Origin of the sequence: Granulicella arctica, from assembly GCF_025685605.1 — a bacterium.
Taxonomy (GTDB): Bacteria; Acidobacteriota; Terriglobia; order Terriglobales; family Acidobacteriaceae; genus Edaphobacter; species Edaphobacter arcticus.
The window spans coordinates 1,613,956-1,729,298 of record NZ_JAGTUT010000001.1; the positions used below are offsets into that span (position 1 = coordinate 1,613,956).

The 115,343-nt window shown below is 56.5% G+C and carries 98 protein-coding genes and 1 tRNA gene (2 of these 99 only partly in view); 50 read left to right on the plus strand and 49 right to left on the minus strand.

Annotated features, from left to right (window positions below):
- A protein-coding gene (locus tag OHL20_RS06535) for a TonB-dependent receptor (RefSeq protein WP_263382394.1) crosses the window boundary here: on the plus strand, positions 1-756 show its 3' end. It extends 2,766 nt beyond the left edge of the window; only the last 756 of its 3,522 coding nucleotides appear in the window; its start codon lies off the left edge, out of view; its stop codon occupies positions 754-756.
- Between the two features lie 75 nt (positions 757-831).
- Here the strand turns inward: OHL20_RS06535 and OHL20_RS06540 are convergent, their stop codons facing one another.
- A complete protein-coding gene (locus OHL20_RS06540; RefSeq protein ID WP_263382395.1) occupies positions 832-1,602 on the minus strand; it encodes an IclR family transcriptional regulator in 771 nt (256 codons plus the stop codon).
- A gap of 7 nt (positions 1,603-1,609) precedes the next feature.
- Positions 1,610-2,371 carry an SDR family NAD(P)-dependent oxidoreductase gene (locus OHL20_RS06545; protein ID WP_263382396.1) on the minus strand — a complete coding sequence of 254 codons (762 nt, stop codon included), beginning with the start codon at positions 2,369-2,371 and terminating at the stop codon, positions 1,610-1,612.
- Positions 2,372-2,470: 99 nt separating this feature from the next.
- Here OHL20_RS06545 and OHL20_RS06550 point away from each other — a divergent pair, with 99 nt between their 5' ends.
- Entirely contained in the window at positions 2,471-3,769 is a 1,299-nt protein-coding gene (locus tag OHL20_RS06550) for an L-fuconate dehydratase (RefSeq protein ID WP_263382397.1), read from the plus strand.
- Positions 3,770-3,872: 103 nt separating this feature from the next.
- On the plus strand, positions 3,873-6,113 hold the full coding sequence (locus OHL20_RS06555) for an alpha-galactosidase (RefSeq protein WP_263382398.1): 2,241 nt from the start codon (positions 3,873-3,875) through the stop codon (positions 6,111-6,113).
- 55 nt (positions 6,114-6,168) lie between these two features.
- On the opposite strand, the gene OHL20_RS06560 is transcribed toward OHL20_RS06555, so the two are convergent.
- Together OHL20_RS06560 and OHL20_RS06565 are read right to left on the minus strand one after the other, a co-directional pair.
- Complete coding sequence (locus tag OHL20_RS06560; RefSeq protein WP_263382399.1) at positions 6,169-7,785, minus strand: M28 family peptidase; 1,617 nt, start codon at positions 7,783-7,785, stop codon at positions 6,169-6,171.
- 29 nt (positions 7,786-7,814) lie between these two features.
- Positions 7,815-11,177 (minus strand): TonB-dependent receptor, encoded by a 3,363-nt coding sequence (locus OHL20_RS06565; RefSeq protein WP_263382400.1) that lies wholly within the window; start codon positions 11,175-11,177, stop codon positions 7,815-7,817.
- A 362-nt stretch (positions 11,178-11,539) separates the two neighbouring features.
- Here OHL20_RS06565 and OHL20_RS06570 point away from each other — a divergent pair, with 362 nt between their 5' ends.
- The gene (locus OHL20_RS06570) at positions 11,540-12,874 is read left to right on the plus strand and encodes a glucoamylase family protein (RefSeq protein WP_263382401.1); all 1,335 of its coding nucleotides are present in this window, start codon (positions 11,540-11,542) and stop codon (positions 12,872-12,874) included.
- Between the two features lie 69 nt (positions 12,875-12,943).
- Here the strand turns inward: OHL20_RS06570 and OHL20_RS06575 are convergent, their stop codons facing one another.
- Complete coding sequence (locus tag OHL20_RS06575; RefSeq protein WP_263382402.1) at positions 12,944-16,216, minus strand: TonB-dependent receptor; 3,273 nt, start codon at positions 16,214-16,216, stop codon at positions 12,944-12,946.
- 368 nt (positions 16,217-16,584) lie between these two features.
- Here OHL20_RS06575 and OHL20_RS06580 point away from each other — a divergent pair, with 368 nt between their 5' ends.
- Together OHL20_RS06580 and OHL20_RS06585 are read left to right on the plus strand one after the other, a co-directional pair.
- Positions 16,585-17,271 (plus strand): DUF4339 domain-containing protein, encoded by a 687-nt coding sequence (locus tag OHL20_RS06580; protein WP_263382403.1) that lies wholly within the window; start codon positions 16,585-16,587, stop codon positions 17,269-17,271.
- On the plus strand, positions 17,268-17,648 hold the full coding sequence (locus OHL20_RS06585) for a DUF2752 domain-containing protein (protein ID WP_263382404.1): 381 nt from the start codon (positions 17,268-17,270) through the stop codon (positions 17,646-17,648). The genes OHL20_RS06580 and OHL20_RS06585 overlap by 4 nt, the downstream gene beginning before the upstream one ends.
- A 58-nt stretch (positions 17,649-17,706) precedes the next feature.
- Here OHL20_RS06585 and OHL20_RS06590 read toward each other — a convergent pair whose 3' ends face one another.
- Positions 17,707-18,225, minus strand: a complete 519-nt coding sequence (locus OHL20_RS06590; RefSeq protein ID WP_263382405.1) for a bactofilin family protein — start codon at positions 18,223-18,225, stop codon at positions 17,707-17,709.
- 328 nt (positions 18,226-18,553) lie between these two features.
- Between OHL20_RS06590 and OHL20_RS06595 the strand changes: the two genes are divergently transcribed.
- The 3 genes from OHL20_RS06595 (at position 18,554) to OHL20_RS06605 (ending at position 20,145) form a co-directional block, all read left to right on the plus strand.
- Positions 18,554-19,246, plus strand: coding sequence for a hypothetical protein (locus OHL20_RS06595; RefSeq protein WP_263382406.1), 693 nt, complete (start codon positions 18,554-18,556; stop codon positions 19,244-19,246).
- Positions 19,247-19,333: 87 nt separating this feature from the next.
- The gene (locus OHL20_RS06600) at positions 19,334-19,528 is read left to right on the plus strand and encodes a YqaE/Pmp3 family membrane protein (RefSeq protein ID WP_263382407.1); all 195 of its coding nucleotides are present in this window, start codon (positions 19,334-19,336) and stop codon (positions 19,526-19,528) included.
- Between the two features lie 23 nt (positions 19,529-19,551).
- The gene (locus OHL20_RS06605; RefSeq protein ID WP_263382408.1) at positions 19,552-20,145 is read left to right on the plus strand and encodes a formylmethanofuran dehydrogenase subunit E family protein; all 594 of its coding nucleotides are present in this window, start codon (positions 19,552-19,554) and stop codon (positions 20,143-20,145) included.
- 15 nt (positions 20,146-20,160) lie between these two features.
- Here the strand turns inward: OHL20_RS06605 and OHL20_RS06610 are convergent, their stop codons facing one another.
- Positions 20,161-20,313, minus strand: coding sequence for a hypothetical protein (locus OHL20_RS06610; protein WP_263382409.1), 153 nt, complete (start codon positions 20,311-20,313; stop codon positions 20,161-20,163).
- A 90-nt stretch (positions 20,314-20,403) separates the two neighbouring features.
- A complete protein-coding gene (locus OHL20_RS06615) occupies positions 20,404-20,658 on the minus strand; it encodes a hypothetical protein (RefSeq protein ID WP_263382410.1) in 255 nt (84 codons plus the stop codon).
- Between the two features lie 435 nt (positions 20,659-21,093).
- Here OHL20_RS06615 and OHL20_RS06620 point away from each other — a divergent pair, with 435 nt between their 5' ends.
- The gene (locus OHL20_RS06620; RefSeq protein ID WP_263382411.1) at positions 21,094-22,221 is read left to right on the plus strand and encodes a YeiH family protein; all 1,128 of its coding nucleotides are present in this window, start codon (positions 21,094-21,096) and stop codon (positions 22,219-22,221) included.
- 106 nt (positions 22,222-22,327) lie between these two features.
- On the opposite strand, the gene OHL20_RS06625 is transcribed toward OHL20_RS06620, so the two are convergent.
- The 3 genes from OHL20_RS06625 to OHL20_RS06635 form a co-directional block, all read right to left on the minus strand.
- Entirely contained in the window at positions 22,328-23,734 is a 1,407-nt protein-coding gene (locus OHL20_RS06625; RefSeq protein WP_263382412.1) for a M16 family metallopeptidase, read from the minus strand.
- Positions 23,731-25,086, minus strand: coding sequence for a M16 family metallopeptidase (locus OHL20_RS06630; RefSeq protein ID WP_263382413.1), 1,356 nt, complete (start codon positions 25,084-25,086; stop codon positions 23,731-23,733). The genes OHL20_RS06625 and OHL20_RS06630 overlap by 4 nt, the downstream gene beginning before the upstream one ends.
- 113 nt (positions 25,087-25,199) lie before the next feature.
- Positions 25,200-26,375, minus strand: coding sequence for a PLP-dependent cysteine synthase family protein (locus OHL20_RS06635; RefSeq protein ID WP_263382414.1), 1,176 nt, complete (start codon positions 26,373-26,375; stop codon positions 25,200-25,202).
- On the opposite strand from OHL20_RS06635, the gene OHL20_RS06640 reads away from it, so the two are divergent.
- Together OHL20_RS06640 and OHL20_RS06645 are read left to right on the plus strand one after the other, a co-directional pair.
- Positions 26,374-27,624 (plus strand): hypothetical protein, encoded by a 1,251-nt coding sequence (locus OHL20_RS06640; protein WP_263382415.1) that lies wholly within the window; start codon positions 26,374-26,376, stop codon positions 27,622-27,624. The genes OHL20_RS06635 and OHL20_RS06640 overlap by 2 nt on opposite strands.
- A gap of 35 nt (positions 27,625-27,659) precedes the next feature.
- On the plus strand, positions 27,660-28,364 hold the full coding sequence (locus OHL20_RS06645) for a hypothetical protein (RefSeq protein ID WP_263382416.1): 705 nt from the start codon (positions 27,660-27,662) through the stop codon (positions 28,362-28,364).
- 562 nt (positions 28,365-28,926) lie between these two features.
- On the opposite strand, the gene OHL20_RS06650 is transcribed toward OHL20_RS06645, so the two are convergent.
- Genes OHL20_RS06650 through OHL20_RS06670 form a run of 5 tightly spaced genes read right to left on the minus strand, consistent with a single transcriptional unit; the run spans position 28,927 to position 32,393 of the window.
- Positions 28,927-29,529: a hypothetical protein gene (locus OHL20_RS06650; RefSeq protein WP_263382417.1), complete on the minus strand. Its 603-nt coding sequence runs from the start codon at positions 29,527-29,529 to the stop codon at positions 28,927-28,929.
- Positions 29,530-29,534: 5 nt separating this feature from the next.
- A complete protein-coding gene (gatA, locus tag OHL20_RS06655; RefSeq protein ID WP_263384960.1) occupies positions 29,535-30,983 on the minus strand; it encodes an Asp-tRNA(Asn)/Glu-tRNA(Gln) amidotransferase subunit GatA in 1,449 nt (482 codons plus the stop codon).
- An 8-nt stretch (positions 30,984-30,991) separates the two neighbouring features.
- Complete coding sequence (gatC, locus tag OHL20_RS06660) at positions 30,992-31,318, minus strand: Asp-tRNA(Asn)/Glu-tRNA(Gln) amidotransferase subunit GatC (RefSeq protein ID WP_263382418.1); 327 nt, start codon at positions 31,316-31,318, stop codon at positions 30,992-30,994.
- 3 nt (positions 31,319-31,321) lie between these two features.
- Positions 31,322-31,627, minus strand: a complete 306-nt coding sequence (locus OHL20_RS06665; RefSeq protein ID WP_263382419.1) for a DUF721 domain-containing protein — start codon at positions 31,625-31,627, stop codon at positions 31,322-31,324.
- 25 nt (positions 31,628-31,652) lie between these two features.
- Positions 31,653-32,393, minus strand: coding sequence for a sugar transferase (locus tag OHL20_RS06670; RefSeq protein ID WP_263382420.1), 741 nt, complete (start codon positions 32,391-32,393; stop codon positions 31,653-31,655).
- 394 nt (positions 32,394-32,787) lie between these two features.
- Here OHL20_RS06670 and rfbC point away from each other — a divergent pair, with 394 nt between their 5' ends.
- Positions 32,788-33,375 (plus strand): dTDP-4-dehydrorhamnose 3,5-epimerase, encoded by a 588-nt coding sequence (rfbC, locus tag OHL20_RS06675; protein WP_263382421.1) that lies wholly within the window; start codon positions 32,788-32,790, stop codon positions 33,373-33,375.
- On the opposite strand, the gene OHL20_RS06680 is transcribed toward rfbC, so the two are convergent.
- The 6 genes from OHL20_RS06680 to OHL20_RS06705 form a co-directional block, all read right to left on the minus strand.
- Positions 33,358-33,900, minus strand: a complete 543-nt coding sequence (locus tag OHL20_RS06680; RefSeq protein WP_263382422.1) for a D-glycero-alpha-D-manno-heptose-1,7-bisphosphate 7-phosphatase — start codon at positions 33,898-33,900, stop codon at positions 33,358-33,360. The two genes, rfbC and OHL20_RS06680, sit on opposite strands and share 18 nt — an antisense overlap.
- 36 nt (positions 33,901-33,936) lie before the next feature.
- Positions 33,937-34,881 (minus strand): dTDP-4-dehydrorhamnose reductase, encoded by a 945-nt coding sequence (gene rfbD / locus OHL20_RS06685; protein ID WP_263382423.1) that lies wholly within the window; start codon positions 34,879-34,881, stop codon positions 33,937-33,939.
- Positions 34,878-35,753, minus strand: coding sequence for a glucose-1-phosphate thymidylyltransferase RfbA (gene rfbA, locus OHL20_RS06690; RefSeq protein ID WP_263382424.1), 876 nt, complete (start codon positions 35,751-35,753; stop codon positions 34,878-34,880). The genes rfbD and rfbA overlap by 4 nt, the downstream gene beginning before the upstream one ends.
- Positions 35,750-36,847: a dTDP-glucose 4,6-dehydratase gene (gene rfbB / locus OHL20_RS06695; RefSeq protein WP_263382425.1), complete on the minus strand. Its 1,098-nt coding sequence runs from the start codon at positions 36,845-36,847 to the stop codon at positions 35,750-35,752. Before rfbB ends, rfbA begins: the two co-directional genes overlap by 4 nt.
- Before the next feature lie 148 nt (positions 36,848-36,995).
- Complete coding sequence (locus OHL20_RS06700; RefSeq protein ID WP_263382426.1) at positions 36,996-37,973, minus strand: glycosyltransferase; 978 nt, start codon at positions 37,971-37,973, stop codon at positions 36,996-36,998.
- A 45-nt stretch (positions 37,974-38,018) separates the two neighbouring features.
- Positions 38,019-39,542 (minus strand): B12-binding domain-containing radical SAM protein, encoded by a 1,524-nt coding sequence (locus OHL20_RS06705; protein ID WP_263382427.1) that lies wholly within the window; start codon positions 39,540-39,542, stop codon positions 38,019-38,021.
- Between the two features lie 283 nt (positions 39,543-39,825).
- On the opposite strand from OHL20_RS06705, the gene OHL20_RS06710 reads away from it, so the two are divergent.
- Positions 39,826-40,809: a glycosyltransferase family 4 protein gene (locus tag OHL20_RS06710; RefSeq protein WP_263382428.1), complete on the plus strand. Its 984-nt coding sequence runs from the start codon at positions 39,826-39,828 to the stop codon at positions 40,807-40,809.
- Between the two features lie 53 nt (positions 40,810-40,862).
- On the opposite strand, the gene OHL20_RS06715 is transcribed toward OHL20_RS06710, so the two are convergent.
- The gene (locus OHL20_RS06715) at positions 40,863-42,155 is read right to left on the minus strand and encodes a hypothetical protein (protein ID WP_263382429.1); all 1,293 of its coding nucleotides are present in this window, start codon (positions 42,153-42,155) and stop codon (positions 40,863-40,865) included.
- Between the two features lie 209 nt (positions 42,156-42,364).
- Here OHL20_RS06715 and OHL20_RS06720 point away from each other — a divergent pair, with 209 nt between their 5' ends.
- From OHL20_RS06720 to OHL20_RS06740, 5 genes are all read left to right on the plus strand, one after another.
- Entirely contained in the window at positions 42,365-43,552 is a 1,188-nt protein-coding gene (locus tag OHL20_RS06720) for a GumC family protein (protein ID WP_263384961.1), read from the plus strand.
- 6 nt (positions 43,553-43,558) lie between these two features.
- Positions 43,559-44,437 carry a glycosyltransferase family 2 protein gene (locus tag OHL20_RS06725; RefSeq protein ID WP_263382430.1) on the plus strand — a complete coding sequence of 293 codons (879 nt, stop codon included), beginning with the start codon at positions 43,559-43,561 and terminating at the stop codon, positions 44,435-44,437.
- 69 nt (positions 44,438-44,506) lie between these two features.
- Positions 44,507-45,364 (plus strand): glycosyltransferase, encoded by an 858-nt coding sequence (locus OHL20_RS06730; protein ID WP_263382431.1) that lies wholly within the window; start codon positions 44,507-44,509, stop codon positions 45,362-45,364.
- A 244-nt stretch (positions 45,365-45,608) separates the two neighbouring features.
- Positions 45,609-47,093, plus strand: coding sequence for a lipopolysaccharide biosynthesis protein (locus OHL20_RS06735; protein WP_263382432.1), 1,485 nt, complete (start codon positions 45,609-45,611; stop codon positions 47,091-47,093).
- 56 nt (positions 47,094-47,149) lie between these two features.
- Positions 47,150-47,785: a class I SAM-dependent methyltransferase gene (locus tag OHL20_RS06740; protein ID WP_263382433.1), complete on the plus strand. Its 636-nt coding sequence runs from the start codon at positions 47,150-47,152 to the stop codon at positions 47,783-47,785.
- Between the two features lie 165 nt (positions 47,786-47,950).
- On the opposite strand, the gene OHL20_RS06745 is transcribed toward OHL20_RS06740, so the two are convergent.
- Together OHL20_RS06745 and OHL20_RS06750 are read right to left on the minus strand one after the other, a co-directional pair.
- Positions 47,951-48,718, minus strand: a complete 768-nt coding sequence (locus tag OHL20_RS06745; RefSeq protein WP_263382434.1) for a class I SAM-dependent methyltransferase — start codon at positions 48,716-48,718, stop codon at positions 47,951-47,953.
- Positions 48,719-48,808: 90 nt separating this feature from the next.
- A complete protein-coding gene (locus OHL20_RS06750) occupies positions 48,809-51,481 on the minus strand; it encodes an SLBB domain-containing protein (RefSeq protein WP_263382435.1) in 2,673 nt (890 codons plus the stop codon).
- Positions 51,482-51,877: 396 nt separating this feature from the next.
- Here OHL20_RS06750 and OHL20_RS06755 point away from each other — a divergent pair, with 396 nt between their 5' ends.
- The 7 genes from OHL20_RS06755 (at position 51,878) to OHL20_RS06785 (ending at position 60,232) form a co-directional block, all read left to right on the plus strand.
- Complete coding sequence (locus tag OHL20_RS06755; RefSeq protein ID WP_263382436.1) at positions 51,878-53,791, plus strand: capsule assembly Wzi family protein; 1,914 nt, start codon at positions 51,878-51,880, stop codon at positions 53,789-53,791.
- A gap of 73 nt (positions 53,792-53,864) precedes the next feature.
- Entirely contained in the window at positions 53,865-54,083 is a 219-nt protein-coding gene (locus OHL20_RS06760) for a hypothetical protein (protein WP_263382437.1), read from the plus strand.
- A gap of 293 nt (positions 54,084-54,376) precedes the next feature.
- Positions 54,377-56,083: an alpha-amylase domain-containing protein gene (locus OHL20_RS06765; RefSeq protein ID WP_263382438.1), complete on the plus strand. Its 1,707-nt coding sequence runs from the start codon at positions 54,377-54,379 to the stop codon at positions 56,081-56,083.
- A gap of 137 nt (positions 56,084-56,220) precedes the next feature.
- Positions 56,221-56,883 carry a Bax inhibitor-1/YccA family protein gene (locus OHL20_RS06770; RefSeq protein WP_263382439.1) on the plus strand — a complete coding sequence of 221 codons (663 nt, stop codon included), beginning with the start codon at positions 56,221-56,223 and terminating at the stop codon, positions 56,881-56,883.
- A gap of 246 nt (positions 56,884-57,129) precedes the next feature.
- Positions 57,130-57,205: transfer RNA gene (locus OHL20_RS06775), tRNA-Ile, on the plus strand.
- A gap of 120 nt (positions 57,206-57,325) precedes the next feature.
- Positions 57,326-59,173: a glycoside hydrolase family 2 protein gene (locus OHL20_RS06780; RefSeq protein ID WP_263382440.1), complete on the plus strand. Its 1,848-nt coding sequence runs from the start codon at positions 57,326-57,328 to the stop codon at positions 59,171-59,173.
- Between the two features lie 75 nt (positions 59,174-59,248).
- On the plus strand, positions 59,249-60,232 hold the full coding sequence (locus OHL20_RS06785) for a cation diffusion facilitator family transporter (protein ID WP_263382441.1): 984 nt from the start codon (positions 59,249-59,251) through the stop codon (positions 60,230-60,232).
- On the opposite strand, the gene OHL20_RS06790 is transcribed toward OHL20_RS06785, so the two are convergent.
- The 5 genes from OHL20_RS06790 to OHL20_RS06810 all read right to left on the minus strand — a co-directional run bounded on the left by OHL20_RS06790 (position 60,198) and on the right by OHL20_RS06810 (position 64,451).
- On the minus strand, positions 60,198-60,671 hold the full coding sequence (locus tag OHL20_RS06790) for a hypothetical protein (protein ID WP_263382442.1): 474 nt from the start codon (positions 60,669-60,671) through the stop codon (positions 60,198-60,200). The two genes, OHL20_RS06785 and OHL20_RS06790, sit on opposite strands and share 35 nt — an antisense overlap.
- A 115-nt stretch (positions 60,672-60,786) precedes the next feature.
- The gene (locus tag OHL20_RS06795; RefSeq protein ID WP_263382443.1) at positions 60,787-61,287 is read right to left on the minus strand and encodes a DinB family protein; all 501 of its coding nucleotides are present in this window, start codon (positions 61,285-61,287) and stop codon (positions 60,787-60,789) included.
- Positions 61,284-61,772 carry a YraN family protein gene (locus OHL20_RS06800; protein WP_263382444.1) on the minus strand — a complete coding sequence of 163 codons (489 nt, stop codon included), beginning with the start codon at positions 61,770-61,772 and terminating at the stop codon, positions 61,284-61,286. The genes OHL20_RS06795 and OHL20_RS06800 overlap by 4 nt, the downstream gene beginning before the upstream one ends.
- 21 nt (positions 61,773-61,793) lie before the next feature.
- Entirely contained in the window at positions 61,794-63,155 is a 1,362-nt protein-coding gene (locus tag OHL20_RS06805; protein WP_263382445.1) for an alginate export family protein, read from the minus strand.
- Positions 63,156-63,194: 39 nt separating this feature from the next.
- Entirely contained in the window at positions 63,195-64,451 is a 1,257-nt protein-coding gene (locus tag OHL20_RS06810) for a cupin domain-containing protein (RefSeq protein ID WP_263382446.1), read from the minus strand.
- A gap of 265 nt (positions 64,452-64,716) precedes the next feature.
- Here OHL20_RS06810 and OHL20_RS06815 point away from each other — a divergent pair, with 265 nt between their 5' ends.
- From OHL20_RS06815 to OHL20_RS06825, 3 genes are all read left to right on the plus strand, one after another.
- Complete coding sequence (locus tag OHL20_RS06815; protein WP_263382447.1) at positions 64,717-66,390, plus strand: CTP synthase; 1,674 nt, start codon at positions 64,717-64,719, stop codon at positions 66,388-66,390.
- A gap of 64 nt (positions 66,391-66,454) precedes the next feature.
- Complete coding sequence (locus OHL20_RS06820) at positions 66,455-66,952, plus strand: hypothetical protein (RefSeq protein ID WP_263382448.1); 498 nt, start codon at positions 66,455-66,457, stop codon at positions 66,950-66,952.
- 102 nt (positions 66,953-67,054) lie between these two features.
- Positions 67,055-67,711, plus strand: a complete 657-nt coding sequence (locus tag OHL20_RS06825) for a DUF4230 domain-containing protein (RefSeq protein ID WP_263382449.1) — start codon at positions 67,055-67,057, stop codon at positions 67,709-67,711.
- On the opposite strand, the gene OHL20_RS06830 is transcribed toward OHL20_RS06825, so the two are convergent.
- A complete protein-coding gene (locus tag OHL20_RS06830) occupies positions 67,708-67,917 on the minus strand; it encodes a hypothetical protein (protein ID WP_263382450.1) in 210 nt (69 codons plus the stop codon). The genes OHL20_RS06825 and OHL20_RS06830 overlap by 4 nt on opposite strands.
- Between OHL20_RS06830 and OHL20_RS06835 the strand changes: the two genes are divergently transcribed.
- The 5 genes from OHL20_RS06835 to OHL20_RS06855 all read left to right on the plus strand — a co-directional run bounded on the left by OHL20_RS06835 (position 67,916) and on the right by OHL20_RS06855 (position 71,570).
- Complete coding sequence (locus OHL20_RS06835; protein ID WP_263382451.1) at positions 67,916-68,137, plus strand: hypothetical protein; 222 nt, start codon at positions 67,916-67,918, stop codon at positions 68,135-68,137. The two genes, OHL20_RS06830 and OHL20_RS06835, sit on opposite strands and share 2 nt — an antisense overlap.
- 40 nt (positions 68,138-68,177) lie before the next feature.
- Positions 68,178-69,182, plus strand: coding sequence for an ACP S-malonyltransferase (locus OHL20_RS06840; protein WP_263382452.1), 1,005 nt, complete (start codon positions 68,178-68,180; stop codon positions 69,180-69,182).
- 4 nt (positions 69,183-69,186) lie between these two features.
- Positions 69,187-69,957: a glutaminyl-peptide cyclotransferase gene (locus OHL20_RS06845; protein WP_263382453.1), complete on the plus strand. Its 771-nt coding sequence runs from the start codon at positions 69,187-69,189 to the stop codon at positions 69,955-69,957.
- Between the two features lie 114 nt (positions 69,958-70,071).
- Positions 70,072-70,533, plus strand: coding sequence for a peroxiredoxin (locus OHL20_RS06850; RefSeq protein ID WP_263382454.1), 462 nt, complete (start codon positions 70,072-70,074; stop codon positions 70,531-70,533).
- Between the two features lie 50 nt (positions 70,534-70,583).
- Complete coding sequence (locus OHL20_RS06855) at positions 70,584-71,570, plus strand: family 43 glycosylhydrolase (protein ID WP_263382455.1); 987 nt, start codon at positions 70,584-70,586, stop codon at positions 71,568-71,570.
- Positions 71,571-71,596: 26 nt separating this feature from the next.
- Here OHL20_RS06855 and OHL20_RS06860 read toward each other — a convergent pair whose 3' ends face one another.
- Both OHL20_RS06860 and OHL20_RS06865 read right to left on the minus strand, forming a co-directional pair.
- On the minus strand, positions 71,597-72,412 hold the full coding sequence (locus OHL20_RS06860) for a GAF domain-containing protein (protein WP_263382456.1): 816 nt from the start codon (positions 72,410-72,412) through the stop codon (positions 71,597-71,599).
- Positions 72,413-72,517: 105 nt separating this feature from the next.
- A complete protein-coding gene (locus OHL20_RS06865; protein ID WP_263382457.1) occupies positions 72,518-73,549 on the minus strand; it encodes a glycoside hydrolase family 43 protein in 1,032 nt (343 codons plus the stop codon).
- Positions 73,550-73,743: 194 nt separating this feature from the next.
- Between OHL20_RS06865 and OHL20_RS06870 the strand changes: the two genes are divergently transcribed.
- The 6 genes from OHL20_RS06870 (at position 73,744) to OHL20_RS06895 (ending at position 84,516) form a co-directional block, all read left to right on the plus strand.
- Positions 73,744-74,598 (plus strand): glycoside hydrolase family protein, encoded by an 855-nt coding sequence (locus OHL20_RS06870; protein WP_263382458.1) that lies wholly within the window; start codon positions 73,744-73,746, stop codon positions 74,596-74,598.
- 477 nt (positions 74,599-75,075) lie between these two features.
- Entirely contained in the window at positions 75,076-76,497 is a 1,422-nt protein-coding gene (locus OHL20_RS06875; protein WP_263382459.1) for a UDP-glucose dehydrogenase family protein, read from the plus strand.
- Positions 76,498-76,616: 119 nt separating this feature from the next.
- Positions 76,617-78,413, plus strand: a complete 1,797-nt coding sequence (locus OHL20_RS06880; RefSeq protein WP_263382460.1) for a non-ribosomal peptide synthetase — start codon at positions 76,617-76,619, stop codon at positions 78,411-78,413.
- On the plus strand, positions 78,413-79,684 hold the full coding sequence (locus OHL20_RS06885) for a cytochrome P450 (RefSeq protein ID WP_263382461.1): 1,272 nt from the start codon (positions 78,413-78,415) through the stop codon (positions 79,682-79,684). The genes OHL20_RS06880 and OHL20_RS06885 overlap by 1 nt, the downstream gene beginning before the upstream one ends.
- A 79-nt stretch (positions 79,685-79,763) precedes the next feature.
- Positions 79,764-83,708 (plus strand): non-ribosomal peptide synthetase, encoded by a 3,945-nt coding sequence (locus OHL20_RS06890; protein ID WP_263384962.1) that lies wholly within the window; start codon positions 79,764-79,766, stop codon positions 83,706-83,708.
- Complete coding sequence (locus OHL20_RS06895) at positions 83,698-84,516, plus strand: 4'-phosphopantetheinyl transferase family protein (protein WP_263382462.1); 819 nt, start codon at positions 83,698-83,700, stop codon at positions 84,514-84,516. Before OHL20_RS06890 ends, OHL20_RS06895 begins: the two co-directional genes overlap by 11 nt.
- Here the strand turns inward: OHL20_RS06895 and OHL20_RS06900 are convergent.
- The 8 genes from OHL20_RS06900 to OHL20_RS06935 form a co-directional block, all read right to left on the minus strand.
- A complete protein-coding gene (locus OHL20_RS06900) occupies positions 84,513-85,853 on the minus strand; it encodes an O-antigen ligase family protein (protein WP_263382463.1) in 1,341 nt (446 codons plus the stop codon). The genes OHL20_RS06895 and OHL20_RS06900 overlap by 4 nt on opposite strands.
- Positions 85,854-85,999: 146 nt before the next feature.
- The gene (locus OHL20_RS06905) at positions 86,000-87,349 is read right to left on the minus strand and encodes an oligosaccharide flippase family protein (RefSeq protein ID WP_263382464.1); all 1,350 of its coding nucleotides are present in this window, start codon (positions 87,347-87,349) and stop codon (positions 86,000-86,002) included.
- A complete protein-coding gene (locus OHL20_RS06910) occupies positions 87,346-88,539 on the minus strand; it encodes a glycosyltransferase (protein ID WP_263382465.1) in 1,194 nt (397 codons plus the stop codon). The genes OHL20_RS06905 and OHL20_RS06910 overlap by 4 nt, the downstream gene beginning before the upstream one ends.
- Positions 88,526-89,707, minus strand: a complete 1,182-nt coding sequence (locus OHL20_RS06915) for a glycosyltransferase family 4 protein (protein ID WP_263382466.1) — start codon at positions 89,705-89,707, stop codon at positions 88,526-88,528. The genes OHL20_RS06910 and OHL20_RS06915 overlap by 14 nt, the downstream gene beginning before the upstream one ends.
- A 59-nt stretch (positions 89,708-89,766) precedes the next feature.
- Positions 89,767-91,290: a sugar transferase gene (locus tag OHL20_RS06920; RefSeq protein WP_263382467.1), complete on the minus strand. Its 1,524-nt coding sequence runs from the start codon at positions 91,288-91,290 to the stop codon at positions 89,767-89,769.
- A gap of 5 nt (positions 91,291-91,295) precedes the next feature.
- Positions 91,296-91,952: a polysaccharide biosynthesis/export family protein gene (locus OHL20_RS06925; protein WP_263382468.1), complete on the minus strand. Its 657-nt coding sequence runs from the start codon at positions 91,950-91,952 to the stop codon at positions 91,296-91,298.
- Between the two features lie 34 nt (positions 91,953-91,986).
- Positions 91,987-92,592 carry a P-loop NTPase family protein gene (locus OHL20_RS06930; RefSeq protein ID WP_263382469.1) on the minus strand — a complete coding sequence of 202 codons (606 nt, stop codon included), beginning with the start codon at positions 92,590-92,592 and terminating at the stop codon, positions 91,987-91,989.
- A gap of 73 nt (positions 92,593-92,665) precedes the next feature.
- Positions 92,666-94,231 (minus strand): GumC family protein, encoded by a 1,566-nt coding sequence (locus tag OHL20_RS06935; protein ID WP_263382470.1) that lies wholly within the window; start codon positions 94,229-94,231, stop codon positions 92,666-92,668.
- Between the two features lie 392 nt (positions 94,232-94,623).
- Between OHL20_RS06935 and OHL20_RS06940 the strand changes: the two genes are divergently transcribed.
- Both OHL20_RS06940 and OHL20_RS06945 read left to right on the plus strand, forming a co-directional pair.
- Positions 94,624-96,240 carry a right-handed parallel beta-helix repeat-containing protein gene (locus OHL20_RS06940; RefSeq protein ID WP_263382471.1) on the plus strand — a complete coding sequence of 539 codons (1,617 nt, stop codon included), beginning with the start codon at positions 94,624-94,626 and terminating at the stop codon, positions 96,238-96,240.
- Between the two features lie 159 nt (positions 96,241-96,399).
- Entirely contained in the window at positions 96,400-96,906 is a 507-nt protein-coding gene (locus OHL20_RS06945) for an RICIN domain-containing protein (protein ID WP_263382472.1), read from the plus strand.
- A 116-nt stretch (positions 96,907-97,022) separates the two neighbouring features.
- Here the strand turns inward: OHL20_RS06945 and OHL20_RS06950 are convergent, their stop codons facing one another.
- Positions 97,023-98,444: a sulfatase family protein gene (locus tag OHL20_RS06950; RefSeq protein ID WP_263382473.1), complete on the minus strand. Its 1,422-nt coding sequence runs from the start codon at positions 98,442-98,444 to the stop codon at positions 97,023-97,025.
- A 561-nt stretch (positions 98,445-99,005) separates the two neighbouring features.
- On the opposite strand from OHL20_RS06950, the gene OHL20_RS06955 reads away from it, so the two are divergent.
- Entirely contained in the window at positions 99,006-100,271 is a 1,266-nt protein-coding gene (locus tag OHL20_RS06955) for an ankyrin repeat domain-containing protein (protein WP_263382474.1), read from the plus strand.
- Positions 100,272-100,749: 478 nt separating this feature from the next.
- On the opposite strand, the gene OHL20_RS06960 is transcribed toward OHL20_RS06955, so the two are convergent.
- Entirely contained in the window at positions 100,750-101,361 is a 612-nt protein-coding gene (locus tag OHL20_RS06960; RefSeq protein WP_263382475.1) for a TetR/AcrR family transcriptional regulator, read from the minus strand.
- 144 nt (positions 101,362-101,505) lie between these two features.
- Between OHL20_RS06960 and OHL20_RS06965 the strand changes: the two genes are divergently transcribed.
- The 3 genes from OHL20_RS06965 (at position 101,506) to OHL20_RS06975 (ending at position 104,781) form a co-directional block, all read left to right on the plus strand.
- On the plus strand, positions 101,506-101,937 hold the full coding sequence (locus OHL20_RS06965) for a DUF1772 domain-containing protein (RefSeq protein ID WP_263382476.1): 432 nt from the start codon (positions 101,506-101,508) through the stop codon (positions 101,935-101,937).
- Between the two features lie 122 nt (positions 101,938-102,059).
- Positions 102,060-103,292 carry a dipeptidase gene (locus tag OHL20_RS06970; RefSeq protein ID WP_263382477.1) on the plus strand — a complete coding sequence of 411 codons (1,233 nt, stop codon included), beginning with the start codon at positions 102,060-102,062 and terminating at the stop codon, positions 103,290-103,292.
- A gap of 118 nt (positions 103,293-103,410) precedes the next feature.
- Positions 103,411-104,781, plus strand: a complete 1,371-nt coding sequence (locus OHL20_RS06975; protein ID WP_263382478.1) for a hypothetical protein — start codon at positions 103,411-103,413, stop codon at positions 104,779-104,781.
- A gap of 70 nt (positions 104,782-104,851) precedes the next feature.
- Here OHL20_RS06975 and OHL20_RS06980 read toward each other — a convergent pair whose 3' ends face one another.
- Positions 104,852-106,033, minus strand: coding sequence for an acyltransferase family protein (locus tag OHL20_RS06980; RefSeq protein ID WP_263382479.1), 1,182 nt, complete (start codon positions 106,031-106,033; stop codon positions 104,852-104,854).
- Between the two features lie 308 nt (positions 106,034-106,341).
- Between OHL20_RS06980 and OHL20_RS06985 the strand changes: the two genes are divergently transcribed.
- Both OHL20_RS06985 and OHL20_RS06990 read left to right on the plus strand, forming a co-directional pair.
- A complete protein-coding gene (locus OHL20_RS06985) occupies positions 106,342-107,067 on the plus strand; it encodes a polysaccharide deacetylase family protein (protein ID WP_263382480.1) in 726 nt (241 codons plus the stop codon).
- A 267-nt stretch (positions 107,068-107,334) separates the two neighbouring features.
- Positions 107,335-108,603: an MFS transporter gene (locus OHL20_RS06990; RefSeq protein WP_263382481.1), complete on the plus strand. Its 1,269-nt coding sequence runs from the start codon at positions 107,335-107,337 to the stop codon at positions 108,601-108,603.
- Between the two features lie 15 nt (positions 108,604-108,618).
- On the opposite strand, the gene hemL is transcribed toward OHL20_RS06990, so the two are convergent.
- Both hemL and OHL20_RS07000 read right to left on the minus strand, forming a co-directional pair.
- Entirely contained in the window at positions 108,619-109,908 is a 1,290-nt protein-coding gene (hemL, locus tag OHL20_RS06995; RefSeq protein WP_263384963.1) for a glutamate-1-semialdehyde 2,1-aminomutase, read from the minus strand.
- 26 nt (positions 109,909-109,934) lie between these two features.
- Positions 109,935-110,360: a cupin domain-containing protein gene (locus OHL20_RS07000; RefSeq protein ID WP_263382482.1), complete on the minus strand. Its 426-nt coding sequence runs from the start codon at positions 110,358-110,360 to the stop codon at positions 109,935-109,937.
- Positions 110,361-110,732: 372 nt separating this feature from the next.
- Between OHL20_RS07000 and purM the strand changes: the two genes are divergently transcribed.
- Both purM and purN read left to right on the plus strand, forming a co-directional pair.
- Positions 110,733-111,755 (plus strand): phosphoribosylformylglycinamidine cyclo-ligase, encoded by a 1,023-nt coding sequence (gene purM / locus OHL20_RS07005; protein ID WP_263384964.1) that lies wholly within the window; start codon positions 110,733-110,735, stop codon positions 111,753-111,755.
- A 94-nt stretch (positions 111,756-111,849) separates the two neighbouring features.
- Positions 111,850-112,458, plus strand: a complete 609-nt coding sequence (gene purN / locus OHL20_RS07010) for a phosphoribosylglycinamide formyltransferase (protein ID WP_263382483.1) — start codon at positions 111,850-111,852, stop codon at positions 112,456-112,458.
- 4 nt (positions 112,459-112,462) lie between these two features.
- On the opposite strand, the gene OHL20_RS07015 is transcribed toward purN, so the two are convergent.
- The 3 genes in view from OHL20_RS07015 to OHL20_RS07025 are tightly spaced (at most 14 nt apart) and all read right to left on the minus strand, a layout consistent with a single transcriptional unit that may run on beyond the window.
- Positions 112,463-113,497: a site-2 protease family protein gene (locus OHL20_RS07015; protein ID WP_263382484.1), complete on the minus strand. Its 1,035-nt coding sequence runs from the start codon at positions 113,495-113,497 to the stop codon at positions 112,463-112,465.
- A 3-nt stretch (positions 113,498-113,500) separates the two neighbouring features.
- Positions 113,501-114,154, minus strand: a complete 654-nt coding sequence (locus tag OHL20_RS07020) for a hypothetical protein (RefSeq protein WP_263382485.1) — start codon at positions 114,152-114,154, stop codon at positions 113,501-113,503.
- Between the two features lie 14 nt (positions 114,155-114,168).
- Positions 114,169-115,343 carry the 3' portion of a S1C family serine protease gene (locus OHL20_RS07025; protein WP_263382486.1) on the minus strand. 40 nt of this gene lie beyond the right edge of the window, so only the last 1,175 of its 1,215 coding nucleotides appear in the window; the start codon falls outside the window, past its right edge; the stop codon is at positions 114,169-114,171.

The window sequence follows — 115,343 nt, forward strand, 5'->3', positions numbered from 1 at the left end:
CATCACTTCATGTTCGACGCCGAGTTTGCATACGCCAAGACGATGGATACTGGATCCTTCCCATACTACGAAGATCCTTATCCCTACCGTCCAGATCTTGCCTATGGCCGCTCCGACTTCAACTACGGAAAGGCTCTCAAGATCTACGGCCTCTGGCAGCCGGTCTTCTTCCATGGCAACAGCTTGCTGTCGAAGCTTGCTGATGGCTTCTCCTTCAGCGGCATCTACAACATCCACACGGGCTTCCCCTTCACCCCGACCTACAACGTCTCCGGTGGAAACCTCTACTACGGCTCGAGCGGTTATAGCTCTCTGCGCCCCACCTACATCGGTAGCAAGAATCTTGACAGCAGCAACAATGCCTTCGAGATAAAAGGTACGAACACCAACTATCCCGGCAATGCGAATGTCACCACGACCTCACCGTACTTCATCAATCCAACGGCTCCGGTCGCACCGGGTGGTGGTTTCGCAACCGGTCTGCCTTCCCTCCCTGGGATGGCACGTAACTCCTTCAACGGTCCCGGATATCAGGATGTCGATGCTACGGTCACCAAGTCGTTCGGCCTTCCAAATGGCCGGGTGATCGGGGAGCATGCCGCCATCGAAATTCGCGCTGACGCCTTCAATCTCTTCAACCAGACCAACCTGAACAACAGCTCGATCGTCACCAACATCCTGACCCCAACCTTCGGTCAGGCCCAAAGTGGCCTCGCCGGCAGAAACGTCAACCTGCAGGCACGGTTCAGCTTCTAGAAGCTCCTGCACTAAGACGAAGGGCGCCCAAGCCGGGCGCCCTTCGCCTTTAATCCATGGCTAACTTTTTGCCTGTTAGCCAAGGTGGCGAACACCACTGATGGCCGTCGAAATGGCCACGCTAGCCGCCTTCAGTCCCGCCATCACCTGCTGTTTGCTGATCTCCGCAACCTTGCGGTGAATGTACGGAATGGTCAGCGCGGCGATCGCCAACCCCGCACCATCCACAACCGGAAAGCTGATATCCGTGATGCCATCCACTTCGTGGCTCGGCCGGTCTTCGTAGCCCAGCCGCCGAATCTCAGCAAGGTGCGCAGCAAAGTTCTTCGGCATCGGCCGCCCGATATCTTCTTTCCATTCGGCGAGCGCGCGTTGACGAGTCGCCTCAGCGCAGCACGCAAGAATGACGTAGCCGCTCGCTCCGTGGGTGAGCGGACTCCGCGATCCCGGCTTCACATGAAAGCCCGTTCCGCTTGGCGCATTGACCTGCCCCAGAATGACAAAGTGGCTGCGTTCCAGCACCGCAAGATGGCAGGACTGCAGTGTCTTCTCCGCCAGTCGATGCATCACCGGCAGCGCCTCCGAGAGCAGCCGCTCCGTCGGCGGGTGCTCCGTTGCCAGTTGAAAGAGCTTCATGGTCAGCGTGTAGCGGTCGTCCGGCTGCCGAACGATGTAGCTGCGTTTTTCGAGACTATGCAGCGTGCGGAAGATCTCCGACACGCTGCGTCCCAGTTCGCGGGCAATCTCACTCTTCGTCAATCCCCGCTCACGCCGCGCAAGCAGCTCGAGCACGTCGAGGCCCTTCTCCATCGCCGGCGCTGCATAGTTCGAACTTTTCTCAACCATAAGATCCTTAGCGAAGATTACAGAAGCCGCCGTCCAGTGGATAGTCGACTCCGGTAACAAATGCAGCCGCGTCCGAGCAGAGATACAGGGCCAGCATGGCAACCTCCTCCGGCTGCCCCATTCGGCCGATCGGCTGTGCCGCCGAAAGTCGTGCCATGGCCTCCGCCTCGTGTCCTGGATAGGTTCGAGCCACAAACCCATCAACGAACGGGGTGTGGACCCGCGCGGGCGAGATGCAGTTACAGCGAATCTTGCCGAGATAGTCGCGCGCCACCGAAAGCGTCATTGACAGCACCGCGCCCTTCGTCATCGAATACGCAAACCGGTCAGTCAGCCCGGCTGTCGCTGCAATCGACGCCATGTTGAGAATCGTTCCCGAACTCTTCTCGAGGAAAGGCAGCGCCGCCTGCATCGCGAGGTAGGTTCCTCGGACGTTCACCTGGTACACGCGATCAAAGTCTGCATCGGTCGTGCTCGCCAGGGTTCCGACATGCGCGACGCCCGCGCTGTTTACCAGGATGTCGATCGGGCCGCCCTTCGCAATCGCCGCAAATGCCGCTTCGACGCTTATGCGATCCGCCACATTGCAGTCCCATCCAGAGGCTTCCGCTCCGAGCAGTGCCGCGGACTTCCGGGCGTTGTCACCGTTCAGGTCGACGATACAAACCTGCGCACCGTTCTCCGCGAACTCCTTAGCAATCGCCCCGCCAATCCCGCTGGCCCCGCCCGTGATCACTGCCCGCTTCCCATCTAATCGAAACTTGCTCATCGATCCTCCTGCCTATCGTTCCAAAGTGTGTTTTCATTAACGGACTACTATGTTCGCTTATAAACATATGCGCTTACACATCACATTGGAGAGTTTAAGATGAACGATTGCGTGATCACCGGAATTCGAGTCGTCGATCTCCGCTTTCCGACCTCCCTGCACAACATCGGCTCTGACGCGGTCAATAAAGATCCCGACTACTCCGCCGCTTATTGCATCCTCGAGACCGATTCAGCCTTCGAAGGCCACGGTTTGACCTTTACACTTGGCCGAGGCACTGAACTCTGCGTCACAGCGCTCGAATATCTGGGCCGCTTCGTCAAAGGCCGCAAGCTGTCCACCATCACCGAGGACTTCGCCGCCTTCTCCCGATCCCTCACCGACGACTCGCAGTTCCGCTGGCTCGGCCCCGAGAAGGGCGTCATCCACCTCGCCACCGGCGCACTCATCAACGCCGTCTGGGACCTTTACGCCAAGCTCGAAGGCAAGCCGCTCTGGAAGCTGCTCGCCGACATGGAACCCGAACAGCTTGTCTCCGCCATCGAGTTCCGCTACATCGACGATGTGCTAAGCCGCTCCGACGCGCTCAACATCCTGCGCGCTCGCAAGTCCGGACAGGCCGAACGGCTGGCGCAACTTCAATCTGAAGGTTACCCCGCGTACACCACCTCGGTTGGCTGGTTTGGCTTTAGCGACGACAAGATTCGCCGCCTCTGCAAGGAAGCGCTCGCCGAAGGCTGGACGCACTTCAAGCTCAAAGTTGGCGGCATTGCTGCCGACGATCTCCGGCGCGGCCACATCGTCCGCGAAGAGATTGGCTGGACCAACAAGCTCATGGTCGACGCCAACCAGCGCTGGGGCGTCGAGGAAGCCATCAGCCGAACCAACGCTCTCGCCGAACTCGACCCCTGGTGGATGGAAGAGCCGACGAACCCCGACGACATCCTCGGTCACGCCCGCATCCGCCGCGAAGTCTCACCCATCCGCATCGCGACCGGCGAACACTGTCAGAACCGCATCATGTTCAAGCAACTTATGCAGGCCGGAGCGATCGACGTCTGCCAGATTGATAGCTGCCGCGTCGCTGGCGTCAACGAGAACCTCGCCATCATGCTGATGGCCGCGAAGTTCGGCATTCCTGTCTGCCCCCATGCAGGCGGCGTCGGGCTTTGCGAATACGTGCAACACCTCGCTATCTTCGACTTCCTCTCCGTCTCCGGCTTGCTGGAGAACCGCGTCGTCGAATATGTCGAGCATCTGCACGAACACTTCCTCAACCCCGTTCAGGTCAGAAACGGCCGCTATCTCGTTCCCGAAGCTCCCGGCTACAGCATCGAGATCTTCCCGGAGACTCTCCGTAACTTTGCCTTTCCGGGTGGGGCTATCTGGGCAAAATAGAGCCCTTCTACTCCATCGTTGCGGAATCCAGATGAAGTCGATAGTGTTGCGGATGATTGCATTCAGCATCCTAACGACTTCCCGTCGAATATTGGAGAAACTCTTGCGCCTGATTCGCCTCGCCTCACTGCGTTTTGTCCCTCTACTGCTAGTCCTCGTAGCGGCGCAGACTGCTCTCTCGCAGTCCATTCGCTTTCTCGAGGATAAGAAGCTCTTCGTCCTGCAAGGCGGCCCCGTCTCATACGTCTTCGGGATTAACGAACGCAACGAGCTTCAACACGTGTACTGGGGGGGTAAGGTCGTGCGTGACGCCGACTTCCAGCCCGTAAAGTCAACAAGGGAATGGTCAGGATTGGACCTGAGTCAGGCGTATACACCGCAGGAATACGCCGGTTGGGGCGCGGGCCTTTACACCGAGCCAGCCCTGAAAGTGACCTGGCCCGACGGGAACCGCGACCTCGTTCTCCATTACGAAAGCCACAAGATCGCCGGCGACACCTTGAGCGTTCTGCTCAAGGACATCTCCCGGCCGATCTACGTCGAACTCCGCTACACCGTCTATCCAGAGACCGGCCTGATCGAGCGGCAGTCGCGCATTGAGAATCGCGGCAAGACCCCGTTCTCCATTGAGAGTGCCCAGTCCGCAAATTGGACCCTGCCCGACGCAACCGGCTACCGTCTCCGCTCCCTTGGCGGTCGTTGGGCCGGCGAAGATCAACTCGTCGAGACTCCGGTAAAGATGGGGATGCAGGTACTCGAAAGCCGCCGCGGCGGCACCAGCCAGCAGTCGAATCCGTGGTTCGCCCTCGATCAAGACGGCAACACCGATCAGGAGCACGGCGACGTCTTCTTCGGCGCCCTCGGCTGGAGCGGTAACTGGCGCATCAGCGTCGAAGAGACCTCCATGCATCAGGTTCGCGTCACCGGCGGCTACAACACCTTCGACTTCGCCTATACGCTTGCCCCCGGCGCCTCTCTTGAAACACCAGCCTTCTACGGCGGCTACACCTCAGGCGGTATCGGCGACGCCTCGCGGATCATGCATCGCTTCGAGCGTACCAAGATCCTGCCCGATGGCTCCGGCCTGAAGACCCGCCCGGTCCTCTACAACTCATGGGAGGCTACCGAGTTCAAGGTGGACGAAGCCGGTCAGACCGCGCTCGCAGAGAAGGCCGCCGCCATGGGCATCGAACGTTTCGTCATGGATGACGGCTGGTTCGGTAAGCGCAACGACGACCATGCAGGCCTTGGTGATTGGAACGTCAACCCGGCAAAGTTTCCCAACGGTCTTGGCTCACTTATCAAGAAGGTGAACTCGCTCGGCATGAGCTTCGGCCTTTGGGTCGAGCCCGAGATGGTCAATCCTGATAGCGATCTCTACCGCAAGCATCCTGATTGGGCGATGCACTTCGATGGCCGCCCGCGTACCGAAGGCCGCCACCAACTCATGCTCAACCTGGCTCGCGAAGATGTGAAGGAGTACACCTTCCACTGGCTGGATCAACTGGTCACCAATAACAAGATCTCCTTCCTCAAGTGGGATTACAACCGCAACTTCACCGAGCCCGGCTGGCCCGAGGTACCTGTCGATCAGCAGAAAAAGATCTGGGTGCAGTTCACGGCGAACTACTACGAGATCCTCGACCGCCTGCGCAAGAAGCACCCCGGCCTCGAAATCGAAAGCTGCGCTAGCGGTGGTGGCCGCGTCGATCTCGGCGTGCTGAAACGGACTGACGAAGTCTGGCCCTCCGATAACACCGAGGCCTTCGACCGCCTCGATATCCAGCGCGGCTTTACCTACGCTTACACCCCTCACATCATGATGGCGTGGGTCACGGATGTCCCCAACTTCAACGGCCGCAGCGTCTCGCTCCAGTACCGCTTTCTTGTGGCAATGCAGGGCGCGCTCGCTGTCGGCTCAAACCTCAACAAGTCCAGCGATGAGGATCTTGCCGAGTCGAAGCGCTTCGTTGCGGCATACAAGGAGATCCGTGAGACAGTCCAGAACGGCGCACTCTACCGCCTCACGCCGGCTGCTGACACCAACTTTATCGCCAACGAGTACGCAGCCGAAGACGGTAAGCAGGTTGCGGCGTTTGCGTTCCTGCACTCGCAACAGCGTGGTTATGGTGTCTCGCCGCTGCATCTCAGCGGGCTAGATGAACAGGCCGTCTACAAGATTCGCGTGATCAAAACACCTCGCAGATCGCCCGATGGGACTGTCGGAGCACTCACCGATATGGGCACACTGAGCGGTGCCTATCTTACCCATCACGGCCTCGACCTGACACTGCAAGGCGACTACGACAGCGTCTTATACGTATTGGAAAAGGTTGCAAATTGACGAGGCAAAATGAAAAGGCCCACGCAATCGAGCGTGGACCTTTTACTGCTTGAACTTATTTCGTCAGCGGCAGTGGTGTATCAAGGCGAGGCAGCATCTCGGGGCGAGTCGCCGTGTTGTAGACGAACCATGCTTCGATCGCGGCGCCCTGCATCACATCACCCACCTGGACCCGATCGTAGAGATCCATGTTCGAGTGGTGGGTGCGGCTGCCGTACTCCAGCGGATCCTGCATGAAGCCGAAGCCATCGAGGCCAAGCCACGAGAAGCTGGTCGAGTCGGTTCCGCCCGGCTCCCGTGTCGGCGCACTCGTCGCACCGGCGACCGACTGAAACTCAAGGTCACGAATCGGCGCAGCCCACTGCTTGAAGATTGACGCGATCTCATCGTTGCCATCTGCAGAGATGCCACGAAAGCGTCCGCTGCCGCCATCATCGTTGTAGTAGGCATCCAGCTTGCTGTACTCCGGCGTGATCTTCATCGAATCGCGTGGCGCAAAGTGCTGCTGCACGTAGAACTTGGAACCCAGCAGGCCCTCTTCTTCGCCGCCCCACAGAGCAATGCGCACCGTACGCTCCATTGGCTTATGCAGGCTCGTCAAGATCCGCACCGCCTCGATAGCGACTGAGGAGCCAGTGCCATTATCCGTCGCACCCGTGCCGCCCTGCCACGAGTCGAGATGGCCGCCAAGCATGACGATCTCGTCCTTCCTGGTCGTACCCGGAATCTCACCCACAACGTTGAAGCCCATCTGGTCGTTCTTATACGTCTCCGCCTCGATATCGAAGGTGACCTGCGGACTCATGCCGTGTTCAATGAGTCGAGCGATCCGGTTATAGTGCTCCGGCGTAATGGCAACCATCGGCGGCGGTGTTGGATCGTCAGGATTCTGCGATCCACCGAAGCTAGCAAATACCGTGCCTCCATCGCCGTTGGTCCCATAGTTGACCGCGACGAGCACGCCCTCGTCGGAGAGGAACTTGCTCGTGTCGTTCCGCAGACGGAGTGCTGCCGCACGGTCCAGTACCGGAGCCGCAGGGACGGGAGGAACATTGCGGCCGCCGCGACCGCCGCCGGCACCGCCAGGTCCAAGGCGCGATGGGTCTGCGACGATACTGCGCGAGTCAATCTCTTCATCAGTGAGGCGGCGACCCTCCACTTCGGTGTGCATCAGGATCACCTTGGGGTCGGCAATCAGAACGATCTTTCCCTTGAGCTTGCCCTTGTACTTCGCAAACTCCGCCTGCGAGTGAATTGGCGCGAGCACAGCCTCAGCGGTGACGGGCCCCTTGGTTCCAGGCGTCCAGGCCAGCGGGAAGCCGATTAGCGGCGCGTAATTCGGTGCGACAAGCGCTCCATAAAACTTCTTATACTGCCACGAATTGCCGAATGGTCCCCAGGGCTCAAGATGAACATTGACCATGCCGTACGACTTCAGCCTGGTCACGATCCATTCTGCGGCGGCTTTGTGGTTCGGCGAACTGGTGATGCGCGGACCGTAGACATCTGAGATGTAGAACAGATGATCCATCACCTTCGAGTGCTGAAATGCCTCCGTCTTGATCTGGTGAAGAACCTTCAGGTCGATCTTTTCAGGTGTGCCCTCCTGAGCCGCCACAGGCATGGCGGCAATCAGGAGGGCAACGACAGCAGAAGACTTCAAAGCGATCATTTCAATCATCATCCTTAATGCTGTACGGGTTAGAAGCTCAACTTCAGAGCAAACTGAATGTTGAAGGGTTCGCCATAACCAATGCCCGGTGCAGCAGCGCCGTTGCGTGTATTCGTGATCAGACCGAACGTGCCGCTTGCCGGGTTGACGGCGGGGTTAGCGAAGTTGTTGAAGTTCATGATGTTGAAGATCTCAACGCGAAACTCCGACATAATCTTCTCGGTAACCGGCGTGTGCTTGAAGAGCGAGAAATCGATCGTCCTGAAGTTCGGGCCGGTAAAGGCATCCCGACGCTCGTTGCCGTAGGTGCCTGTTGCTGGCGTCGTGAAGGAACCGTTGGCATTGGTCAACCAGCGATACTGACGGCCGCTGGCAGTACTGGTCGCAAGCGGCGCGCCACTTACGTAAGGATTGACGCCGGTGAAGTTAGGACGATCCTTCAACTCACCCGTTCCATCCACATTTGTGCTGTACTGCGGGCTGATCGGAACACCACTGGAATAGGTGTAGATGGCATTGAGTTGGAAGCCCTTGGTAAGCTTCGGCACAGCATGAAAGAGCTGTGGGACGCTGTAATAAACGAAGCCGTTCAAAAGGTGGCGATTATCAAAGGTGCTCGGGCCGTAGTCCTGATGAAGGTTGTAGCTGTTCATTGGCGTCGTGTTTGATGACGAATCATCCATCGACTTCGACCAGGTGTAGTTCAGGGTAGTCTGAATGCCCTTCCATGCAGCCTGCTTCACGGTGGCTTGCAGGGAGTGATAGTTCGAAGCTGCCTCAAAGTTCAACTGATTGATGCCAACGAGTGGCTTGCCGACAAACTTGGCATTCTCATTCGGGAAGCTGGTCTGCAAATAGGGTCTCGCGTTTGCTGTCGTCGTACCGCTCGCAACAGGCTGATTGAGGTCATACAAAACTTCGAGGTGCTGACCGAACGACCCCACATAACCTACTGTGAACAGGGTCGACTTCGTAAGTTGCTGCTCGACATTCAGACTGACGACGGTGGCCCGAGGCATTTTGAAGTTCTGGTTGACACCGAAGGCACCTACCTGCGGGGCGACCGAACTGGCGAACGGATTGACGTTCGGCTGCCACTGGACGTTGGAATTCTGCACGAAGATTGCCGCAGCATCGGGGCCGGCAGGATTGTTCTGCGCGTAGTTCGCACCGCCGTTGGTGGTGGTACCGGTAATCCAACTGCTCATAGCCGGGAAGTCATAGAAGATACCGTAAGAGCCGCGAATAACAGTGTTGTTATTCTCGTTGACCGAATAAGAGAAGCCGACGCGAGGAGCTATGCCGCCGTAGTACTCGGGGTAGTAACCCTTTTGAAAGCCGGGTGCCGCACCAGGAACAAACTGGTAGATGTCATTGGCCTCAGCGTTGATGACGCCAGGGATGGTGTAACGAACGCCGTAGTTCAGACTCAACCTTCTACTGGCCTGAAAGTCATCCTGCGCCCAGGCGTCGTAGGTGTTCATTGTCCAGACACGTTGCGCAGTGCCTTGCAGGAGCTTGGCACCGTTGGAGTTGGTAGGCGTTCCATTGAGGAAGTCCGAAAGGGTGCCAAGGTTAGCGCAATTTGAAGCACTGATCCCGATCGTGGAGCAGTAACCGAGAGCCTGTGCGTTTGGAGAGGAGCCAGGAGTGCAGGCTCCGGTAACAGCGCAAGCTGCAGCGCAATTCGCGCCCGTACCCGTTGTGGCGCAAGCTGTTTTTGCCGCTGCTGAGACCGGAATGGCATACCAGGCTCCGCGCGTTCCATCGAAGGAGAAGGTGCCGCGTGCGCTTGAGAAGTAAAGCTGGTTCACGTTCGAATGGCGATACTCGCCGCCGAACTTAAGCTGGTGGCGACCGACCGTCCAATGGAAGTTGTCCGTGACGTGACCAGTGACATCGGTGCGGCCTGAGGGCTGAGTTGCGCCAGTCTGGTCGAATCCGGTAACGAGGATCGATGGTGCGCCCGCCGCGATGATACCTGGAGCAATGCCAAGGTTCAATCCCGCGTTCGCCTGAGGATTGAAGTTCTGATTTGCATCATTGAACGTCTGGAGGAAGTAGTTCGTTGCAAAGGTAACAACGTTGAGGAGTTTGCTGTTGATCACCGAGGTCTGAATGACCGAGAAGTTGTGTATGTGCATCGGCGCGGTTTGGAAGTATTCCGCATAGTCAGAAGCAGTTGGAGCGGTCTGGGTCCCGGTCGTTCCGAGATAACGAACTGAAAGCTGTTCCTTGTCGTTGAAGTGGTGATCCAGCTTGATGATGCCGTTGTAGCTGTTGTAGTTGGAAGTTCCCTGGGCAAAGTAGTTGCTGATCGTGGCCGGTCCACCCTTCGAAACGGTTGGATAGAGCAGCCCATACAGGTTCAGACTCAGCGGATTTGCGGCAGTGATCCCATAGTTGTTGATGAACGACTTGCCTGCACTTACCCAGGCGTCGGAGATCACAGTATCCGTAAGCGCCGCGTTGACCTTGGCAATTTGGATTTCCCCTGCTGCGAAGAAGAAGGTGCGATCCTTCCAGATTGGGCCGCCCAACGTGAAGCCGCCCTGATGGTTACGAATAAAGGTCTTGCGGGCACCCACGGGAGCGAATGGCGAGATGGCTGCGAAGAACTCATTACGATCGAAGTAGAAGACGTCGCCATGAAGCTTATTCGTACCCGATCGCAGCACCATGTTCGAGTTAGCGCCAGCGTTGCGACCCTGATCGGCCTCGCCACCGGACTGCATGGAGAATTGATCGATCGCCTCAATTGGGATCAAACCACCCGCAACGCTCTGAATACCGCCCTGGTTTGAAGCGACGATGCCAAGCCATGGATCAACGTTGTCGGCACCATCCACCTGGAAGTTGATGCTGGCCGTCCGCGAACCATTGACCGAGTTCGTAATACTGCTAGCGCCCGGCGCGAAGTGGGTCATCTGCGTGAAGTTGCGGCCGTTCATCGGCATCTCCTGCACCGACTTGGAGTCAAGGACAGCAACGAGCGCAGCGGACTGCGTGTCGGTCTGGACTCCGTTCGCGGTCACGTCCACAACGGTGCTCTCCGAACCCACCGAGAGCTCAACCTTTACGTTGGTCACCTTGGTCACGGCGACGTCAATCGTATCGACCTTCTTGGTCGAGAAGCCGGCGAAGTTCACCGTGAGAGTGTAGGTACCGACTGGCAGTTCCGGAAAGTTGAAGTCACCTTGCTTGTTGGACTTGTCGTTCAAAACTATGCCAGTGGAGGGATTGGTGAGCTGCACAGCAGCGTCAGAGATCACAGCGCCCTGGGTGTCCGTTACCGTACCCGAAAGTGTTCCACGGAATGTTTGCGCGAACGCAGTGAACGAAATCGAAAAAACTAAGAGAGCCAGGATCGGCTTCAGGGACAAACGCAGCATGAAAACTCCTCGGAGAAAGTGATACTTTGGGCGCAGAACGGCGTTAGCGTGGCGCGCTCTGTGGCCTCGCCGGATGGCAGTTGAATCCTGGGATAGAGAAATCCCTAGTCCTTTTTCAAAGGAAGGGGGCCCTGAAGGTTGGTTGCGTTTCCGTTAATCTATGTCGAGATGAAAGCCACGTCAATGAAATACTTGCATCAGGCCTGAGGGTCTACAATCCCAAGACTGTAGGACACACTCCTTAGGAAAAAGCGGGCCTATGCACGCTTTTTCTGTCCAGACCTGACCTCAAAATCTGGCATTTGGATGGAAGACAGCGAGGGATTTCCAAAAGTACCCCTTCGGAAGGCATCATAAGAGAGATGACCAAGCAAAGGTCGAGTTCGATCGGCATCAGCCGGCGAGGCGCTGCGAAGATGATGGCGGGTGCCGTGCTGACCACGCTGTCCGCGTCGCGCAATGCCTGGGGACAGGCCGCAGCCTTGCAGGATCAACGCAACGACTTCCCTTTGAGCGCCGAAGAAGACTATTTCCTCAGCGAGATGGAGCGCAGCGCCTGCCTCTACTTCTACGAGCAGGCCGATCCGGCGAGCGGACAGGTCCTCGATCGCGCCTTCAACAAGAACCCCAATGGCGCGCTCGACCCGCGCAGAATCACCAGCATCGCGGCCACCGGCTTCGGGCTGACAGGTCTCTGTATCGCGGATAAACGCAGCTACCTGCCGTTTGTGGACATTCGCGCCCGCGTGCTCACCACGCTCGACTTCCACCTCAACAAGATGGAGCATCAGCATGGCTTCTTCGCCCACTACAACGACGCACGCAGTGGCAAAGCCTTCGAGTTCAGCGAAGTCTCTTCGATCGACACCTGCATCTTCCTCTGTGGCGTCCTCACCTGTAGCGCCTACTTCAACGATCCAAAGATCACCGATCTCGCCACGCAGCTCTACCATCGAGTCGAATGGTCCTGGATGCTCAACGGAGGCAGCACCTTCAGCATGGGGTGGCGACCCAAAAGCGGCTTCATCACCACACGATGGGATCACTACTGCGAGTTGATGATGCTCTATCTCCTCGCCATCGGCTCACCGACGTACGGTATCGATCCCAGCTTCTGGAAGAACTTCAGCCGCCCGCGAACCGACTACGGACCCTATGTCTTCATCAGCGACGAGGATCCGCTCTTCGTCCATCAGTATTCGCACGCCTGGTTCGACTTCCAGGGCAAACGCGACGCCTACGCTGACTACTTCCGCAACTCAGTCCTCGCCACTGAGGCCCACAAATTGTTCTGCCTGAGTCTGGATCGCGGCTACACCGAGGACTACTGGGGCATCACCGCATCGGATTGGGAGCACGGCTACACAGCATGGGGAGGCCCGCCGCTATTGGGTCCGGTCAACGGTTCGGTGGTTCCCTGCGCAGCAGCAGGCTCGCTCCCGTTTCTTCCCGAGGCCTGTATCCGTGTCCTGCGTTCACTCAAGCATGAGTTTGGCACCGACGCCTGGGGCCGCTACGGCTTCTGCGACTGCTTCCATCCTCAACTGAACTGGTATGACCCGGATGTTCTCGGCATCGACGTAGGTATCGGCCTCCTGATGGCCGAAAATCTTCGCTCCGGATTCGTCTGGAACACCTTCATGAAAAACCCTGAAGTGAGTACAGCCATGCAGCGGGTCGGCTTCCATTCGATTTAGTAGATCGCTTTAACGAGAAGAGCCTCTACTCCGACGAGTAGAGGCATCCTTGTTGTCAATCGATGCTGTTTAGAAGATGATCTTGCCCCCGAACTGCGCATTGAACGGTTCGCCAGATCCAATTCCGGGAGCGCCGTTGGCATCGCCAATCGTGTCGTTGAGCGTTGCACTTCCATTCTTACTATCAAATTGGCCGTTAGCTAGAGCGGCAAAGCTGATGCTCGGCGCAGCGAAGTTGTTACGGTTGAAGAGGTTGAAGAGCTCAGCTCTTAGTTGGATCGTCAATCTTTCGTTGATCTTCGTGTTCTTGAAAACCGAGAAGTCGACATCCGAAAACCCGGGTCCAAAGTACTGATTGCGACGTAGGTTGCCGAAGGTTCCAGCGGCCGGAAGAACGAAGTTGCTAAGGTCAATCCAAGTGGCGTTGGCGCTTTGGCCGTTGATACCGGTTTTTGCCTTCGAGATTTGGCTGACTCGGTCTAAGCCTTCATTCGTGCCGCTGTTATCGGTGCCGGCAAATATCTGGAAGGGCTGCCCACCGTGGAAGTTGAGAAGCCCATTCACCTGCCAGCCGCGCGAGAGTAGCGCTAGATGCTGTGACCCCGGAACCTCATAGCTTAGAAACGTCGTGAAGTTGTTGCGGGTGTCATAGTCCGAGTTACCGTAGTCTCCCTTGAAGTTGGTGCTGTCCTGCGGCAGTGTGCCGCGATACTGGGAGACTTCATCGAGGTTGTGTGACCAAGTATAGACAGCCTGCGCAGTGACGCCGTGGTAATTGTTGATTCGGAGTTGCGCCTGAAGTGAATTGTAGTTTGCGGTCCCAATGCTCGAGATCTGGTTGATATTGCCATACTGAGCGTACTGACCATAGTACGGTCGCGTCCGCTGCCGATAGAAGTCAGCAGACTCAGCGGGTGCAGTCGCGGTTGCCGCAGTGGCAGAATAGATGCCCGGCTTCGCCTGGTTGATGTCGAGCAAGCTCAATAGGTGGCGCGCAGAGGATCCAACATAACCAATCTGCGCGATGACCTTGCCGTTGAGTGTATGTTCCAGGTTGAAGGTGTAATTTTCGTTATAAGAGGGGCGAAAGTTAGATACGACCGAGAACACGCCGCAGGTTGAACTCGCCGAGCAGGGATAGCCAACCGACGATGGAAAGATGGGAACACCCTGTTGAATGGTGGTGTTATTACCGCCATTTGCGGCAGCCACGGAATAGACAGGTGTCGGTCCGCCAGGATTGCCCTCAACCCCGTTAGGCGCCTGGTTGCCGGGACGGTTATCAAGGAAAGGATTAAGATTGGGAGTATCAGCGAACCAGCCATAGCTGCCACGCAAGACGGTGTTTGAGTCAGGCGAGTAGCTGAAACCAAGACGCGGGCTGATGTTCTTGTAGTACTGGGGATAGAGCGAGCTGGTCTGGACTCCCTGGAAGGCCAGACCGTTGCTGGCCGTCAGCGCGGGGCGAAAGACGGACATGTTCTGGTATTCGTTGTGGAGTGGGCCTTCATAGTCATACCGGACACCGTAATTGACGTTCAACTTTGGGCTAACCTGCCACGAGTCGCCTGCGTTCAGGAACCACGTGTTGACGAACACCTGTCGTTCAGGGTCACCGATGGTAATGCTGGCAGCAGAGGTCTGGCCGGCAAGGAAATCAGCGAGTGCGTTGACGCGTCCGGTTGCGCCAGCAACAACCTGGCTGCCGTTGAAGGTAAAAGAGCCGGTTGCATGACGATGGTAGAACTCGTCGAGTTGAGCCTGCCGGTACTCGCCGCCGAAGCGCATCTGGTGCTTGCCTTTCACCCACGAGAGCTGGTCGGTGAGGTGGCCCGTAATATCGTTGCGGCCCTCAGGTGGCGTTTGGCCCACCGGATCAAAGCCGGTAATAGTAATGTTCGGAGCGTTGGGGAACGTTGCACCGGTTATAAAACCCAGGCTCTGAACATTCTGATTGGTCTGGTTGTCGTCGAAGACCTGGTTGAAGTAGTTGACGCCTGCCAATATCTGGTTGGTGATCGTGGAGGAAACAACGTGGTTCTCCACGATCGCGATATTGTGCACATGGATAGGTGCGACTTCGTAGTAGGCCAGCAGTTGCGAGCCCGCAGGCGCTACTTGGTTGCCTTGACCAACAAACCAATGAGCGGAGAGCGTGTCCTTGGCAGAGAGCGTGTAGTCGACCTTGGCTAGACCATTCCAGCTGTAGCCGAATTCGGGATCGCTGGAATGAAAATTGTTGACCGTGCCGACCGTATCCTGCGCGAGCACGTTGGTTCCCCAAAGAGTGTTCAACACATTCTGCATAACAGGATTTACCGCAATACCTTTGGTGGCAAGCAGCGCCTTCGCCTGGTTTTGCCAACCAACCGAGGGCTCAGTTGCCGTACCGGACTCGCCGATGACGAAGCGCTGATGCTCGAAGGTAAGAAAGCCGAAGAGCTTGTCCTTGATGAATGGACCGCCAACTGAGAATCCAGTGTTGTAGTTGCGAACCTTCTGCTTGGTGTCTGAGAAGGGGCTCTTCGCGCCGAAGAGCTCGTTGCGATTGAAGTAGTAAACCGTTCCGTGAAGTTGGTTGGTACCTGCGCGCAGAGTCAGGTTGACCGTGCCGCCCGGGTTACGACCACCCTCAGGACCGGCCTGTGTCTGTGCTGAGAACTGATCCACCGCGTCGATCGGAAGAATAATGCCGGCAATGCCGGAGACGCCGCCCTGGTTGACGGCGGGAATGTTATGCCATAAGTCATTATTGTCCACGCCATCGATCTGCCAGTTCACCTGGTTGGCGCGTGTGCCATTGAGCGAACCGAAACCGCCACCGCTGTAGCCGCCATAGCCAGGCGAAAGAGCGATCATCTGCGTAAAGTCACGGCCGTTAAGTGGAATGTCCTCAACCGTCTTCGCATCAAGTACAGTGTTTTGCACGGTGCTTGTGGTATCCAGTGCAATCGCAGCTGCATCCACTTCAATGGTTGTTGAAGAAGTAGAAATTTCAAGCTTCACTGGCAGCGTGTAAATAACGCCGGCCGATACCGCGATCTTGTCCGTCTTCACTGTTGAGAACCCAGGGAATGAAACAGTCACGCTATAACTGCCAAGTGGGAGATCCTGAAACAGAAACTCTCCGCCGCTCGAACTGGTGCTGCTGTGCGCAACGCCCGTCTCTGTTTGTGTGGCGGTTACGCTCGCATTGGCAATTGCCGCACCGGTACGATCATTCACGGTTCCGTTGATACCACCACGGAACGTCTGTGAAAATGCGGGAAGCGTGACAGCAGATCCGAAGACAAACGCAAAGATACTAGCAAGGAAAAGCTTTCCGATGAAGCAACGTGACATAAAGAAGGTCTCCAAAGAAAAAACAGAAGTGCCGTGGGAGCATCGGCAAAGGATGTCCTTGTTGGCAAAAGTCGTGTCCTGAACCGAAGGTCTCAGTGGTTTCAGGAAGTTATATTTTCACTTGCGTTTAACAAAAAGTAAGGGCGAACGCTTGGAATTGCAAGCGTTATTTTTGAAAAATAATTTCTGAGATTGTCGTCCGGACTGCGAAATGTCAATCTCGAAAAAGAGAAATCTCTGAGAACACAGCCCTAAGCATGAGAGGCTCCCAGGGCTGATTTTTATAATCTGCTTGGATAACTGACCCAACATGGAACTTACAACTAGTTCCCATCGTTACTACAAGTGAGTGGCCTCAGGAGTTCTCAATGCGCTATCACGTCTCACGCAACGGCCAGATGTATGGCCCCTATACCCTCGAAGATCTTCAGCACTACGTGCGTTCCGGCAATGTCCTCCTGACCGATCTCGCGAAGAACGAAGCGATGCTGGAGTGGATCCCCGTCGAGCAGATTTTAGGAAGTGTCGGTACCGGCAACTACAGTGCCGTACCGCCCATATATTCACCGAATACTGCGCCTCCCGCAACAAAGCAGCTTTACCCGGACCCACCTAACCTCTCCTGGGTCCTCGTCCTGCTCTTCAGCATCCTTACCTGCGGCCTCTTCATGGTCATCTGGGATATCGTGATCGCCGCATGGATCAAGCGCGTTCAGCCAAACAGCCAGGGACTTCTCTACTACATCGCAGGAGCTGTCCTGCTCTTCATTAACTCTGGCGCCTCGTTCGGCCTCTTCTACGCCTTCCATCACCACCACTCCTACGGCCACCATCCCTTCGCCGGCGTCCTTGGAGTCGCCGCCTGGATCATTCGGATCGTAGCTCTCTTCATGATGAAAGCGTCGCTCGAAGAGCACTTCAACGGACCAGACCCGATCGGCCTCCGCCTCAGCGGCGTCATGACCTTCCTGTTCGGCGGCCTCTATCTGCAGTACCACCTCAGCCGCATCAACGAGGTCAAGTACGCTCTACGCTTCCGGCGAGTCGCCATTTGAAATGGACCCGCCGCATTCTCGCAGGAGGCGCCCCGGTTAGCTTACTAATCGGAGCCTTCGTCCTCCTGCGCTTCCCTCCAGCGCAGTACACGTTCTATCCACGATGCCCTGTTCAGACGTATCTGCACCTGCAATGCCCGGGCTGCGGAGCGACACGCGCCCTTGCCGCCCTTCTTCACTGCCACTTTGCGGATGCGCTGCGCCTCAACACGCTCTTCGTCCTGCTTCTGCCGTTCCTGATCGCCTTCGCCGCACTCTGTTGCTATCGAGCATGGACGTCCGATCGCTTCCGCTTCCCCGAACTTCCACACTCGTTCACCTACGGCCTCCTAGCAATCACAGCCATCTTCACCGTCATCCGCAACCTGGCCGCATAAATCCTGACGCAGCAAAGCCCCGGCAGATGCCGAGGCTTTGTGTTCAAATGCTTGCGAACTACGCGGTTACGGCAACTGGCTCAGCAGCGGGAGCAGGCGTACCCTTGGCGTCAGCAGCACCCGGCTTGCGGATATCGATGCCGCCCTTGAAGAACGCTCCATCTTCGATCGAAATGCGCGCCGCAATGACATCACCCGTCAGCGAGCCTTCGCTGCGAATGTCGACACGATCGCTAGCCTGTACATTGCCGCGAACCTTACCCAGCACAACAACCTCACGGGCAATGATGTTCGCCGCGACCTGGCCGTTACGGCCAACCGTGACGCGATTGCCAGGCAGCGTAATCGCACCTTCAACCTTGCCGTCGATGTACAAGGACTCTGAACCGGAAAGTTCGCCTTTAATCACAAGCGACTTGCCGATCGTTGCCTGGTCGCCGCTCGGTGCTGCTGAAGCAGCGGTACCCGCCGTCGCCGGACGGGTCGGGGTTGCCTCAAAGCTCGGGGTCGCCGGGGTAGACGGACGAACCGGCTCCGGGGTAGAAGGGGTGGTTCCGGGCTGATTTGGTTTCCACATAGAAATGCTGCTTCCTTTCCTTATCTCTCGATAGATTGCTTCTTGAAATTTGCCGCATCCAGTCACTGCGCTGCGGGCTTCGTACCAAAACGATGACTCGTGTTTCACCACGATTCTACTCGCAATCACTATCAAGAGCGCGTTTGCATAAATCTTAGTCCACAGAGCGCGAACCCTAATCGACACCGGGAAAGAACTCCATTCCCACACGTTCTTTTTGCACCAGTATTCGTAATTTATGGGCCATTGATGCAAATCTTCGAGGCATGGATGCTACACCCTCATACCCGGCTTGCATTCCCGTTCGCCACACGCTAAGCTCCCGCGCATGCAGACCCTCCGCTCCGCTCCTGTGCTCCTGCTGCTCTTCGCTTGCGTTCTTCCTCCCGGACCCGCTATCGCAGCCGCGCCGAAAATCCACACCGTCACCCTCGGCGCCTTCCGTAAAGTCCCCTACACGCCGCCCGATGCTACCCCCGACGACAAATCCGACGAGTCCTCCACCCTCAGAATCCGCGCGCTATTTGTAGACGAGCACCAGAAAGAGTGGACACTGGGCGAACTCCACGACGTCACCGACCGCAGCTTCACCGTTCGGCGAGCCCTCCGCCTCAACGACGCCCTGCCCACCGAAGCCGTTGCCCGATGGATCTGGCAGCCCGGCCCATGGCTCCTCGTCGACCGCACCACTGGCCACATCACCGCCCTACATCTGCCCGACTATGACGCAACCGTCTCCGACGTCACCTGGTTCCGCGACTACGCCGCTTACTGCGGAGTCGCCCCTACCGCCAAGGGCAACCTTCTCGCTGTTGTCGCCCAACTCGGCGGCCGTCGCGCCGTCGTCCAGAAGACCATCGGCTCCTGGCCCCAGGCCAACCACTTCATCCCGGTCTGCCAGCCCGCGAAGTGGCAACGCCTCCCCGTTCGCGTCACCATGCAGCCCACCGGCGGCACCTCCGCGACGTACGACGTAGTCGGATCAGTCTCCCTCGTTGAGGAAGGCGACAACGACGAGTGATAGTGATATCGATGGAACCTTCCCTGCACAAATCCGTAAACTATCCATAGCCGCTACCAAAGCCGGCAAGCTATCCAGAAAGACGTTATGAGACTCATCATTGCCTTCTTCTTTCCCTGGCTGACCTTCTTCACCATCGGCCGCCCCTTCGCCGGCGTCATCTGCCTCATCCTCCAGGTCACGCTCATCGGCTGGCTTCCCGCCACCATCTGGGCCGTCTACGCGCTCAGCCAGTACAAGACCGACCAGAAGATCAACCGAGCCGTCCACCACCTTCGATAGCACGCACGACTATCATCGAAGCAATGCAGTCCTTCGACGAACTCCTCCACGAGGCCGAGATCGCCCACGGTCATCTCTGCGCCGGTCAGATTCTCGGTGTTCGCATGGCCATGCTCGGCTGCCAGCGCCTCGGCATCGATGAGCCTAAAGGCAAAGACCGCAAGCGCCTCGTCACCTTCATCGAAATTGACCGCTGCGCCACCGATGCGATCGCCGTCGTCACTGGCTGCCGCCTCGGCAAACGCGCCCTCAAATTCCGCGACTGGGGCAAGATGGCCGCCACCTTCCTCGATCTCCAGACCGATCGCGCCATCCGCATCGCCGCTCTCGAATCGTCCAAGCAGCGCGCCCGCGACCTCTACCCGCACATTGAGCAGAAGAACGAACAGCAGATGCTCGCCTACCGCGAACTCCCCGAAGCCGACCTCTTCAGTGAACAGTGGGTCCAGGTTCCGCTCCACGCCCGTGAGATGCCCGGCTACAAATCCGCCCGCATCACCTGCGCTTCTTGCGGTGAAGGCATCAACTACGAGCGCGAGACCCTCCGCGACGGCCAAACCCTCTGCCAGGGCTGCGCCTTCCCCCAGAGCCGCTACTACCAACCCAGCAAAACCTAAACACCACAGCACATTTTAACCAGCAAAAAGCACTGTCATCCTGAGCGAAGTCGAAGGACCTGCGGTTGCCTTGCCTAGTTCCACCCAACCAAAAATAATCGCCATCTCGACCGGAGCAACGTGGAGTGGAGAGGCCCCCGCATTCGCCGTTGCCTTTTTAGTTGTCATTCCCGAAGGAAACCTACCTTTACCCGTATGCCAGATGCAAGAGCGGCCCGGGAAAACATTCCCAGGCCGCTCTCATCTTCCGATCAAACCTTATCGATACCAATAAGGCGCATTGTGCCGATAGCCACGATACTCACGCGCCCGCACCCAGTCATCATGCCGGCGATACTCATCCCGGCGAATATGGTCATTATGGTAGTAGCCATACTGCGGATAGCCGACCTGCACACCAAACCGCATCGCCTGTGCATCCGCCTTCGCAGGAACTGCCATCATCACCGCACCCGCCAATACACCAGCTGTAAGCACCTTTGCGACCATCGCCTTTACGTTTGAGATTGTCATAACTACCTCCATGCCACATCAGATTGAACACACCTTCCCCGCCCCGTGTTGCGAGCAACTTTCAGCGCCTCCCGGGTTATCAGCCTTCTAGCCCAAACGCCCTCGTGTACACTGCAACCACATGACACAGACAGGCCAATCCGCGATCCTCACCGACAGCGCGGTCCTGTGTTGTTGTCGCTAGCACCACGCCTGCCGCCCGCAATCCCGTCCGACAATTCAATCCGCATGGCCGCGAACTTCCTCGCAACGCCATCCCTCAGGAGTTCTCTCCATGTCGAATCCAGCCTCTACCCGCCGTCTCTCGCTCGATACTTGGGCCGTCATCCTCTCGCTCGCTCTCGCCCTCACCGTGCGCGTCGGCATTCTTAAGTTCGTCCCCTGGTAAAGAAAATAAGCAAAAGTTTGTGCACTTAGTCTTAGGAGCCGCCCCGCATGACCATCTCGACCGAACTCCCCGATCTCCGCCGCGAGTACCCGGCACACGGCCCCGCCTCCGAGACCAGCGCTGATCCAAAGGAGCCCGTAACCTTTCTCGGCCTGCTCCCCGGCATCGCCCTCCTCTTCGTCGTCGGCTATGCTGGCAAGTTCGTCGAGCAGTTCATCACGCGCTACGGCAAGGCTCACCACTACGTCCTGCCGAACATCGAATACGTCCTCTGGGCCATCCTCTTCGGCGTCCTCATCGCCAATACTGTGGGCCTCCCGCGTATCTTCCGCGCCGGTGTCGCCACCTATGAGTTCTGGCTCAAGGCAGGCATCATCCTGCTCGGCGCACGCTTCATCCTCGGCGACATCCTCAAACTCGGCGGCATCTCACTCATCCTCGTCGCCGTAGCCTTCACCCTCTCCATCCTCTTCATGACCTACCTCGGCAAAGCGTTCAAGCTCAGCCCAAAGCTCACCACACTCCTCGCCGTCGGGTCATCCGTCTGCGGCGTCTCCGCCATCATCGCCATGTCCGGCGCCATCGAAGCCGACGAGGAAGACTCCTCCACCGCCATCGCCGCTATCCTCGCCCTCGGAGCGATCTCCCTCTTCGCCTTCCCGCTCATCGGCCACGCCCTCCACATGGGCGACCACGCCTACGGCCTCTGGACCGGACTCGCCGTCGATAACACCGCGGAGGCCACCGCCGCCGGAGCCCTCTACTCGGACACCGCAGGCAAGTTCGCCGTCCTCGCCAAGACCTGCCGCAACGCCCTCATCGGCTTCGTCGTCCTCGGGTACGCGCTCCACTGGGCCAGCAAAGGACAGGGCACCGTCGTCGCCAACAAGGCCGCCTTCCTCTGGCAGAAGTTCCCCAAGTTCGTCCTCGGCTTCCTGCTCATCTCGACGCTCGCTACCTTCGGCGTCTTCAACAAGCCACAACTCACCGCGCTAGGCAATCTTTCCCGCTGGGCCTTCCTGCTCACCTTCGCTGGCGTAGGCCTCCGCACCAACCTCCGCGACCTCGGCAAACAAGGCATCCGCCCCTTCCTCGTAGGCGCCGTAGGCGAAATCGCCATAGCCGCCATCACCCTAGGCCTGGTCCTAGGAGCCGACCACTTCTACCACCTCTAAAGGGGAACCTGCGTTTCCCCCTTAGAAACCTTCGTCATCTCGACCGAAGCGAAGCGCAGTGGGAGACCCCGCATTTGTACTTGCACTGTCCTCATCCCCACCAAAATCAGTACCCGGCATCACCAATCTTCTTACTCGTCACCGCGCCATACTTCGGAGCCAAAGCACCAATCTCACTAGCCTTCCCAATAATCACCATCACATAGTTATCCGCAGGAAAATCCGCATCGATCACATGGTTCGCCTCAACCAGACTCGTCCCCTGCTCTGCCGCCAACTCCGCGTTGAAGTCCTTCCGGCTCAGCCCCTCAACCGACAGCAGTGCCAACTCATGCGCAAGCGAAGGCGTCGTCTCTAGCGAAGGCGGAAACGTCCCGCGCAGATAGTTCTTCGAAGAGGTCAGATCCTCCTCCTTGAACGGGTGTGCATGCAGCCGCGCCAAAACCTCAAAGCTCTTGTCGATCGCCGGTCCCGTCGTCGCATTCTTCGTAAACGTCGTCATCCGAAACGCACCCGGAGCCTTCAGCAACTGGAAGCTCGAATTAGCCCCATAGCTGTACCCCGACTTGATCCGCAACTCATCGTTGAACATCGACGTAAACCGGCCACCAAACAGCGTATTCACTACCTCCACCGGAGCACGGTCCGGCGAGTTATCCGCCAACCCTACATTGCCAATCGAGAAGTACGTCTGCGTCGCATCCGGTTTGTCGATCAGCACTACCCGCTTCCCCGTCATCGGCTTCATCGCCGGCACCACCACAGGAGCAGGAGCCGCACCCTTCCATTCCCCAAACAGCGCCTTGACCTTCCCCTCCATCGCCGCGCCGTCAAAGTCTCCGGCAATGGCAAGCACCGCGTTCCCCGGCGTAAAGTTCTTCGCGTAACTCGCCGCCACATCCGCCCGCGTAATCGTCCCGACGCTCACCTCATCGCCACCCGCAGGCCGTCCGTACGGATGCGCACCGTACAGCGCCTTCATAAAGTAAGCTCCCAGCACCGCCTGCGGATTATCCTTCGCACTCCGTAATCCATCCTGCCGCTGCGCCACCAGCTTCTTCACCTCGTCCTCAGGAAACGACGGATGCAGCACCACCTCTGCCAGCAGCCCCATGGCTGCGTCCGTATCCTTCTTCAAAAAATCAACCGAAGCACTCGTATAGTCCAGCGTTGTCCGCGCCGAGTACACCAGCCCAATGAAGTCCATATCTGCCGACACCTGCTCTGCCGAACGCGTCGCAGTACCCTTCCGCAACAGGTCCGCCGTCACCGCCCCAAGCCCTTCCTTCCCCATCGGGTCCGCAACCGAGCCCGACCGCAGCATCAACTCCGCACTCACCAGCGGCAGTTCATGCTTCTCAAGCAGCAGCACCGTTAGCCCATTCGGTAGCTTCACCTGCTTCGCCTCAGGCAGCTGGTACACCGCAAACGTCTTTTCCGCAGGAGGTAACTGCGCCACAGCAATCGCACCCATCCCAACCACTGCCAAGAGTCCAACTGTAAACCGCATCATTTCGCCTCTCCCGCCGGTGCGACCACCGCAGCCTGCGCCGTAGGCACAAGGACCGCTACCGTACGGTTCGTCTTCACCAGGTACTTCTTCATCACGCGCTGCACATCCGCCGCCGTAACCTTCGCGTACTCCTGCTCCACCCCATCCAGCTTGTGATAATCGCCGAACAGCACCTCGTAGTTCCCGATCTGCCCTGCCCGCCCGCTGATCGAGCGCAGCCCACGATAGTGCGCCGCGATCGCCTGGTTCTTCGCCTTCTGCAACTCCTTGTCGCCCGGCCCCTCAGCCGCCAGCTTGTCGATCTCCACGTCCATCGCCTCTTCCACCGTCTCCGCGGTCACACCCTGCCGGGGCTGCGCCGTAAAGTGGAACAGCGTCGGGTCGAACGTAGCCGACATATACGTATTCACCGACACCGCAAGCTGCTGCTTGTCCACAAGCGACGTATACAGCCGCGAGCTCTGCCCGGTCGTCATCAGGTTGTCGATTAGCTGAAACACATAGTAGTCAGGCGACTTTGCGTCCACCGCGTGGTACCCAATCTCCAGCAGCGGCAGCTGCGCAAACTTGTCCACCGACACCCGCCGCTCCCCGATCTGCGCCGGCTCCTTCGTCCGCACCGGAGGCGGTGGCGTATGCGCCGGAATCGTCTCCATATACTTCTCTGCCAGCCGAAACACATCCGCCGCCTTCACCGCGCCCACCACCACCATCGTCGCGTTCGAAGGCGAATAACCCATCGCGAAGTAGGCCTTCAAATCGTCCATCGTCCACGCTTCAATATCCGTCGGCCAGCCCACCACCGGCCAGTGATACGGAGATGCCGTAAACGCCGCCGCCTCCATCTGCTCATTCAACAAGCCAGGATTGCTGTTATCCACCCGCAGCCGCCGCTCCGAGTACACCACCTGCCGCTCACTTGCGATCACCTTCGGATCGAAAGCCAGGTTCTCCACCCGGTCCGCCTCAAGGTCGAAGATCGTCTCGAGCGCCGGTGCCGGAAACCAGTCCTGGTACACCGTCAAATCGTTCGACGTGTACGCATTATTCTCCCCACCCGCCAACGCCATCTTCGTGTCGAACTCGCCATGCCCATACTTCTTCGCACCGTTGAACATCATGTGCTCAAAGAAGTGTGAGATCCCCGTAATCCCTTCATGCTCATTTCGCGACCCCACGCGAAAGAACGTATACATCGCCACATTTGGAATCGTCTGGTCTTCCTGAACCAGCACCTTCATCCCATTCTTGAGCGTATGTTCCTGCACGGCAAAGCTCTGCCCGGCAAGAGGAAGACACAACGCAGACGACAACAGGCAGAAGAGCGCAGGGCGAAACCGATATCGATTCATGGTGTGCAACCAAGATAGCCCAAACCCGCCACCGCCACCACTGTAAGTTGCAGCGCGTCTTCACCATCTATAAAAACTGTCATCCTGAGCGAAGTCGAAGGACCTGCCGTCGCCTATTTGTCCCCCAACCAACTCCCCGGCGTAGACCGCGAGATTCCCACCTCCTCCTCATTCATCTCAGCCCCCACCTCCGCAAACAGCGGCGTGCTCATATACCGCTCGCCCGTATCTGGCAGCATGCACAGCACCGTCGACCCTTCCGGCGCCACCTCACACACCTTCATCGCCGCCGCAAACGTAGCCCCAGACGTGATCCCCACGAAGATTCCCTCCTTGCGCGCCAGCTCCCGGCTCCACCGCATCGCATCCGTATTCGGCACCAGCAGCACCTCGCTCACCACGCCCGTATCCACCGCATCCCCCACAAGCTTCGCAATAAAATCCGGGCTCCATCCCTGCTGCGGATGAGGATGCCACGCCGGATGGCTCGCCGCCGCCGACCCATCTGCATTCCGATCCTGCGCCAGCCCACTCGTCAGCATCGGCGCATCCTCCGGCTCGCACACCACGATCTTCGTCTCCGGACGTTCCTTCGCCAGCACCGGCGCCACGCCCTTCAGCGTTCCACCCGTCCCAAAGCCAGTCACAAAATAGTCCAGCCGCTCGCCCGCGAAGTCGTCCACAATCTCCCGCGCCGTCGTCCGCGAATGCACCTCCGCATTTGCCTCATTCGTAAACTGCTGTGGCCAGAACCAGCCATGCGCCTCCGCCAGTTCGACGGCCTTCGCCACCATTCCAAGCCCCCGACCGGCCGCAGGCGTCAGCACCACCTTCGCCCCAAGAAACCGCATCAGCTTCCGCCGCTCGACGCTGAACGTCTCCGCCATCACCACCACCAGCGGATAGCCCTTCTGCGCGCACACCATAGCCAGCCCGATCCCCGTGTTGCCGCTCGTAGCCTCAACCACCGTCTGTCCCGGCTTCAGCCGCCCCGTGCGCTCAGCGTCTTCAATTACGCCCAGCGCCAGCCGATCCTTCACCGACCCCAGCGGATTGAACGCCTCCACCTTTACATAAAGGTTCACTCCCGCAGGAGCAAGCGTGTTGATCCGAACCACTGGCGTATTCCCAACCGTCTCAAGAATATTGGCGTAAAGTTTTCCCACAATTCGCTCCTGGGCCGCACCTGGCGACCGGCTTTGATCCGCAACGATCCAGCCCTCCAACGATATCCCACCAAGGACATCGCGCTTTCCAAAACTCTTATTCTGAGCGATCCTGACCATCATGCCCCTGCACCCCGTCAGAAATCTTCTGCTGCTCTTCACCGGCTGCATCGCCGCGGGGCTGCCACACGCAGCATCAGGCCAGCAGACACCCCTCATCACCCTGCTCAACCAGAACCGCTACAGCCTCACTGTCCATGACAACAGCCTCACCGGTCCCGCCGCGCCCTTCCTCAACCATCTCCTCGCGAAAGCCCAGTTCGTTGCCATCGGAGAAGATCACGGCACCCGCGAAGTCCCGCAATTTGTCGCCGCAACCTGCCGCATCATGGCCTCCCAGGGTCTGGACGCCATGGCCATCGAAGCCGGCCCGCTAGCCGCCAGGAAACTCCAGCAATGGACAGCCGACAATCAAGGCCCGTCCAGCCTCGCCGCCTTCCAGCAGACCTACCCCAACTCCATCGCCATCTTCAACTGGCGGCAGGAGTTCGATCTGCTCACCCAATGTCAGCAGTACAACGTCCCAAATCACCTTATCCTATGGGGCCTCGATCAGGAGTATCTCGGTTCGCCACCGTTCATCCTCCAACAGATTCTAGACACCCACCCCAACCCACAAACCAACGCGCTCGCTACCCACCTGCTCGCCCAATGCTCTGCAGACCGGCAGAAAAGTCTCGCCACCCATGACTGGAAGGACGCCTGCATCTTCCAACTTGCGGACAACGCTCTAGCCTCACTCGCCCACACCAGCAGCCCCCTCGCCCGGCAGCTTGCCGACGCCCTCCTCAGGACACATCACATCTACACCACTCACGAGAGCGGTCCCCACTACGACGCCAATCGGGAACGCTCTCTGCTGATGAAGACGAATTTCGTGGCCGACTATCAACAACTCGCGAAGACGACCAGCCATCCTCCGCGCGTTCTCCTGAAGTTCGGCGGCAACCATCTCTACAAGGGCGTCAACCAGACCAATCTTATCGACCTCGGCAACTTCCTCACCGAGTTCGCCGACGGTCTTGGGAGCCAATCCCTTCACATTCTCGTCGTCGGACTTCATGGAGAGAACGAGCAGTCCTTCGGCCCCGGCCAGCCCGACCACGCGGTCCCCAAAGACATTCCAGACGGCTTTATGGCACTTCTCAGCGCACAAGCTCTACCCGGTTCATGGACCGTCTTCGATCTCCATCCTCTGCGCAGTCGCTTCGCCGATCTCGGCCCGGTCGACCGCGAGCTCGAGCGCCTCATTTTCGGCTACGACGTTCTCATCCTTATCCCCACCATCACCCCGGAAACACCTATTCATTAACAAACAGCCGCCACGCCCCATACAATCGCCACAGCATGAGCAAAACAAGCACCGCAGTCAACGCAATCAAAGCCTTCGGCACCGACTCCGGCGACCCGAAGAATACCCACACCGAACCCCGCTGGCCCGCCGTGCTCGCGCTCTTCTCGATCGCCGGCCTGCGCTTCGCCCTGCCGGACTCCCTCGCCATCGGTCCCTCCTGGCTCCTCATCGTCATCGTCGGCATCCTGCTCATCCCCACCACCTGGGCTCGCCTCCGCGGCAGCGATCTCCTCAGCCAGACCCTCGGCTACATCCTCACCTCCATCGTCACGCTCGATATGGTCTGGTCGCTCACCCTGCTTCTTCGCGCACTCCCTGCCCACACCGAGTCACCGCAGGAACTCCTTCGCTCCGCCGCCGCCCTCTGGATCGCCAACATCCTCGTCTTCGCCTCCTGGTACTGGCGACTCGACGCCGGTGGCCCCCGCGCCCGCGAACTTCGCGGCGTTCATACCGACGGCGCCTTCCTCTTTCCCCAGATGACCCTCGACAACGAGGCCAAGCGTGAGATGGGCGAGCAGTGCTGGTCCCCCGGCTTCGTCGACTACCTCTTCCTCGCCTTCAACACCAGCACCGCCTTCTCCCCCACCGACTGCCCCGTCCTCTCCCGCTGGGCCAAACTCCTCATGATGGTCCAGGCCCTCATCTCCTTCACCACCGTAGCCCTCCTCGCCGCCCGAGCCGTCAACATCCTCTAAACCCCGCAACAATCTGCTTCGCACCTGCCCTCCTACTTGTCATACCCAAAGGACCTGCGTCTGCCTAAGCGCATCCGGTAGGAGCGCCCACCATCACCCAATCGCACTCCGGTGGGAACGCAGGGTTTTAGCCCTGCGAATACCTCCGCAACAGATGGGCTTTAGCTTTGGGCCTTCCCTTCCCAACCCAAAAACTGTCATCCTGCCCCCCCGTTTCTTCTATTCACTCAGAAGCAAACCCATTGCACAGGTTTGGGCCGCGGCCCAAACCCTGTCAAGCCCCACAAAGGTAACAAACCAGCACAATCGCCAATAGAGACGCGCTAATAGAGTTAGTGAAAGTTGGCCGACTAGTTCCACTCAGCTCGGTACACTATTATCAGGACGCAAGCCAACCAGTAGCAGCCTTCAACCTAGGGCCGGCACCAGCCCTAAGCACGTGGAATGTGGACTTTGCGGTTAAGCTCTTTCGTTTGAAGACTTTGGATAGACACGGCGACTCAAGCTGTTGATTCAACAGCCTTGAAAGTCCACAGGCAAAACGAAAACTGTAGGACTTCCATCACTGCACCGTAATCAGCACAGGATTCGATTGAACCACTGCGTACTCTTTTCCCTGCAGCGCCTGCTCGGCACTTGGCTCAAAGCTGCGCCACGCCGCCGTCACGATGTATTGACCCGGATGATCGAATTTCAGGTCGGTATCCGCCGTACTCAGGTCGACGCTTCGCAACTGGCCTCGTGGCAGTTCCAGTGCATTGTCCCGCAGCGGATCGTCCTTCGAGCACGAGAAGATCACATCAGCCGAGGCCGTGTCGCCGCTCGCCTCATCCTCAACGGCAATCGAGAAACCCTGACAGGTCATCGCCGAGATCGGCGCGGTCGCGTAAAAGTTTTCGTAGACAAGATGCACCTTCAAAGGCTCTCCGGCATGCAGTTCCGTCTTCTGCGGACGCACCGCCAAGCCGAGTCCATTCACCATACGCGCTCGCACCATTAGAGGGTCCGTCATACCGGCAAAGCGAACCGTCTCCAACTGAGCCAGCGCAAGCTCACCCTTGCGCTTTTCCCGATACTTCCGGGCGGCCCGCTCCACAACGGTCTCGCGACGGCAACCAGATGCCGTCAAAAGCAGCAGCACCGAGATCACAGCGGCCCACCGCATCAGAATCAGCGGCCCTTCGCCGCAGCCTGCTGCGTCTCGACCGCCAACGCGACCCGCAGCATCGTCGCCTCATCGAAGTGCCGGCCCATGATCTGCACCCCGATCGGCAGCCCATCCTTCGTCTCACCGCACGGAACAGAGACGCCGCAGATGCCTGCAAGACTCGCCGCAACCGAGTAGATGTCGGCCAGGTACATTGCCATCGGATCGTCCGTCTTTTCACCCAGCTTGAACGCAGGTGTTGGTGTCATCGGCCCGATGATCACGTCCACCTGCTCGAAAGCCGTCAGAAAGTCCCGCGTAAGCAGCGTCCGCACCTGCTGTGCCTTCTTGTAGTACGCGTCGTAGTAACCAGCGCTCAGCGCATACGTTCCAAGCAGGATTCGACGCTTCACCTCGGACCCAAAGCCCTCGTCGCGCGTCTTCTTGAACATCGCTGAAAGCGTAGTCGCCTCGGTAGCCCGCAGCCCGAATCGAACCCCATCAAACCGGGAGAGATTCGACGACGCTTCAGCCGTAGCGATAACGTAATACGTTGGAATCGCATATTTCGTATGCGGCAGACTCACCGGGGTCATCACGCAACCGGCAGCCTTCAAACCGTCGAGAGTCGCTTCAATCGCCGCTCGGATCTCAGGATCGAGGCCTTCGCCAAAATACTCTGCTGGAATGCCAACACGAAGTCCGTCAACCGGCTTCTCGAGCGCCTTCACATAATCATCGACCGGTCGCTCAGACGACGTCGCATCCAGAGGATCAGCTCCGGCAAGCACGCCAAGCACCGTCGCCGCGTCCTTCACGGTGTGCGTGAATGGCCCAACCCGATCGAGCGAGGAGGCAAACGCGATCAGCCCAAAACGGCTCACACGCCCATACGTCGGCAAAACGCCGACGACGCCGCAGAACGCCGCAGGCTGCCGAATCGATCCACCAGTGTCCGTGCCCAGCGAAGCGACTGCAAAGCCCGCTGCAACAGCTGCAGCCGAGCCGCCACTCGATCCACCCGGAACCCGATCGAGCGCCCGTGGATTCTTCACGGGCCCATAGGCTGAGTTCTCGTTTGAGGAGCCCATCGCGAACTCATCGCAGTTCAGCTTGCCCAGCAGCACCGCTCCAGCCGCCTCCAGCTTTGCGACGGCAGTAGCGTCATAGGGCGGTCGATACCCTTTGAGGATCAGCGAACCGGCAGTTGCCGGCGAACCACGCATCGCCAGAACATCCTTGATACCTACCGGTACACCGGCTAAAGCCGGCAACTCGTCACCACGGGCCACCATGCCGTCGATCTTTGCAGCCTGTGCCATCGCCCGCTGCTGGCTGAGCGCGAGAAAGCTGTTGATCTCGCCATCGCGAGACGCAATCTGGCCGTAGTGCTGTTCCGCCAAACTGGTCGCGGTCGTACGGCCTTCACGCACCCCCGACCGGATTCCATCAATCGTCAGGTCCAACTGCATCTCTGCCATCACCGTTCAATCACCTTGGGAACCTTGAAGAAGCGTCCGTCCGTTTCGGGAGCCACCGCCATCACGGCAGCCCTGTCGACTGAAGGCCGAACGGCATCCACGCGAAGCGACGAACCGACCAAATCCTTCGTCTCAGCTAATATTTCGCCGACCTGCGCCATCGCCGGAACGCCCGTGGTGTCCAACTCGTTCAGCTCCGCGATGTGCCCGAGAATGGCATTCAGATCCCGCTGCATCCGCGGTTCTTCCTCTGCGGTCAGCTCGAGGTTGGCCAACTCAGCCACCCTGCGAACCTCATCCAGCGATACAGCCTCTACCTCGCCCAACGCTTACCTCCGAAACTCTCGTGCTCCAGCTAATTGCCTTCTCTCAAAGTGTATCCCGCTCACGCGCACCCCAGCGATTCGGCCAAGCTCGCCAGCGATCTGACCCTGCATCGAAAGCATCTGCCGTATCCAGTCAGCATCGGAGACGTCGATCGAAACGATCTCTTCGCGATAACCAATCACCTCACCGTGCGAGGCCATCACCGTCCCACACACAACGGGCCATGCAGCGGCAAGCCGATCCAGCTCCGACATCGCCTGCAGACTGCGACGGAGATTTCCACGCAGGAGCTCTCGCATTCCTTCCATCGCAATCCTCATCAGGTAGTTGTACTTAGAACGCGCCGTCCTGGTGGACGACCGCTGCAAACGTCTTCATCAAAATAACGATATCGCGGCCCAGCGACCAGCGTTTCACATACGCGCAGTCAAGGGCGACGCGAGCGTCATAGCTAAGCTCGCTACGGCCTGACACCTGCCAGAGGCCTGTCAGACCAGGCTTGACCCGGCAATAACATTGAAAGCCGTTGCCATATTTCTCTACCTCAGCCGCCACAATGGGCCGAGGCCCTACAAGACTCATCGTGCCCATGAGCACATTCCACACTTGCGGCAATTCATCGAGGCTGAATCGGCGCAGGAAGGCACCAATCGCCGTCACGCGAGGATCAACACGAAGTTTGCGAGTCGCGTACCACTCAGCGCGTGCCTCGGGGTGAAGTTTAAGGTAGCTATCAAGCACTTCAGTCGAGTTGACGCACATCGTCCGGAACTTCCACATGGAGAAGAAAGCGCCATTCTTACGTATCCGTCGATGGGAGAAGAGGATCGGACCCGGCGATGTCCGCATCATCACAATCGCTATGACGCCGAATAACGGCAGCAGCACAGGCAATGCCAGAAGGACACAGAGGATGTCCATGCAGCGCTTGATGACGCGATACCGGAATAGCTGCGCAGGAACGCCGTCACGCCAGTGATCCCGAGGAAGCACGGCTGTGTGGCCCGGGTACGCATACGACTCATCCATGGTCGCCGAAGATCGTGATTCGGCGGATTGATGCTCATCCAGCATGCTCATCCAGTCTGGTTATAACCTCGTCTCGGCCAACGTAGTAGCCAGTTGTGCATTTCCGATGCAAGAAGAAAGCCGATTGAAGTTCCGAAACCTCTCCCTATTGAGATTCTAGCCCCCGGAACTCGCTGACTCACCTCATACGTCTGTAGCGGGTCACGACTCTTAAACGATTCGAACAACGCGTAAGACGCACCTCATGAATGTTTTCTCTCACGACGCCTGCCCATTACCTTACTCCTCGTCTCCGGTCGATACGTCTGAACCTCATCAAAGAATCCACAATGACACCCAAAATGGATTTCTCGGAAAGTATCCTTCTAGAAACACGCTGAAAAGTGAAATTCCTCTACGATCAGAAAATATTGTTGTCGAATTGCATACACTAGTCATAATGCTAGTCATCGACACACCCTTACGAGACGTAAAACTGCTTCAGCCACGCCGTTTCGGGGATGATCGAGGATGGTTCACCGAAGTCTTCAATCAGGAGACGTTCGCGGCGGCCGGACTGCCGCAACACTTCGTGCAGGATAATCAATCCTTCTCCGGCAGGGGCGTGCTGCGCGGCCTTCATTATCAGCTCGGTCGTCCACAAGGAAAGCTTGTCCGCGTTCTTTCGGGCATGATTTGGGACGTGGCTGTAGACCTTCGTCCACACTCACCCGATTTCGGCAGGTGGAGCGGTTTCACCCTAACTGCACCTTCTACGAGTAATCCAGTTGAACTGCTCTGGATTCCTGAAGGCTTCGCACACGGCTTTCTTGTTCTCTCAGACACTGCTGAGGTTCTCTACAAGACTACCGATCTTTACCATCCAGCGGGTGAGCGCTGCATCCTCTGGAACGATCCGGAACTCAACATCCCCTGGCCGCTTGAAGGAATGACTCCTTCCATCAGCCCGAAGGACGCTTTGGGAAAGCTATTTACAGATGCTGAACTGCCACCCGCAATCGAAAAGCTTTCAACCCTGCTCAAGTAGCCATCGCTCCACTTCGGCCAGAGAGCTGACCTCTTGATAGATCCCCGCGCATCCGCTGTTCTCCGTTCCGGTCAGCAGGAACGCCTGTCTGAGACCTGCACTATTCGCAGCGGAAATATCGGAACATCGATCCCCGATCATCACGCTTTCGGTAAGCGAGACGCCAAACTCATTCGCTCCTCGCCGCAGCATTCCTGCGCCGGGTTTGCGATCTTCATGCTCCCGCCGATACTCACCAATACCGTGTTCAGGATGAAAGGGGCAGAAGTAGACAGCATCGAGCGTCACGCCCTCCTTCGCGAACTCGTCGCGCATCCATTGCATCAAGCTTTCGAAGTCCGCCTCGGTGTAATAGCCGCGTGCAATGCCGGATTGATTGGTGACAACCATCAGCCTGTACCCGAGCTTCTGCGCCGTTCGACAGAGCGAAAAAATACCCGGAATAAAGCGGACATCCGCGGAGTGGCGGAGATAGCCGATCTCCTCGTTGATCACTCCATCACGATCAAGAAATAGCCCCTTCAACACCTGTTCAACATCCTCTCGACAGTCTTCTTGAGTTTAGCTGGGTAATGGAATGTCGCCGATGACCTTGCCTAGCGACTCTTGCCACTCCGGCATACGCCAGCCAAACGAATCTGCCAGTTTGCTGCAGTCCAAGCGTGAGTTAGCAGGGCGCTTCGCGGGGGTCGGATAGTCTTCTGTGGCGATCGGGTCTATGGAGGCGTACCGAGCCCCAGATTGCCTTTCGCTCATCTGATGCACAGCTTCGCGGGCGAAGCCATGCCAGGTTGTCTCTCCCGTACCGGCGGCATGATAAAGACCGGAGACCTTTGACACGGAATCCGTGATCGCCAAGCCTTCTCTTCTTGCGGAAGCCTCACATTGACTGATGACCGACACAACCATCCTAGCCAGATCTTCGCTCGAAGTCGGTGCTCCGTGTTGATCAGCGACGATCCGCAGCGATTCGCGCTCACGCGCAAGCTTCAGGATTGTCAGGAGGAAGTTCTTCCCGGTTGAACCGTAGACCCAGCTTGTACGAAAGATCAGGTATGCCGCACCACTCGCGGCCAGGGCCTGCTCGCCTGCCAGCTTGCTCGCACCATAGACACTCGTCGGCAAAGTCGCGTCGGTTTCGCGATAGGGAGCGGAACCCGCTCCGGAAAACACATAATCCGTCGAGAAGTGGATGACCGCAGCACCGATCTTTTTCGCTTCCTCTCCAATTGCGGCAACACAGGATTGATTGACGGCGTAGGCCAGCTCAGGTTCACTCTCGGCCTTATCGACCGCGGTGTAGGCTCCAGGATTGACGATCCATCTTGGTTGCACGGCTCGAATAACCTCTCGCACCCGAACGGACTGAGAAAGGTCCATCTCGGATCGGCAGGGCGCAATCACCGTCCCGAGGCTGGAGAGCGTGCGAAGAAGCTGGCCCCCAACCTGCCCGGTCGCCCCTGTGAGCAGTATCCTGGGCTGGTCACCGGAGCCATCGCCCGTCAATATACCGTCTCCTCAAGCATCCGCAAGAGGTACTGTCCATATGTACTCTTTGCAACACGACTCGCGAGTACTTTCACCTGCGCATCGTCGATGTAGCCGAGGCGATAAGCAATCTCCTCGGGGCACGCCACTTTGAGTCCCTGTCGCTGCTCAATTGTATGGATGAACGTCGCAGCCTCAAGCAGTGAATCGTGCGTTCCAGTGTCGAGCCAGGCGATACCGCGTCCGAGAACCTCGGTACGAAGCTGGCCCTGGTCAAGGTACCAGCGATTGACATCCGTAATCTCCAGTTCACCGCGAGGTGAGGGTTTAAGCCCTTCGGCGATGCCGACCACCTGTGCGTCGTAGAAGTAGATCCCGGTCACGGCATAGCGCGATTTCGGCTTCGCTGGCTTTTCCTCAAGCGAGATCGCCCGCCTTTGCGAGTCAAATTCCACGACTCCATAACGCTCTGGATCGAGTACCGGATAGGCGAACACCGTCGCTCCCTCTGGGTGCGCCGCAGCGTCGCGCAGGATACGGGCAAAATCATGGCCGTAGAAGATGTTATCTCCCAGTACCAGGCAGCACCCCTCGCCAGCCAGGAACTCCTTACCAATCAGAAATGCCTGTGCCAGTCCATCGGGCGAAGGCTGTACCGCGTAGGTAATCGAAATTCCCCACTTCTCGCCTGACCCAAGAAGTTGCTTGAACCGCGGTGTATCTTCCGGCGTCGAGATCAAGAGGATGTCACGCACCCCAGCCAGCATGAGCGCAGAAAGCGGGTAGTAGACCATCGGCTTGTCATAGACCGGCAGCAACTGTTTCGAGACCACTTGCGTGACCGGATGCAGCCGCGTCCCTGAACCTCCAGCGAGGAGAATGCCCTTCATTGAGAACCTCCCGCCGAGACGACGCTGCGATCGCTGTAATTCTGAGTAACCCACTGCTGGTAGGCTCCGGTGGTGACGTGCTCAACCCACTCTGCGTGTGCGAGGTACCACTCCACTGTCTTGCGAAGACCCGTCTCGAAGCTCTCATTTGCTCTCCATCCAAGTTCGGACTCAAGCTTGCGAGCATCGATTGCATAGCGTCGATCGTGCCCCGGACGGTCCTGCACGCTTCGTATCAACTGCGTGTGCGGACGATAAGGAGAATCTGGCACCAACTCGTCGAGCAGCGCACAGACCGTGTGAACCACCTCAAGATTGCTACGCTGATTACCGCCGCCGACGTTATACGTCTCACCGACCCGACCCCGTTCAAGGACCGCGCGAAGAGCGCCGCAATGATCCGCGGCGAAGAGCCAGTCCCGAATCTGTAGACCGTCACCATAGACAGGTAGCGGCCTTCCAGTAAGTGCATGGGTGATCATCAGCGGAATCAGCTTCTCTGGAAATTGAAATGGCCCGTAGTTGTTTGAACAATTCGTAATGATTGTTGGTAGGCCGTACGTGTGAAACCACGCGCGGACGAGATGATCGGACGAAGCCTTGGAGGCAGCATACGGGCTGTTTGGAGAGTACGGGGTCTCTTCGTGAAAGGCAGGATCGTCTGGAGCCAGCGTTCCATAGACCTCATCGGTAGACACATGCAGAAAGCGAAAGCGCGTCTTCTCCTCTGCAGACAGCGCATCATAATATGTTCGGGCAGCCTGCAGAAGCGTAAACGTCCCATCGATATTCGTGCGCAGAAACGCCTCTGGTCCTGAGATCGATCGATCAACATGACTCTCAGCCGCGAAATGGATGATGGCCTGCGGCCGATATTGTTGCAACAGACCTGCGACCAACTCAGCATCGCAGATGTCACCCTGCACGAAGATGTAGTCGGATCTTCCTTCAACTGAAGTCAGATTCTCTAGATTGCCCGCGTAGGTCAGTTTGTCCACATTAATCAGCGGTGCACCGCCGTGCGCAAACCACTCCAGAATGAAGTTCGAGCCAATGAATCCAGCTCCGCCTGTAATCAAAATGCCGTCCATCATTTAATTCCTCTGAGTAAGGGCATCGTACATTGACCTCAGTCTACCGGGTTTTGATCGATGCGTACGGTACTTTCGTAATCTAGATCGATGCCTTGCCGAATCCACTGATGAGCGCCTTACTTCTGTCAGCTAACCATGAATGAAGACGCTATTTTAAAGACTTACGCGCTGCGTAGATCATGCCTGCAAAGACTCCAACAAACTGGAAACATGCCCTCCCCGCTAGTAGAGCGGGAGAGAGAAGCCCAATGGCGATATCTTTCTTTGCAGCTCGCAGGGCGAACGGCAATGTGCTTACAAAAAAAAGTACGAGCACGACTACAGATAGAAACACTCTCGGCCTCGCGAACAGGTCGACGAACAGAGCAGCCACCAGCGCCGGGGCGAGCAGGAGTTGTAGCTTCATTATCTGAGGAGTGTGGCTATCCTTTACACCCTTTGCTGGGTTCTTACGTACCGCGAGAACGCGCCAGAATGCGAACTTGTATTTCTTCTTCAAGTAGAGCGAGAACGTATCCGGATGGGTGTGGTAAACAACTGCATCAGGCGCAAATTTCATCTTCCACCCGCGCGTCGACATGCGATATGAAAGCTCGACATCCTCCGCACAGGCCACCGGAAAGGAGGTGTCGTACCCATTCATCTCCAGGAAGCGGTCCCGGCGAAAGGCAGCTGAGTACGTGTCCACGAAATCGATATCCGCAGATCCTGCCATCAATCGATATTTGTCTTCGTATTCTGTCTGCACAAAGCGAGCTGCCAGACCGGCCTGACGTGTGCGGTAGGTTCCTTTTACCCCGACAGTCTCTGGATCGCTGAACGGCGCGAGCATCTCGGTGAGCCAGTCAGCCGTCGGTACGCAATCGTCATCCGTAAACAGGAGAATATTCCCGTGTGCCTCGCGCGCCCCCGTGTTGCGGGCCTTTGCTGGCCCGGCATTCGCCTGGACGACAAGACGAACTTTTGGAAAGCGCTCTATCGATTCCGCAGTGTTATCGGTTGATCCGTCGTCTACAACCAGGATCTCAGCGTTGTGCAAAGCTACCTGCGGGATCAGGGCATCAAGGCAGAATCCAATGCGGGAGGCGCCGTTAAAAGTCGGAATAATAATCGATGCCGACTTCACTTCCCCGACGCCCCCTCATTGACGATTGCCATACTGCTCGACCAGCTAAGCGGTTGCGCTCTGCGGCTTGCTTGTTGTATCTGTCTTGGTGTGATCGCTACCATGCAGCAGGTACTTTGATAACGTCATGAAGCCCTTTACGTTGCGCTGCAATTCGCGCCGATCCGTAAGAGACTGCTTGATCTTGTATACGAGATACGAAGGTGCAAGGTAGAAGCTGCGACGCGCGCGGTCACAGAAGCTGACAAGTTGCTCATGAGTGATGTTCGGCAACGTGACGACGCTGTTGTGAAGTCCATCCTTCGTCAACCATGCGCCCCAATCTTCAATCTGGATATAATCGCGACTCTTCGCTTCCTGGTAGGCTACGGTGCCGGGATACACCATGATCGGGAAGAACTGGGCGGTATCTGGCCGAAGCTTTTTGGCGAAGTCCAGTGTCTTTTCCATGCTGGCCGGGGTTTCATTCAAATTCCCGACCATAAAGCAGCCGTGAACCATAATGCCAGCATCCTGGCAGCGACGAACAAACTTGTGCGCCTCTTCGTGATACTTCGCATCGCGACGGTCATCATTGTTCTTCTTCATGCCATTGATGACCTCCACGTCGCCACTTTCAAAACCAACGCAAAACAGCCGCGCACCAGCTTTGTGCAGAGTCGAAAGGAGTTCGCCCTCGGCACCGATGTCGGCTCGGCAATTAGCGTCAAACGGCAGCTTGTTGCCGCGCTTGATCAACTCGTTCGCAAGTTCCAGGGTACGGGGCTTGCTGACGATGAACGTGTCGTCTTCGAGCATGACCGTCTTGATCTCCGGCATCTCCTTGGCGACGTATTCAAACTCATCAGCAACGTTTGCAACCGAGCGATAGCGCATGGTGTGACCACTAAACGTCTGGGGGTAGACACAGAACGAGCAGTGATAGGGGCAGCCGCGGCTCGAGTCAAAGACAACGAGCGGCCATAGAGAGTGGCCATAGAAGTAATCCGGTGTGTGAAGAAAACGCTTGTAGACCTCGGAAACAAAGGGAAGCTCGTCAAGATTCTTGATCGCCTCGCGCGCCTTATTGCTGACGATCTCGCCGTCGTGGCGACGCCACACCAGGCCGTCGACATCTGCAAGATCGGCACCGCATGCCTTCGCTTCCAGCCAATCACGCACTGTGTACTCGTACTCGCGGATGGCTACAGCCTGCAGAGCAGGGGACATCGCCAGCGTCTCTTTGGGCAGCGATGAGACATGCCGGCCCACCATTAGCGTATGTAGCGATGGATTTGCCGTTACCAAAGCCTCGATCACGCTGACATCATTGATGATGCTTGGGGTGGAGGTATCGCAGATGACTGCCTCTATATTCTTAGCGTTGATCCGGTCTATGACCGCCTGCACTGAAAAGCCTCCTGCAGGGGCATCCACCAAATCTACTTCGTGCCCGTTCTTGATCGCCACACCGGCGGCAGTAGCCAGCCACTTAGGATAGTAAAGAGTCCCGCTCTTGGTAACGGCAGGGCTGCGTTGCTCACGCGAAAAACGAGGGTGAAACGGTGGATTCAGAAACAGAACACGCATGCTTGGGGAGCCTCCAACTCTTGTTATTAGATCACAGGACGCTCGTCACCGTACCCGGCGGCAATTGAGGTTTTTGGGCTTGACTCTCCCAAATCGGGCTGTTCTCACTAACCTCTCATAATCGCCTTTCGCACGACGTTGGCACCCAAGAAGATCCTTCGACTACACTTGGCTTGGGGGTTGTCGCAAATTGAGGCCGATCTTCGTCAATGGACGATTCTTATCTCAATCGATCACGGGGGCCCAACGGTATAGTCATGAGCTTCTCAATGAGCTTGACTTGATGTTGGCGAATACTGAACTGACCGGAACGCCTGTGACAGTTCTTGTGCCCTCGTCCGTTAGAGACCTTCCCCTCTATGAGCATCTCGCTGTCAAGAGAGTTGGAAGATTCTCCGGTCAACTTTGGGAGCAGTTCGAACTTCCCTTCCACGCAAAAGGAGGGCTGCTTTTCACGCCTTGCGGTGGCGCACCGGTAATACACCCGCGAAACGTAGTCACCATCCACGATGCTGCTGTCGTCTCTTCCCCCCAGGGCTACTCGCTCGCTTTTCGGACCTGGTATCGGTTTTTAAATTGGGTACTCTGCCATAGCGCACTCCACATCTTTACGGTCTCCAAGTTTTCCAAGCAGGAGTTGATCAAGTGGTATGGTGCCCGTGCAGATAAGACAACTGTCACTTATCTCGGTTCCGATCATGCTCTTCGTCCAGCATCTGATCCATCAATCTTAGGGAGGAATCAGCTGGATCGATTTCGGTACGTGCTGCTTGTAGCCTCGAGAAATCCAAACAAGAACATCGCAGGGTTACTCCATGCACTGCCACACCTTGCAGGTTCCGGTCTCCAGATTGCTATAGCAGGCTATCGAGATGAGAAAGTCTTCGGCGGAGACCATAAGAGTACTGGCTCCTCTGCCCGCGATCTCGGCTATGTTGATGAGTCTGAGCTACGAACACTCTACGAGAACGCCGCCTGCTTTGTCTTTCCTTCCTTCTATGAAGGATTTGGACTTCCTCCTCTCGAGGCCTTGGCGTTGGGCTGCCCTGTCGTTGTCTCAAATGCAGGAAGCTTGCCAGAGGTATTCGGGGGCATCGCGCTCATATGCAGGCCTGACGATCCGCCAGATATCGCTCACAAATTGCTGATGGCTGCGAAGGCGACCCCTGACGATCGATTGCGAAACAGAGCATTTGCTGCCGACTTCAAGTGGGCGGATTGCGCCCTCGCCACATGGAAGGTGCTTTTCGAGAAATCGGCTGCTTAATAGTCGCTTGTTGGTGCGTGTAAAGAACATATCTCTATGACTGATACCACCCGCTAAATCCAACGTGTCGCCAGAATTCTCTCATATACGGTAAGCACGATGGCGGCCAGAACAAAGAAGGTAAATCTATAATCGAACACAAGGTTCGAGCTAAACCAGGACAGCGCACTGAAGGCAACCCAAGGATAGAGCGTCACACCGAAAGCCGTCCCAGATTTCATGCTTCTCCACACACCTGCGTAGAACACTCCATATCCGGTGAGGATCAGCGGAGTTGCCCATCCGAAATCAGCAAACAGATATCCGAATGCTCCCGACCAGATAAGGCGGTCATTGAGACCGGCGATCTGGGGCGCTTGAAATTCCGAACTCCACAGGTCGATATAGCTTGGCCACCCGAAGGCCTCGCGCAGCGGGAGTATGACATTTAACGCATTGTTTGACGCCAAAGCAGCCGAGAGGTAGACGCCATGGCCCCCATAGGGGTACACCATCGTTCCTTTTAGCAGAGCTGTAAGACGGTTATAGGAAGCGAGCGTGTATCCAACAAAATCTGCTAGCCCGACCGTCATGTCGTTGATGCCGCGCAAGAGTCCAAATCCAACAAACACAGCGGCAACGCCAAGGGGGAAAAACAGCAAGTAACTTAGTAGGCCCGCCGTCTCGAGTTTGCGATTTTGTATTTTCTTCACGACATAGAGGATCGCGAAGCCTGCAAAAACGGGCATTAGATCACTTCTCGACACTCTTAGCGTCGAAAGCGCCAGTTGAGCGATCACCCCGATCGCAAACACTGTCCACGCAGCAAACTTCGACATACGGGATGAGCCTGCCGTTTCCGGCTCCAACGTACTTAGCCTCCAGTAGGTCCACCACAGCACGACGGTTTGCATGGTTGCACCCCAACCAACGAGCCCAAGCTGTGTATCAGCAAATTGGGCCTTCACGTCACCGCCTTGCTGGGACATCAAGAGGACCAGCAGGTTGGGCGCTCGCCGGATCAACTCCAATCCGGCGAGCGTCGTCATGGTAGTTGTCACAGCCAAAGGAAGCATCAGCTTGAAGCGGCTAAACTGCAAATATCCGATCTTTGATGCGAGCAGCTCCGGGCTCGGCAGCAAGAGATCGACAAGTAGCAGCCCTGCACAGAAACCTACGACGCATAGCAGAAAGAACAGCAGCGTCTCGGCATCGAAATACATCAAATCGGGCTCATCGACGAGACTGCTGTACAAGCCACTAGGAAACGTCCACGCAACCAGGAAAACTAGGGTGGAAAGAATTGCGATGCCATACGGCGAGAACATGTAGTTCAGGAGCACCGGCCGTGCAATGCGCATGCTCATAAGCAATTCGGAATGCAACCCCTTTGATCTGGAAAACGGCGCAATTGCATTTGTTCCACCAAGCGATTAGAGGCGTTCGCGGCCAGCATTTGGTAGACGGCAACCCCTTCTATTACTATAAGCTGAGTGTCGTCTTCTCAGATTTCTTCTTTGAGCAGGCACTGGAGAATCACCGAGCAGATGAGTATCAATCAGGCTGAGGCTTTCCGCTGAATACCACAGTACATTCAGGACGCAGTGTCTTAGACCTTCTAACCCTTTTGGTAAAGAAGCGCCGCTTTATCCTTGCCATGACCTTTGGGATCGCGACTTTGGTTGCCATCATCTCTCTGATCCTGCCTGTGCGGTACACGGCAGCCACTTCCGTTCTGCCACCGCAACAATCCGCAGGCGGTGCCGGGCTTCTCTCTCAAATTTCCGGGAATGAAGGATTGGCGGCACTTGCTGGATCAAGCCTCGGGCTGAAAAGCCAAGTCGATCTTTACGTGGCCATGTTCCGAAGCCGCACAGTCGAAGACGCAATGATTCGGCGCTTCGACCTGATGAAGATCTACAACGAGAAAAACCTCTCGAATGCACGCAAGGTTTTCGAGAAGCGAAGCACGGCCGTCGCTGGACAGAAGGATGGTGTCATTCGAGTCACCGTCGACGGCTCGACTCCAGAACAAGCAGCGGCCATGGCCAACGCGTATGTCGATGAATTTCGAAAGCTTGCCTCCGGTATCGCTACAACCGAAGCTTCGGAACGGCGACTCTTCTTCGATCGCCAACTGGAGGAAGCGAAGGAAAAGCTTTCAAATGCCGAGCAGGACTTGAAGAGAACAGAAATAAGCACGGGCATGATTCAGCCAGATAGTGAAGCTCGGGCGATGATAACCTCTGCGGCGGCTATACAGGGTCAAATCGCGGAAAAAGAAGTTGAGATTCAGGCGAAGTCTTCTTTTGCAACTGAAAACAATCCAGAGATGATTACCCTAAAGGCGCAGCTTGCCGAGCTTCGTCTTCAGCTGAGCCGATTCACGGGTAGCTCGGCAAATGAATCAGATCTCTTCGTGCCGAAAGGCAGGGTGCCGGAGGCCGCGCTCGATTACGTTCGCAAGCTCCGTGAAGTCAAGTACCAGGAGACCATCTTTCGTGCGCTCGCCAGCCAATATGAGTTGGCGAAGATCGACGAGGCCAAGCAGGGTGCTGTATTCCAGGTGATTGATCTTGCCGTTCCCCCAGACCGCCGGTCCTACCCGCAACGAACGATACTTGTCATTCTAGCGGCGATGCTCGCATTTATTGCCGCCTGCGGAATCGTCTGTATGGGGGCGATGCTAGAAGCGCGGCGCTACGATCCAGAAGACGGTCTCAAGATGACGGCGCTTGTAGCTGCATGGCGGAATCGTGCCTGAAGGTAGATGGGTACGATGAATCCCAAACCTCAAGTGACTTGTATCCTCGTCAACTGGAATCGCTGGCAAGACACCTTGGAATGCCTTGAAGCACTCAGCAAGAGTACGTATACCAATGTGACTACGATTGTCGTGGACAATGGTTCAACGGATGATTCTGTGTCCCGAATTAAAGTTGCTTACCCAGCCGTATTGCTACTCGAAAGCGGTAGCAATTTAGGGTTTGCGGGCGGGAACAACATTGGCATCCGTAAATCACTAGAGAATGGAGCCGACTTTGTCTGGCTGCTGAACAATGACACGAAGCCGGCTCCTGACGCGCTTGCGGCGCTCGTTGGCAAGGCGCTAAGTGGCCCTAAGATCGGTGCCGTTTCCTCCGTCTGCTATTACGCCAGTACCCCATCAGTCGTGCAGGTCTGGGCAGGTGCTCAATTGAATCTGTGGATTGGCTATGGCAAAAACAGCACAGAGCCTCACCCTGATACATGGTTTGATTCGCTCTATGGCGCAAGTATGTTAATCACGACCGATGCACTGCGCGAGGTTGGACTGCTGGATCAGGGCTTCTTTCATTACTGGGAGGAAACCGAATTTTGTTTACGTCTACGCAAGAATAGATGGCGGCTTGCGGCCGCTCCCGACTCACACATCCTGCATAAAGTCGGAAAGAGCACGGGAGATCGATACTTGCTTGATCGATACTTCACTGCTTCCGGTTTGCGCCTTCTCCGTCGTCACTCTCCTGCTCCCGTACTAGCGATGATCCTGTTTGTGTTGATACGCATGACACGGAGGATCTTGCGTCTTCGTTTCGCACTCTGCAGGAGCGTCTGGGAAGGTGTCCAGGACTATCGTCATTCGTCCCATATTCCCCAAATTCACTAAAACGAGCTATACCGAAAGCGCCTCAATGTAAGCTTTATCAGCATCGAGTGTGTATATCTGACCTGTTCTATGCCACCACTCCTTATCCAATGCGTCGTCGTTCTTTACGAGTGTTCACTTGAAGAGTCGCGAACGCTGAACTCTCTGGCGACGGTATGGCGGAAGGATAGCGGTCTCGCAAAACAGATCGCGTTACTCATCTACGATAACTCCCCGCATCCTCAGCACTTCGACCTTGGGGGTTTCGAGTGCGGCATTATTGAATACCGCCGCGCCCTAACGAATGGCGGACTAGTTCCTGCCTACAACGAGGCGTTAGTCTCTGCACGTAAGCGCGAGATCAACTGGTTGCTTCTGCTCGATCAAGATACAACCATCCATTCGGATCTTCTGCCAGCCCTATTAGCCGCTATTAAATCGCCACCCGATGATGACGTATTTGCAATTGTGCCCAAACTTCTGCAACAAGGACATTTGATCTCTCCCCAGATCGTAGGGAAATTTAGAAACTATGACTACCCCGTCACGATGTCAGGAGTATCACAGAAGCACTTGACTGCACTGAACTCCGCGACGTGCCTCCGGGTTGAAGCTGTGACTGCGCTTGGTGGCTTTCCCGGAGTTTATTGGCTCGATTTTCTAGATCATGTTATGTTTCATCGACTTAACACTGCACACGGACGCACCTTGGTTCTTGATGTTGGGATAGAGCATCGGCTGTCGATCAAGAGTATAGAGAATGAAATGTCTCTCCATCGCTATACCAACGTGCTCGCCGCCGAATGGCGTTTTGTGCGCGAAACTGGTTGGGGAAACGGCACACTTACCCATCGTCTACGACTCTTAAAACGTGCCCTGAACTATGCGCTCACCTTGACAGACAAAGCTTACGCAGCAAAGACCTTGCGGGCTGCCTTCGCTTGGTGATCCGTCAAGCGAGAAGCTCCGACAGCGACAGGATAGTGTATTCTCCAGAAATGTCTCAGTAACATTCCGCAGATTTCTGACAGTTTGCTCCCTATCGAACCCCGCAATGACCAATCGCTCTACTCAGCTACCCGTCGAGCTACAAGACGCAGAGGAAGTACCTAAAAATATCGAAAATTCGCCTCCTCTTGCTAAGAATTCGTCACATGAGCCTTCCGGACTAGCGACCATCGTCTCGCGGAACATGGCTATCAGCCTTGCACGCGTAGCGGTAAATACGATTATCACGCTCGTTCTTCCTGCTTACCTGACGCATCACCTGCCGCTGGCGACCTATGGTGCATGGGTACTCATTCTTCAGTTCGGAGCCTATGTCTCATTCCTCGATCTGGGCATCCAGACTGGCGTAGCTAAATTTGTAGCCGAGTTCGACGCAAAGGGCGACAGCTACGGGGCGGGGCGTCATGCGAGTGCAGGCCTTGCCATTACGATCATGACCGGCCTGGTAGGCGTCGGTTTGACGTTAGTGCTCGCGTGGCAAGTTCCAAGGTTGTTTCAGGATATGCCGACGGTCCTTTACCGAGACGTTCGGATCAGCATCATGCTTATCGGTGTCTCTCTATCACTTGGACTCGTCAGTTCTGTTTTCTCCGCCGTCTTTATGGGTTTGCAACGATATGCGGTCCCAACTGTAATCGCCATCGTCAATCGACTTGCCTACACCGTAGTGATTCTTGCAGCAGTATTTCTTCACAGCAGCCTCGCCGTTATGGGTGCTATGGTTGCCGCGGTAAATGTAGCTGCCGCATTGCTTCAGATGATCGCATGGCGAAAGCTTGCGTCACGCATCCAAATTTCTTTGGTCCTCGTTCAGCGTCAGGCTCTCTCCCGTATGGCGCGCTATTGCTCTCTTCTTGCGGTTTGGACGGTGGGCATGGTTTGCGTAAGCGGCATGGATGTCACGATTGTAGGTCACTATGCATATAACGAGACAGCCTATTACTCTGTAGCGAGTCTTCCCATCACATTCATGTTGGTAATCATCTCCTCGATGCTCGGTCCGATGATGCCTGCATCGTCTGCTCTAAGTACCCAACGCTCGCCGATGGAAATGGGAGCTCTACTCAGTAGGCTGACTCGTTACTCTGCCACACTACTGCTTCTGACTGGATTGCCACTTGTCGTCTTTGGATTTCCAATCCTGCGCCTATGGGTTGGACCAACATATGCCATCCACAGCATCAGCTACCTTCAGATTCTCGTCATCGCTAACATTATTCGGAATCTCTGCGCTCCCTACGCGACCTTAATTGCTGCGACAGACCAAGTAAGAACTGCGCTGGCCGCTCCAATTCTTGAGGCTGTAGTCAATTTGGGAAGCAGCCTGTACCTCGCAAGTCGCTTCGGGGCGATGGGCGTTGCCTACGGAACTTTATTGGGCGCATTCGCGAGTGTCGCGCTCCATTTTGCGATCAGCATGCACTACACAATAAGCACCTTAGCCGTCTCCCGCGCCAAGTTGTTTGTGGAAGGCATAACGAGACCAGCACTGGTATGCCTGCCGTCTTTGCTCCTTCTGCTCTGGCAACGCTTCCGGCCCAACAACTTTAGTATCGGGGAGACATCAACTTGGGCAGCAGGAACAATACTTCTTGCCTGGTTTGGGACGCTCAATCGTCAAGAACACGAAAGTATCGTGCAGGCTTTCGGACGTCGATCGATACCGTAACGCATTATGTAGCATCAGGCAGAGTTGTGGCTTCGCAATGATAAAATCAGTCTTTATTGAACGTAAGCGTGGCGGGGGCAATTGTGATCGTAGAACCTGAATACTGGAAGTCACGACTAAGTGGCCTTGCAAAATCAACTGTACCTGTCCTACCCTACAGTCCCGAAAGCCGCCAATTGCCTCCTCGTGTTTTGGAGGTAGCCAGCGCATGGAAAGGACTGGAGAGTGTACTTGCGGACATTATTAAACGATTTGACATTGGTTCAAAGCGCTGTATGGAATTCGGAGTCGAACATGGCTACTCTACTGTGGCTCTCTCGTGCTACTTCGATGAAGTAATAGGCATCGATACCTTTCTCGGAGACCGACACACAGGCGATAAGCGAGACCTATTTGAACAAACAACCGGCAATCTAGCGGAGTTCGATAATATTCGACTGGTGCAAAGCAATTATCAAGATTGGATACGTAAAGACGATTCTACGTACGATCTGATCCATGTCGATATCATTCATACCTATACAGACACGTTTGCGTGCGGCCTGTGGAGCGCTAAGCACTCCAAGTGCAGTCTATTCCACGATACTGAGAGCTTTCCAGCGGTCAAACAGGCGATGATCGACATTGCGCGGATTACAGGCAAGAGGTTCTACAACCTTCAGGAAAGCTTCGGCCTCGGCATCTTGGTCTAGCCAGTCGTCTAAATACCTGAAACGGCACTGTACGTATTTCATCGAACCGTACACACCTAAAAGACTGATTTCCTCATTTCGGTCTATAGATTCTCTTTGGGCATATACAGCCCAGAGAGAATCTTTAAGTGAGGCAGGCTAAGAGCAGAAACTCTTGTGCAATCACTACTTCATGCGTGCAAGCAGGCAGATATGGAATGGTGCGGCAAGTTCGACCGCAAGTACGTCAAAGCCAACTCGAGATAACAGTTCTCGACTGTTATGTTCATCAAAAACATGATGATGCAGACAGCGATTTAGATAATTGCTCTCAGAGCGCTTCTGGAACTCCTGCTTTGTGCCGGAAGGCGGATCCATCGCTAAGTCATGCTTATCGAGGATTTCAGGTAGATGGGTTAGGTCTTCTTCGCCAGTGTTCTTCTCGAAGTCTTCCATCATGTGATCGACCTTCGTTGGCATTCTCAAATGGTCAAAGGTCATCTTGTAGTTAGGAAGAACAAGTACAAGGGCGCCCGAGGGCTTAAGAACCCTTTGCCACTCCCTTAGGGCTTTCACCGGATTGGCAAAATGTTCCAGATTGTGTGCTGACAGAAGCACATCGTAAGTTGCGTTTTGAACCTCCACTAAAGCCGACCCATCACAGAAAAGAGTATTTCCCGGTGCTTTGTTCTCATGGAAACGAAAGGATTCGCTATGTTCTGCCCAGACAGTCGACTGCGAAAAATCACAATTGTCGAGACATGCTATTTCCTCATACACCGGGCAAAAGCTTGCCTTCTCGAAAGAACCACTCGGCCCTCCGATCTCCAGACCCCGTTTTCCACGAACAAAGGGTGAATATAAAGGAAAGGTTTCAAGCCGTCCTTGGCGCATGCGGGCGATTTTTCTGCGGATACGCTGTAAGAGTGGCAGTCCAGTACCGAATATTCGCATGATTTCGTCCTATCGTTCAGTTGACCCAGTCGCGGTAAGTAGTGTCTCTAAGACTAAGCTGCTCGTTTAGTTCCGAGGCAACATGAGTAGCTATTGCAACACGTTGATGGCAGCAATGCCGAGGCCGAACTGACCTATAATTGTCGCGATATCAACCAGGTTTCGAAGCAGCGGACGCTTGTCCACCTGCTCGGGAATTATGATCGCATCACCTGGATAAAGATGCGTTGCATCGAAGTTTCCCGTAAACAAAGCCGACGAGAATTGGCGGCTGATGATTGATCCATCCGCACGCACGATATAGCTCCGTCCTGTATCTGCAGTACGCGTCCCGCCCCCAGCCTGGCGAATATAGTCACCAGCCCGTTTCCGCGAATTGTATAGAAATGAATTCTGCGTATAGACCGATCCGAAGACATCCACGCTCACAGGGGTTTGCGGCACAACGAACGTGTCTCCATCCTCGAGCTGCAAATCCGGAACGTCTGCGACAGTCTTACCATCTGGGCTCATATTCAAGACGATTCTGCCACTCGCAACCAACTGGCGAAGACGGATTGCTACGGTACGAGCATTCTGCAGCGCAGAAATATTCGCTATCTGGTCCTGCGGGTTAAGGGCGTTATTTGCGCTGTTTGCCTCAGCCAGTTTAATGCGTCTGTCCAGATCGGCTGCATAGTCATTCAGCCTTTGTTGCTGCAGAACCTTGGTTGATTCACGGCTGAACTGTGACCCATAAAGATAGGCACTGCTGCTAAGGCCGCCTGCGCGGGCAACAAGCTGTCGGAGCGTCTCTCCCGGGGCTACGCTATAGGTGCCCGCCGCCGTGAACTCTCCCTCGAGCCGCACGTACTTAGTCTGTTGTGCCTGCGGGACCTTGATATCCGCCTTGGAGAAGATGGTCACCACATCACCTGCCTCCAACTCGAGATTCTGGGTCTCATCGCCGCTCATCACCAACCGTCCGAGATTGAATGGGAGAAGTTGTGTTGTCAGATCATCCTTGCTGAGACGCTGCACTACGGCATAAGCCCAGTCAACCTCCGGTGCGCTTAACACGACGGCATTCTTGATTGGAAAGCGCCGCGCTGCGCCAGTCACCGATGCGCTCACAGAGGTTCCCGAGGCACTGTTGCTGCTTGTGCTGCTTGTAGCCGAGTTGTCAATCCGAGAATCCTGAGACGACACGCTGCTATTGCGGGACGCCCTGGTGCTGCCATCGCTGTTCGTATCGCCTGCTGCCAAGCTGTTCTGCTGCGACGAATTACTGGACGGGTTGTTTGAACTGTTCAATCCTGTCTGGGTGTTGGGATCGGTTCCGTCCATCAGGCCAGAGTTCACCGAGCCTGAATTGACGTTGTTTCCATACACATTGGTGTCGCTGTCTGGAGTATTCCCGGAGTTTAGCAGGAGCGGTGACTTGATCGGCCCGAGACCGCGGCCGTTAAGCTGGGCCACCGGGGCATCCGGAGCGTACCGCCGTACATCAGGCGTGGAATCCAGAACCGGCAATCCAAGTTGGTTTCGCTGCTGCCAGTAGTCCCGAGTCAACAACGCTTCCTTATTCGGTATAAGGTCGCGAATCCTCATGCCTGGAAACCACGTAAACCGCCGTGGATCAGCCACATTACCCCGGAGCGTTACCGCATCCTTAAACCGATCGACGATCGGCGAAACCTCGATGATGTCTCCGTCACTCAGCGGTGTCGCTAAACCCGTCGCATCCAGCTTAATATCGAGCACCGCACGCGAGTCGTGATGCAGAATTCGCTCTACTCTCACTTGCTTATCCTGAGCTAGCGTCGACAACCCCCCAGCCAGTGCGATCACATCGTTAACGGTGGCCCCTGGCTCTAATTCGTAGAGCGCAGGCTCATGCACGCTTCCCGCTACAGCAGCCATCGGACCCGCCGGCGGAATATATATAACATCGCCTGAGAGCAGCGGCACGTCTTTTGACTTGTCGCCCTTCAACAACAGATCATAAAAGTCGAAGGTCGTTACTGTCTCTTTGCCACGCTTCACCTCGATGTTGCGTAAACTGCCGGAAGGCGCGGGGCCACCGCTTGCAAATAGGGCGTTGACCAGCGTGCTGAGCGAGCTAACCGTGTAGCTGCCCGGTCGCTTCGCCTGGCCCACGATAAATATCTGGATCGAGCGCAATTGTCCAATGTTTACATTGAGATCAAAGTTCCGGAATGTGCGGCTGACTCGTGACCGTAAGAAGTCGGTCAACTTAGCAAACGGGACCCCGGCCACTCTCACGGTGCCAACCTGAGGAATATAGACGTCTCCTGATCGATCGACCGTAAAGTGGCCATCAAGTGAAACCTGACCCCAGATGCGAATCAGCAGCTCGTCGCCCGGACCGATGACATAGTCCGGGGTCACAGGAATGCGATCAACAGGGGCGAATGTTGACGGCACATTTGTAAATAATGTCGCACCGAATACCGGCAGCACGCGCCCCACAGAGGCCGCCACAAGGCGTTGAAAGGGAGTTAATTGAACCGGCTCGAGCGGATTTTGAACAGGCTGACGACCGTTCCGCTCAGTTTGTGAGTTTGTCCCGTTATCTTGCTGCTGAAGTCCGTTCCGCTGGTTCGTCTGATCCGGCTGGGTTAGAACCCGCGGCCCGATCTGCGGGGGCGATGCTTGTTGCGGCAGATTGGGGCTCTGCTGATTCGTTGTGTCGCTCTGCGTGCCTATCCCTGAGGAGAAAGGGTTATTGTCCTGGCCAAAGGAGCCCTGCGCTATTGCCAACGCCGCTGTGCTACAAGCAAAAGAAACCAAAGCACACGCATTAATTATCCTGCGCCACATCTTGTACGTCATCAGCACATCTCTTCTCAAAAATTCTTCCTGACCTGCTGCTCACTCGTGTCATCGCTCATCCGATTCTGGCCGTGTCAGCGCTATTTGTCTCAAACGAGACCCTCTCGTCGATCTCAGCAATTTACTCGCGACGAGTGCTATCAGAATAGCGGATTCTCGTATCAACGCCCACGAAAGCTGAAATCGGGCAACTTCCGGGCAATCCTGATTCCGGAATGGGGTGCATTCCAAATGGAAATGCAGACGGCCTCGATATACTGCGAATAGCCCGTCTCCGCCACAGCCGTACTCAGGCGCGCATGCGGGGCTCGGTTCGGAGATATAGTGAGCATCAAACAGTACCTCGTGTATACGTCCATTCTTGGATTGCTGTGGTGCCCTCTCCTCTCTCCAGCACAGATCCAGTTGTCCCCCTCCAGCCGCCTTCAAGCATCAACGATCATCACAACGGCTGCGCCGACGAAGTCGCTCAATATACACCGCCCCTTCCTCAATACTCTTGCAGAGAACGACTCCCCCAGAGACTTCCTTCCATTGTTGCAACCGGCCCCCGCCAGCCCCCATGAGGTTAGGGAGCAGATCGCACCATATTCCTCCGCCGACCTCACTCCTCCCGAAATTGGCGATAACGACCGCTTTGGCTCAACAAATGTTCCTATGGATAGCTGGATCTATCCTGCCTTGGAGCGTCTTGCAGCCATGGGTTTTATCCCATCGCAAAACGTAAGCATCCGTCCCTGGACACGTCAAGAGTGCCTCCGCCAGACGAGAGAGGTGGAAGAGAGCCTATTCTCTTACAACGCCAGCGATTCCATGAACGAAGAGGCACAGCGCCTCCTTTCGGACCTCCTCAAGGAACTTGCCCAGCCCGAGGATCACGACGGTATCGTCCTTGAATCTGCCTACACCCGCTCCGGCACCATCGCCGGTCCAGCGCTCACAGACGGCTTTCACTTCGGTCAAACGTGGTGGAACGACTTCGGCCGCCCCCTTGGTCGCGGTAGTAGTGTCATCGCAGGTTTCTCGGCGCGCGCCACACATGGCCGTTTTTTTATGTATGACCGCCAGGAGCTTCAGCAAAGTCCAGGCGCTCTGGCAATTACGTCCGCCGAGTCGCAGCTATTTAATACCTTGGATGGGGCTGTCGCCTTCGGTACCGCACCTGCAAACCTTTCCCCACCCACCCCGGCCATCTCCGCCTATCTGCGGCAGCGTCCCATCGAGCTCTATGCCGGCATCGCCTTCGCTGGCAATGCTCTCTCCTTTGGCAAGCAGGAGATCTTCTGGGGGCCAACCACCATGGGCCCTTGGTCATTCTCGAGCAACGCTGAACCGACATACAACCTCCGCCTCGTGTCGACGCGACCCCATCCCTACCCTTTCTTTCAAACCCTGGGCACGTACAAATTTGATCTGGTCTTTGGCAAACTCTCCGGCCATAAGTATCCCGCCCGCCCTTACTTCAACGGACAAAAGATTGACCTCACCTTCGGTAACAATCTGGAAGTCAGCTTCACCCGTTGGTCGATCCTCTGGGGGGTCGGCCATCCAATGACCCTGCGAACTCTGAAGGACAATCTCTTCAGCTCCAACTCAACGAGCACGGCGGCGGCGGGACAGTATAACTACGGCGATCGTACGGATCCGGGCGACCGAAAAAGCGACTTTGACTTCCGTCTCCACGTCCCTGGCCTCAGCAAAATCGTCACCCTCTATGCTGATGCCTATGCCGACGACGAACTCAATCCCATCGACGCACCTCGCCGCGTTGCCTGGGCGCCGGGCATCTATCTCGCCCGCTTACCCTACCTTCCGCATATGGATCTCCGTTTCGAGATGGCCAGTTCCGAAGAACTCAGCCGCGATGAGGGGGGCATTCGCTTCTTCATCAACAATCAATATCGTGACGGCAACACGAACAAAGGATTCCTCCTTGGCAATGCAGTCGGTCGTGATTCCCGAGCTTTCGAAGGTCGTACAGGCTACTGGTTGTCGGCGCGGTCGCGCGTCGAGTTCGGCTACCGCCAGGCCAAGGGCGGCTTGGCGTTTCTCCCCGGCGGCAGCACCATCAGCGACGGCTTCGTCAACGCCTCCTACGCTTTCACGCCAGAGTGGTCCGCCCAACTCTTTGCCCAGCACGAACGCTTCCTCATTCCTTCCTTTATGTCCGGCGCGCAGCACAACGAGAGCGGATGGTTACAGATCACATGGAATCCGAAGCTTCATCTTCCCCGATAGCCTTCTCACTAAATAGGGGAGCAACCTGCTCCTGCAACCCTGTCTCCAATGGTAAAGAACGCCAGAGGCCCTCATGCCAGACAGCAACGCTCCAAAGTCCGCGGTCGATCAGTCCCACCAGGAGAAACAAGCAGCCGCCGAACCCTCGGGCCCAAAAGGCGAAACTCCCTCGACTACGGGTCCGGGTCAGGTTCAGGTGGAGTCGAATACCCCCGAAAACCGCCTCGGCCACCTCAATCCCTCCGCACCAGAAGACGCAAATACGACCCCCGGGACCGTAGGCGAGAAGTAGCTTCGTGCTGTGCTCCGGACGAAGCTTCGATACCTCCGCCTTCGTAGAGAGTGACCTGCGCGATTGAAGTCACATAGCGCGGAACCAGGAATGTTCCCAAAATCTCGCGTAGTGACACCTTCAACATGATTTCGCCGCGGATTATTGAGAAGCTGCGACGAGGTTGGCGTACTATGCCGTGCATGGCCTCGTACGTCGGCCATTGGGCTTTCCCAACGAGAGCGTGGTTGTCAATAAGCATGCGCACTCTCACATTATTGGTACGCTGATTTTCACCAAAACGGAGACATCCAATGGCAATTGGACTCATCGGATGGGGAAGGTTCCTGAATGTGAACCAGGGGCGGGTTACTGTACCTCCCGGCCTCTGGACGTACCTTCATTCCATTGCTGCCGAGATCGGCCAAAGCTTTGACTTCCTCCAGACGCCGCCGCCCTCTCTCTGCCAGGGTGGCGCAGGTCCAGGCGATGATGGTTACGGTGTCTTCTGGCTTCGTCAACTCGACGGCACGCGCTATGGATCTTGCGAAGATCTGCTCGCTATGATCGCAGCCCTCAACACCCACGGCGTGCAGACGCTGCTCGACTTGGTGCTGCACCAGATGGTTGGCGAGAATGGAGGTCCGGGCGTCTTCAAGTATCCAGGCGCAGACAACAAAACCATGAACGGAGCAGGTTCGACCAAGCCGAGTTGGTTTCGTGGCTCTCCAAATCCACCGTGGGCGCAGAACGACACAGTTCCTGGTGGTCCACTCGACCCCGGCTTCGGCCGCCCGCGCTCTTATCAACATTCGCAGGAGTCGCTGGACGATGCCATCGCCTTCGTAAAATGGCTGACGCACCTGACCGACGCCACCGGTTATCGATTCGACGACGTCAAAGGCTCCTATCCTCCGGCAGTGCGCGAGATCATGAATGCTGTTCCGCAGTGCTCGTTCTACTCCGAGTTCTTTGATAATCGCTGGAATATGGGCACATGGGCTACGAACTCACCCATGAATAGCCGCTCCGCGGTCGAAGACTTCGATCTGCACTGGCACCTGCAGGCCGCATGCAATGGATACGACGCTCGTCAGTTCGTTGCTGGAGGCGCCGGATATTGGCAGATGAACCCCGGTCTCTCGGTAGGCTTCGTCGACAATCCAGACACCGACACCACACCAGGTCAACAGGTCATCTTCAACAAGGCCATTGCGTACGCGATTCTAATGTCGCTGCCGCTCGCCAAGACGCTTGTCTACGGAAAGGACTACTTTCCGTCGTCCGTTTGGCCTGGATCCTACGGCCTGAAGCGGCTGATCGACAATCTCTGCTGGATCAATCGCAAGTTCGCCTTTGGCACGTGCGAAATTCCGTATGTCGATCAGGATGTGCTTATCATCACCCGCGGTGGCGATGGTGGCTCGATGGGCTGGAGTGGCGGCATGGTGACGGTGGTGAACTTCAATACGCTCACCGAGCGGTCCTTCTGGGCTCCTACGCCCTGCGGTCCAAATCGCCTGCTCCATGACTACACCGGCCACCTGCCAGATGTGTGGACGAACGCCGACGGCTGGGCAAACTTTACCGTGCACTCAAACGCCTACTCGAGTGGAACGTCCTATGGAATCTACGCGCCCGCAGGAGTGGGAGATGCTCATCCAACCCAGAGACGCCAGACGACACAAGTCTTTGTTGGCGATCCAACTCTCAGGATCATGCCGGTAAAAAATGGTCGTCAGGTCCTCCCGCAGAGAATCTACTGCCAAAAGGACACGGACTTGCGATTACACCTTCAATTTGATCGCACCGGAAACTCCGGGCAGGCGACCGTACAGATGGAAGCAGCGGGTCCGAAAGACGTTCTGGAAGTCCTAAGCCTTTCCGGCCCACCTTCAAGCGCGATAGCCGTGGCGAAGGTCAACACTACAGGCTGGCACACGATCAGCTTGATCGGTGCCCTCCTTCCGGCCTCCGGTATAAATTTCACCCTCACCGTAACCTATACAGGAGCCGTATAGGCAGCCGGGACCGTAAGACAGGGCGCAGTCTGACGAGGACGCGAGGCTGTTCTGTGTAAATCGACCGACAAAAGCAGTTTAAAAGCGTCTTATAGAACAGTGCTTGCCTTCCAACACAGGCTCGCTGAAGGAAACGTATGCTCGAGAACCGCCTGAACACCTACTCCACAATCATTGATGTCCCCCGCGAAGAGACCGCCTCCCTGCTCGCCAAGGTTTTAGCCATCACCTCTTTTGGCTTCCTGGTCACAGCGTGTGGTGTGGCGACCGCACCCCCCTGGGCTTCGCTTCCCGGACTACTCGCAGTCTTCGCGTTAATCTTCGCCATCAGTGGCGCGCGGCGACGCGCCAATCCTTCATTGGCCCTGGGGCTATTCCTCGCCCTCACCTACTTCATGGGTTGGGAGATCGGTCCGCTCATCCACCGCTACATCCAGAACTTTGGCTCCGCCATTGTCTTTCAGGCTGCCCTCACGACCGGTCTCGGAATGGCTGCGATGGGCTGCGTCGCCTACCTCTTCCAGATTAACTATCGACGAATCGCCGGGATCGGCTTCGCAGCTCTGCTTTGCCTCATGCTCCTCGGCATCGCGAGCATGTTCCTCCACTTCCTCACTCCGAGCACCTATTCCTGGCTCACGCTGGGGATCTTCGCCGTGCTCACCGTAGGCGACTTTGCGCGCATCCGCGCGGGCGGTGATGGCCAGTCTGCCGTCTCCCTCTCGCTGTCCATCTATCTGGACGCAATCAACATCTTCCTCGCCGTCCTTCAGCTACTCAGCGGACGACGTCGGGAATAAAGCGAAACATCACCCGAATAACGCAGCCACGAAGACCAATCTGACACGATTCGAGAGTTTGCCGAGGCATCTGTCTCACGGCTTGAAGAAGTCGCGATCCAGGCATTTACAATCATGAAGCTGGCCGGACGGCAGAAGCGTCATACGTCGCAATCGCACGTACATCCGACACCAGGGTCACGAGCACGAGACAATAGCCTAGATTGAAAGCAAGGCTTCGATCTATCTCGCAAGTAAGTCACAGCAGGGCCTGTAGCTCAACGGTTAGAGCAGGGGACTCATAATCCCTTGGTTGGGGGTTCAAATCCCTCCGGGCCCACCACCAAATTTGCTTCACAGCAAGCCCTGACGAGCCCAAAACCATCAAAGAAGCAGCCTCACCAAAGCAAAAGGCTTCCTACCAGGACGCCATTTGTTCAGACCCGAAGCTCGATCAGATACCATGGCTTCTCCTATGAATCTGCGCATCCACTCGCTCCCTGCTCTGTTTCTCTTTATCGTCTCTGCGAATATCGGCATCGCCCAGACCGCCAGTTGGCCCGTCTCGCCGCTCCTGGTCGACCTGGATTATCGGCCAGCCCAGACGCTCGACGGCGATTGGCACATCATCGTCGACCCATACTTTGGCGGCCTCTACAGCTTTCATCGTGAGATCAAGAAGAACGGCTACTTTCAGGATGCGGACCCCAATGCCGCCACCGGCCAGCCCATAGAGTATGACTTTGCCAAGTCCCCCACGCTCAAGGTTCCCGGGGACTGGAATACGCAGACCGACCGTCTCTACTACTACGAAGGTCCTCTCTGGTATGAGCGCAAGTTTGAGGCCACTCCCAGGCCCGGCACCCACGTCTTTCTTCACATCGGCGCGGCCAACTATCGCGCCAAGCTGTGGATCAACGGCCAGCACGTCTGCGATCACGAGGGCGGTTTCACCCCGTTCGACTGTGAGGTCACCACGGCTCTCAAGGCTGGCCAGAACTCTGCCGTCATTAACGTTGACAACACCCGCATCGAAGATGGCGTCCCCACCCTCAATACCGACTGGTGGAACTACGGTGGCCTCACCCGGGACGTCTCCCTCGTCACCGTTCCCACAGCCTTTATCGACGACTACGACCTTCACCTCAGCCGCGCCGACCGTAAGACCATCGAAGGCTACATCCACGTCGAGCACGCTGACCCCGGCACCAGGGTCCACATCAGCATCGCCGACCTCAAGCTGAACACCGACGTCATCACCGACGCCGACGGCCGCGCCCCCATTCACCTCACCCCGCAATCCCTCCAACTCTGGGCTCCGGGAACGCCGAAGCTCTACAAGGTCAACCTCTCCACAGGCTCTGACACGCTCACGGATGACATCGGCTTTCGGACCATTGAGGTTCAGGGCACCAAAATCCTCCTCAACGGCAAGCCCATCTTCCTTCGCGGCATCTGCATCCACGCCGAGGCTCCCTACCGCACCGGCCGAGCCTACTCCGAGCAGGACGTGACCACCCTCCTCGGTTGGGCCAAAGATCTTGGCGTCAACTTCGTTCGCCTCGCCCACTATCCTCACGACGAGCACATGACCCGCGCGGCCGATCGCATGGGCATTCTCGTCTGGAGCGAGATCCCGACCTACTGGGCGCTCCACTTTGAAGACCCCGCCGTCCTCGTCAAAGCCGAGCAGCAACTTCACGAAGCCCAGCGCCGCGACCGCAACAAGGCCTCTGTCATCCTCTGGTCCGTCGCCAACGAGACGCCAAACACTCCCGCTCGTACACAGTTCCTCACTACGCTCGCCAACAAGGCCCGCGAGTACGACCCCACTCGCCTCGTTACCGCCGCCCTCCTCGTTCGCGGCGAAGGCAACACCAAGATCGTCGACGATCCGCTCGGTAAAGCTCTCGACGTGATCGGCGCGAACGAGTACATCGGCTGGTACGAGAAGACTCCCGAGGACGCCGCCAAAACCACCTGGACCGTCGGCTACGACAAACCCCTCATCATGAGCGAATGGGGCGGCGATGCCAAAGCCGGTCTCCACGGTAGCGACACTGACCGGTGGACCGAGGAGTACCAGGCCAATATCTACCGGAACCAGATCACCATGCTCAACAACATCCCGCAGCTTCGGGGCACCACCCCATGGCTCCTGATGGACTTCCGCTCCCCCGTCCGCGTGCGTCCCGGCATTCAGGACGACTTCAACCGCAAGGGCCTTATCGCTCCGGATGGCACAAAGAAAAAGGCCTTCTTCGTCCTTCAGAAGGCCTACCAGGCCAACACTCTCGGCAAAGCCGAATAGCTCCACGGGCGCAGAAGATAGCGTCTCGCATCTCACGTTGATAGAACGCGGACGAATCGCGTGGGGGAGCCCGCTGTGTCTTCATCCAGAAAGACCATCTTCGTCGCCATCGGTGCCAACCTCGGCATTGCCGCCGCCAAGATCGTCGGCTTCGTGGTCACCGGCTCATCTGCCATGCTTTCGGAGGCGATTCACTCCGTCGTGGACTGCGGAAACGGCGCACTCCTGCTCTTCGGCCAGCGCCAGGGATCGCGTCCTGCCGATGAGGTCCATCCCTTCGGTCACGGCAAAGAGCTCTATTTCTGGACCCTGATCGTCGCCCTGCTCATCTTCGTACTCGGCGGCGGCATCTCCATCGTTGAAGGCATCGCCCACGTCCGCCATCCTGCTCCTTCCGAGGACGCCACGTGGGCTTACGCCATTCTGGGCGTATCCATTCTCTTCGAGAGCTACTCCCTCTATGTCAGCGTCAAGGAGTTTCGAGAAGCATCTGGCAATCGACCCCTACTCGAGGCAATCAAAGCAAGCAAAGATCCAAGCATCTTTACCGTCATCTTCGAGGACACCGCCGCCATCCTCGGCCTGCTCACAGCCTTCATAGGAATCTTCCTAAGTCACACCTTCGGCTGGCAGCAGGCTGACGGAATTGCTTCCATCATCATCGGCCTGCTCCTGATCGTCGTGGCCGTTCTGCTCATCGCAAAGTGCAAAACCCTGCTAGTGGGTGAAGGTGCCGACACCGCCACCCTTCGCCGCATCCGCCTCCTCGCACAGGCTGACCCCGACGTCGAAAAGGTAGGCTATCCGTTCACCATGTACTTCGGCCCGCACGCGATCCTGCTCACCATGAACCTGCAATTTCGACCAGGCCTAACCGCACAGCATATCGAACAGGCAGTCCACCGCATCGAGACCGCCGTCCAGGCGGAGAATCCCGACATTCGCCACATCTACCTGGAGGTCGGTTCGATCCAGTCCGCCGCAATCCGCGATCAGCTCTTCCAGAGCTCCCAGCAGCCGATGTTCAATACTCCAGGTGATACGGAGCCGGAAACGTAAGCGTCCCGTTCGACCGCTCGTACCACATGAACATCTTCTTCGAACTCCCGTTCACCGTCACCGCCACGATGATCCCCGTGCCCGTCCGCTTCGAAATATCGACATGGTGTGTCTTGATTGGGCCCCAATCGCTCGCCGTCGTCCAGTCCTCGATGAATCGCTGCAGCGTGTAGTCATACTTCTGAGGGTGCTCCTGCCACTTCGGATCGTTCATCCAGATGGCATACGCCTTCACATAATCCTTGGCCTCGAGATCGCTCATGAAGTTGCTAACGGTATGCTCCTCCGGCAGATTCTGGAAGAACCATCCATGCCCGAGAATGTAACCAGCAAGCGTCGTAATGACCAGCACAACCAGCAGCACGCCGCTCCCGATCCACAGGTTGCGCTTCCGCGTCTCGCGGCCTTCGTTGTACTCAGGAGCATTCAGCAACGTCATCGCGTTCTTCCTCTCATTACTTAGACACCGGCAACCAGCCAATCGGCTTGGCACTACCCGGCCTGCGTATCGTACTGTCTCTAATTCGCTCTAGGCCCGTGAAGACCCTTCAGCCTCAGACCAACTCCCGCAGCGCCTTCAGATGGTAATCCATGTGCGCCACATAGTCCTCCATCAGGAAACACAGCGTCACATGCCCGTCCGGAAAGACGCAGATACGCCCGAGATGTCCACGTGCCACATGCCCCATCGTCCAGGCAATATGCGCATTCAACACCCGCCAAAGCTCCAGGATCTGCACCCATTCCTTCTCCGCGTAGTGCTGCGCCCGCACCCACTCATCCTGCTCATAGTTCAGCGACCGAACCTCCGGCTCCACATCGAGAACAGTATCGAGCCGAACAATCCGCTGCAGGTTGTTCACCGCCGAATCGATCAGGTGCCCGATAACCTCCTTCGCGCACCACTTTCCTTCCGACGGAGCTTCGCCCGCTCGCTTGCCTGAAACCTGTTCAAGCCAAGGCATCGCTGCTCCTACAACCTCGGACAACCGCATCCCCAACGCAACAGGATCAAGCTCCGCCAGCGCCGTCTCGTCCGCATACTTCGTGCTCATTGCCGTCCTCCCTGCAAATCAAATGCTCCTTGAAATATCTCAAAGTCGGTGCCACCCTTCAGCAGATATACCGAAACCACATCGAACCGCACCGGGACTATGCGCCGCTTCTCCTCAGGGAACGCTCGCAGATACGTTCGTGCCAAACCACGCAGCATCCGTTCCTTGTCCCGGTCCACAGCCGACTCCGCCGGATTCAGATCCCGTACTGACCGTGTCTTCACCTCGATAAAGCAAAGCCAGTCGCCATCCCAGCCAATCAGATCGACATCCCCACGCATCTTCGCGCTCGTCCATCGGGTCGCCACAATCGTATAGTTAAGCCGTCGCAGATGGAACAGCGCTGCCCGCTCGCCACGCAATCCCGTCGCAAGATTCGCAGCGAGCGGAGGACCACGCCGTACCCGCGCAGCCATACCGTGCATCCGTTCGAGGCTCCACTCCTGCACATCGATCCATCCGCGCGCTATCGCTAAACTTGCCATGAGCCCACAGTATAGCGACCGCTACCGGTCAACCTTGAAGCGATACGTAAACTGCAGATACGCCAGCGTCAGCGGAGCGCCATGCGCCGAACTGGTCATCACCGCACCCGGGAAGAAATGCCCAACACCCACATTGGTCACGAACGACTTGCGAAAGATGTACTTCGCTGACGCGTCAAACTCCGTCCCGATCCCGTCATGAGTAAACCCGCCCGTCGGCGCCTTGAAGAGGATCGAGCCCGGTCCCGTGTACACCCCATCGTTCACCGAGGCAACATGCAGCGAACTCGCCTGAAAAAGCACGAGAAAATTACTCTGCGGTGCCAGCGAGAAGTTCAGCCGATCTTGCTTGATGTTCTGAAATCCAAACAAATCCACCAACCCAAACGCATTGTGATTGCTTGGATACTGCTGATCGTACGTCCCAATTCGCTGGGCGTTTGTACGTGGATTGCCCGTGGCATAGTCATACTCGCCTTCAATATGCGGCTTCAGCGGAAGCCGGCCTGCCGCATAGCCACCTCGAATAATCGCCGCACCAGCATGGATCGAATCGTTGCTGTAACTGCCGCGCTGCAACACGCCCGTCCCCGACGAATCGAACCCAAACGGCAGCTTCGTATCGTAATAGCTCCCGAAGCTCACCTCGGTTTCGCTCCCAGCCGTCCCCTGCTGGCTTATCACCCGCGGCACCGCGCGAATCAGCACAAATGGCTGTATCGAAGTCTTCGGCAGAACGCTGTTCAGGTTAGCCACCGCACCATGAAAGGTGAGTCCCGCACCATGCTTATTCAAACTCGTCGGATGAATCGCCACCACCGATGTGCTGAACAAGTCGATCTTGTTTTTATCCCCGACACGCAGGTCGAAACCATCCCACGTCCGGCTCGTATTCGTCCAGTCGCTGATGCCGATCACGCGCTCATCGCCAAACCGCAACTCCTGCCGCCCTGCCTTTACATCAAGTCGCTTAGCGTGAACTTCCAGATACCCTTGCCGCAGGTCGAACGTGTCCCGCATATTGCTCGCGACATCCCGCAGTGGCAACCCCAGGGCGTGCAGATCCTGAAACTGCAGATAGCCGCTCATCCAGTGCGTTGGTCGCACCGTCACGCCGCCCCATACCCGGGTCAACTCATACAGCCGATCCTTGCCGTCGACATATCCAAGAGAGGTCTGCTCCTCCGTCCGGCCACGCAACTCCATATCAAGCGTGACCCAACTCGGAAGCTCCTTCCACTGCAACGGCTGCACGATGCCCTCTTTACGCGGATACATCTCCCGCTGCGCTCGAAGCGAAGAAGTGAGCGCCAAAATGGCAAGAACGCTCGCGAGGGTTACACCCCAGCGGCGTCCTAGGTTAACTACCATGATCTTAAACAAAGAAAACTCCTTCTACGACGATCCGACAAAGTGCGGCTGTTACTCCGGCACCACCACAGCTTCCTTCTTGCCGATCTTGTGGAGGAAGTCTTCTCCCGTGCCGATATGCTGATCCACCAGCCGCGACGGTGTGTGAGCCAGCCACTCGCCGAGCGAAATATCCTCATAGTGCGGCGTCGGAAACACCTCCAGAAACACCATGTCCGTGTCGCCGGTATTCTCGATGTAGTGCGGCAGCGACCGTTCGATGTACCCTACGTCGCCTTCATGGAAGTCCATCGTCCGTGCATGCCCGCCCGCTGAAAACACGGTCATACGACCGGAGCCCTTCACGTAGTACTGCCACTCGTCCTCGTTCGGATGCCAGTGCAGCTCTCGCAATCCACCCGGCTTCAGCGTCACAATCGCCGCCGCAATATTCGTCGCGGGAAAATTGGATTGATCGACGATCTTCACGCTGCCGCCCGCACTCACCTTCGTCGGATGCATCTTGCCCGTAAAAAACGCAAAGCTGTTCGGAATCGGGCCCGAGCCCGCGTACGCTTCCTTCTGCTCTTCCGCCAGCGTCCGAGGCAGGTCTCGGGGAAAGATAAAAAGCTCTCGTTTCGGCACATTTTTGAAGGTCTCTTCAGAGGTGCCGAAGTTCTTGGCAAGCACGTCCTTCGGCGTATGGTGCAGCCAGTCCGTCAGCAGAAAGGTCTCGAATTCATTGAAGTTGCCATCATCGAAGACCAGCAGGAACTGGCACCCATCCGGCCCGAGGCCTTGGATTGAGTGTGGAATCCCGCCGGGAAAGATCCAGAGATCGCCTTCATGGATATCCTCCACAAACCCGCGGCCCTTCTGGTCGACCGCCGTAATGCGCGCGCTCCCCGCCGTCATGAACGCCCACTCCGCCCCTACATGCCAGTGCAACTCGCGGATGCCGCCCGCAATGAGCCGCATCTCCACCCCGGCCATCTTCTTTGAGATCGGCAGGTCGCGCACCGTCACCTGGCGCGTCCAGCCGCCTGCTTCGATCCGCTTGTGCGCGAAGCTGAAGGGGTACTTAAACGGAGGCTGCCCCCCTGAGTCCGACTCCGGCGGATAGACCGAACTCGGCTCAGCCGCTTCCAGCGGAGCATTCTTCGGCCCGGGCTGCTGCTCATTCACGCCTTTATGGTTGTCGCCGCTCTTGTCAACAGCCTGCTGGGCCGCCGCCATCATCGGCATACCAGCCGCCGCAGCCAGCATCGCGGAACTCTTACCCAAAAATGTTCGCCGGCTTAAGCCGTCCTTACCATCTTGCTTTTCCATCGCTGTTTACCTCGTATCCCTTACCTTTGTTCGACTTGGCGCAAGTCTATTAGTCACTGAGATCGCAGCCGTGTCCTGAACTGATCGTTCGTCATGTGCAGATCAACTCAATAAGATGCAGAAACGCAAACGCGCCACAATTGCCGCCATGCAATTCCTACCCGAACTTCCGTAGCCGTCCCCATTGCCCCCTGCCGCCAACCCTGCCATACTTAGGAGTGCCCACACCGCACAAATTTCCAATCCATCTCAAGAGGTCGCGGACATGTCTGCAAAGTACATCTTTGTAACGGGCGGAGTTGTGTCTTCACTCGGTAAAGGTCTCGCCGCAGCCTCCATTGGCTGCCTGCTTGAGGCACGCGGTATTCGCGTCAACATCATGAAGTTCGACCCCTACCTGAACGTCGACCCCGGCACCATGTCGCCCTTTCAGCACGGTGAGGTCTTCGTCACCGACGACGGCGCCGAGACCGACCTCGACCTTGGCCACTACGAGCGCTTCACCCACGCGAAGCTCACCCGCGACAATAACCTCACCACCGGCCGCATCTACGAGCAGATCATCACCAAGGAGCGCCGCGGCGACTACCTCGGCAAGACTGTCCAGGTCATTCCCCACGTCACCAACGAGATCAAGAACGCCATGCGGAAGGTCGCCGCAGACTGCGAAGTCGCCATCGTCGAGATCGGCGGTACCGTCGGCGACATCGAATCCCTTCCCTTCCTCGAGGCCATCCGCCAGATGCGTCAGGAGCTAGGCCGCGACAACACCTGCTTCATGCACATGACCCTCGTGCCATGGATCGCCGCCGCTCAGGAGCTTAAAACCAAGCCCACCCAGCACTCCGTCAAGGAGATGCTCTCGATCGGCATCCAGCCCGACATCCTCCTCTGCCGCGCCGACCGCGCCGTGCCCCGCGAGATGCGCTCAAAGATCGCCGCCTTCTGCAACGTCGAAGAGAAGGCCGTCATCATCGCCCGCGACGTCCCCTCCATCTACGAGGTCCCCCTCAACCTCGCCGAGCAGGGTGTCGACGCCCTCGCTCTCAAATACCTCCGCATCGAGACCAAAGACGCCGACCTCTCCAAGTGGCAGGACATCGTCCACCGCGCCTACAACCCGAAGGACGAAGTCTCGATCGGCATCGTCGGCAAATATGTTGAGTACGAGGACAGTTACAAATCCCTCAAGGAAGCCCTCGTCCACGGCGCCCTGGCTCACAACCTCAAGCTGAAGGTCACCTGGATCGAAGCCGAAGGCCTCGAAACCCGGGACGCCGAAGGTAAGCCCACCCAGGACTACACCTCCCAACTCCAGGGCTTCGACGGCATTCTCGTCCCCGGCGGCTTCGGCAAGCGCGGCATCGAAGGCATGCTCAACGCCATCCGCCACGCCCGAGAGACGAAGGTCCCCTACTTCGGCATCTGCCTCGGCATGCAGACCGCCTGCATCGAGTACGCCCGTAACGTCTGCGGCCTCAAGGACGCCAACTCCGGCGAGTTTGATCCCGCCACCCCGCATCGCATCATCTATAAACTTCGCGAACTCACCGGTGTCGAAGAGATGGGTGGCACCATGCGCCTCGGAGCCTGGGCCTGCACCATGGAGCCTGACTCCCTCGCCGCCAACGCCTACGGCACCACCGACATCAGCGAACGCCACCGTCACCGCTACGAGTTCAATCGCGAATACGAGGCCATCCTCACTGGCGCAGGCCTTCGCCTCACCGGCACCACCCCGGACGCGACCTACGTCGAGATCGTCGAGATTCCCGGTCATCCCTTCTTTCTCGGCTGCCAGTTTCACCCCGAGTTCAAGTCCAAGCCACTCGAGCCGCACCCCCTTTTCCGCGCCTTCGTAGCCGCCAGCTACCAGCACCGCCTCAGCACCTCATCGGACGAACACGCCAGCGAAACTACAAACGCAACGCGTCAATAACGCTCAGGCCACCTACATCCACGCAGACTTCCGCGCGCATCCAAATGTGCAGGGGAAGGGAACTATGCACAAATCCTTGGCAGGCACGCTCCACATCGCTCTCCTCGGATCGTTGCTCGCGCTCCCGCAACTGCTTCCAGCTCGGATGACTGGCCAAGCCCAATCTCCGACGGCGTCCAGCGCGCCAGCAAAGTCAACCCTTACCGCTGCCCAGCGCAGAGCCCGTCGCAGACGCCTGCTGCTGCGTCAGCAACAGGCACAGGCTCCCGTCCAAAGCCAGCCGTCCCAGCCAATCCAGCCGTCCCAGCCCACCGTAACCGCCCAGCAAAAAGCCGCTGATGCCCGTCTCCTCCGCCAGCAGCAGGCCGACCAGCAGCGCGAGATCGACGACCAGAATCGAATCCTCCAGCAGCGCCAGCAGCTCGACCAGCAGGTCCAGAGCGAGCCCCGCATTCAGGACGCACCCGGCTCCTCGGCGCAGCCCGGTATCTCACCCACTCCTCAACCCCCGGGTACTCAAGACGCCCCCGTCCCCACTCAGATCAACGCACCGCCTCAGTAGGAAGTTTCACCCTAGAGTTCGCGCGGCAAGGCCTTTGTACACCGTCGTCCGCCGTACAAAATGCTACGGTATGGATAGCAGCACAAAGGACAAGCCCCACCCATGACGACCCAGTACAACTCCGGCCGTACGTCCTCCGGCAGTTTCCTCGCCTTCATCGTCGCACTTGTCCTCGGCGCCATCATCGTCATCGTCTTCATACATAACGCCACCGCTGGCCTGCCAGCACGCCTCGCCTCACTCATCACCGGACGAACCTCCACCTTCGATACCTCCGTCCCCGCAGTCGTCGAGAAGATCCAGCGTCTCAATCGTCTCGAGACCGTCGTCTACTCCCTCGATACCGTCGTCGAGGGCTCAAAGTCCAGCACCGTCCTACCTGACCTCATCGCCGGAGACCGTATTCTGCTCGTCGTCCACGGTCAGTCGATCGGCGGGATCGATCTGTCAAAGCTCAAGCCCGAAGACGTTCGCATCGACGACAGGGACGGTAATCGTTCCATCCACGTCACCCTTCCCGCCTCGCAGCTTTTCGTCACCACCATCGACAACCAGCACACCCGCGTCTACGCCCGCTCCACCGGGATCCTTGTTCCCGTCGATCAGAATCTGGAGTCCGACACCCGCGCCCGCGCCCAGCAGCAGCTTGAAAAGGCAGCCCTCGCCGACGGCATCCTTGACGTGGCCCGCAAAAATGCCCGATCCACTGTGACAACCCTTCTTTTTGGCCTCGGCTTCCAGAGCGTCGACGTTACCTAGTCCGTCGATACTGATGCAGGTGCCTCGGCCCAAGCCTTTGCGACAATAGCCTCTCCGAACACCACAAACTCGGTCCCATCCTGGTACCTCCCTTCAACAAACCTCAGCCAGCCCCCCTCAACCTGCGCTATCATCCAGACCATGAAGTTCCTGCATACAAGCCGCCGGTTCGATACGAAGATCGGCAGAAATCTGTCTAAAGCCATGTCCGATCTCCCTGCCGTCGCTGCCGATCATCTCCCCGGATCCAAGTCTCCTCTCCTCAAAACCATCAGTTGGGTCTCTGCGGGCGTTGGCGCACTCGCCATTGGCGTCGTCGTAGGCCGCGAACTTCGCATCCGCTACAAATTCAACCGTCGAACCCCCTACGACTTTTACGCCCATTCCGGCGACGAGCAGGACTTCGACTTCGGCCTGGGCATCTAGCCAAGCCGATCGTAACCTCGCTGGTTTACCATCACACTCGATGAGTACACCGAAACTTGCCTTTCTCTTTCCCGGCCAGGGCTCCCAATCCGTAGGCATGGGCCGCGATCTCTACGACAACTTCCCCACTGCCCGCGCCATCTTCGATGAGGCCGACGAAGCTCTCGGCTTCCCGTTGTCCAGGCTCATCTTCGAAGGCCCCGAGGAAGACCTCAAGCTCACCGAGCACACCCAGCCAGCCATCCTCACCCTCTCCGTAGCCGCCGCCCGTGTCCTTGCGGAAAAGGGCATCAACCCCGCCTTCGCCGCCGGCCACTCCCTCGGCGAGTACTCTGCTCACGTAGCCGCCGGAACCTTCACCTTCGCCGACGCCGTGCGCACCGTCCGCAACCGTGGGCGTTACATGCAGCAGGCCGTCCCCGCAGGTGAGGGAGCCATGGCCGCCATTCTCGGCCTCCCCGCCGACCAGATCAACGACCTCTGCGCCAAGGCCTCCGACGACCTCACCCACCCCGCTGCAGCCGACACCACCGACCCCATCGCCCAGGCATACTCGCCGAACTCCATCGTCGTCTCGCCTGCGAATCTCAACTCGCCCGACCAGACCGTCATCTCCGGAGCAGCCGTAGCCGTCCAGCACGCCGCAGACCTCTGCAAAGCTGCCGGAGCCAAGCGCACTGTCATGCTGCAGGTCAGCGCACCCTTCCACTGCGCCCTCATGCAGCCCGCGCAGGCGAAGCTCACTATCGATCTCGCCGGCATCAAGTTCGCCGACCCCACCGTACCTGTCGTCTGCAATGTCGATGCCCGCCTCATCACCCGAGACGCGGACGCCCGCGACTGCCTCGTCCGCCAGGTCACCGCACCAGTTCGCTGGGTCGAGTGCATCCAACTCCTCATCCAGCAAGGCACCACCCACTTCATCGAAGTAGGTCCCGGCAGAGTCCTATCCGGTCTTCTACGCCAGATCGACCGAGCGCAATCCAGCCTCAACGTCGAAGACACCACCTCCCTCGAAAAAATCCTCGCCGCACTGCAGTCGTAGCACAATGAACACCCTTGCACGCGCTCTTCTGCTTACCGCCGCCCTCACTGCAACAGCGGCGCTCGCCCAGACCGCCCCCACCTCGACCTACAAAGTCGTTGCGACCTACCCGCACTCCACCGAAAGCTATACCGAGGGCTTCTTCTACCTCAACGGCCTCTTCTACGAGGGAACCGGCCTCGAGGGCCACTCCTCCCTGCTTGCCATCCAGCCTGAGACGGGCAAGCCAATCCAGCGCCTCGATCTGCCGCCACAATACTTCGGCGAAGGCATAGTCGACTGGGGTTCTAATCTCTACGAATGGACCTGGCAATCCAACATCTGCTTTGTCTATGACCGCTTCAGCCTCCGTCCTGTCAAGCAGTTCACCTACACCGGCGAAGGTTGGGGCATGACCCATTCCGCAACCCAACTAATCACCAGCGACGGCACTGCCACACTCCGCTTCCGCGACCCCGCCACCTTCAAGGAGACACGGCACATCGTCGTCCGCGATGGCAGGAAGGACGTTGACCAACTCAACGAACTTGAATTCATCAAGGGTGAGATCTACGCCAACATTTGGCACGAAGACCGCATCGCCCGTATCTCGCCTCGCGATGGCCAAGTCCTCGGCTGGATCGACCTCACCGGCCTCCTGCCCGCTAACGAAAAGATCAATAATGAAGCCGTCCTGAACGGCATAGCGTATGACGCACAACACAACCGTCTCTTCGTCACCGGCAAGCAGTGGCCCAAAATCTTCGAGATTAAAGTCATTCCAGCACCCAGATAATCCAGGGCATCAGCCTTGGACCTCCCGCGCCTCCTGAGCATGGGGCTTTAGCCTCTGGGGTATGCTTTCTTATCTGTGGAGTGAATCCTTCCGTCCACATACTGAAAAGGAATTATGCAAATCAACGACATCGTCGAAAACTTCACCCTCCAGAACCAGGACAACAAGACCATCAACCTCACCGACTTCAAGGGTTCTCCGGTCGTCCTCTTCTTCTATCCCCGCGCCGACACCCCCGGCTGCACAATCGAGTCCTGCGGCTTCCGCGATGCCTTCGAGAAGTTCCAGAAGGCTGACATCGTCGTCCTCGGCATCTCCCGCGACACCGTTAAAGATCAGAAGAAGTTCCAGACCAAATATGACCTTCCCTACGACCTACTCGCCGATCCCGGCATGGAACTGATCAACCGCTACGACCTCGTCAAGCCCAAGAACATGTACGGCAAGCTCGTCAAAGGCGTCAAGCGCACCACCTACCTCATTGGGCCCGACCAGCGCCTCATCCACATCTTCGACGAAGTCAAACCCGAAGGTCACGCCGAGGAAGTCCTGACTCTCCTCAAGAACCACAAGTAGTCGGCTGCTAAGCCTTCCTGGACTTCCGAACCAACGCAGGTGACCACCCTATGAGCACGCGCCGCCTCTGCATCATCCTTTTCCTGGTGATATCCGCCGCACGGGCCAACGCCCAGTCCACCAACCTCATCCGCCCCGGCGAGCAGTGGCTAGACAACCGTGGCGAACTCATCCAGGCTCACGGCGGTGGCATCCTTCACCTCAAAGATGAGTGGTTCTGGTTCGGCGAAGACCGCACCCGCACCAACGATCCCGCAAAACGCTACGTCGCCTGCTACTCCTCGAAGGACCTCATCCACTGGCACTATCACCGGCAGGTAGTCGCCCTCGCCGACCCCGAAAACCTCGGTACAGGCTGGGTCTTCGAGCGCCCTAAGGTCTTCTACAACCCGCACACGAAGAAGTTCGTCATGTATGTCCACCTCGACTCGCCCGGCTATAAATTAGCCCGCGTCGCCACCCTCACCAGCGACACCGTCGACGGCACCTACACCTACGTACGGAGCTTCCGCCCACTCAATCAGGAGAGCCGCGACATAGGCCAGTTCGTCGACGACGACGGCACCCCCTACCTCATCTTCGAATCCCGCCCCACGCACGGCTTCTTCATCGCCAGCCTCTCCCCCGACTACCTCGACGTCGCCAAGCAGGTCTCCTTCATCGAAGCCCCGCTCGAAGGCGGCGCCGTCATGCACATCAACGGCCTCTACTACGTGCTCGGCTCACACCTCTCCGGCTGGCGACCCAACCCCAACGTCTACGCCACCGCCACCTCGCTCGCCGGTCCCTGGTCCACCATGCGCGACATCGCTCCACCCGAAGCCAACACCTACGACTCGCAATCCAGCATGCTCATCAAGGTCAAGGGCCGCAAGACCACCTCGGTCATCTACGTCGGCGACCGCTGGCAGCCAAAGCAGCTCTGGGACTCGCGTTATATCTGGATGCCGCTCGAAATCCGCGACACCACTCTCCTCCTGCCCAAGCCCCAACCCTGGACCATCGACACCCACACCGGCGAGACCACCATCCCGTGACGAAGCACAATAGCGCGTGGGCGAGATCAGCCGGCGTCAACGATCCGTTTTGGAAGTTCGAGAAGATCTTTCACAAGCATGGAGAGCCGATCGAAGTCGACCTCTAACTTCACAGCCAGCGACCGCTCATCCCCTATGCCTTCGTTCTGCTTGGCAAGAAACAATCGGTTGATCAGAGCTTGCAATGGATTGTTAATCTGATGAGCAAGATCGTTCGCCATGGCTGCTGCTGCGCTCACTCGCGCCTGGGCTAGAATCCTTAGCTGCTGAGACTGATGCCGGATGCCCATCGCTGCGAAGTTCGCCAGAATCTGCATGAGATGAAGGTCTTCGCCATCAAAAGCCTCTTCGCGGCTGTGGGAGATGATGAAAATCGTCCCGCGCATATCTTCCACCTCCCACGGCAGCAGAATCCCGTCCGTCACGGGTGCAGCTTCTACTCCGAGAATGTCGAAGAATCGCTTCTTTACCCGGAAGAGTTGAGGGCCGCCTCGCTCCAGGCACACCGTGCAGGCGCTCGGGGACTTCGGCAGCGACGCATCCAAGAACCCGCTATACTCGCCAGCCGTCGCAACCCACCGATAGTAGTCCACATCGGTCTTATCGGCTCGTTCAATGCTGATGCCCGCACTGTCCGCTCCACATAGCCGGACGGCAGCATTGGCTAACTCCTGCAAAATGGTATCCGGATGCTCTACAAAGGCGACACCGAGCCGGTGCAACCCCTCCATCTGCATCGCACCATTCCGGGAGTGCAGCCGCCGCCCTGCGATGAGGGTGGCATCAGTCAGGTCAGTAACTTCTAACCCCACCTCTTCCAGTTCTTCCACCGACTGTTTCATGCCTGCAACTAGTCTACGTTCCCTATGCGACAGATGGAAACGTAATTCTGTGGCTTAGTTTTGAATATTCAGGCAACGCCATTCAAGAGCGCTGAACGCCCAGCCTCATTCGCCGTCCAGGTCCATGCGCTCGCGAATCACCTCGAGATGGTCGCCCGCGTCCTTCATCTCGTAGATCTTGCCCCGCGCGTTGCGGAACGGTCGATGCAGCACCAGCAATAACTGGCCGTCGAAGGTGTGGAAGAGCATCCCATGTCCGCTATCTTCGTGGACCAGAGGCGTGAGCTGCTCCCACGGACCCTGTATCTCGCCGGACCGTGAGCGGGCAACCGTCTGGACATAGCTGCTGCCCGCATCCGTCACGCCATGGGCATGCTCGTAGCTGGACCAGAGCATCAGCAGATGATTGTCCTTGGTGCGGAAGAGTTCAGGACCATCGGTAATGTAGACAAAACCGCGCGCGCTTGGCACGATGTCCTCATTCAACCACGGCGCATCAGACCCCTTCAGTAGATGAATCGGCTTACCCGAGGCCTCGCTGAGATCAGCCTTAAGCGGAACCGCTTCGATGGTCCCGTCCGTCTTCTGCAACCACTCATGCGCGTAGACCATCCACGGCTGATTGCTTCGGTCGACGTAGAGCGTACCGTCGAGCGTCATAAAGTCGGCAGGCGGAACCGGGCCATCCTGCTTCAGCGGCACAAAGGGTCCGGTAGGTTGATCCGCCATCGCAATCAGGGTTCCGCGCATATACGTCGCCCGACCCAGCGGCGATGGCTGCGGTATAAGCTTCGCCTCGTTGTGCAGTGTGGTGAAGAGATAGAAGTGTCCGCGATAGAGATGAACCTCTGGCGCCCACGCACCGTCATGCGCCCAGAAGGTATCGGGAGGCGTAAACACCACCACGGGCTTCGACCAGTGCTTCAGATCCTTGCTCGTATAGGCCATTGTGCCGCGACGCTGCTCCCCGGTAAGGGATGCAACATTCGAGGTGTAAAGAAAATAGGTCTTCGAAGCGGCATCCGCGAGGATGAACGGATCATGCAGCGGCATAGCCGGCAGCGTCAGTGGATAGTCCTCGGCGTAAATCACCAGGCTCGACGCAAACAGAATTGCAAGTAGAAGAGCGTTACGCATAGGCAAACCACTCTAGCGCCTCAATACGACGTTAGCTACGGCGCTCTGCGATACCCTCCATCCACAGAGTCGTTTCACTGTCAGTTTGTTGCCGACACAACGCCGTCTCCAGGAGAACCGTCAGGGTGCACTACTCTTTGACTATGCAAAGAACGAAAGCGAAGTGGCTCTTACTCCTAACCTGTGTTTCGCCGATGGCTCCTGCTTCAGGTAAGACACAGGGCTATGCGGACGGGCGTCCAGCTGCCACGAAGCGTTTTAGCCTAATAGATGAAGGTATTGTTCTCCCCTACGGCAACTGTCCGGGCGAGTGTGACCAGTATGGAGCGCGGGACGTCTGGGTCTTCGCCTATCAGGGGCAGTTCTACATGCACTATGACGCCGCTGGCGCAGTCGGATGGCTGACGGCCCTCGCTACCAGCAGAGATCTGGTTCATTGGACCAAGCACGGTACTGTACTCACTTTGGGAGCGCCTGGGTCACGCGATTCAGCAAGCGCCTCCTATGGCACAACCTTCTTCGATGGCAGGACATGGCACATGTTCTACCTCGGTACCCCGCACGCGACGTCGGCACCGGACCGTATTCCGGCCTTTCCCTACCTAACACTCAAAGCCCACGCCTCTTCGCCAACTGGCCCTTGGATCAAGGACCCCGACGTTACACCGTTTGGTCCGGAGCCCGGCACCTATTACTCGGCCACAGCCAGTCCGGGGCAGATCATTCCCAACAAGGGTGAGTATCTACAGTTCTTCAGCGCTTCAACCGACAAGCCGATCAAACGCACCCTGAGCCTCGCTCGCACGTCCAATTTAGGTGGGACCTGGAAGATTGACGCTCAGCCAATTCTTCCGCCCGAAGAGCAGGTAGAGAACAGCTCACTTTACTTCGAGCGGACCAACAAGACATGGTTCCTCTTTACGAACCATATCGGGATAGACCAGGACGGGGAATACACGGACGCGATCTGGGCCTACTGGACAAAAGACCTTCAACACTGGAACACCGCCGATAAAGCCATAGTGCTGGACGGCAAGAACAGCACATGATCGAAGCGATGCATCGGTCTACCGTCGGTGCTGCGCTATAGAAACCGGCTCGCGCTGTTCTACGACGCTCCCGGCGGAAATAACGTCTCCCACATGGGGCGGAGTATTGGCCTTGCATGGTTGAAGTTGCCGCTCGTTCCTCCAAACGCAGAACGACCTGTGCCCTGATCCAGCATCGCGACGCACGCAAGGACGCGCCCCTTGCACACTCCGCAAAACGCAGTTCTAACTAACTACCCCACGGTACCGGAGCTGTCGGGGATGGTGCGGCACTTCGTTACGTGCTGGGAACAGATATTCGTAAAGACGTCAGGTTTGCGCAAGATCAAATTATTTCTTCTATTTTGTGGATGATGCCATTGAGTAATTCAGCTCTCCATACTGTCATCGGATACCTAAATAAATTTAAAAAAACTAATCTAAAGTTTATCTGTTTGCGTTACCTTTGAGTACAAGTAACTAAGGGGCTATTTAGTGATGATTGAGAAAACGTCTATCGCCGTTGTGGGGTCGGGATATGTCGGCTTGGTAGCTGCCGTATGCTTCGCCGAAATGGGACATCAAGTTATTTGTGTCGACAACGACCAGCGCAAAGTGTCAGCCCTCAGCGGAGGGGACACCCTGATCCATGAGAACCACTTACCGGAATTGCTAGATCGTTATCGAAACACCCTCGTACGCTTCACCACGGATCTTTCTGAGGCGGTTCGCACTTGCGAGGCAATTTTCATAGCTGTCGGCACTCCTCAGTCTGAGACAGGCGACGCTGATCTTTCCTACGTGGAAGCGGTGGCCTGTGAAATCGCTCGCTCTTTGACGAGTTACAAAGTAATCGTTGAAAAGAGCACGGTACCCGTCTACACAAATGAATGGATTCGGCGAGCAATCGAACGAAACGGTGTCGCACGCAACCTATTTGATGTGGTCTCGAACCCGGAGTTCCTGCGCGAAGGAACGGCGGTCTCTGATTTCCTGCATCCTGATCGAATTGTCGTTGGAGCCGATAGTAAACGCGCTGCGGCAGTGCTGAATAGCATCTACGCTCCTCTCACGACGGGTGACTACTACAAGCAACCAGGACACATTGCTGGTTCTTGCAATGTTAACAACCCGCCGCCATTGCTCAACACTTCAACAAAAAGTGCCGAGATAATCAAACATGCCTCCAATGCCTTCCTGGCTGTAAAAATCTCATTCATCAATGCCGTTTCGAACCTCTGTGAAGCAGCAGACGCCGATGTAGAACAGGTCGCTAAGGGAATCGGACTGGATAGTCGTATTGGTCCTAAATTTCTCCGCCCCGGCATAGGATACGGCGGATCCTGTTTCCCGAAGGATGTAGCCGCATTCCGCTCGGTAGCAGAGCAAATGGGTATCGACTTCAGCATGTTGAACGAGGTCGAGAAGATCAACGCGAACCAGAAAGCGCGCTTTCTGAATAAGGTGCGTTCGGCCCTCTGGACGCTGCGTGGCAAGCGCATTGCCGTCCTCGGATTGGCGTTCAAAGGCGATACTGACGATATTCGCGAGTCCCCGGCCATTGACATCGTCGAGTTGCTAATCGCCGAAGGGTGCACAGTGGCTGCATTCGATCCTGCCGCAATGAAACGAACCCAGCAGGAACTCCCTGCTGGTCCTCAACTTCGGTATGCGAGCGATATTTTCGACGCAGCAAATGATGCTGATGCATTGCTAATTTTGACTGATTGGGCAGAATTCGGACAAATCGATTTGGACAGATTGAGCACTGTATTGCGTTACCCGATCGTAGTCGACGGTCGCAATCTCTACGAGCCCAGCGTAATGGTGCAGCATGGGTTTACGTACCTCAGTGTCGGACGGGAAGTAGCATCTCCTGCAAAGCGCGAGAAAGAAGGAATTCACGCTGTTGCTTCCTAGGCCTTTCTTGGATTGCTGGAAGTGCACATTGATTTGGCGGCCTGAGTAATCAAATCCTTGGCTCGCGTCCAAATACAGGCGCGGGCCATCCAGGTTCAATGTTCAAACGTATGAAAATAATGCGCTACATTTCGGAACTTATTTCGACACGTGCGGCCGATATTTCGCGCACGCGAGCCTTGCAGAGCGCGGATCAAAGCTGTTCGTATGCACAACTTGATGGAATGTCCGAAAAGCTGGCAAGCTATCTGATCACTACGGGTCTGGATGGTGGTGATGCGGTGGCCATTGCCTATCCACGATCATTTGATCAGATCACGGCTGCCCTCGCGGTGATGCGTGCCGGGGGCGTCTACATACCGATCGATCCATCCTGGCCGACCGAACGAATACTTCACATTCTGTCGGACTCAGGCGCCAAAATCCTTATCGCTCCGTCAGGTTTCATCCAAAGTTCCACGTACGCCGGAACGCTCCTCGACTTGCAGGTCTCAGCAAGCTCAATTGCGGCCGCTCCCTCCTCTCCGCTGCCTGCGATTACGCCCGAAACTCTCGCGTATGTGATCTACACCTCTGGTTCCACCGGTGTGCCGAAGGGTGTTGAGATTACTCATGCCAATCTCATGCATTTAATTGACTGGCATATTAAAACATTTGGCGTTACCGACCATGACCGTGCAAGTCACCTCGCCGGCCTTGGCTTCGACGCTTCGGTGTGGGAGGTGTGGCCGTACCTGGCAGCTGGTGCGTGCGTTGTCCTTTCCGATGACATGGTACGCACATCGCCTCGCCTTTTACAGGAGTGGCTCATCGCTGAGCAGGTCACGATCGCCTTTGTGCCGACACCTCTCGCCGAGCCGATGATGATCGAACCGTGGCCTAGCGAGACCCCACTCCGTTTTCTACTCACCGGCGGAGATACGCTCCACACGGCTCCTCTGGCAGGTCAACCGTTCACCGTCGTCAATAATTATGGTCCTACGGAATGCACCGTAGTCGCGACTTCAGGAGTGGTGCCTTCTTCCCTGAAGGGTGTTCCTTCAATTGGCACCGCTATCACTGGAACCACCATTTACATTCTTGATGAACATGGATCAGTGGTCCCGATCGGCGAGACCGGGGAACTAGTGATTGGCGGGGGCGGCGTTGGTCGTGGCTACCGCAATCAAGCGGCACTCACCGCTCGATGCTTTGTGCCTGATCCTTTTTCCAGCGTACCCGGAAGCAGCCTTTATAAGACGGGAGATCGTGCAGCCATATTAGCCAATGGCGAGATTCTCTTCCAGGGTCGGATGGATGGCCAGGAGAAGATTCGCGGTCAACGACTGGAGTTGGATGAGATTACCTGCATCTTGAACCGACACGAAGCTGTAGCCTTCAGCGTTGTCGCTGCTTCTGGAACCGGTGAGGACAAACATCTGGTCGCTTATATCCTTCCTGTCGATGTCGAACGTTCCGTGCTGTCTGCCAGGGATTTGCAGGATTTTCTCTCTCAGAGCCTCCCGGCCTTCATGGTTCCTTCTAAGTTCGTAAAGTTGGAGAGAATACCACTCACTTCGAATGGCAAGGTTGACTCTTCGCTTCTGCCAACTATCTCCGACGGCAGTCTATTTCCCGCAGAAGCGTCACGCGCACCTCAGTCGCCGATTGAAGAGACAATTCTCTCTATCGTGCGAGCCCTCCTCCAAAACGACGAGGTAGGTGTAGATGATGACTTCTTCTTGGTTGGCGGTCACTCTCTCATGGGAACCCGACTCGTCATGCGTGTTCGCGAAGCATTCGGCGTAAATCTCATGCTCCGCGACCTCTTTGAAGCTGGCACCGTGGAACAACTGGCGTCGCATGTGGAGATGATGCTCATCGCTGAATTGGACTCAATGAGCGAAGAGGAAGCTCTGCGGCAAGGTGCGAACTAATGGGAGCCATCGCTCAGTCACTATCTAAACCAAAGGCCGCCGACTTCAGCCTTCTTCAAATGTTGAAGCCTGAGATCCTTTCCAATCCCTACCCGTTCTACTTGAGACTGCGAGAGAACGAGCCAGTGCATTGGGACGCCTTCTTGCACAGTTGGGTTATTACCTCCTATGCAGAATCGGTTACAGTTCTTTCAAAGTACAAAGCAAGCCGCACCCCCACACCAGAACAGCTTGAGGCTATGGGCTTATCTGTTCTCGGCCCGTATGCCGAGGTAATGCTCAAGCAGATGATGTTCATGGATGCTCCAACGCACACGCGCCTGCGAAGCCTCTGCTCTGTTGCATTCACACCGCGCCGTGTTGAGGCTCTCAAAGAAAAGATTCAGGAGATCGCCGATCAACTTTTGGACCGCCTTGTGGATTGCGGAGAGATGGATCTGATCGCCGACTTTGCCGGCCCCTTTCCAGCTATCGTTACCACGGCTCTCCTCGGAATCCCTACCGGTGATCATCTTCAACTAAAGGTGCTTGCAACAAACTTCGCGGAGTTGATGGGAAACTTCGATCACGATCCAGACCGCCTTCATAGTTCTATCCAGAGCTTGAAGGACTTACAACAATACTTCCACTCCGTCATTATTACGCAGCGAATTCACCCGCAGGAAGGGCTGATCTCTACCTTGATGGAGGCGGAGATTCAAGGAAATAGGCTCAGCGACGAAGAGATAGTTGCGAATGTGATCTTAGTGCTCATTGGTGGACTAGAGGAGACGACGAATCTAATCGGCAACGGCATTCTGACGCTTCTCCGCAATCCCAATTCTCTCGCGCAACTTCGTGATGATCCAGAGATCGTTCAATCCGCCGTAGAAGAGTTATTGCGCTTCGAGGCCCCGACGCAACATACAGGGCGGATCGCACCCGAGGACGTGGAACTCGGAGGAAAACAGATCCGCAAAGGAGATGCGCTGACTGTTGTGCTCGCCGCAGCAAATCGTGATCCTGCACGTTTTGATAACCCTGAAGAACTCGAACTGACTCGCGCCGACAACAGGCATCTCTCATTTGGATGGGCCTCTCACTATTGCTTCGGCTCTCCCCTTTCACGCATGAGCGGGCAAATAGCATTCAACACGCTCCTAAAGCGTTTGCCTGGAATTGCGCTGCGTACAACCAAACCAATCTGGCGAGAGAACATAGCCATGCACGGACTTACTGCCTTGCAAGTGAGCTTCGATAAACCGGGTTACTCCAAGACAGAGGAAGTATAGCTCTATGGAAGTAGCAGCACAGCAGCCATCCTCCGCGGAGGAGTTATCGAGCGCCAAGCGCCGGCTTCTCGCAAAGCGGATGGCTGGTCTGGGGCGCACACCAAGCGACTCTATCCAGCCACGCCCCGCCGGGTATCGCACACCTATATCTGTTGAGCAACATCGCATCTGGCTGCATACCGCGCTCGATCCTGAGTTGCCCATCTACAACGAGGCAATTACGATTCATCGTTACGGTCTCTTTGACCTTACCGTTCTGGAATCAAGCTTCAACCATGTACTCAAACGCCATGAGGCATGGCGCACGAGCTTTGATAGCCGAGAGGGTGATCTACTTCAGATCATCCATCCCGCATGGCATGTGACACTTCCCCTAACTGATCTGACCGGGTTTCCCGAAGACCAACGGGAGATCGAGGCATGTCGACTTGCCTCCGAAGATTCCGTACTGCCATTTGACCTTATAAATCCTCCGCTGTTCCGAGCGCGTGTTTTCCGCCTCTCTCAAAATGAGCACTGGCTGCAGTTGACGCTGCATCACATCATCTTCGATGGCGTATCTATCCATAGAACTTTTCTGCCTGAGCTTGGGGCAACCTACGCTGCTTTTATAGAAGGCAAGGAAGCCCCTGTGACGGTGCCAGTTCTGCAGTACGGGGATTACGCTGTCTGGCGTGAGAAACGGCTCTCAACGCCGGCTATAGAACAACACCTCGAATATTGGCGTGGTGAACTCGCAGGCAAGCTTCCCATTTTGCGGCTCCCGACCGATCGCCCCAGGCCTGCCGCCCTCAGCCACCGTGGTGCCATGGAGTGCTTCACGATCACGAAGGATTTGACCCACGCTCTCCGCAAGTTGAGCCGTGCGCATGGAGTGACTCTATACATCACATTGCTGGCTGCTCTAAAGACCCTTTTTTTTCGATATAGCGGCCAGGAAGATGTTATCGTCGGCGGCCTCGCCGATGGTCGCCGACGACCCGAACTAGAAAATGTGATGGGCTATTTTCTTGATACATTTGCGGTAAGGACAAGCCCCACCGCAGATCTTCCATTCTCGAAATATCTCGCTGCGGTTCGGCACTCTGTCTTTGGTGCGCTGGCTGCGGCCGACGTTCCCTTCAGCCGCGTCGTCCAGGCTCTCCAATCCTATCGCGACCATAGCCACCATCCAATTTTCCAGACATTTCTTTCAGTTCAACCACAAGCAGAAACGGTCATAGAAGGCTGGAGTGTCTCAAAGACAAACGTTGTGATCGGAGCAGCGAAGTTTGACTTGTACATCGAAGTCGAAGAACGCCCGGATCATATCGGCGTCCGACTGATGTACAGCACCGATCTTTTTGACAAAGCCACGATCCAACGCATGGAAAAGCATTGGGAGAAGCTACTCACTGCAATTACCGCGACGCCGGATTGCACGTTAGGTCAGTTCTCCTTCCTCACGGACGATGAACGCCATCAAATGCTCGTCACCTGGAATCAGCAGGAACGGTCGATTCCAGAGCTCGCACTTCACGAAGCGATTGAAGCTCAGGTGCGACGCACGCCGGACAGGCTTGCGGTTACCTTTGAAGATCAGTCTCTTAGCTACATGGAATTAGACCAACGGGCAGAGCGACTCGCTCAACACTTGGAAACAGCGGGTGCCGGACCAGGGCTCCTGGTCGCCATCTGCCTTGATCGGTCCCTTGACCTTTCCGTGGCTTTGTTTGCAGTCCTTAAAACCGGTGCTGGATACCTCCCACTTGATCCCGGAACACCCCAAGCTCGACGACAGCTTTGTCTTGATGATGCTCAGCCAAAGATAGTACTGACGCAGCGATCGTTGACAGCAGATCTGCCGCCAACCGATGCCGTCGTCCTGGTGTTGGAAGATCTCTTGGTTCAGCAGAGTACCGGTCCGGTCAAAGTAAGAGTACCGATCAACCTCGAAAGCGTTGCGTATGTGCTCCACACTTCCGGAAGCACTGGCCGGCCAAAAGGTGTCGAGATCTCACACCGTGCCATCGTGAATCTGCTCGAATCAATGCGGGAGAAGCCTGGTTTCACCGCTGATGACACGTTGCTTGCGCTCACCACAATTTCCTTTGATATTGCGGGTCTGGAATTGTTTCTGCCACTTATTTCAGGCGGCCACATCTTCCTTGTAAGTCGGACCGTGGCACTCGACCCGTATCTTCTCAGTAGCGCAATAGACGATTCCTCTTGCTCCGTCTTACAGGCGACTCCTGCTACATGGCGCAGTCTACTTGGCATAGGCTGGCGCGGCAAGCCTAAGTTGCGGGTTTTATGCGGCGGCGAGGCGATGACCCGCGACCTCGCGAACGACCTTCTTGCGCTAGGCTTAGAAGTATGGAATGTCTACGGACCCACTGAGACAACAATCTGGTCGACGATCCACAAAGTCACTCCTGGATTCGGTCCCGTGGCGGTGGGTCGCCCTATCGCTAACACGCATACGTTCATCCTCGATCAGCAAAACCAGATTGTACCTGTAGGTGTCACCGGCGAACTTTACATAGGTGGCTCTGGCTTGGCTAACGGCTATAGGGGGCAACCGCTATTAACTGCTGAAAAGTTTGTAGTAGATGTTGGCAGCATCAGCGAACGCCTATACAAGACAGGCGACAAAGCACTATACAGAGAAGATGGCAGGATAGAGATTCAAGGTCGAGCGGACAATCAAGTCAAGGTTCGCGGATACCGCATCGAACTTGAAGACGTAGAATCCTCGTTGTTAGCACATGTGCAGGTCGCTTCAGCAGCGGCCAAAGTATGGCCTGATCCATCGGGCGGCAATCGTCTCAGTGCGTACATTGTGGGCAAACAGGGCGCGACTCCAGCGATCAAGGATATTCGCGATTTCTTAAAGCTGCGAATACCGGAATACATGATTCCTACGGACATCGTCGTCCTTAACTCTCTACCGATTACCTCGAACGGCAAGGTCGATCGGAAGTCATTGCAACCTCCCGTAGTCATTTCGAACAATTCGACTACGAATGTACCGTCAACAGAGCAGGAACAAAGACTTGCTGCTATATGGATCGAACTCCTTGACATTCGATCTGTCAGCCTGGACGACAACTTTTTTGATCTGGGGGGGCATTCACTCCTGGTAGCACGGCTACAACAACGTATCCATGCCGCCTTCGGCCAAGCAATTTCCATGGCCGCAATCTTCCACTCTCCGACCATCGCCGACCAGGTCGCTTTATTAGAACCTGACGACGCCATCGACAGGTCCCGGCTTATCCCACTTCAGCCGAGGGGCACAAAGCCAAAGCTATTCTGGCTACAACCGCCCCCGCTGATACAAAATCTTGTTCGAAGCTTTGGACCTGACCAACCAATTTTTGGTGTCACAATTTCACCCGAGGATCTGCATGAACTTAGTGCCGAACCCTCTATCGAAGTATTTGCACAATGTTGTGTCGAAACTATCATTAAAGCTCAACAGGTCGGTCCCTACTATATTGGTGGATTATGTACCAGCGGAATCCTTGCCTATGAAGTAGCCGTTCAGCTTGAACTGGCAGGGCATACAGTAGCGTCGCTCGTAATGCTTGATGCGGAGAACCCCGTCTTCTATCGAAGAATCGAAACGTTGAGCATTGAACTGGCTAAGCTTCATTTTTATGGGCAGCGAACTCTGCGTCGAGGTGGGTTTACCATGTTTCTGCGACACATGCGGTCTCGCTTGATGCGCCTTATTAATTTGGAAAAGGCAGCAGCGACCGAAATGTCAGCAATCGAGGGTGCGATTCTAAGCGCCGCTTTCCGCTATAAACCTCCGACCTATGCAGGCAATGTGCTCCTGTTACTCCCACGAGATCGACCTTCGCGGGTTGACTATCTTCCAGGCTGGAAGACAGTTGCTACTTGTCTCACGTGTCTAGACGTCGACGGCCATCACGATGAGTTGCTTGATTCGAAGAATGCTGCAGTCATTGCTCAGGCACTGTCAGCACACTTCGAGAGAGTGCGGTCAGACGAGCTGGTAACACTCTGTGCCAGCTAAAGATCCAGATGACACTTTCGGTGGTGAACCGATTGTTGGGCCACGCTCAATGGCTGCGATTCCAATAGCAACTCTGGCATCGGCGCTGGTTGGGCTCTCTGATCACCCGCAAATCTTTCGTATCATAAGCAACATATCAGGTTGCGATCTGTGGTGTCTCAAACTGAGCGACGCATCAAAATGCCTACTATCAGATCCCCAGGCTTTGGCTATTCTGAGTCAATCCGAGCTGGCCCAGTTCGACAAGTTTCGCTATCACCGGGATAGACTTGCCTACTTTGCGAAACGTTTGCTGATACGGAATGTACTTTGTAAGTATGCAGTTGTAACCCCAGAAGCATGGAAATTTACAGCGAATGAACATGGTCTGCCCATGCTCTCAGCAGAGCACAAGGTGGATCATCTTCATTTCAATCTTTCTAGGACTACAGATTTGGCGGTCTGCGCCATCTCCAAACACGGCTCAATTGGGATTGATGTGGAAGACATTACAGGTCCAGACATCACAGAACTCTCGACCACGATTCTTAGCGTCAAAGAGCATAGAAAGCTTCAGCGACTACCGGCGAGAGAACGAGGCTTCGCGATGCTACGTTATTGGACTCTCAAAGAAGCATACGCAAAGTGTCGCGGTGTAGGTCTCAGCTTACCTATTTCGGAATCCTGCTTCGACTACGAGGACCCTGAGTCAGTTCACATGACTGTTCTGTCAGATTCTGACAAGAACGCAAACCCTTTGCGCTTTAATCAAGTCATACTGCTGAATCGATACCTAATAGCGGTGGCGCAACGTGTGGACTGTGCTTAGAGCCCAACTGGCAGGAGTTCTCTTGCAGTCTTTAAAGAAGCCGTAGAGAGATCTTTAGGAGTTCCCTGCGCAAGCGCCATCCCGATAGCAGTCCACACAACAAATCCGAATGCTCCTACAAAGATGGAGTTGAGGTAGAACTGGCAAAAGAACGCGATTATCACTGCGCGGATAGCAATAGCAAAGAGATCAGAGCTCCTTTTTTTCACGCGAAATAAGATCGTGAACCCTGCCACTATGATTCCTGCAAGATAGACAATCGAACCTGGAAAACCAAGCGAGTAGAGCGACTCCAGAATCGAACTGTCATGCGGTCCTATGCTTGCATCACCGCCTGTTGTTGTATGGTCGGTGTCGACGCTGCCCATACCCTCCCCCATAGGTTCGTCTAATAATTTTTCGAAGGCAACCACATGCCCTCCGACCCTCTCGTTATAGCTAACGTCCTTTTTGGGATCTGTGAAGGACTGCAGTCGCGTGGACACCATCACATCGAGGACAGGAAGCTGGGTTGCCACAAGGAGCAGGATGACACAAGTGAGTATTCCGGCAACCACCCGCACCCTTGCCTTGTTAGAAAGCTGAACGGTCAAGTAGAAGATGCCGAACACAAGCCCGATCCACGAGGAACGGCTGCTGGTAAGTATGAAAGCAAGAAATGCCACGGGGGCGGCAACGAATCGGATTCGGCTCTTCAAGGCAAACAGGATCAGCAGGCCCGCCATCAGATATGCTGCACACGTGGCAGGTGCATTCAGTGTGCTGAACACGCGGATCTGCAGTGCTTCTGGAACGCCGAAGGTACGTGCGTCGAGATCGATCATCCACTGACGATCCCAGAGTGGAAGAAAAAAGAACTGGTAAACACCGTAGGCGCCTAACCAAAGGGTTCCATATAGAAATGACCTCTGGATAACTTCCTGATACTCGACATAGCGGTCTCGCTCTGCATAAAGGAAGAAAGCGAAGAGGATTGGCACGAGCCAGTTCAAAACAGCTTGCATCACGGCGACTACTGGATATCGGGTGAAGCCCACGACCGTGCCGAAGAAAATTCCTGCGAGCGCACAGGAAAATGGCAGCAGAGCTGGCCGACTAAGCATCCTCACACGAGTAACCAACACATACCCGGACACAGCCGTTGCTAAAAATGAGGCCAGAAGGAGCGGACTCGATGGAACAAATCCTGCCCGATAGTCCACGATGCGCCGCAGAAATGGGCTTACAAACCATAACCAGAACACAAAGCCGATATAGATGGTGCGAGAACGAACGAACAAAAAAATCGCTAATGCAAAGGCCAGAGCTGGATATAGATAGCGGAGAGCAGACGGCATGACTGATCCGACTAGAACTACCGTGCCGACGAAGAGCACAAGGGCAGAGACACACTGCTTTTGCTTGCTTGATGTTTTCTGCTTGTGAGAACGGCTTGCTATCGTTCTCCTCTCAGCTGAGGTCTGGACGTTCGTCATGACAGACATCAGCGTGCTCGATTCGCAAACATCATCAGTTCTCGGATATCTCCGACGCGCGGAAGAACATCGGGGGGGCTGCACTTAAGAAACAGGCGAAAGCCTGTGTACAACAAAATAAATCGGGCGACCGTGGAGATCAGGAGTGCGGTTGCAGCACCAGCCACACCATAACGTGGAATGAAAAGCAGCATCAATGGAAGGCTCAACATCAGTCCTGACGCTTGCAGGATCGTGACAATTCCCGGGCGACCCATCGCCATGAACGCTTGTGCCATCACAAATACGCCACCTTGGATGACTACTTCCAATACCAGAATCCGAAGTGCTGCAATAGCTGACAGGTATTGCGATCCATACATCAAGCGAAGCAAAGTTGGACCGAGGAGACATACAACAACCCCAACGGTCGCTGTAATCATAGTTGTAACCCGAACACTCTTCCCGACCATGCCGACAATCTCAACAGGAGAGCGACCTGCCGCTTTGGGAAAAAGCACCATGACAACTGCACTTTGAAAAAGGAGAAGTGCTCTCGAGAGGCTTAATACAACGACGTATGATCCCATTGCCTGCGGACTGAGCAAGCCGACGACGAGCACTTGGTCAATGTTGAGCGCTAATGCTCCGAGTAGATCGATCCCGCAAGATCGTATGCCATAGCTCAATAGGGTTCGACAAGTTGCCAGGCTCACGGCGATGCGAGAAGTGGACACACGTCGTCTCCACAGAAAAGCCAGTATGGTGAACGAAGTTGGGAAGATAGCAATCGTATAAGCAATGCCTGCGGTGATTGGGGTGAGGTGATGCAAGGCCAGGAACAACAATAATCCGGCAAGTGTGGTGACCGGTATGAGCGTCTGCACCACATTAGACAACGAGAAGAGTTCTAATGCCTCGAGAGCAGCTTGGCCTGCAATCTGTATTGACCAAAAAGGCAGTGTAAGCAGAAAAATTTGAGCCCAGCGAATCGTCTGTGGTGGATACTGCCGCAACCAGTGAGGTAGAAAGAACACACCGGCACCAGCTGCCAATATGCCAAACAGGACGACCATGAGAAGACCATTCACGATCAGACTTGCACGCTCATTCTTCCGTTGTCTCAGGTGATAAATCAATGCACTCGGCGTTCCGACCGTAGTCGCTGTTGCAAGAAATACGGGCCACAGAAGCATTGCGGCTAGCTCACCACGCCCTGCCGGATGTAACGTCCTGGCTGTGAGAATGCCAGTGCTCACATTAAGAAAAAGGATGCCGACCCGATTGATGATCGAGTGCCCGACCGCGCGTACAGGGGCTTTGGCTGCCTCAAGAGTTGCTCGGGATACGATCGGATCATCTATTTCTACCGTGTTCATGTGTTTTCCAAAACCTTATCATCAGCCTCTACGGCGATGAGCTTAGCCCATGCATTTTCAACGAATGAGGTGATGCGCTCCTCGAATACACTACGATCGTACCCCTGCGCATGTTGCCGAATCGCCGCACCATCCCAAACTCGCGTTTCAAAATGATCTAACGCTTCGATCAGTGCATCCACATCCGGACGGTCGAAGAATGTTCCATTTACCCCTTCCACTACAGTCTCTGTCGCTCCTCCCGCCCGATATGCAATAACGGGGCGGCCAGCAGCATTGATCTCTAGTGGTGTGATTCCAAAATCCTCCTCCCCTGGAAAGAGGAGAGCCCGGCATCGTCGAGCGTGGTCGCAGACGTCTTCATTCGAAGCGCGCCCCAGAAAGGTGATTGTGGGACCAGCCATCGCTTCAAGCCTTGCCCGATCTGGCCCGTCTCCGATAACAACAAGACGTCGGTTGCTCTTCGTACACGCCTGAACAGCAAGGTCGAATCGCTTGTACGGTACGAGGCGCGAGAGAACAAGATAGAAATCTTCAGCATCATTGATAGGCTTACCGGCGGGTGGCGCAAAGCGTGCAGTATCTATGGGAGGCGGGATCACTGTTGCATGCACTCCGAATGCCTGAAACAGACGTTCGGCAACAACTGAAGAGTTCGCTATATAGATATCCGGATTAGCAGCGGCTCTAAGCTCCCACGACTTCAACCAACGCAGTGGGAAGTGCAACAAAGCTTTCTTTATGAAACTGTTCTTCTCACGAGACAAGTAGTCTTGAGTACGCCACACCCATCGCATCGGCGTATGGCAGTAACAGATATGGAGAGCATTTTGCCTACGGCGAACACCTTTGGCATAACCAAAACAACTCGTCACAATAAGATCAAATTCGGACAAGTCCACTCGATCGACAGCAAAAGGATAAAACAAAAAGTAAGCGCGGAAAAGCTTGGCGCGTGCGGGAAGCCATTGCATCCACGTGTTATGAATGTCTTCAGTGCGTAGATAGGGCGATAGCCGTTCCTCTGCCGATAGTGTCGAGAACATCTGCGTAGTTGGGAACCTCGCCTTCAGCACTCGATGCAACTCCTCAGCCACGAGTTCTGCACCTCCGTTCTGGGCGAAGTTGTCATGAAATACCGCGACCTTTAGATTTCCTGCCGCTCTTCGCTCTTGATCAGGAGTGAGCATCGGACCTCGCATTGAGTGGAGTACTTACAGTGACTAATGTGCTGGCACGGGGGAATTTCTTCCTCAGATAAGCCATATAGCCCACGCGAAATTGTTCTTGTGAGAAGCGGGGGCATACCGTCGATAACGCTGTTGAAGCAACGCGCCAGCGACCTGCCGGATCATCTATGACCTGAAGCAAACGTGTTGCAAGAGCAATCGGATCAGAAGGTGCTACGAGATACCCTGTCTCGTTATCAGTGATAATTTCGGGGATGCCACCAACCCGGGTCGCGAGCACTGGCGTTCCTGAGGACATTGCTTCGATCAGCACAAGACCAAAAGGTTCTACCAACGCATTAAGAACGAGTAAGTCGGCTGAACGAAGGACGTTCGGGACATCACTGCGAGGGCCTGTAAAGTGGACGCGATCTTCAATGCCGAGTCTGTGAGCTTGATCCCGGATCTCTGCAAGGTAGAGATCGTCTCTGTTGAATATCGGAGCCCCGACAACGGCAAGATGGGCACTGGGAACAGCTAGATATACATCCTTGAAGGCGTCAAGCAGTCCCGTTAATCCCTTCCGCGGATTGATCATACCGACTGCACAGATTAGAAAGTCCTCTCCTGTAAGTCCAAGTTCTTCCCGGAACATCGAAGCCGTTGTTGTCTTTACCGGATAACGCTCACGATTTATACCGTTGTAGAGAACTTCAGTTCTGTCCCCGAGGGGGAGGTTGCCACAGAATGCCAATGCAGTGGCATTGGAAACTGCAAGAAACATGCTGCGTTTCGAAAGATACGCCACACCTCGTATCAAACTACTGATTGGGTGCTTCGGCAGGTCATCATGCACATGCCAGATGATAGGAATTCCCAGACCAAGTGTTGCGATAGAGGCAACAAGACCAGCGCGAACTGAGTTAGCATGAAGGACTTCAGGAGCCACGGCTTTCACTGACGCCCGTAAGCCAAATGTCACAGCAGCGAAAGAGCGAAAATAATGCAATAACTTGCGAGGGCTCAACGTAAAGCGTGCTTCTAATATCCCAACCGGCACTGTCGGCACGCCGTTCGCGTGAAGTTGTGAGCGCAGCCCGCCTTCTATCGGACATGTTGCAAAAGGATCAAAGACGGATCGATCAAGCCCATCAAGGAGGTCGAGAAGCACTCGCTCAGCCCCGCTCATGAGTCCCGTGTGATTGTAGAAAAGGACTCTGATTCGATCCCTGGACGTCCGATCCTTTCTCACGATGCACCCCGCCCCTTCAGAACGGCAGGAACCGTCTTGAAGAGAATCTCCGCATCGAGCGCTAGAGACCAGTTGTCGATGTATTCGAGATCCAGCTCGATCCAGCGGTCAAAGTCTGTATTGCTACGACCTGTGACCTGCCATAAACAGGTGAGCCCTGGTTTGACTGAAAATCGACGCATCAACCATGCTTCCGAAAACCGGCTTACATCACGCGTTGGAAGTGGCCTCGGTCCGACCAGGGACATATCTCCGAGGAGTACATTGACGAGCTGCGGAAGCTCATCGATGGACATCTTCCGAATGAACCGTCCTATTGGTGTAATACGGGGATCATTTGCGATCTTGAACGCTGGCCCGGACGTTTCGTTCAAATGCTCAAGCTTTGCTTGGCGAGCTTCGGCATCAATTACCATCGATCTAAACTTCAACATATAGAAGGTTCGTTTATTCAGACCAAATCGCTCTTGCTTGAAGATAATTGGCCCTTTGCTAGTCAGCTTAACGGCGACAGCTGTCGCAAGCAGAAAGGGAGATAGCAGGATAAGCCCAAAGAATGATCCTGTGATGTCAATGACCCGCTTGAGGTGACGTCGGCTATCGCGGTGTACTGTCTCAAGCACCATACGACCAGTAGCTCGGCCCGTAGACCAGCGCTTCTTGGTAACACTGGTTCCGAAGTGATGCGTAAAATACTGAGACTGGATACCCAATTTTTCGCATGTCTCAATAGTTTCGCCAATGGTCTGATATTGCGACTTCATAGGAAGCGCGATAACAACTTCATCGATTACCTGGTGCATTAGGATATGTTCGAGTTGGTCGATTGTCCCTACAATCTCCTCACTCGAGACATAGCCGGCTTGAGGCTCTGAGTCGACATAACCGATCAGCTTGTAGTCCAGATCGCGGTTACTTTTCATCTCCTCATATACATCAATGGCGCGGCTGCCCGTCCCTACAATCAAGAGATTTCGCTTCTCGCGAAGATGGGGCCGAATCGAGCGATCGAAATACAGGAGCAACGCACGAGACATCATCATGAGCGTGAGGCAGAAGGCCCAGTAAGCAAAGGTGACGGAAACAATCTTTGTCTCGGGTTTTACAAGGATCTCGATACCGGCGACGAGCAGCGCACAGAGGGTGACACCAGCGACGCAGCGCAAAGCGTAACCGCTTAAGCTTTTAATACGCGCAAGGTTATAAAGTCCGACCCCACGCAGAAGCGTGCGCCAGGTAAGGATGCAAACTATGCCGATCAGCATATTTTTCAACGAGACTCTGAGCGCGAGAAATTCAGAGATCGTTCGATGGCTTTGCAGAAAATAACGAAGAACAACCGTCCCGAAAAACACGGCTGACAGGATCAACATGTCGGTCCACCGACATGCCCACCCGGTAATGCCGCGGAGACTGCGTGGAGCCCACACCTTATTAGTCATCGGGAAGGTGACAAGGAGCGGCGCTGTGGTTTCTTCAGAAACGCCGGACTCGGTAGCTTTTGGGAATGCAGTAATCATGGGCATTATCGGGTCACGTATGTCAAAGGGTCAAGATAGAGGCCAAGGTTGGTAGCCTTAACAAACCGGGCCACATTCTGGAGCTTGTTGCGCGGAACTAGAACAATGTCGCCTTGCTCAAGCACCATATCTCGTTCGAGATCTGAGCTTGCTTTCACCTTGTGAAGATTGAGCACAAGCACTTTTGCAAGATCGTTATTGACACGACGGAAGATAAGAACCTGCGACTCCTGTGCTGTTTCCTTGAAGCCACCCGCAAGCATGACTGCCTGCAAAGCAGTCGTGTGCTCGTAGAAGTCCATACGGCCCGGCTTGTCGACCTCGCCCGAAACAACGACGTATGGCCGCTCGAACTCTTTGAGAACAATGTTTATCTCTGGATTTTTCAAGCGCGCTGCGGCCTTCTGCGTCACCAGGTTGCGCACCTGTTCGAGGGTCAATCCGGAAACCTTTAGCTCGCCAATGATAGTGAGGTCCACGAATCCGTCGGGCTGGATAACTACCGTCTGGTTGAACTCTGGCGTATATCGATAATCAACTGTGAGTGAATCGCCATTCCGCAGGGTATAGCGTGGACGGCTATGGAGTTGGTCATCGCTGAAGCCTGGATGAGTGAAGCCAATTATGAATAATGCGAGTAGCAGAAATCGAAGTATTTTCAAGGGGGCCCTCATCAGATTTGCGTAATTGATCTACTTAGAGTCTCTTGTAGAGCCAACTTGGGATGTTGTAGGTTCGCTTGTTCAGGATGTGACCGATCAGTTTTCCACGGGCGAACTCAAGGCTCTTTTCCGCATGTTCAATCTGATCGACGCGGGTCTTATCCGCTTCGACAATCAGGATGATTCCGTTGACTAAGGAAGCTAAAGAAAGCACGTCGCCGGCCGAGTTCAATGCAGGGCAGTCAATGAGGACGTAGTCAAATGCAGAACGAAGCTGCTCGATGCAGTCGCGCCGAAACTCCCAATCGCCGCTCCACGACCTACCTTCGGTTTTCTCGACTGCGGGGTCGGTACCACCTACAAATTCATAGAGGTTCGCATCAATTTGCTGGCAGTGGTGTGCAATATCAGAGGGAGCACAACTGATCTCGTTGAGGTGGCGCGAACTTAGCCGCAGAATTCTCGTGTTGCCATCTCTGCTGAGGGTGTTGATCAAAGTCGTAACGGAGTGAGTTACGCCTTCGCCTGAGTTCGCCGAGGTCAGTGCGACGATGACGCCGCTCGCAGCGGTGGCTCGTAGATGTTGCAACGTAGCGTAGAGCATTCCATCGTGTGCCGTGCTGACATCAGTCGAAATCATGCTGGGTCTCTTTCTAAAGGTCGTATCGTTGCTGTTTCAGTCGAAGGCTCGGCTTTGACTTCGGGAGCTATCCTCATAAGCGAGCGCCCTTTTCCTGGAGCCTCAAGCTGGCAGCGCTTGAAGGATCGGTCACTGGATTTGGTGCCATCCGTACTTCGACGGTCGTCGGAAGTGGGGATCCTTCGATGAAAGGCACACTCGCCAGAACAGGAAATGCGCTAATAGACTCAAGTTCGGACGGTGATGCGATCGTGTCGCGTCCCATCTCCGAGAAGAAGACAACGCACACCGCACAGAACAGCGATGCAAAGGCTCCCATTGCGAGTGTCGAGGCGATCTTAGGATTCGATGGTGTTGCTGAGAATGTAGGACGTTCTGCGATAGCCACATTCACAAGTTGCTGCTGGTCCATCGCGTTTGCAATCTGAGCTTCGTTTCGCTTCTGGGTATAAAGCTGGTAATTACCTTGCAACTCTGTCACCTTTGCCTGCAGCGTATTGAAGTCGACAGTAGACGCCTCCGCAGCGATGAGCTGTGCCTGCAGTTGTCCAAGCTGATTCGCTTGATCCGACCGTCGCGCTTGGGCTGCACTCAATTCAATGGAGTTCTGCGAGGCAGCCGTATTGAGTTGCTGCCAGACAGGATTGACGTCTGTGCTCTTCTCAGACGCGTTCACTTCAGTTGCTACGCGGAGTGCCTCGGAGGTATTTGCGATCTGTTGATCGACCTCCTGCACCAGGCGGTCTGTAGGCAGGAATTTCGTGAGCAAGGTGGTCCGCTGGTTGCGATAGGTAGCAAGCATCGTTCCCAACTGCTCCATCGCAAGAATATTAGGCACGGATTTCTGCTGCGTGATCTCGCGTTGCTGCAGGCCCAGTAGTTGCTGTTTGCCACTTGTCAACCGATTGCTCAGTTCGCCGATTTGCACCTCGGTCGTTCGCAGTTGCTGCTCCAGGTCAACGATTTGTTGTTCAAGAGCCGCCTCTTTATCCGGCAAGGAAACAATTTTGTGGCCTTGCTGATACGCAGCAAGCTCGCGCTCTGCAGAGTCGAGTTCCTGCTTATAGCGATCCTGCTCTCCGCTGAAAAAGCTGGATGCTCCACTAGAACGCTCTAGTTCATGCTGCTTCAGCAAAAATGCTTCCAAGAGTTTCTCTACCGTCCGTGTTGCCACCTGCGGATCGCCTGTGTCGTATGCAACATGGATGACGTCAGATTTGCGAAGAAGCTCGATGGACAGATGCTTCGTAAGCTTGGTGACCGCCTTCTCATGCTGCTTGATCTGCGCCGCGGTTCGGCTGTTCGTCGTCGAAGAGCTCCAGGTCGGATCGACGACGCGGTCGGCTACGTCGCGGCTGCGCAGAACCTCAATCTCTGAATTGATTCGCTCTTCCGTCACGTCTGACTGCGGGATTGATCCGTTCGTCCGCTCAGGAGTGATCTGGTAGTCCGGTCGGGCGTTGCGCACAAGGATGTTCATCTCCGAGCGATACTGCCGGGGAGCGAATAGCACATAGAGAACAACGAGGCCCATGACAATCGCTAATGTATTGACAAGCCGCGACTTGTACCGAAAGAGTGACTCAAAAACCGCCCGCGATGTCGTGCTTGACGTGTTTGAGTTCGAGTTCGTTTCCATAGATGTCTACTCTCTTCGCCCGCAAAGTAGCGGCATTCTGCACTAACTGCTTCGAGCAGCCTCAGACGAATTGCATAAGTCTTTTTGCTCGCAGAGCCGCGATGCCGAAATGGATCTTCTCGGCTCGTAAACTAACGTTCTTCGCGATCTCACACTTTAAAACTTTGGTTTAGTCGTTCTCAGTAGCAGAGACGCAAGCTGGAATGAATTGGATTTACGTGGCCAAAAATTACTTGTTAATTGGAAATAATTTACGACATGTGCATTTTAGTAATCAATTTCTTTGCACTTCGGTTAGTATCTGACCTAGGTAACGTTACCTCGGCGTTACATTAGTAATTTCATGCATGTATGAAGTTGTCAACGACAAAATCATTTTTGAGGGGTGCTCTATGTTCCACATCTATCGCGGATCGCAGTACATTTTGGCAATGCTCCTCACATTCCTCTCGGTCTGCCCCCTGGTGGCCACCACGTATTACGTAGACTCCATGGCCGGTCTTGATTCAAATCCCGGCACGAGCCAGGGCGCACCGTGGCAGACCATCGCCAAGGTGAACGGAGTAAGCCTGAACCCTGGCGACTCCGTTCTCCTTGCGACCGGATCGGTGTGGCACGAGCAACTGACCGTGACTCGCAGCGGCTCTACATCAGCGCCGATCACCTTCGGCGCCTATGGCAGCAAGCAGCAACCGATCCTCGATGGAGCCGATCAGGTATCTGGCTGGAATCTTGTCTCTGGTAATACCTACTGCGCCGTCTTCCATGGAACTGCCTACAAGGCGTATACAGACGCCACCTACCAGCAGACCGGTGCTGTCAATCGGGTTGCATCCCTGGATGCGGTACAGGCGACTCCTGGCAGCTTGTACTCCGATGGAGACTACGTTTATCTGCATCTCAGCGACGAAAGCAGCCCGAACGATCACACCATCGAAGTGAGCGGCGCTCGGCTTTACAACATCCTCGCTACCAGTCAGAACCACCTTGTCTTTTCCGGCCTGGAGTTGATTCGCGCGGCGCGCTCAGGCTTTCTGGGAAACTCGACTGTCGACAATTCGAGTGGCACGTTCACCAATGAATACATAAGTCTCACTGGAATGACCGTCTTCAACTGGGGCAACTCCTTTATGGATGTTGGACCCGATGGAGGCTTTGCTGGCATCTACGGCTATGGTCTGTCGATGTCTACGCAGAGTCCCCAGCGCGGATGGAGCGTGACAAAAAGTTATTGCGGCATTGGCGATGTCGCTCCGGTTCTCACCTACCACGTAAGTTGCATCGACATCGAAGGCACCATCGCGGCACTTATCGACCACAACACCATCGCTTCGATCAACTCTCTTGGCATCTCCGCATCGGCTTATTACAACGGCGATCCCTGCTCCTCACCAACCATCAGCAACAATGACATCTCGATGAGCCAGGGAAACATTCGTGTAGCAGGCTGCCCGAATGCAATCGTCTCCCACAACACCATCCACGATTCGAACGGTTATGGAATTAACCTCGACGGCGATGAAGACGCGAACCATCCCGAGTATTCGACGAATGCCCATCTCCTCACGAACACCATCACAAACCTTGCGCCAAGCCATGACGGAACTCTGTACAACGGTATCGATTGCAACAAGGGTTCAAGCGGTGGCACGGCCGACGGCAACATCATTCGTCAGGTTTCGGGGAACAGCCTGACGCTTGAGGGAGACACCTTTGTACCAAACACTAGTGGCCAACCGTGTTCAGGCTGGACCCTCAGCAACAACACACTCGATGCGAGCCAGAACCTGACGGTCACAGGCGGAGCACCAGGACGCACCGGGCCGGTCTACATACGCGACATCGCTATACAGGGCCTGAAGTTGAAGAACAACACCTACATCCTCAATACCAACTATGCGAACGGAATGACCTACGGCTTTACCAACGCAGGTGACCTGTCTCACGATCTGACACTTGCGGCGTTCAATGCCGTAGCCCCAAACGGCGGCGGCGGCGCATCGCACTAACCCGGCGACACAAGTTGAAGACTATCTCAACGTGATTTCAATCCAACAGAGACACGGAACGTATTCACATCAGGGTAACCCTCAATGCAGATACACCCCACCCATACCGCAACGACTTCCATAAGTTCACGCCGTCACATGAAGAGAGTCGCAACCCCGATGGCTCTGATGCTCATACCGTTCCTGCTTCTTGGTTGCGGCTCCGGTTATAAATCAGTAAAGTCCGTACAAATCCAGCTTGCCATCTACACTCCGCTCTGCATGGAGGTTGCGGGCGGCAGCACGGCGGAGGGTGCCGTGGTTCAAACCTACCCTTGTCTCGACAACCAACCAAGACAACAGTGGACGCTTACACCAGTTGACGACAAGGGCAACTACAACGTGGTCAATCTCAACAGCAGCCAGTGTATGAGTGTGAGTAATGCTGACCCTGACCTAAGCACACCTATCGTTCAGGCTCCCTGCTACGTTCCTGCAATCTCAAGCCAGATGTGGAGCCTTTATCCCGCCCCAGCTCCGCGCATCGGCTATAACTTGTTGTCTTCCCTGAACAAGCTATGCCTGGATGTACCAGAAGGCGAGACAGTGGGCGAGACGCAACTACAGGTGTACACCTGCACCATAGGAGACCCGGCACAAGGGTATGTCTTTAAATCAGTTAATTAGAACGCTGTAAATCCTCCCGGCTGATGTATCGAAGATGCCTTGGGGGAACGGCTAGTAAGTCACTTCTACTGATCTCACACCCTTGCAACATCCAAGCATTTATCGGCTGTCAAACGCTAGCTTTCAAGATCGCCTGCGTTCAGCGGTTCGTGCCACGCATCACCAGCGGTGAAGCTCCTACTCCACGTGTCACAGGCAACTCGCAGCTTCTCAAGAGTTGCTTTGTGCGCCGGTTCCAAGGCGAGGTTCCTGACTTCGTGTGGATCATTGTGGAGGTCGTACACTTCTTCAAAGGGCACTGCGTTATCCGTGTACTGGATGTACTTCCAGTGCAGCGAGCGAACCGCACGGCTGGATGGAATCAGTCCGTGATCGGGGAAGTTGTGTTCGACATACCAGGCCCGCTGCGTTTGAGGCACGGCGCCATTCATGGACGCGACCAGGCTGCGCCCTTGCGTTCCATCGGGCGGCGTTAGTCCTGCAAGTTGCAGCAACGTGGGCTGCAGATCAAGGTTCAACGAAGGCTCACTCACGCGTGCTCCCTTGCGCCTCGCGGGAAGTCTGGGGTCATACACGATCAGCGGAATTCTTGTCGGCTCTTCATGCGCGTACCATTTACCCGCCAGGCCGTGTTCCCCGTGATACACGCCATGATCGGCGGAGTACACGATCACTGTGTTGTCCACCAGCCCCTGCGTTGCAAGTTCTTTGCGTAATGCACCGATGGCGTCGTCGATGCCGCTGATTAACGCGTAGTAGCCCTTCATCGTCTCCTCGCGTAACTTCGCCGTGGTGTAGCGCGTGCTCCAGCGGCGACGGCTCTCAGAGCGTTGAATCGCAAGCGGAAAACGCTCAATATCTGACTCCGATGCGCCCAGGGGAAGCGGCGGACTCGTGCCTGCATATCGCGCATAGGTGGCTGCGGAGGGCAGATAGGTGCGGGGATCTTCGTCCTGCTCGTGCGGAGCCTTAAAGGAAACAGACAGGCAAAAAGGTTTGTGGCGCGGCGCCTGCTGTACGAAGTCCACTACCTGACCCGCCATGATGTCTGTTAGATGAGGCCCCGGCTCGCCCTGCGGAAAGTACTGTCCCTGCCCTCCGAAACCCTTCCAGACATCGAACGCATCGGATGGCATGGTGGAGCCAACGCCAAATTTGCCCACAAATCCGGTGTAGTAGCCGCTGCGGCGCATCTGCCCGAAGTAGGAACGCTGCACCTGGGCCGCGCTGAGAGGCTTGCTGAAATCGTTGATGCCATGCGTCGCGGCATATTGGCCAGTCATGATGCTCGCGCGTGAAACGCAACAGATGGGTGTGGTACAGAAGTGGTTCTCGAAACGCAGGCCCTCGGCCGCCATCGCATCCAGGTGGGGTGTCTTAACGTAACGATTGCCGGCACAGCCTAATGCATCTGCACGATGATCGTCACCAAGCAACAGGATAATGTTAGGACGGCTGACCGCCTTTGCCTGGGCCGCAGCAGCAAGACTACCTGAAGCGGTGAGACCCATCAGCTCCACGAATTCGCGACGCGTCATGCTTTTACCTCAGTCAGAGTGATGGATCGATATTGCCGGAACTACCAACCCGCGCTCGTTCTACAGAAGAACACCTCTAGACTAACCGCGCACACGACAGTGCAGGCGCATCAGTGAGAACCATCCAGCCGATCATTAATGTTGCGAGCACAATTTTGTCTACGTTGCGTACTGACGGTGGTACAGTTCCGCTGTACCTGGATATGGCATCGTCGTGGCTATCCACTCTGTTGTAGTCGCAGCGCGGCAGGCATCGCTATTGCCGGTAACTACCTTGGCTTCAACTCCGGTTCTCGCATATTCTTTGACATACCATAGCTGACTCCAGAACCCTCAATAGTCAACTATCTGAGCCCTTCGAAGATCGACAGATAAATTACCAACTGCCAAACACCGACCGAGCGAATCGAATGATACTGATTAATCTGTCACAGAGGCACGAATCCGCGATCCGTCACTAAGTTTACTCATGCAGGAGCAGCACATGAGTGGCAGCCGCCAAAGGTACCGCCGGACAATTTCGCTGGTCCAGTCAATCGCACGCCACAAAGGAGGTCCGCTATGGCAAGCCGCCACATGCCCGTTCGCCCCAACCTCGAACACCTGAGGCATCAGGCCAACGATCTGTTGCGAGCGTTTCAACGTGACGAGTCCGAAGCGATTGCGGAGTTTCGCGAATACAATCCAGCGACCGGGCCCCTCACTGCTGAACTCACGGATGCTCAGTTTGTCCTTGCGCGAAGTTATGGCCTCTCCGACTGGCCGCGTCTGGTGACTGCGTGCCACATAACGGACGCGATCTGGCGAGGCGACGTGGAAGCGGTCCGGACACTGGTCCTGCACGACCCACGGCTGCTCGTTGAAGATGCACGTGGCGTCGAGGGGAACTGGGGACCGCCGATGTCCTACGCAGCGAACCTTGGTCAGGATGCCATCATCGAAATGTTGTCTTCCCTCGGAGCGCAGGATTGGCAGCATGCCTTTGGACGCGCCTGCCTGCAAGGCCACGTCGAGACCGCACGCCGTCTCCATGCTCTGATCGACAATCCACGCCCGTTGCACGAGTCGCTGGATGGCCCGGCGTACACTTTAAACGTGTCCGGAACAGAGCTACTGTTTCAGCTGGGAGCACGTGCCACCGACGAAGCTGGAAACCGACTCGCACCTGTTGCCACGGTCCTTGAAACGGATAGCCGCAATCCCGTCGCCAAGCATCGCATTCTGGAACTCTACGAGGAACACGGTCTCCGACTGCCAGACACGCCAACGATGGCGCTTCAACGCGGGCGTATCGATCTTCTGGAACAGCATCTACAGCACGACCCACGATTGCTGAGCCGCACATTTCCATTCGCGGACATCTATCCCCCGGAGTTGGGATGCAGCGATGAGGTTGGAGCAACCTACGGCACGCCGCTGGCTGGAGCAACGTTACTCCATATGTGCGCTGACTATGGCGAGATCGAAATTGCCAGGTGGTTGCTCCTCCAGGGCATGCAAGCGGATACGCAGGCCGAGGTAGATACCGATGAGTTCGGAGGACACACGCCGCTGTTTTCCACGATCGTCTCTCAAGCCAACTTCCGGATGAATCACAACGAAGAGCCTCCTGAAGCTCCGCTCACCCGACTACTTCTGGAGCATGGAGCGAACCCAAATGCTCGTGCCTCGCTGCGTAAGCAGCTTCATCCCGGCTACGGAATCGATGGCCTGCATGTCTATCGAAATGTGACGCCTATCGGATGGGGAGAGGAATTTGTATTTCAGAAGCTGGTGAACCGGGCTGGCATGCGCCTTATCGCCGAGTATGGCGGTCAGCGTCGGTAGTCCTCGGCCACGCGCTCGGTTGTCGAATCGGCACCTGTTCTACCGATCTCTCGAAGTCGGCTTTTCGGCAATCTTGACGTTTCCGCTGTTGCATCCTTTCGAAGTCATCTACGACGCCGTTTAAGGGAGCGAATAAAGCGGTGGCCTTGGTTTGAGCAGACGACGACGCGAGAGGGAAAATTGGCTGTTATGGTTGGCTTCCTCTTGCATCGCTCACTGAGCTTGTAAGTGTAAGTGACAACAAACGTTTGGGCTGGCATAGAAACAGGCTCAGGTCCTAAGGTTTGATTCTGCCGCCCGAAAAAGCATCGGATTCCCACTCACAAGCTGCGAAGTCGGGTTCGGCAACTTCGGTTCCGTTGTTTTCAAAACGACCTTCTAAAGGGAAAGACCCTGGCTTGCTTGGAAATTATTCCGAGAAGCCGACTTCACCTAAAGAATCTCAGAACTGGACCTAAGGCACCTTGTCGGCGGGTAGCTATTGCAGCTTATCCGTTTCCCCTCTTGGAAGACTGAAAAGATTCACAAGCACCCTCACACGCTCTCTCTGACGGTTGGGCGGAAATCGCTTAGTTCTTGTAAGCTCGGCGATACCGTGTAGACTCGCCCAAAACAGCTCAGAGAGAACCTCTGGCTTCGGACGATGCCCCTGAAACAACTCGAGGAACTGGGAGAAAGCGAATCGCAGTTCTTGCGGAGTAGCCACGTCGTCGAACGGCACGCTCAGATTGAGCGAAAACATCGCTTCATACAGTGCAGGTGAGGCTGCGGCGAACCCTAGGTATCCGACCGCGACCGACTCGACCATGGACCCACGCTTCTCCCGCTTCCGAATCTGTTCCAGAGCCAGGCCCAACTCCTGGAAGCCCTCGATCGCAACCGCGGCGAGAATTCCTTCGCGGCTTCCAAAGTGTGCGTACAAGACAGGTTGGCTATAGGAGATCTCGTCCGATAGCCGTCGAACGGTAACGTTGGGCCACCCCTCAAGCTCCGCGATGCGTCGAGCGGCACTGATGATCTGTGACCGGCGTGCTTGTCTGTCCCGTACTTTTCGTTCCGCAATGCGGTTAGTTGCCAGCTTGGTCGCCATCACAAAATTATAGCGTTGCTATAAATATTATTTTGAATATATGAATCTGGCGCAACCCACACCTCATCGTATGTAGCGTTGCTATATTTTATAACAAAAATAAAAATACCAAGAATTTGTTCGCCAGCCCGACAGGAGCCCTTCATGCACATAGTCAACGCGATCACCCTCTTCGTAGTTCTTACTCTGGTAGGCGTCGAGTTCTCTGTAGCGGCATTCGTAAATCCCGCTGCGTGGCGGCTCGAACTCGAATCGCAGTTGAAGATCCTCAGCCGTTTTGCTCTCGTACTTGGAAAGGTGATGCCGGTCTGGTACCCGGTCTCCACCATACTTCTTGTTGCTCAGACCTGGCTCGATTGGTACACGCCTAGGCGCTCAATCCTGTTAGCATCGACCGCAATCTGGATTCTTACCTCGGTGGCATCGATCCTTTTCCTTGTTCCGCTTAACAGCCGCATCGCAGAAGGCGCTGCTGATTGGCAGGAGATACACAAGATCTGGGACCGTAGACACCGCGTGCGTGTTGCCGCTCTCGCGATCGCAGCCGTCCTGCTCGCATACGTCATAGCGCGTTAAGTAGGCACTCAATTGATAGGCCTTCCGGGAAGCGCCTCTATCGGCCTTACAGACAGACCAAAGCTCTGCGACTCGACATCGGACGGCCGCATCCATTCACGTATACTTCCCGCAACCCAACTATGATCACCCGTCGCAGCTTTCTGGGTTATTCGCCCATTGCTCCACTTGCACTGCGTTCCATACTTCGCGCTGTGCCAGAAACATCTGCACCCCGGGTCTCCGCCCGCGCAATCGCCCTTCACAAGCGCACGTTCATCTTCGATGGTCACGTACATGCCCTCGACCGCGAGTTCTATCACGGCGGCAGTTTCGGAACGCAATCAACAGAAGGCCAATGGGATCTCGTTCGCGCAGCAGCAGGAGGAGAAGGCGCATTCTTCCTGTCCATCTTCGTCCCCGAGGAGTACTATCCTGGCCGCTTTGAAACCAGGCAAGCACTCCGTCGTATCGATCACGCTCTGCAGCAGATCGCGCTCAACCACAACAAGGTAGAACTCGCGCTGACCGCAGAGGACATTCGCCACATCTGTGCCCGGGGCAAGATGGCTGCCATCCTCGACATCGAAGGCAGCTACGATCTCGATGGCGACCCTGGGATTCTTCGTGATCTCTACAAGCTTGGTCTTCGCTCCGCGCAGCTTTCCGCCCACAATTGGAACCAGAACTATGCCGATGCCTGCTGCTCTTCACCACAATCAAACGGCCTGACCCAACGCGGTCGCGAGTTGATTCAGGAGATGAATCGCCTCGGGATGGTCATCAACATCTCTCATTCCAGCGATCAGACCATCTCGCAGGCGATCGACGCCAGCGATCACCCTGTCATCGCCACACACGGCGGCCTCCGCAGCGCGAACAATATTCCGAGGCTCATGTCCGATGATTTGCTGAAGAAGCTTGCCTCGAAGGGTGGAGTCTTTGGATTTCAGATCGGCGGCGAGTTCGCTTCCCGGCGTGTCGCCGAATATCTCATCGCCCAGCGCAATGGCAAGTCATTCACGGACACGACCAGCATCCCCGATCGCGTAAAAGGTAAAACGATTGAGCAGGTAGACATCTTGGTCGCACCTGGGTTTCCTATGGCTGGCCCACGCACACCAGACAACATCGCCATCTCCGCCGACGAATGGGTCGACGTAGTCGATAGGGCAATTCAGCTTGTAGGCGAAGACCATGTGTCTTTCGGGAGTGACTTCGACGGGGGACCGCCACTCCCTCGAGGAATGCGCGACGTCCGCGATCTACCTCTCATCACGGACGCCATGCTGCACCGTGGCTATTCAGAGGAGCGCATCGCCAAGTTCTGGGGTGGAAATCTGCTGCGAGTCTTCCGCCAGATTACGCAAACATGAACTCTGCCACTTCTATGTATTTCGATACTCGATTCAAGCCGAGACCGATACAGCCTTCGTCCTATCAACCTACCTGAACCGCATAGCCACGCTGATGAGCCAACAGGATCAACTAATCATGATGAAAACGATAGAAGTTGAAGATGCAGCAAGAGCAGCAGATTTATCTGCAATCGCCAGCGCAACGGAGTCGAGCACTCTCTTCACCCGGCGTGAAATGCTGGGACTTGTGGGTATGGCCGGTTTGACAGCTCTAACCTCTACCGCAGTCGGTGCTGTTCAGCAGACTCAGCAAAGACGGCCTCGTATTGCGTGTCTCGTCAGCTTCTGGGGTGCTCCAGGATCGCATGCAGACTGGATCATTGATAAGCTCATGGACGGTTACTGGTGGAAGGGCGCCCACACGCCATCGCAAGTGGACGTTGTGTCTGTTTACATCAATCAGCTTGACACTAGCCTGCTAGGCCAGAAGGTCTGCAAATCAAAAAATATTCCGATCTTCAAAACGGTAAGTGAGGCCGTCACACTTGGCGGCAAGGAACTTGCGGTAGATGGTGTTGTCATTGTGGCAGAACACGGGAACTATCCAACTAACATCAAAGGGCAGTGGATGTTGCCGCGCTGGTGGATCTATCAGCAGGTTATCCGGGTCTTCGAGCAGAGCAAGCGCTCGGTGCCGATCTTCAACGACAAGCATCTCTCCTACAGTTGGGACGAAGCTAGGTGGATGTACGACAAATCGCGTGAGCTGGGATTTCCTCTGACAGGGGGTTCTTCCATCCCGACCTACTTTCGTAAGCCCGAGATAGAACTCGCTATCGATACGCCCATCAAGAACTCAATCGTGGTTGGAGACACTGCAGACGAGGGAGCTCTTTTTCATTGTGTCGATGTACTTCAGGCATTTGTAGATCGTCGCAAGAACGGGGAGACAGGAATAAAGTCCGTGCAGTGCATCCGCGGAACTGAAACGTGGAAGTGGGTCGAACGTAATTCCTGGGCCAGCAATCTACTGGAAGCCGTGCGGACAAATTTTGCCCTGAAGCCGGGTTACTTCCAGGAAGGCCGGAGCCCAAACGTTTGTATCGTGGACTACAACGATGGGACTAAAGCAGCAGTACTCTCAGGCAGCGGTGTGGGGTGGACCTATGCCGGTGAGATCGCAGGGCAGAAAGATCCAACGATCGTCTCAATGCTTGGCTGGCCGGGCCCATTTTCGCAGTACCACGCCTCGAACGCCCACTCGCACTGGCTTATCGAGATGATGGTAAGCAAGAAGGAACCATTCAATGCGGAGCGACTGCTACTATCCACCGGAATCGTGTCTTACAACATGGATTCGTGCTGGGACAACGGGCTTTACTCTGAAGTCGGCCGCCGCATCGAGACTCCGTTTATGAACATGAAGTATCACTCAACGCATGGACCGCTTTTTGAAACGGGCCAGCGGCCGCCGAATACTCCCTACCTGCGCGGATTCGAGTCGTAGGCTCTGCGCTGAAGAAGCAATCGTGTTGAGGATCAGGCCTACGGCAAGCCGACTCAAGATAGAGTCACGCTCAGGCGCCCGGCTGGTTCGAGCTAAAGGCCGGGTCGGTACCAGGAATATGAACAGATGCACCCTTTTGACTGCTGCGCAGAAAGCGGCGGCTTAGCCAGGCACGAACTGGTTCGTCGTAAAGCTTGAGGCAGGCATACGCAATGATGACAGCGGTGAGCCAGAGCACAATGCCCCAACCGACCCGTTGCTCCAAGGTGCGAGGACCGCGTGCGACCCACGCTGTATAGATGTAGATCAGCGGATAATGCGTGATGTAGAGCGGGTAGGAGATATCTCCGAAAAAGCGGCAGAGCCGGTTCGAGATGGCTCCGGCGTCACGCTGCCCGGCACCGATCGCCACGATGATGGGGAAGACAACGATGATGCACACGGCTTCATAGAGGCCGTTCATCCAAAGATGTTCGGGGCCGCCGAAACGCGGAAGCGCAAAGCAGAGGGCGAGTAGAAGGCTGCACACCAGAAAACTCTGGCGCATGGGAATGCGCACCCCAGAACGCATGAGTAGCATTCCGGCAAGAAATGGAAAGAGCAGACGCGCAAAACCTATGTGGAGTTGCGCCACGTTAGTCGCCCAGCCGCCAATGACATCTCCCTCACCGGTCACCAGCAGGTGAACAAGGAAGATTGCGGAAAGCGTGGTAAGCAAGCCGAGCCACCGATTCGACAGCTTGCGCAGGCCCAGAGCGTAAAGGATGTTGGCGACATACTCGAAGAAGAGAGACCACGCAGGGCCGTCAAGCGGATGCATCTCATCCCATCCGCGAATGTCGAGCTGGTACGGCAACGGAAGCAGCGTGCAGCCAACCACCATAACGAGCAGCATCTTCCAGGCTGGCGTACCAGCTATAAGCGGGAACGCGGGGCCTCCCTGAAAGTAAAACAGCGCGGCGCCAATCAGGCTGCCCATAATCACCATCGGTTGCAGGCGAATGAGGCGGCGCTTGTAGAAATCCCATTGGCTCATCTTGAGCCATCGGTCGTCATACGCATAAGCCACGACGAAGCCGGAGAGCAGGAAGAAAAAGTCGACCGCCAGGTAGCCGTGGTTGATGATCTGCTTGAACCGGTTGCCATAATCGTTGGGTTCCAGGGTATGGAACGCAACGACGAGGAAGGCTGCAACGCCGCGCAGGCCGTCGAGGACCTCGAAGTGACTCTTGGTTGTGGAATCTTTGGACACGCCGGCTACGCTATGCATGAGGTCATAGCAACTATAGAGCCCCCAGGGCATGGTTGGCCAACGTTGCCCTTTTGTTACTGGATGCGTGCCGGTTCGAAGGAGTTCGCAATGGCAGCAAGCAATCGCAGCCAGGAATCCAGTCACAAACTATCTCGAAGATGAACGCGGCTTCCGCGCCTAGCAAACCACGTCTTCACCTTCGCACGCGTCCGAAACCTTCCTATTCAAAATTGAAAGGGCAACCTCAACCTGCCAATAGCAAGCCGCTTCCCCTCCCTCGACAAACCTGCCATCCTGAACAGGAGCCAATGACCCCGACCGCCATCGCCGCGCTTGCTCTCACCACTGCGGCGACCGCCGCCGGGGCCAGCACGTACGCCGCCCTCTCCGCCCGCTCCCAACTCTTCGGAAACATTCTCGTCGCCGGTTCCGACCCCAGCCAGCTAGCCCTCACCTACGACGACGGACCCAACCCCTCCGCCACCCCACACCTCTTGGAACTCCTCGCCCGCCATAACGTCTGCGCCACCTTCTTCCTCATCGGCCGCTTCGTTCGCAGCGAGCCGACCCTCGCCCGCGAGATAGCCGCTGCCGGACACGTCATCGGCAATCACACCATGACGCATCCATGGCTCGCCTGGCAGTCCGCTACCCGCATCCACGCCGAATTGGCCGGCTGTAACGCCGCACTCGAAGATACTCTCGGCGCTCCTATCCGCCTCTTCCGTCCCCCTCACGGAGCACGTCGCCCTGCTGTCCTCCGCATCGCCCGTGAACTTGGCCTCGCCTCGGTCAACTGGAACGTCATCGCCACCGATTGGGACCCTGTCGACGCCGCGACCATCCTCGCCCGCGTCGAGCAGGGAGTAGCCCGCAACGAGCGCCGCAACCGTGCCTCGAACATCCTCCTCCACGACGGAGGCGACCGCGGACTCAACCAGCCCCGCCTCCCAACGGTCGAAGCAACGCGCCTTCTCATCGAGAGCCGCCGCAGCCTTCCAACCACCTTCGTTACTCCCGAGGCCTGGCTCTAGTTTCCTGATCGAAATGAGTCACAGCAACATCGCATAGCTAGCCCGTGCGCCGTGGATTGCACAATTCATCATAAGGACGATACCGTGCGCGTAATACAGCCTAACGGGCCAACTCCTTCAATCCGGTAAAATGGGAGACCATCCAACAGCTGCGCTACCTCGTCGACAATCAGGCATGAATTAGGCTCAATCGATCTAAGAGCACCATAGCGGACGGCTCAGCCTGCGGAAGAAGGGCCAGCCACCGCCGGAAGCCAAAGGAGGCTTATGAGTACCGCAAGCGCAACGGCAGCCGCAGTCCTGCCACCCGAACCACTCTCGATGCGGGCCGTCCTCGGCTACCCCGCCATGCGCCGCCTCTGGTATGCGCAGATTGTCTCCGTATTCGGCGACTTTCTCGCTCTCTTCGCCGTCATCGGCATCCTCACCTTCAAGCTCCACGGAACGCCGCAGCAGATCACCGGGCTCCAGATCGCCTATCTCCTGCCCATCGCCATCCTCGGAATCATGGCAGGCGTCTTCGTCGATCGCTGGCCGCTCAAAATCACCATGGTCGCCAGCGACAGCATCCGCGCCGTTCTCGTCCTCTGCCTGCTCTTCGCGACGCAGTTGTGGCATTTTTACGTGATTCTCGCTGCAATCTCCGTCGTCTCCAGCTTCTTCGGTCCCGCGCAAGGTGTTGCGATACGGTCCGTCGTCCCGATTCACGGCCTCCGCTCCGCCAACGCGCTCATGCAGCAGGTTATGTTCGGCATGCGCATCGTCGGTCCCGCAACCGCGGCCTTTCTTGTAGCCTCCTTCGGCGCGGTAAGTTGTTACCTTATTGACGCCGCCAGCTTTCTCGGCTCCGCCCTGCTCATCGCGTCCGTAGCGCTCGCCAAGGTCGACGCGCTTCCCGCGCAGCCCGTCGAACACTCTGGCTTGAAGCGCATCGGTCTCGACATGCAGCAAGGCATCAGCTTCATCGTCCATCATGCCGCGCTGCTCTTTGTCATCCTCGCGCTGGGCGCGGGAATGTTCGTCCTCGGCTGCTTCGGTCCGCTCATCGCCGTCTACGTCCGCGATTCGCTCCACGCCTCGACTAAGGTCTTCGGCGTCACCTCTGCCATGATCGGCCTGGGAATGATGGTGGGCATTAACGCCCTCAACATATTGGCCAAGAACGTCAAGAACACCGTTCTCGTCTACGCTGGCCTCAGTGGAATCGCCGCCGGTCTCCTCCTGCTTACCGCACTCACGCAGATCTGGTCGACGATCCTCGGCAACCTCATCATCGGCTTTGCCGTAGCCGCAATCATCATCCCTGCCCAGACGCTGATCCAGCAGGAAACCCCGCACGCCCTCATGGGACGCGTCGGCTCAACCGTCATGTCCGTCATCATGTCCGCCCAGATCACCGGCTTGATCCTGAGCGGCTTACTCGCCAACCACATGGGCGTCCGCCACGTCTTCGCCATCTGCGCCGTCCTGCTGGTCATCCTCACAGTTGCCGGTCGCCTCTTCATGGAACCAAAGGAACAAGCCGTCAGCGCTTAGCTGCCTGCGCCTGGTTTACCCAACCAGCGCTCCCCGCGCCGCCGCCAGCGTCATCTCCACCTCAGCCGCTCCATGCTGCATGCCGACAAACGCCGCCTCATACTGACTCGGCGGCAGCCACACACCAGCATCCAGCATCGCCCGATGAAACTTCGCAAACGCCGCCGTATCCGAAGTAGCCGCGTCGCCAAAGTTCTCGACCGATCGATCCGTAAAGAACCAGGTGAACATCGACCCGACCCGATTCATCACCATCGGGACGCCGAGTTCCTGAGCAATCGCCAGAACGCCGTCTGCAATCGCCGCAGTCGTAGCCTCAAGCTCCGCATAGATCGAGGGATGTTCCAACAGATAGCCGACCGTCGCGATCCCCGCAGCCATCGCCAGTGGATTGCCGCTCAACGTTCCAGCCTGATACACCGGCCCCAGGGGAGCGAGGAACTCCATCACGTCGGCCCGTCCGCCGAATGCACCGCACGGTAAACCGCCGCCGATAATCTTGCCCAGCGTCGTCAGGTCGGGCGTCACGCTGTAAAGCTCCTGCGCTCCACCAAGCGACAGCCGAAAGCCCGTCATCACCTCATCCAGAATGAGCAGTGCGCCATGATTCGTGCAAAGTTCGCGTAAGCCCTGCAGATAACCCGCGCCCGGAACAATCGTTCCCGCATTCCCCACAACCGGCTCAACGATCACGCAGGCAATGTCGCCCGGATGACCGTCAAACGCCGCCGCAACCGCAGCTAGATCGTTATAGGGCAGCGCCAGCGTGTGCATCGCCGTCTCTGCTGGAACACCAGCCGAACCCGGAATGCCGAAGGTCGCAACGCCGCTTCCAGCCTTCACCAGCATCGCGTCCGAATGTCCGTGATAACAACCCTCGAACTTAATCACGAAGTTTCGCCCGGTAAACCCGCGCGCCAGCCGCACCGCCGACATGCAGGCTTCCGTGCCAGAGCTGACAAATCGAAGCCGCTCGATCGACGGAAAGCACCGCGTGACCAACTCCGCCAGGTCAGCCTCGGCCGCAGTCGAAGCTCCGAAGCTTGTTCCCCTACCAGCCGCCTCGCGCACCGCCTCGACCACCGAAGCAAAGGCATGGCCGAGAATCATCGGCCCCCACGAGCCAAAGAAATCGAGATACTTGTTACCATCCGCGTCCCAGAGATAAGCGCCCTCCGCATGCGTCACAAACGGCGGATCGCCGCCCACGGCACGGAACGCCCGCACAGGCGAATCAACGCCTCCAGGAAGAAAGGATTCGGCACGTTGCTGCAACTGGCGGGAGCGAGTCAGAATACGAGACATCGTCAAAGTATAAGGAGTCTGCAAAGCTAATACAGCTTGCGGCTCTCGATAAAGGTCGCCGCCGTGCCGTCCGCAGGATTGACGAAGATCACATCCGCCGGATCCCGCCGCGGCGTATCGACCGCCACGACCACAAACGGTCCTTCCAGCACCTCTGGCATCCCATGAACGGTACCGCGCTTGAAGAAGATCATCTGTCCAACCCCAACCTCGAATGGCGCTCCGTCTCCTAGAAAAAACATTGCCCGTCCCGAGAGCACGACGAGATATTCGTCGCAGGTCGCATGATAGTGAGCCGGGGCGGGCCGATAGACGCGAAAGACTCGTGAGCTCGCCTCAGGCTCATCCGTCAGCCGCGTATCGAGCAGCATCGTCTCAGCATGCTCTGGAAACTGTGCGGCGATCTCGCGGAGTTGGAACACGCCGCTCTCACTCGAACGATCAGGGTTCATTCTCTGAATATAGCGCCGCCTACAGATCTTCCGCAGATTCAGCACTCCTCAGCCTCGATCAACGTGTCCGATAACGAAGCAATGACGAGCCGGTACCGCACTTCAAAAATATGACACCGGTTCGATCCCCACACAGACCCAACGTTCCCGCATACTAGGGGTGTAGATCTCTTCCTTGCATGACTGTTGACGACGCTGCTCTGATTCACACACTGCCACTGATAGACTGAAACTCTTCCCACGCGATGGAGCACACTCTTGTCTGACGAACGACCTTTTACATCCGTCTCGCCTAATCCGACCGGGGACACCCAGAAGAACACCACCAGCAAGGTTGCTGGCCCCGTCACTGCTGCGAAGAAAAAACCCTCCATCAGCTACGCCGACGCCGGCGTGGACATCACCAGTGGCGACCGAGCGAAGCAGCGCATCAAGATGCTCGCCCGCAAAACCTTTAATAAAAACGTTTTGTCCGAGATCGGCGGCTTCGGCGGTCTCTTTGCCCTCGACCTCGCCAAATACCCCGATCCCGTCCTCGTCTCCTCGGCCGACGGCGTCGGCACCAAGCTCAAGGTCGCCTTCGAACTGGGCATCCATCACACCGTAGGCGCGGACCTCGTCAACCACTGCGTCAACGACATCGCCGTTCAGGGGGCGACACCTCTCTTCTTTCTCGACTACCTCGCTACGGGCGCGCTCGAGGGCAATGTCGTCGAGACCGTCGTGCAGGGAATCAGCGAGGCCTGCCGTGCCAACGGCTGCGCCCTCGTCGGCGGCGAGACCGCCCAGATGCCCGGCTTCTACAACGCCGGCGAGTATGACTTGGCCGGCTTCATCGTCGGTGCCGTCAGCCGCGACAAGATCATCACCGGCAGCAATATCCAGATCGGCGACGTTCTCCTCGGCCTGCCATCGAACGGCCTGCACACCAATGGCTATTCACTCGCCCGCAAGCTCCTCTTCGATGTCGCAAAGTACACGCCCGACCAGTACATCAACGAGCTGAAGGACAAGACCGGCGCGGCCCTCATGCGTACCCACCGCAGCTATCTCGGCGTCATCAAGAAGCTCACCGGAGCCGACGTCGTCAGCGGCATGGCTCACATCACCGGCGGCGGCATCACCGAGAACCTGCCGCGCATTCTGCCCAAAGGCATGGCCGCTCAGATCGATCTTGCCTCGTGGACGGTTCCGCCCCTCTTCGAACACCTTCAGCAACTGGGCAACGTCGCTCGGGACGAGATGCTGCGCACCTTCAACATGGGCATCGGCCTCATCGCCGTCATCCCCGCCGAGAAGGTCAAGAAGGTGAAAGCAATCCTCAACCGAGCCAACGAGCGCCACTCCATCATCGGTCGCATCACCCGCGGAGACCGCAAGGTCAGCTACACCTAGAAACCTGCTTTGGATCCTCAACCACCTGCGAGAGACGCGTGTGGGACTTTGCTAAGCAGCGTCGTCCCCTAAAATAGAGCAGAGGGAATCCTTCATGAAGCGTATCGGCATTCTCCTCTCCGGCAGAGGCTCGAACTTCCTTGCCATCGCCGAAGCCATTCGCCTCCAGCGTCTTCGCGGAGCCGAGATCGCCGTCGTCCTCTCCAATAAGGAAGACGCGCCCGGCCTCGCAGCCGCCCGCAAGCTCGGCATCCCAGCGTTCGCCATTCCATCCGCCGGCAGGAAACGCGCTCAACATGACACCGAGATGATTGCGCGCCTTCGCCAGCATCGCGTCGACCTTGTCTGCCTCGCTGGCTATATGCGCATCATCTCGCCAGCCTTTGTCGAGGCGTTCCCGGAGCGCATACTCAACGTCCACCCATCGCTGCTACCCGCGTTTCCCGGTCTCGACGCACAGAAGCAGGCGCTTGAATTTGGCGTGCAGGTAGCAGGATGCACGGTCCACTTTGTCGATGAAGCCGTCGATCACGGCGTGATCATTCTGCAGCGCGGAGTTCCAGTGAATGACGACGACAACCCCGACACTCTAGCCGCCCGCATCCTCGAGCAGGAGCATCAGGCCTACCCGGAGGCAATCGGCCGCGTGCTCAGCGGCGAGTTCTGCATCCGAAATCGACGCTATACCCGCCTCGACTGCTAGTCGCCTAAAATGCCCCGCCCGGCTGCATCGGAATCACCTTCAACAGCGCTCCCAGCACAAACAGCAGCACCATGTAGAACACCATCGTCCGCGTGCTTGGCTGCTCCGGCACATCCTTCGTGAAGAGCCGGTAGGCCATGCCCGCCGCGACCAGTAAGAACACCTTCTGGTCTGTAAGCGCATAGAAGACGATGCAGGCCGCCAGCAGTAATCCTCGCTGCAAACGGCTCAACGCGTGGGCCGCCTGTCCGCCGTCGAGCATCCATACCGGGATCAGGTTGATCAGGTTCAGCCACGCTCCCGCATGGGCCAGCGCCGCAAAGACCGGCATCTTCGTATAGAGATAAATCCCCATACATCCAGCCGCTGCCAGCAGCCCAAACAGCGGACCGGCGAGCGCGATCTCCGCCCGCGTGTCGACCGAAATATCGAAGCCCTGCCACCGCACGTACGCCCCGAAACCCGGCAGAAACACCGGCAGATCCGCCTTCAAACCATTCTTCTTCACGGCGAAGACATGGCCCATCTCATGGATCAGAATCTGTATAGCGAAGCCCGCACCGAACCAGGGCCCGAACAGGGTCCAGTACACCCCAAGAAAAAGCGCGAAACTCAGCAGGAACTTCAGCTTCAGCAGGATGAAGAAGAACGTCTTCAGCTTCGCCAGCACCAGCAATCCGGGCGCGAGCGGGCCCAATCTCTTCCGCCAGTCCACCTTCTGCTTCGGCTGATCTTGCTCCGCGATCTTCTCCATCTGCGTAGCCTGACCGTCAAGCTCCAGCACATGCTGCCGAATCCAATCCGCCTGCGTCGATCCACGCGGCAGCAGCGGCAGCGCAGACCGCCAGAGCTCACGCGCGTCGTCCCGACGACCACCTCGCTCAAGCTCCAGCGCACTCTTCGAAATAGCGTCGAGCCGCTCGCGATGAACGAGCGTCTGGCAACGCGGGCAAGCCAGGTCGCCGGCCCGCAGATCCGCCTGGCACACCGGGCAGACCCGCGAAGAAGCAGCAATCACCAAAGGTTGAGAGAGGCTCATGCGCTAGACCACCACTCCGCCGGGAACGTGATGCGGCCCTGTGATCGCGTACTCCGACCCGGCCATAAGCGTCCATGCGGCCCTGATCCCGATAAAGAGAATAAACAAGCCGATAATCCCACCGACCCCATCCTGCAACTCAAGAAACGGCGACAGCAGACCATACTTCACGGCAAAACCCGCAAACCGTTGATCAAACACAAGGTGCCCCGCAGGGTTCCTCTTCTGCACCGCATGCAGGATCACAATCAAGCTTGCGAACGACACAGAGAGATAGGTAAGCACCGCCGCGCCGATCTGGTACTTCCTCCCGCCGCGACCTTCGGAGCCCCACCGCATACCCTTGCCCACCAGCCAGCCCACAGCCAGCGCCACATACCCGATCGTCCATCCTGTACCGATCTCGACGCCCGCATAGAGTGCGCTTCCAACAATAGCAGCCCCAAGCCCCACCACGATCGCTTTCACAAACGCAGGTCCACCACCCTCAGCCGGCGACGTGACGGCAATGTTCGCGCAAGGTTCGCAGACTGCCTCACCATTCAACCGGAAGAATCGATCCGTAAATGTCTGCTGGCATCGCACGCAGCGCTCCCCGGGGGCACCGGAAGCAGACCCATAGTCGGCCTTCTCAAAGCTCGGCAGATTCGTTCCCATAACCTCTTGATCCTCTACGCCTGCTGCCCGCGCGAGGAACGAACTGTATCCTTCGCGTCGCCCAGCTTTACCTTGATGTCCATCTTCTTCTTGCCGCGGAAGACAGTCAGCGTCACCACATCATCAGCCCGGTGCGCGTTCATCGCCGCCGATAGATCCTGCCCGCTCGCGATATCCTGTCCGTCCATTGCCACAATCAGGTCACCGCCCAACATCACCGGCATATTTCCCTGGTACATCTTTTGCGTTCCACCCTTCAGCCCCGCCTTCTCGGCAGCGCCACCCGGTAGAACCCGATCGATCAGAAGACCGTAGTCAGCAGGCAGCCCAATCTGCTCCGCGATATCTGGCGTAATCGGCAAGGTGACGATATCGAGCGAAGGCCGCCGCACCCGGCCATACTTCGCGAAGTCATCCAGCACCGCCTTCGCCGTGTTGATCGGAATCGCAAACCCGATCCCCGACGACTGATCCGCACCGTTCGAAGCGATCAGCGTTGTAATCCCGATCACCTCGCCCCGCGAATTGAGCAGCGGACCGCCCGAGTTTCCCGGATTGACTGAAGCATCCGTCTGGATCGCATCCTCGATCGGATTGCCCTCCGGTCCGCGAATCGATCGGATCGCCGAAATAATGCCCCGTGTCATCGTGCCCGAAAGCCCAAAGGGATTACCGATCGCATACACCCTCTGCCCTACAACCAGCCCGGCAGATTCGGCGAGCGTCGCCGGTGTCAGGTTCGGCACGTCGTTGATCTTGATCAGCGCGAGGTCATGCCCCTTGTCCACCGTTAGAACTGTCGCCTTATATTTGTGCTTATCCGACAGCGTCACCTCAACCCGTTGCGCGTTGTCGATCACGTGGTTGTTCGTGAGGATCAGACCCTCTTTATTAAGCACGAAACCCGAACCCTGCCCCTGCTGTGGAACCGGCCCGTTGAAGAAGTCAAACGCCATCGCGGTCGAGGTAATGTTCACCACGGACGGCAGCGCCTTCTTATAAACAGCGATATTCTGCTGCTCCTCCGTGTCGAACGCCGGAGCCGCCGAAGCAGTCGTCAACTCCAGGGGACCGGTAATAGCACCCGTCGCCCCCTCCGTCGCAGCGGCCAGCGGAGCAACCGTGTGATGTACCCACTGCGAGAGCGCGCCCGACGTTTGCACATGGGTCGTCACATAGTAAAAGCCGG

Bases quoted from the DNA above. Each gene is read 5' to 3' on its own strand.
- OHL20_RS06625 (WP_263382412.1), bottom strand. From the start codon at position 23,734: ATGATGCGGTTTACAGTTGGACTCTTGGCAGTGGTTGGGATGGGTGCG.
- OHL20_RS06710 (WP_263382428.1), top strand. From the start codon at position 39,826: ATGTTGGCGAATACTGAACTGACCGGAACGCCTGTGACAGTTCTTGTG.
- OHL20_RS06540 (WP_263382395.1), bottom strand. From the start codon at position 1,602: ATGGTTGAGAAAAGTTCGAACTATGCAGCGCCGGCGATGGAGAAGGGC.
- OHL20_RS06800 (WP_263382444.1), bottom strand. From the start codon at position 61,772: ATGGCAAGTTTAGCGATAGCGCGCGGATGGATCGATGTGCAGGAGTGG.
- hemL (WP_263384963.1), bottom strand. From the start codon at position 109,908: ATGTCTCGTATTCTGACTCGCTCCCGCCAGTTGCAGCAACGTGCCGAA.
- OHL20_RS06790 (WP_263382442.1), bottom strand. From the start codon at position 60,671: ATGACGTTGCTGAATGCTCCTGAGTACAACGAAGGCCGCGAGACGCGG.
- OHL20_RS06715 (WP_263382429.1), bottom strand. From the start codon at position 42,155: ATGAGCATGCGCATTGCACGGCCGGTGCTCCTGAACTACATGTTCTCG.
- OHL20_RS07000 (WP_263382482.1), bottom strand. From the start codon at position 110,360: ATGAACCCTGATCGTTCGAGTGAGAGCGGCGTGTTCCAACTCCGCGAG.
- OHL20_RS06850 (WP_263382454.1), top strand. From the start codon at position 70,072: ATGCAAATCAACGACATCGTCGAAAACTTCACCCTCCAGAACCAGGAC.
- rfbA (WP_263382424.1), bottom strand. From the start codon at position 35,753: ATGAAGGGCATTCTCCTCGCTGGAGGTTCAGGGACGCGGCTGCATCCG.
- OHL20_RS06565 (WP_263382400.1), bottom strand. From the start codon at position 11,177: ATGCTGCGTTTGTCCCTGAAGCCGATCCTGGCTCTCTTAGTTTTTTCG.
- OHL20_RS06900 (WP_263382463.1), bottom strand. From the start codon at position 85,853: ATGCCGTCTGCTCTCCGCTATCTATATCCAGCTCTGGCCTTTGCATTA.
- OHL20_RS06830 (WP_263382450.1), bottom strand. From the start codon at position 67,917: ATGGCTTTAGACAGATTTCTGCCGATCTTCGTATCGAACCGGCGGCTT.
- OHL20_RS06635 (WP_263382414.1), bottom strand. From the start codon at position 26,375: ATGATGGTCAGGATCGCTCAGAATAAGAGTTTTGGAAAGCGCGATGTC.
- OHL20_RS06570 (WP_263382401.1), top strand. From the start codon at position 11,540: ATGACCAAGCAAAGGTCGAGTTCGATCGGCATCAGCCGGCGAGGCGCT.
- OHL20_RS06780 (WP_263382440.1), top strand. From the start codon at position 57,326: ATGGCTTCTCCTATGAATCTGCGCATCCACTCGCTCCCTGCTCTGTTT.
- OHL20_RS06975 (WP_263382478.1), top strand. From the start codon at position 103,411: ATGATGAAAACGATAGAAGTTGAAGATGCAGCAAGAGCAGCAGATTTA.
- OHL20_RS06620 (WP_263382411.1), top strand. From the start codon at position 21,094: ATGACCATCTCGACCGAACTCCCCGATCTCCGCCGCGAGTACCCGGCA.
- OHL20_RS06825 (WP_263382449.1), top strand. From the start codon at position 67,055: ATGACGACCCAGTACAACTCCGGCCGTACGTCCTCCGGCAGTTTCCTC.
- OHL20_RS06865 (WP_263382457.1), bottom strand. From the start codon at position 73,549: ATGCGTAACGCTCTTCTACTTGCAATTCTGTTTGCGTCGAGCCTGGTG.
- OHL20_RS06795 (WP_263382443.1), bottom strand. From the start codon at position 61,287: ATGAGCACGAAGTATGCGGACGAGACGGCGCTGGCGGAGCTTGATCCT.
- OHL20_RS06870 (WP_263382458.1), top strand. From the start codon at position 73,744: ATGGCTCCTGCTTCAGGTAAGACACAGGGCTATGCGGACGGGCGTCCA.
- OHL20_RS06880 (WP_263382460.1), top strand. From the start codon at position 76,617: ATGCGCTACATTTCGGAACTTATTTCGACACGTGCGGCCGATATTTCG.
- OHL20_RS06840 (WP_263382452.1), top strand. From the start codon at position 68,178: ATGAGTACACCGAAACTTGCCTTTCTCTTTCCCGGCCAGGGCTCCCAA.
- OHL20_RS06835 (WP_263382451.1), top strand. From the start codon at position 67,916: ATGTCCGATCTCCCTGCCGTCGCTGCCGATCATCTCCCCGGATCCAAG.
- OHL20_RS06810 (WP_263382446.1), bottom strand. From the start codon at position 64,451: ATGGAAAAGCAAGATGGTAAGGACGGCTTAAGCCGGCGAACATTTTTG.
- OHL20_RS06845 (WP_263382453.1), top strand. From the start codon at position 69,187: ATGAACACCCTTGCACGCGCTCTTCTGCTTACCGCCGCCCTCACTGCA.
- OHL20_RS06550 (WP_263382397.1), top strand. From the start codon at position 2,471: ATGAACGATTGCGTGATCACCGGAATTCGAGTCGTCGATCTCCGCTTT.
- OHL20_RS06575 (WP_263382402.1), bottom strand. From the start codon at position 16,216: ATGTCACGTTGCTTCATCGGAAAGCTTTTCCTTGCTAGTATCTTTGCG.
- OHL20_RS06815 (WP_263382447.1), top strand. From the start codon at position 64,717: ATGTCTGCAAAGTACATCTTTGTAACGGGCGGAGTTGTGTCTTCACTC.
- OHL20_RS06735 (WP_263382432.1), top strand. From the start codon at position 45,609: ATGGCTATCAGCCTTGCACGCGTAGCGGTAAATACGATTATCACGCTC.
- OHL20_RS06950 (WP_263382473.1), bottom strand. From the start codon at position 98,444: ATGACGCGTCGCGAATTCGTGGAGCTGATGGGTCTCACCGCTTCAGGT.
- OHL20_RS06725 (WP_263382430.1), top strand. From the start codon at position 43,559: ATGGGTACGATGAATCCCAAACCTCAAGTGACTTGTATCCTCGTCAAC.
- OHL20_RS07015 (WP_263382484.1), bottom strand. From the start codon at position 113,497: ATGAGCCTCTCTCAACCTTTGGTGATTGCTGCTTCTTCGCGGGTCTGC.
- OHL20_RS06990 (WP_263382481.1), top strand. From the start codon at position 107,335: ATGAGTACCGCAAGCGCAACGGCAGCCGCAGTCCTGCCACCCGAACCA.
- OHL20_RS06670 (WP_263382420.1), bottom strand. From the start codon at position 32,393: ATGCTGGATGAGCATCAATCCGCCGAATCACGATCTTCGGCGACCATG.
- OHL20_RS06705 (WP_263382427.1), bottom strand. From the start codon at position 39,542: ATGCGTGTTCTGTTTCTGAATCCACCGTTTCACCCTCGTTTTTCGCGT.
- OHL20_RS06985 (WP_263382480.1), top strand. From the start codon at position 106,342: ATGACCCCGACCGCCATCGCCGCGCTTGCTCTCACCACTGCGGCGACC.
- OHL20_RS06955 (WP_263382474.1), top strand. From the start codon at position 99,006: ATGGCAAGCCGCCACATGCCCGTTCGCCCCAACCTCGAACACCTGAGG.
- OHL20_RS06665 (WP_263382419.1), bottom strand. From the start codon at position 31,627: ATGGAAGGAATGCGAGAGCTCCTGCGTGGAAATCTCCGTCGCAGTCTG.
- OHL20_RS06610 (WP_263382409.1), bottom strand. From the start codon at position 20,313: ATGACAACTAAAAAGGCAACGGCGAATGCGGGGGCCTCTCCACTCCAC.
- gatA (WP_263384960.1), bottom strand. From the start codon at position 30,983: ATGCAGTTGGACCTGACGATTGATGGAATCCGGTCGGGGGTGCGTGAA.
- OHL20_RS06875 (WP_263382459.1), top strand. From the start codon at position 75,076: ATGATTGAGAAAACGTCTATCGCCGTTGTGGGGTCGGGATATGTCGGC.
- OHL20_RS06965 (WP_263382476.1), top strand. From the start codon at position 101,506: ATGCACATAGTCAACGCGATCACCCTCTTCGTAGTTCTTACTCTGGTA.
- OHL20_RS06890 (WP_263384962.1), top strand. From the start codon at position 79,764: ATGGCTGGTCTGGGGCGCACACCAAGCGACTCTATCCAGCCACGCCCC.
- OHL20_RS06935 (WP_263382470.1), bottom strand. From the start codon at position 94,231: ATGGAAACGAACTCGAACTCAAACACGTCAAGCACGACATCGCGGGCG.
- OHL20_RS06650 (WP_263382417.1), bottom strand. From the start codon at position 29,529: ATGCGGTGGGCCGCTGTGATCTCGGTGCTGCTGCTTTTGACGGCATCT.
- OHL20_RS06920 (WP_263382467.1), bottom strand. From the start codon at position 91,290: ATGATTACTGCATTCCCAAAAGCTACCGAGTCCGGCGTTTCTGAAGAA.
- OHL20_RS06560 (WP_263382399.1), bottom strand. From the start codon at position 7,785: ATGATCGCTTTGAAGTCTTCTGCTGTCGTTGCCCTCCTGATTGCCGCC.
- OHL20_RS06885 (WP_263382461.1), top strand. From the start codon at position 78,413: ATGGGAGCCATCGCTCAGTCACTATCTAAACCAAAGGCCGCCGACTTC.
- OHL20_RS06930 (WP_263382469.1), bottom strand. From the start codon at position 92,592: ATGATTTCGACTGATGTCAGCACGGCACACGATGGAATGCTCTACGCT.
- OHL20_RS06915 (WP_263382466.1), bottom strand. From the start codon at position 89,707: ATGAGCGGGGCTGAGCGAGTGCTTCTCGACCTCCTTGATGGGCTTGAT.
- OHL20_RS06910 (WP_263382465.1), bottom strand. From the start codon at position 88,539: ATGCTCACTCCTGATCAAGAGCGAAGAGCGGCAGGAAATCTAAAGGTC.
- rfbC (WP_263382421.1), top strand. From the start codon at position 32,788: ATGCTAGTCATCGACACACCCTTACGAGACGTAAAACTGCTTCAGCCA.
- OHL20_RS06605 (WP_263382408.1), top strand. From the start codon at position 19,552: ATGCAGTCCTTCGACGAACTCCTCCACGAGGCCGAGATCGCCCACGGT.
- purN (WP_263382483.1), top strand. From the start codon at position 111,850: ATGAAGCGTATCGGCATTCTCCTCTCCGGCAGAGGCTCGAACTTCCTT.
- OHL20_RS06590 (WP_263382405.1), bottom strand. From the start codon at position 18,225: ATGTGGAAACCAAATCAGCCCGGAACCACCCCTTCTACCCCGGAGCCG.
- OHL20_RS06760 (WP_263382437.1), top strand. From the start codon at position 53,865: ATGCCAGACAGCAACGCTCCAAAGTCCGCGGTCGATCAGTCCCACCAG.
- OHL20_RS06960 (WP_263382475.1), bottom strand. From the start codon at position 101,361: ATGGCGACCAAGCTGGCAACTAACCGCATTGCGGAACGAAAAGTACGG.
- rfbB (WP_263382425.1), bottom strand. From the start codon at position 36,847: ATGATGGACGGCATTTTGATTACAGGCGGAGCTGGATTCATTGGCTCG.
- OHL20_RS06855 (WP_263382455.1), top strand. From the start codon at position 70,584: ATGAGCACGCGCCGCCTCTGCATCATCCTTTTCCTGGTGATATCCGCC.
- OHL20_RS06545 (WP_263382396.1), bottom strand. From the start codon at position 2,371: ATGAGCAAGTTTCGATTAGATGGGAAGCGGGCAGTGATCACGGGCGGG.
- OHL20_RS06945 (WP_263382472.1), top strand. From the start codon at position 96,400: ATGGCTCTGATGCTCATACCGTTCCTGCTTCTTGGTTGCGGCTCCGGT.
- OHL20_RS06905 (WP_263382464.1), bottom strand. From the start codon at position 87,349: ATGAACACGGTAGAAATAGATGATCCGATCGTATCCCGAGCAACTCTT.
- OHL20_RS06640 (WP_263382415.1), top strand. From the start codon at position 26,374: ATGCCCCTGCACCCCGTCAGAAATCTTCTGCTGCTCTTCACCGGCTGC.
- OHL20_RS06600 (WP_263382407.1), top strand. From the start codon at position 19,334: ATGAGACTCATCATTGCCTTCTTCTTTCCCTGGCTGACCTTCTTCACC.
- OHL20_RS06745 (WP_263382434.1), bottom strand. From the start codon at position 48,718: ATGCGAATATTCGGTACTGGACTGCCACTCTTACAGCGTATCCGCAGA.
- OHL20_RS06595 (WP_263382406.1), top strand. From the start codon at position 18,554: ATGCAGACCCTCCGCTCCGCTCCTGTGCTCCTGCTGCTCTTCGCTTGC.
- OHL20_RS06730 (WP_263382431.1), top strand. From the start codon at position 44,507: ATGCCACCACTCCTTATCCAATGCGTCGTCGTTCTTTACGAGTGTTCA.
- OHL20_RS06770 (WP_263382439.1), top strand. From the start codon at position 56,221: ATGCTCGAGAACCGCCTGAACACCTACTCCACAATCATTGATGTCCCC.
- OHL20_RS06820 (WP_263382448.1), top strand. From the start codon at position 66,455: ATGCACAAATCCTTGGCAGGCACGCTCCACATCGCTCTCCTCGGATCG.
- OHL20_RS06860 (WP_263382456.1), bottom strand. From the start codon at position 72,412: ATGAAACAGTCGGTGGAAGAACTGGAAGAGGTGGGGTTAGAAGTTACT.
- OHL20_RS07020 (WP_263382485.1), bottom strand. From the start codon at position 114,154: ATGGGAACGAATCTGCCGAGCTTTGAGAAGGCCGACTATGGGTCTGCT.
- OHL20_RS06580 (WP_263382403.1), top strand. From the start codon at position 16,585: ATGCGCTATCACGTCTCACGCAACGGCCAGATGTATGGCCCCTATACC.
- OHL20_RS06940 (WP_263382471.1), top strand. From the start codon at position 94,624: ATGTTCCACATCTATCGCGGATCGCAGTACATTTTGGCAATGCTCCTC.
- OHL20_RS06630 (WP_263382413.1), bottom strand. From the start codon at position 25,086: ATGAATCGATATCGGTTTCGCCCTGCGCTCTTCTGCCTGTTGTCGTCT.
- OHL20_RS06970 (WP_263382477.1), top strand. From the start codon at position 102,060: ATGATCACCCGTCGCAGCTTTCTGGGTTATTCGCCCATTGCTCCACTT.
- OHL20_RS06615 (WP_263382410.1), bottom strand. From the start codon at position 20,658: ATGACAATCTCAAACGTAAAGGCGATGGTCGCAAAGGTGCTTACAGCT.
- OHL20_RS06765 (WP_263382438.1), top strand. From the start codon at position 54,377: ATGGCAATTGGACTCATCGGATGGGGAAGGTTCCTGAATGTGAACCAG.
- OHL20_RS06645 (WP_263382416.1), top strand. From the start codon at position 27,660: ATGAGCAAAACAAGCACCGCAGTCAACGCAATCAAAGCCTTCGGCACC.